This window comes from Streptomyces sp. NPDC126503 (genome assembly GCF_040302405.1).
Lineage (GTDB): Bacteria > Actinomycetota > Actinomycetes > Streptomycetales > Streptomycetaceae > Streptomyces > Streptomyces gulbargensis.
The window spans coordinates 54544-164923 of record NZ_JBEORS010000015.1 but is presented as its reverse complement, the minus strand read 5'-3'; the positions used below and the strand labels follow the sequence as shown (position 1 = coordinate 164923).

The window sequence follows — 110380 nt, the reverse complement described above, 5'->3', positions numbered from 1 at the left end:
ATCCCGACCGCGGGCCCCGCCCCGCCCCCCGGCGCCCCCCCCGCCGCGGGGCCCGCGGCGGCCCCCCCGGCCCCCCCCCCCCCCCCCCCCTCTCCCGCAGGAAGGAACAGCGCCCTCGGGCCGGCGGCCCGGGGCGGGGCGGGGGCTGCCCCGCATGCCCGGCGGGCACCGGCGGGGAAACAGCCGCCGATCCCGCGCGGGGCGGGACACAGCGAAGCGCGCGCCGCGACCGTACATCGGTCGCGGCGCGCGCTCATCCACTCGTCATGCTGCTGCACGCCGGCGCTGCGGCGGGTGGCAACCCGGACTGGCTTCGTTCATCTCTGGGGACAGCATTTGTCGACGGGATCCGGAGTCAGTTGGGGTCGATGCGAAATGACGGCACTGTCGTGGTTCCGAAGCCGAGACGGTGAGCCGCCCGTCAGCCACGCTGACGGCGACCGGTCCGAGTCCCCCGCGGCCAGTTGTGACACCACGCTGGTGATGCGTGCCTAGGTCGTAGAGGTCACTCACCCGACAGGGGGAGGGAGGTCGTTCTGGGTGTTGATGTCGCGTCGCCGCGGGCGATGCGAGGGTTGTTGCGTGATCGATGCGACAGGGACGACGAAGGCGCGTGGGCGCACATGGCTGCAGCGGTGGCCGTACTGGGTAGGCCCGGCCACCATGCTCTGGGCAGTGGTGTACGCCGGCTTCGGCCTGGCATGCGCGCTGAGCGGGACGCCGCTGCTCTACTTGGGCGGCGCGCCGGGGCCCTCCGCGCTGGGCTGGGCGGTCGTGGCGGTGGGGTCGCTTGCTGCGGTGACCTGTTGGGTGGTGGGGCGGTTGGGGTTGCGGCCGGCGTTGCGGGTGGTTCTGTGGGCAGTCGGCCTGCTGGCCGGGATCGCCGCGTTCGGTCTGCTGATGGACGTCATCACACTGGCGTTCGGCCAGGGGGTGGACAGTGGGGTGGCCGCTGCGAACCATGCGCTGGCGGCGGCCGGGGTCGTGCTGCTCGCGGCCACTGCCCGATCCGTCCGCCACCTGTCCGGAGCAGCCGTCGTGCGTCCCCCTTCTGCCGCCTCCCGGCCGGTCCAGCTCGCTGCCTGCGCCGGAACGGTGTCCTTTCTCCCCTACGCGGCGATGAAGCTGATCTGGGCTTCCGGTGGCACCTTCGCCGGGATAACCGGCGAGGAAATGCTGGCGATCTCCAAGCGCAACGGTGCGTCGGGACTCTGGCTCACCCTGGAGTCATGGGGCCTGGACGGAACCGTGCTGCTGGCCGCGCTCGGCGTCTTCCTGCTGTGGGGCCTGGTTCGCCCGTGGGGCCAGGTCTTCCCGCGCTGGACGCGGTGGCTGAGCGGTCGGCGCGTCCCGCGCTGGCTCCCCATGGCCCCGGCCTTGATCGGCGCCGCCAGCTTGGCTCCGTACGGGGTGCTCGGGGCCGGCTACGCGGCCCTGGCCACGGCCGGCGTGGTGACGATGCCTCAAGGCGACTTCCACTCCCCGAGCGATGCCCTGCTGGTCGCCTGGATCGGCTTGGGCGCGTTCGCCGTGTACGGGGTCGCGCTGGCTATCGCTGCCCGCTCGTACTGGATTCGGACCCATACCATCCGCCGGGAGCACGCAAGCGCTGAGTGAGCGCCCGCGGCCAGTTGGCTTCCTATGACTGCGCATCGGCGGCCCGTCGCGATGATCACGTCGGATCACCGCGGACAGGTCGACCTGGGGCATCTGCTGTGATCAGCACCCTTCGCCGGGAGCATCCCACGGAGCCCTGGCAAGAGGTTCGGTGCCTCCGGAACTCGTCAACACCGCCCTCCGGCAGAACAGGGTGCCTCCCCAACCCATCGACAACCGACTTCACTACTGCCGAATAAAGCCACCGGACGCTCCTGCGCCCGTGGACGGGTCAGTGGGAGTCGTCGTAAGGCTCGCGGCTGCCGGACTTGGCCAGCCCTCGGCTGATCATGTAGCCGACGGTCAGGATCACGATGTACAGCCACGCCTTGTCGGCACGGAAGTAGTCGGCGTGCCCGTCCTCGGTGCCCACGACCATGGAAGCGATCAGTACCGCGACCACGGACGCGAGGTAGACGAAAAATTCAGTCGTCTTCAGAGCCGACTTCGTCTCGGTCGACAGCCGACGGGTGCGATGCGCGACAGGATCGGCACCCGCGTGGTGGGCCGGGCTACCGAGGGGGTTTTCCATGCTCATGGCACTGCATCCCATCTGTTACCGGAAGTACCCGCTGTACTTCACAAGGTGAGGAAGCCGCGTAGAAGATCAACGCTCTCGACCCGCGAATACCCGTTTTCAGCCAGGTAAACGTGGCTTCAAGACATGCCCACATCAGACCGCCGCCCCGCGACCCACGCAGCGATAAGACCACCGGTGACCGACCCGCGGGCGGCGCCGTCCGGTCCGCACCGCCTTCTTGGATGACCTGGTTCTTGGAAGGCCGGCGCCCGTGCCACCCACCCCGCACAGCGGGGCGGAAGCGCCGGCCACTTCTCGTCCCACCCCCACCGCCACGACCCGGCCAGGTCGGCATCCGGCCTGCCCAGCGTCGCGGGTCGATGCCGGAGCAGCACAGCGCCCCGGCACCTGGATGCGGTACCGAGGCGCAGGGAGGGGGGTGTTGGTCAGAGCTGGCCGAAGATGATGGAGCCGGGGGCCTTGGGGTCGTCGGAGAAGTGGTACTCGCGGAGCGTGCGGACGAACTCGAGGCGGGAGATCACCCCGTCTCCGTCGGTGTCGATCCGGGAGAAGGCGTCCAGGGCAGTGGGGTCGGTCACCTTCCAGACGTCCGTCAGCAGGCGGGTGAACTGGTCCTTGCTGATCTCGTTGTCCCCGTCGACGTCGATGACGTCGAACACCGCGTGGGCGCCGCCTTCGGCGACGTTCAGCCTGCTGGTGTCGATCGCGGCCATGCGCGAGGCCTGGGCGTACTGCTCACGGTCGAGGCGGTCCCCGTCGACGCCCGCGTGACGCAGCAGCTCCACCCACTCCATCTGGAAGTGCGTGATCAGGGCCAGGGCACGGAGGTCGTCCTTGCCCAGCTGGTAGGCGGTGATGAAGCGGTCGGCCAGGGCCTGGTAGTCGCCCCAGACCAGGTAGCCGTTCTTGTCGGCGTCCAGGACGTCGAAGGCCCGCCCGTACTTCTCGCTCACGACGTCTGCCACAGTTTTTCCCCTTTTTGGTGGTGCTGGCCGATCGGTCGATGCGCATCCTCCTCGTCCCTCCCGCCCCGGGACGAGGAGTTCGCCCAAGATCACCCGATGGCGCGAACCGGATCCGGCCACCACCACTCCCGCGCCCTTCCACCCCGCGAGCCGGGCGGGGGGACGCCGGCCAGCTCCTCGTTCCGCACCCTCCCCCCACGCCCCTCCGACCCGGGTGAGTGCCGGGGTGAGTAACTGAGTGAAGTCTGCGACCTTGTGACTGCGCCGACCGCGTACGGCATGGCGGCGCGCCCCGCGTTAGCACACGACAGCGCTGGTGAAGTCCGGATCCCAGGAAGAGCCACACGCATTGGCGATCTCCGACCGTTGGCCGTTTTCGCTGGTCAGGCGCTGCGCAGCCTGTGAACCGGTGGGGCTGCATCCGTCGGCTTTCACCACCGAAGGCAACGCCGAACAAAAGGGGAGTGGACCATGGGCACGTGGAGCGACTGGGAGAGCCTGGGCGGCGCGATCATCTCGGCCCCCAGCGTAGCCTCGCGGGTCAAGGAGCGGCTCACCGTGGTGGCGCGTGACACCAAGAACAAGGTCGCCATCCGCTCGTACACCGACGGCAGCGGCTGGAGCGAATGGGGTGGTCTGGGCGGGCCAGTCACCTACGACCCGGCGATCATCTCTGCCAAGCCGGATCTCTACACCGTCTACGCCGCCGGAAGCAACCAGAACGTCTACCGCAAGAGCTACACCGACGGCAGCGGCTGGGCGACCGACTGGACCAAGACCTACGACGTCGGAACCGCCTGGGCCGGCATCGCGGCTGCCTCCTCCCGGGAGGGCCGCATCGACATGTTCACCCTCAACAGCACCAACCAGGTCCAGCATGGCACCTACCTGCCCGGAGGCTCCTGGCAGCCCCTCAACAACATCGGCGGCACCATGCAGGGCACCATGGCCGCCGCATCCTGGAGCAGCGGCCGGGTCGACCTCATCGCCCGCGGCGCGGCCACCAACACACTGTGGCACCGCGTGCTGAGCGGCAGCACCTGGTCGAAGTGGCGTGACATCGGCTCCAACATCATCTCCGGCCCCGCCGTGGCGACCTGGGGGCCCGACCGGCTGGACGTCTTCGCCAAGGGCCGCGAACACCAGATCCAGCACCGCTTCTGGAACGGCCAGAGCTGGAGCGAATGGAAGGACCTGGGCATCAGCCACACCGACGACAACCTCGCCGCCGTCTCCCGGGCCCCCGGCAACATCGAACTGTTCGCCCGCGGCCGTGACAACAAGCTCTACCACCGCACCTACACCGCCGACCCCAGCGAACTCGACAACGGCGGCGTCAACGACGCCAACTGACCCCCTGGGTGCCGCTTCGCCCCCGGGCACGGCCATCACGACGACGGCCTTCGTCGCGGCGGCCACCTCTCCTTCGGCTCCGGCTGGTGCGCACGCGAGGCGTCTGCCTGGCCTGGCAAAGGGGCTGGTGGACCGTCCGGGCCCGGGCTACGGTCACCCCCAGCGGCGCAGCACCGCGCGCCCGCGTACGAAGGAGGGGGCCATGACCCACGACACCGGCTGGGGCCACCAGGACGACATCGGCTGGGGAGCCGCCCCGAACTGGAACCGCCGTGACACCGGCTGGGGCACCACCATGGACCCGGGGTGGGGCGCCGCCGACACCACCTGGAACTAGCCCACGCACACGCACCGAGGCCCCGCCCGCAGGAACACTCCTACGGGCGGGGCCTCGGTGCGTGTACGCGCCGCCGGCCACGACTCGGGGGGATCCGTCGACGGCGGCGCCGACGCCGCATCCGCCCACGACGCCGCACCCCACACCGCGCGCCATCGGGCGGAACCGGCAGGAGCGTTTCTTCGGTGAAACCGATCCCCCGGGCAGCCGACCCGCAGCCGATTCACCCGCGCCGGCACCGCTCGGGCCGCTATGCCTGTCCTTCGTGATCACGAACATGGTGCGCGGTCTGGCCGCGCTCTCCCTCGCCCTGTCCCCGCTCGCCCTCCCGACCACCGCCCACGCCGCGCGCACCGTCCCCGCCGGGGTGCCTGCGGCCCCCGCTGCCGCGCGGGCGTTCCCGCTCAGCTTCGCCGTCGGGCAGATCCCCGTGGCCGACGAGTCCCGGGCCGGGTACACCCGCGACAAGTTCAAGCACTGGAACACCGGCCTGGACCCCGCCGACGGCTGCAACACCAGGGCGGAGGTGCTCCTGGCCGAGGCCGCCGAAGCACCGTCCGTCGCGGCCGGCTGCAAACTCTCCGGCGGCAGGTGGCTCTCCTACTACGACGAGCAGGACGTCACCGACCCCGGGAAGCTGGACATCGACCACATGGTCCCCCTCGCAGAGGCCTGGGACTCCGGTGCGAGCGCCTGGACGGCGGCGCGGCGGGAGGCGTACGCGAACGACCAAGACGCCGCCGCCTCCCTCGTCGCCGTGACGGCGCGGTCGAACCGTCAGAAGGCCGACCAGGACCCCTCGACGTGGATGCCGCCCGCTCCGGGGGCGACGTGCCGGTACCTCGCCGAATGGACCGCGACCAAGCTCCGCTGGGGCCTTGCCGCCGACCAGGCCGAGATCGACGCCATCAACGTCTACGCCGGCGGCCCCTGCCAGACGACCGTCGTCCACTACACCACCGCCCCATAGGCGCCGGACCGCGCGGGCGCCAAGCACTGCGGGCACGCAGCTCGGCCGGCTCGGGAAGACGTGCCGGTGAGCGGCCCGATGAACGACCCTCGCCTGCGGCGTCGGGGGGCCGCGGAGGGTGGAGCTGTCGGGGATTCTCACCCCAGAGGTGACATCATGATCATCACCCGCACAGCCGCAGCAGCGGCGCTCGCGGCAGCACTCGCATTCGGAGGCACGGCGGCCGTCAGCGCCGTACAGGTAACCGGACCCTCCGAGCAGAGCATCGTCCAGGCCGACCGGCAAAAACCCCGGCCGACTCAGCCAGTGTCGCCCCCCGGGCTTTCCCGGTCCGACGTCGACCGGCCCGACCAGGCGCAGACACCCCTCACCGGGCGGGGGAACCAGTTCAAATAGACCCGAACGCACCGAGGCCCCGCCCGCAGGAGAACTGCGGGCGGGGCCTCACCCGTAAGCACGCCGCCGGCCACGAGGGGGGGCCGTCGACGGCGGCACCGACGCCGCTTCCGCCCACGAAGCCGCACCCCGCACCCAGGCCAAAAAGGCGCAGAGCCGGCAGCCCTGTCGAAGCTGCCCCTGCCGCCGTGGAAGGAGGCTCCGTCGAAGGCGACCGTGTCACTGCGCGCTCCGCAGCTGCTCCAGGGCCCGCGTGGAGTCGGCGGTGACGGGCATGTCGAACCGCTCGGCGAGGAAGCCGGGGGCGGGCACCGCGCCCGCATCGGGCACCATGCCGACCGCCGCCCGGACCTCGTCGGCATGTCAGGGGTTCGAGGTATCTTCCGTGTCCTCGTTGAACGGGACGACCTTGACGTTGGTGATCATGGCGCCGCAGTGGCCGGATTCCGGTGGGGAGGCGGAGGAGAAGCGGAGGGTTTCTGTCTCGCCTTCGGCGATGAACTGCAGGCTGGCCGGCTGCCACCGCTCGTCCTGTGCCGGCGGGTCGAACTGCTTGCGCTTGTTGTCGACGATCTCGACGGTGTAGGGCTGTTCGGGGATCTCGTCGCATCCGGGCCAGGTTTCGCGGGAATGCTCCCAGCGGATGACGTATCTCTGGCCGACCGTGGTCTCGAAGCTCTGCTCGATGCTTCCGGGGGATCCGCCGGTGAGGTTGGCCGCCTGGTGGTAGGAGGGGGATCCGGCCAGCTTGCGGCCGACGATGTCGATGTCGCCGCTTCGCAGGCGCCATTCCGGAAGCTCGTGGGCGTTGCCGGAGTTGATGCGCTTGTGGCCGAGCTCGGTGTCCGGGGCGGCCGGGCGGGAGAAGGTGCCGTTGTTGACGAGGTTGTGGTCGGCGGCGGTCGCCGGCGGGTGCATGGCCGTGCCGGAGGCGAGGAGAGCGCCGGCGACGAGCAGGACCCGGTGCGTGTGGGGCATGGAACGTCAAGGCCTTCCTGATCGGCTGTGAGAACAGTGCGGGAGGGCTGCCGCGGTGAGGTGTAGGGGCGGGCGCGGGGGCTCGCCGGCGGGTGGGCGGTCGGGCGGGTGGGCGGTCGGGCGGGGCGGACAGCGCCCCGGGAGGGGTCCCGCGTCCGGGAAGGACCCGCCGGCCGGGGCGCTGAGCGTGGGGAGGGCAGGTCAATCGTCCCCGTTGCCTCCGCTTCCTCCGGTGCCTCCGCTGTTGCCGTTGTTGTTGTCGTTGTTGGCGACCGGCTTGACCACCACGTCCGCGATCAGCGCGCCGCAATGGCCGTTGGACGGGGGCGCCTTGGAGGCGAAGCTGAGGGTGACGAAGTCGCTCTCGGCGGTGAAGGTCAGGCTCCGCTTGCGGTAGGTGCCGGGGTCGCCGGTGGGCTCGAAGCGCTTGGGTTCGATGTCGCTGCCGTCGAGGCTGACGTCGTAGGGCTGGTCGGGGTGGTTCTCGCAGCCGTCCCACGTCTCGGGGCTGTGCTGCCATTCGAGCTTGTACCGCTGGCCGCTGTCGGTCTCCAGGTCCTGCTGGATCGTGCCGTTGGAGCCGCCGTTGATGTTCGCCGCCTGGTGGCGGTAGCGCGCGGTCTGGCTGCTGAAGATGTCGACGCTGCCCTTGGTGACCCGCCAGCCCGTCATGATCTGGTCGGAGTTGGCGGAGGTGACCCGCTTGTAGGTCGCGGCGCCCCTCTCGACGTCGGGCTTGCTGAACGTGCCGTTGGTCACCAGGTTCGTGCTGGCGGTGGCGAAGGTGGCGGGGACGAGGGCGAGGCCGGCCAGCAGCGCGCTACTCAGCGCCGTGACCAGGGCGAGGCGAGGCCTGTTCATGAGGGTTCCTTCCGTCGGAGGATGCGGAGGCGGGAAAGCCCCCGGGCGGGGACGTGACAGTTGATCCGGATGCCGGATTTCCTTGAGCTGAATTGTCCGGCGGAGCCTTTGAGAACCCGGGATTCTCGGAAAACCGGGACCCTGGGCCATTGATGTGCCTTGTGCACGGAACGCGTCGATGGGTACGGCCGGCAATGTTCGGCAGCCCACACGGACGCATTTACGTCCCCCACCCACCATGGCGCTTTCACCGGCAGCAAGCGCAAGGCATGACGAACACCTTCACCTGATCGGGTGAGAACACCTCGGGAACTATACAACCGTGGTTTTTTCCTACAATGGCGAGCGCCCGCCAAAACCGCTGACGGCAGGGCTTTTCTGGTGCAGAAACCGTCCTTCCACGGTTCCGCGTGACAGGTGGTTCGCAGGTGACGGGGGAGCCGGAAAGCAGAAGCCTGTGGTTTTACGGCGAGTAATAGTGCGCCCTCTTCACAACCTGTGCGCGCGCTGCGAGGGAGCCAGCGAGTGCGGGTTTTGCTGTTTCCGGGGAACCGGCGGGGTAACGATTGACCTGCCGGACACGGATATTGGCCTGTGTTCCGATTCCGGCCCCACTGGAGGCATCACCCCTTCCCCTGCACAGCGGAAAAGGAGAAATGCATGCCCGAAATCAGTCGTATCCGTGTGGACGTTCAGACCGCATCGGAAACGCCGGCCAAGACCACCAGCAGGATCTATCTCGGTTTCGGCGGACGCGAGTTCCGGCTGCGGACCCAGAGCAGCCCCGGCAATGACTTCGCCCCTGGGGCCCGGCAGGACTTCTACCTCGGGGCCGACCCCAACGTCGCCCAGCCCGAGCGGAACGACCCGCGCGAGCCCCGCCTGCCGGCCACCGCCCTGGACGGCGAGGTCTACCTCCGCCTCCACCCCGCGGGCGATCACCGCGACTGGGTCATCGAACGCGCCCGGGTCCACGTCTTCTCCGGCGCGCAGGAGCTGGCCGTGTACGACACCCCCGCGCTGCGCGACGCCAACTCCCCCCTGAAGCACAAGATTTGGCTGGGTGACGACTCCGGCCACATCTACCACCTGGAGCGCCAGGGCGCCCCGGGCGGCGACTGATCCCCCTCCCCCCGACGAGCGGCCCACGGGCCTCTTCATCACACCTTCGAACAGGAAGACAGCATCATGAACCGCACCGCACGCAAGGCCGGCATCACCACCCTCGTCCTGGCCGCCGCCCTGGCCGGTCTGACCACCGGCGCTCCCCAGGTCACCGCCGCCTCCGGCGGCCACAACCTGATCACCAACGGCTCCTTCAACCAGCCCACCGCCCCCGAGGGACCCTACGGCTACACGCGCATCGACGCCACGAACGACCACCTGCTGCCCGGGTGGGACGTCGTCCGCGGCGACATCGACATCTACAACCGGGACCTCGCCCAGAGCCCCAAGCGCAACCAGGCCGCCGACCTCACCGGCTCCCAGCCCGGCACCATCCGTCAGACGATCGAGACCGTGCCCGGCAAGGAGTACGCCATCCGCTGGCAGCACTCCCGCGAGACGTTCCCCGGCTGCGACCGCTTCCCCGAGCAGCCCTACGAAGTCACCGTCATCGGCAACACCAGCGGCCGCTTCGAGCCCCAGGGCGACGCCGGCGACTGGCTCAAGACCGGGATGCGGTTCACCGCTTCCGACGACACCGAGAACATCCAGTTCGCCTCGAAGTCCAGCACCAACAACGGCGGCTGCGGCGCGATGATCACCGACGTCACCGTCACCGCCCTCACCTCCAACGGTGACAACGGCGGAAGCGGCGACAACGGCGGAGGCGGCGGGGACGACTGACCCACGGCACCACCACTCCTGCAGTCCCCGCCGGGGACCTGCCCCGCCGGCGGGTCCCCTCCGCTTCCCGGCACCGGCTGCCGCACCCCCCCGGCCGGCGGACAGGCCCCGCAACTCTGCCGGGGGTCGGCAAGCCCCGTCCACAGGCTGCTGATTTCCCGCTACCTGACAGCACCTAGCATCCCCTTGCCGCCCGTGCCGGCCGTGACGAAGCCGCCACCAGGGCGAGGCGGCTGTCCGTGGTTCCGCCCCGCGGCTGCGCGGGGCAGCGGAACCACCTCAGGACGGGCCGCTAGGCGTGCTGCTCCACCCGGCGCTCCGGGAGTACGAGTCGAGCAGGTCCACGACGAAGATGAGGGTCGAGTGCGCCGGGATCAACGGTGAGGGAGACTCCTTGCCGTAGCCGAGACGCGGAGGAACGACGATTTCGCGCCGACCGTCGGCCCTCATTCCCCGCACGCCCCGGTCCATCCCCTTGATGACCCTGCCGCCGCCCAGGGCGAACTTGAACGGTTCCCCGCGGTCCCAGGAAGCGTCGAACTCCGTCCCGGACTCGAACCTCACCCCCACGTAATGCACCAGGACCACCATGCCCGGCTTCGCCTCGGGGCCGTCCCCGACGATCAGGTCGCGGATGGTCAGCTCGGTGGGAGCGGCACCCCTCGGAACGTCGACCTCGGGCTTCGTCTGCTCACCCATACAACCTCATCACACCATGCGAACACACGGACTCTCCAAGGCAGCCTATGCCGGTCTCGTAGCGGTCACCGACGCCGCTCGGGGACGGACCTTGTCGCCTGGGAAAAAGCAGCCTCATGTGCCCTGCCAATTGGCGGACTTATCGGCACGGCCGCCTGGTGCTCGCCGTCGGGCGGTGCTATCAGGACGCGGAGATCTTGGTCATTCAGTCGTTCCAGTCCCAGGACCAGGCGACCAAAGTCGTGCTCGCTGAACGACTGCGTGTTGGCGGTCTTCGGTGACAAGCAGGAGTTCCCCCTCGAGGAGGAAACCGCCGTCGTACTCGCCGGCCCCCACGGCCGGCAAGGGAAGGGCGGGATGGAAGGCCATCGCGTCACACGGGGTACTGCGAGCTCAGGAGCCGGCGGCGGGCGCGGTCGGTGACGTGGGAGACGCCTACGGTCTTCGCCTCGTGGTACTCGTGCGCACCGGCCACCGCGACGAGGCCTCACCGGTTGCCCGTGACGGCCAGGACGGGATCGCCGACCTCGGCGAAGGGTCGTCTGGGCCGTTACGGTCAGCAGGAAGCGCGGTCATACCGAAAGGATCTTCGCGAAGATCCGGTGGCGCTCGATCACGGTCCCGGTTCGTGGGCTGTTCGGGGCGGCTGCTACGGGTCTACGACTCACATTTCGGTGGTCCCCCACGGCGACGGCGGCGTGGGCGGTGATCCGCTGCACCTCGCATAGGGCGGCTTCCCGCTCGGCTGCGGCCGCGGCCTCGGCGGCGAGCTCAGCCTGGACGACGACGCCGGTGTCCGGGCGGTACACGGTGCCCGCTGGAGTGGCGGCGAGCATCTGGTCGACGCGCTCCCACTTCGTGAGCTCCGCCCGGCCACGGACGTCGTCGGCCAGGTCCTCGTATCGGGAGTCCTGACGTGCGTCGAAGCGGGCGTCTTCGAGGGCCGCCGCGACGACGTCGGCATCCGTCCCCTTCGCCCGGCACCGTACGACGCGGGCAAGAGCGACCGACTCCCTGGGCACGGCGACACGCGGCCGGTGGTGCGCCGGGGCGGCCAGGGCGTGGGCATCTTCGGCCTCGTATGCGTGATGCGGATGCGGTGGCGGGCCGCCACCGGAGCGCTTCTGTGACGGCCCGCGCATATGTGAGTACGGCTGTTGTTCGCTCACCTGCGCGTGCTCCGGATCTCCTTCCAGCCAGAACCGTACGAAGCGCGCTGGGTGGCGCCAGGCGCCCCGATCGGTGGCGGGTGTCGGCGACAGGGTCGGGACGAGCGCGGTGACGTCGCGAGCTTCACGGCTCTCCCCGGCGGAGGCGAAGCGGACGCCGGTCCATAAATACTCCCGGCCGGCAAGCAGGCGGGTATTCGCCCAGGGGTATACAAGCGCTCGCGGTAGTGGTGGCCGACGACGCTGAAGGCCAACGAACGGAGCCCGGCAGTGTGTGTACTGCCGGGCCCCTGGTATGCAGTGCGTCAGCCGTTGTGGCGGTTGATGAAGTGGGTGCTCGGGTGGGACCAGGCGCCGGCGGTGGTGGTGGACCAGCTGATCTTGACGGGGTTGAAGGTGGCGTCGGTCTTGGTGAGCCAGGTGAACATCTTCACGGTGCCGTTGCTGTAGCCGTACATCACACCGAGGTCGTCGCGGCCGTCACCGTTGTAGTCACCGACGACCGTCTTCATCGAGGTGTACGTCAGGTCGCCGGCGGCGGCGGTGAGCGCGGCGCGCGGCGGAGCGAAGGTGCCGTTGGCGTTGCTCTTGAGGGTGTAGGCGATGTCGCGGCCGTCGGAGTAGTCGAACCAGAACAGCAGGTCGTCGCGGCCGTCGCCGTCGAAGTCACCGGAGTGCAGGTTGGTCGCCGACCAGTCGCCCCAGGTGTCGTGGCGGAAGCCCTGGAAGGGGGCGGCGTAGCCGCCGTTGGGCTGGGCGAGGAACGTCCACACCTTGACGGCGCCACCGGTGTAGTCGTAGAGCACTGCGAGGTCGTCGCGGCCGTCACCGTTGTAGTCACCGGTCACGGTCTTGCCCATGGCGCGGGTCCACGTGGTGGAGGTCCAGCTCTTCACGGGGGTGGTGAACCCGCCGCGGGCGTTGGCGACGAAGGTGAAGAGGGCGTCGCTGGTGTCCTCGTACTCGTACCAGACGATGAGGTCGTCGCGGCCGTCGCCGTTGGAGTCACCGGCGTGCAGCTGGACGCGGTCCCACTGCCAGGACGAGGACGGCGCGGTCCAGGTGGCGAAGGGGGTCTCGAAGGCGCCGTTGGCCTTGCCGAGGAAGGTCCAGATCTTCGTCTCGGTGGCGTACTTGTACATCACCGCGACGTCGGAGCGGCCGTCGCCGTTGAAGTCTCCGGAGACCTTCTTCATGGCCTCCAGCTTCCAGTAGTCCTCCGGGGTGCGGGCGAAGGAGGAGTGCGGGGCGGCGAAGGAGCCGTCGGTGGTGCCGTTGAAGATGTGCATGGCGTCGGTGCCGTCGCCGTAGGTGTACCAGTTGACCATGTCGGCGATGCCGTCACCGTCGAAGTCGTTGCGCACCACGGTGCCGCTGGACCACTGGGAGACGCCCTGGGCGCTGTAGACCGTCAGGCTTCCGCGGTCGGTCAGCACAGCGGTACCGCCGACTGCGTTGGTCTTCGCCTCCCACAGGTTGGCGGTGTCGGTGGCGTTGCGGACGACGAGGTTGCCGGTGGCGTCCAGCAGAGCGGTGGCGCCGGCTTCGGTGGTGCCGCTGGACCAGAGGGTCTTGCCGGCGCTGGAGGTGATCACCAGGTTGCCGCCTGCCTGCATGGTGAGTGTGGCCGAGGCGGAGGCGAGCGTCTCGCCGGGCAGCAAGCGCTGCCCCGCGTTCAGCCGGAACCCGAACACGGCGTTGTCGGCGCGAGCGGCGATGGCGTCATTGCGCGTTTCGGTCGTATCTGTGCCGATGCATCCGGCCTGCCAGGAGCGGCTGCTGATGCCGACGAGTTCGGGCTTGCCGTTGGTCATGCGCAGCAGCGGAGCTCCTGTGTCGCCCTTGCAGATCGCGTCGGTCGCAGCCGTGCCGGTGATGTTCACCTCCGCTCCGGTGACGGTGTTGACCGCGAAGGAGGAGGTGTGGAGCTTGCGAGGTGCCCACTCGTCCTTGGTGCGGCCGTAGCCGGGGACGGTGATTACGTCGCCCTGGGCCGCCGGTGTGGTGGCTATGGCCACAGGGGTGATGCCGGTGGCGGGCGTAGCGAGGCGCGCCATGACGAGGTCGCGGCCGCTGCGAGGGGCGAGTTCGACGACGTCGGAGACGTGACCGCCTGTGGTGGCGAGCGTGGCGCGTCCGATGGTGGCCACGGTCTTGTGGGCCGGCTTGCCTGGCTGGAGTCCGGCCTGTTCGGCGGTGAAGCAGGATGCCGCAGTCACCAGCCATTGGGGGTCGACGAGAGCAGCGGAGCAGGTCCGGTAGGAGTTACCTTCGCCAATCTGCAGGTGCGCGGTGAACGGGTACGGGCTGTCGCCGGTGGGGGCCGGCGCCGTAGCGCTCGGTCCGGTGGTGCGGATCTCGACCAGCTTGCTGCGTGAGCCGCCCACCTGCCCTTCGCCGACGCTGGCGTAGCCGTCCTTGGCGATGGTGACGGTCTTGGTGGTGCCGTCTTCTGCGGTGAGGGCGGCGCTCAGCGGCTGGTCGGCCGCGTCGATGGCGAAGACCCGGTCGAGTTCCAGGGTCAGCAGGCCGGTGGTTGCGCGCGAGACGAAGCAGTAGGTGCCCTGCCGGTTCACGCTCTCGTCCTTGACCGCCATGACGCGTATTTGCTTAACGTTGGGGTCGCAGTCGGCGAGGGTGATGTTTCCGTCACCGCGGATGAGCTTGATGCCCTTTTCTGCCAGGATTTGCGTGGCATTGGGGTAGGAGCCGTCCTCGACGGCGAACGGCATTTCGGCTGAAGCGAGTGGCGCGTCGGCAGCGACGGCAGAGCCGCCGACGGGAGCGCTGAGCGCGGCGACGGCCATGCTTGCCATGGCCATTCTGGTGGCGCGATGCTGCACCTGTTGAAGTCCTTCCGAAGGCGGCTCATATTGGCCGCAAGTAGCGGTGCATCGCTGCCCGGACCAGGATCGCAGAGGGTCGGGAGCTAATGCATCAGCAAGATCGCGTGCAGAATCTTATTTGTCAACAAAAATCTCGGTGATCATGGTCACCTCCTTTGCCAGGCAACCCTTTTGACCATTCGTCACTCGGCGCGGTCACGTCGGCGAGGTGCGCTGCCGGTACGGCGTTTCAGCGAAGCATTGGATATGGCAAGATCCCTGGCCGGGCAAGGGACGCACATGGGCTGGCGCCTGCGCGCTGCATGAAGGATGCATTTACCAGGATGTGCGCTTCTGTACGCCGCAGTTGCGGCGTCTTCGTCCGATTTTCCTGACAGAACCGGCCCGTTGCCGCGGTCCGGATGATGAGATGAGTTGACTTTGAGGCGAAGAAATCGCCCCTCCGATAAGGCATGGGCGGCGCCCGGCGTGGCCCCGTCACTCGGGCGCGTCGGCGTCATGCTGGCCCTGGTGGCCGGACTGCTTGGCACCGCGCCTTCGCCTGCCACGGCGGAGGACGTCCCCTCCGTATCGGCCGATGGTGTTCCAGCAACACCTCGGGGACGGGTCGTCGAGCTGTGGAAGGCCGGGGGGCCCGGGGTCAAGGCCGCTGCCGAGGTCGCACTGACGGGAAGCGACGCGGAGGTGCAGCGGTTCCTGGACCAGGTGGCTCCGCAGGCAGCTGAGCAGGACGACCGGGTGGCCACCGCCCAGATCGCCAGCGTGGGCGGCCAGAGCCTCATCGCGGCGGCCCGCAACGCTCTCGCAGGCACTCCGCAGGACTTGAGGAGTTTCCTCAAGGACGGCTGGAAAGCTCCCTTGGAGCAGGATCAGCGCGTACGGATTGCGCAGATCATCGACACCGCCGGGCCGATCGTTCAAGAAGAGGGCCGGAAGGCGCTCAGAGGTTCCGCCATCGACGTGAAGGCGTTCCTCGACAAAGGCCGGTACGACTGGCAGGAGCAGGACGAGCGGGTTCAGCTGGCCCAGATCCTGAGCGTAGGCGGCCCCAACGTGCGTACAGGCGGACGGATCGCACTCAACGGCTCCGCCGCGGACATCCACGAGTTCCTGCTTGTCGGCCAGCACGTTGCGCGCGCTCGCGACCAGGAGTACGCCACGGTCGCCGAACTTGCCGCGCTGGCGAAGGAAGCGGGCCGGCAGGCCAGGCAGGAGACGACCGCAGCCACAGACGCGTCCAAGCGGGCGGTGGAAGCCTCACAGCTCGCGAAGGAGGCGGCGACACGTGCGGCCGCCGAGACCGAGGCCGCCCGTGAGGACTCGCAGCGGGCCGCCTCTGCGGCGTCCCGTGCCGCCGCAGCGGCCAGCCAGGCAGCCCAGGCAGCCGAAACCGCGATCGCCGCGGCTCGGTCCGCCAGCAACTCCGCTCGTGTGGCCGCCAACGCGGCGGCTCAGGCCTCTGCCGCAGCGGCCGGCGCTTCGCAGGCCGCCTCGCGGGCCCGGGGGGCGGCGGCCAACGCCGCCACTGACGCCACCCAGGCCAGCGCGGCCCGCCGCGCCGCTGACGACGCCCGGCATGCGGCCAAGGGAGCCGAGGAAGCGGCGGAAGCCGCCCACCAGGCCGGCATCGCCGCCACCGCGGCGGGCGCAGCGGCAACGGCCGCTATCAGCGCCGGCTCGAACGCCGACGCCGCCGCCGCCTCCGCCGAGGCCGCCAGCCGCTACGCCGACGCCGCCGGGGTCCACTCGGACGAGGCCTCGGCAGCCGCCGGACTGGCCCGCAAGCAGGCAGCGGAGGCCACCCGCGCCGCGAAGGCGGCCGAGTCACTGGCGGCCAAGGCCTCGAAGGCCGCCTACGAGGCACGTGACGCTGCGCGGAGTGCCGCCGCACACGCACGGAACGCGGCTACGGCAGCTGACGAGGCGGCCGACCATGCCGGCGATGCCGCCACCGCGGCGGCCCAGTCCACCGCTCATGCCGATGCCGCCACCATCGCAGCGAACATTGCCAGCGCTGCCGTGCAGAAGGCGAAAGAGACCTACGAGCTCGCTCGTGCGGTGGAGGCCGAGGAGCGCACCGCACGCACCAACGCTGCCGTGGAACGGGCCTACGTCCTCAGCGCAGAGGAAGAAGCACACGAGAAGAAACGGGCCGACCTGGTCCAGCAGATCAACGACCTCGACACCGCAATGCGCCGCTTGTCCGCCGAAGCTGCCCAGCCCGGCGCCGACACGGCCGTCATCGCGGCCAAGGCGCGCCCTCTGGCCCTCACGGTGATGCGGATCCGCGGACCGTGGGCCCGCACAGCTGCACAGGTGGCACTGGCCGGCACGGACGGAGAGATCGCCGAGTACGCCCGCACGGGGTGGGTGAAGGCCGCGCAGGAAGACGAGCGCACCGAGGCCGAACGTCTCGCCCTTGACTCGCCGTCCGAAAAGATCCGTGCCGCAGCCTCCCGCGCCCTCGCCGGCGACGCTGCGGCGGTGACCCAGTTCCTGTCCAAGGGCCAGTACGAGGTGGCTGCCGAGGACATGCGCCTGCACATCGCCCGAGTGATATCTGTCGGAGGGCCCATCACCGAGGAGCGAGGCCGGGCCGTCCTCGCCAGCAATTCGGTCGACGCCTATCGCGCGTTCATCACCGATGGGGAGCGCCTTGCCCGCCGTGAAGACGAGAAGATCCGGGCCACCCAGCTCAGGGACACGCAACGGCAGGGCGAGGAGATGGTCGCTGCCGCCCGTGTGGCACTCGCCGGTCCGTCCGACCTTCTGCACTCCTTCATCAAGACCGGTCAGTACAAGGCCCAGCGGCAGGACGAACTGGCGGCTGTACACCGCGCCCGGGTCCAGGAATTGATCGCCGAAGGCTTCGCGGTCGCCGCGACCGCGCAGAAGGACGCCGCACTCGCGCGGAAGGTCGCGGCCACGGCCCGGCAGGCATCAGCGGAGGCCACCGAAGCCGCCCGCCAAGCTGCGGCCTCGGCCACAGAGGCCGACGGATACGCGGCAGAAGCCGCCAAGTCCGCCGCCGAGGCCAAGGCATCGGCGGATGCGGCGGCCGCCTCGGCCAAAGCGGCAGACAAGGCACGCAAGGACGCCCAGGACTCCGCCGCACGGGCCGTCTGGTCGGCAACGGCCGCACAGGGCTCGGCGACCTACGCCCGCATCGAGGCCGAATCCGCCTGGGCGGCAAGCGACCAGGCCCGGCAGAGCGCTCTCGCCGCCGGCAAGGACAGCAAGGCGGCCACCGCAGCGGCGACGGACGCATTCGGCACCGCCGTCAGGAAGTACCGCGAGGAAGAGGCCACGTTCCGCGCCGTCGAGCAGGAATGGCGCGAAGCCGAGGCCGCGGCGGGTGCCGAGGCGCAGGAGGTCGACGAGGGCTGGATCCCCGACTGGCTTGAGGAAAAGGCCAACACGACCGGTATCTACGCCACGGAAATCTTCACCAACACCGATGTCCTGACCGGAGCCTTCGAAACGGCACTGGGTATCTACTCGATGGAAGCCGGCGTCGGCGGCATCGTCGGCGGCGCAGCGATCTGCCTCACCGGAGTCGGCTGCCTGGCCGGAGCCCCCGCCATAGCCGTCAGCGCCGGCCTCGTCACCGTAGGTGCCTACGGGACCGCCGACGGCATCTCCCGGATCGACGAAGGCCTCGGCGTCGCCCTGCGCAACGCCCGCGACAGAACGAACGCCTCCCAGAAGGTCCAGACGGGCCCTGCCCCCACGCCCAAGGAGCTGCCGGCCTTCCCGGATGCCAAACCGGCCAAGAGGAAGACTCCCGTTCAGGGCGGCGGAGGTCTGCGGTTCCGCTGGAAGGATTCCAAGGGAAAAATTTATGAGCACGATCGCCAGCACGACACGGTCGAGGTGTACACCAAGAACGGCAAGCACATCGGCGAGTTCGACTACCGGACCGGAAAGCAGACCAAGCCTCGCGACCCGACAAGGGAGGTAGAGAAGTAAGTCGTCCCGTCGCCGAGGATCAAGCATGTAACACGGCTCCCGGAGAGTCTCTGCCGCCACCAAGCGGGAGGTTGAGTCACCGGAAGCCGTGAGGAACCTATCGACGCGAGCCACGCCGCCCGGCGTTGTCACACTGACGACGCCGGGCCGCGACGTATGTACAGGCGATCGGCGGGAACCCGTCGTCGATCATTCCGCCGCGTAACAGCCGGTCTGGTAGTCCAGACCGGGATCCGGGGGGCCGCAGTGGAGAATCTCGTCCACCGCCGGCCAGACGGACAACGGCACGTCATATGCGTACTGCATCCAGGGGTCGTCCTCATCGGGAGTGATGACCTCGCGCAGTCGCTTGATTTGCTCTCGACTGATGGGGTGCTGCGTGCGCAGGAACTCGTCGTCCTTGCTGAATCCGTCCAGGGACCAGACGACGCCATGCGGTTCTTCAGAGGTCATGGACACAGAGTAAAGCCCGGGGAAACGCCCCTACCTGTCGACCCGATGCCGGAGCGGGCGCCACCACGCTCGTTCCCATCCTGATAACGCACCGCGCCCGCACCGTGGGAGCCGGCGCCCCTGTCCTGGAACTCCACTCGCTGGCCCCGTGGGCAAGCCTGCGGCGGCCAACCAAGAGGGGGCCGGCGTCGAGGGGGACGCATGGGCATCGGCACCCGTAGCCGGATCGCCGCCGCCTTCTCCTGGTGCTGCCGCTCCAACTCCGCCGCCAGCTCGTCCGCCGCTGGTCGGCCTCGGCCGCTGCCCTCTTCTGCTCCGCGTCCTGGGCGAGCTTCTGGCGGATGGCCTCCGCCGAGGCCGCCACCGCGGCCACGCAGTCGGAGCACACACCGTCGGCCGGCTCCGGGCCCCGGCCGGGCCGCTCGCAGTCCACACACACCCACTTCTCGCGCCCTGGGGCCGGGCGCTGCGAGGGCACCCGCTCACCGCCGCCGCCGGCGACCTGACGTACTCCGCGATGAAGACGGTCGTCGGTGATCACAACGGTGACGGCCGCGACGACCTCGGTGTGATGTACGGCTACAGCAACGGCACCGTGAAGATGTTCACCTGGCTCGCCAAGAGCGCCGCCACCTTCAACCCTGTCAAGATCAGCTGGTCCACCACCACCGCGGGCGCCTGGTCCCACCGAGCACCCGCTTCATCAACCGCCACAACGGCTGACCACCAGCAGCCACCCGGGGCCCGGCCGTCGTCCACGACCGCCGGACCCTACTCCATGCCACCCCACAAGCCGACAAGACCCCCAGGGTCTCCTGGACGCGCTCCCGCCCTGCGGCGTCGGTGCCCCAGGCGGTAATTCGGTCGTTGCCTTCGGCGTCGTAGGCCAGGGCGAGCCGCGGGTCATCGGCCGGGACCGGCGCCGGGGCTTCCGCGGTTCCGGCCCGAGCGGCGTGGCCACCGGTACGCCGGTGGGGACGGCGATCCTGTCGTGGTCGAGGAGCCGGGCCGCGATCGCGGCGATCGAACTCCGGGGTGCATACCGGTGCCGGCGACGGGTCGGGGAATTCGGGGTGTCGGCGGCGCCGGTTCACCACCACCGCCGGGCCACCCAGCTACCGGCGCCCAGAACCGCTCAGGGATCTTCCCGGAACATCGCGGCCGGGCCTGTCAGCTGTTCCCGATGCTGTCGTCAGCGGCTTGGCGTAACCGCTACGCCGATGGTCCCGAGGCCGTAAATGAAAGATGGGGTGTCCAACGTTTACGAGGGCGCTCTGGAGAAGAAAAGGGAGGCCCTTCCGGACCTCCCATTCGCCAAGTGGTCTAGCTTCCGCTGTAGCTCTCCGGGTAGCCGCAGGTGCGCGTGCCATCCTCCCAGTTCTGGCAAACCGTGATCTTCACCCGCGACGTTGCCTCGGGAAAGCCGATAAACGTGAAGTTCTTGTTACCATCCGCGACGGTGCGGGTGTCGCCCCCCAGCTTGGTCCCGGAGTAATCGAAGGCCTCGAAGACAGCGGTGGTGGAGTAGCTGCTGCCCAGCCGGTTCACCACACGGCCCTCGACCTGAACGTAACATGTGTGACCCTGCTGGCACGCGACAGGCCAGCTGATAGCCCCCGAGGTGAAGCCCATATTGCAGTCGGAGTTCTTGTAACAGACCGCGAACGACTGCTGCGAATAGACGTCGCCCACCTCCGCCGAGGCCGGGGATGCTCCGAGCCCCACACCCGCCAGCACGGCCGGTATGAGAGCAAGTCGAGCCAGAATCCTCATGGTTCTCCCTTTCACGTCCCCCCACGGAGACCCGGCAAGATCATAGTTGCTCCTGCATCTGGTTGGCGGGGTATATCCCAGGCAGGGCAGGAAGCCAGGGGGCTACAGGTCAACTGGGCGAGCTCCGCCGCGTCCAGTCCGGCGAGCCGGCCGGCCGCCGCCCTAGGCGTGTTCTCCGGCCGATCGTCCTTGCGCTGTACATATGCTGCGCCGTGGCGAGAAAGAACTGATCGAGCGAAGACCAGCTACGCCTGTGTCCTCCGGGCAACGCCTGTCTGGGCTGTGCTCGGCATGTCGGCTGACACTCCCATCTGGCTGGGCCCTGCCCACGATGAAACGCTGATCTCGCCGGCCACCCCGAGGTCACGGCGCATGACGTCCCCCATGGTGTGGATCAGCGGCCAGAGTGCCTGCTGCGCCTCTGCCGCCGTTTGCAGCGTCTCGCCCGGCCGTGGGTTCCCCTTCTCCTGACGCTTCACCTGCCGACACACGCGGATCAGTGCGTCATTTACTTCCTGGGCCGCCTCGAGCACCACACCGGGCGCGATCATGATCGCCTCCGACCAGCGATTCCGCTGAGCGCCCTTGGTTTCTTCAAGCGTCCGCACGTCATCGTCATCGATCTCCCGGTCCCGCATCACGTAGAGGTGCCGACTGAGAGCCGTGGCGAACCGCCGGGCGTCTCTGTGCAGGTCGGTGTAGCTTTTTGCGGCGCAGCTCGCGATCCTCACGCGCCTCCCGGATGGACCGGCTCAACGCCAGCTCACGCTGGTTGGTCCGGTCGGCGCCGCGCTGCGTGAGCAGCGCAGCCCCGAAAGTTCCTGCCACGCCGACCAGCGCAGTCAGTACCGCCCCCATCTCCATGAGCAGCACTGCAAGCCCCGTTGGGTAGAGCGCAGTACGCCTGGGACCTGACTTGTCCGAACGGTCACGTAGCGCCCTGTCCGGTGGCGAAGAGACCGGTCTCCCGACCAAGGGTGGACGGCGGGGGACCGGAGAGGTGACGGCCCGGCGGTACTGCCCCGAAAACACCGTCTGGGCCTTGGGCCTCGCCCGCGCACGCCATATCGGCGCCGGCCTGCAGCGACCCTAGCGACCCCCGCCCGCACTCGGGGACGCGGTGGGGATGTAGGCGAGCGGGGACGGCCGGCCCTTCGGCGTCGTACGGATCTCCTCCCAGTCGATGCCGGGGTGGGTGAGGAGCTGCTGAAGGTCGCCGTACCGGTAGAGGGGTACCGCCGGGGCGTGGGAGCGGGGCTGGAACCGGCTGTGGACGTGGACGGCGGGGCGCAGGAGACCGGCGCGGGTCAGGTGGGTGAAATCGACGTTCCGGGATGCCGAGGTGCCGGGCGGCCGAGGTTCGGTCCAAAACCCCTGCCAACTCAGTGCACGCCACCACTGACACATCCTGACCACGACGAGCACCACGACCACGCGACCGACCCGGGGCGCCGGCACCACCGACCACGACCAGGACAGCGCCTGGGGCACCCCCAACTCGCCCGCGTTCGACCGCTGCGTCGCCGGCTGCCGGGACGGGCCAGCCGTGTCTGCGCCGATGCCTCGAGGCGTCGATCAGCAGCGGTGGGATCAAGTCCACGAATCCGCGGCGTCACGTCCGACACCTTGGCACCCCGTAGTCAAAGGTCCTTCACACGGTCGTACGTCCGCAACCGCGACTATGTCAGGCGTCGTGAGACTCGTTCTGGCGGCGCTGGGCAGGCGGGTCGAGTGCGAGGAGGGCGATGCCGGCCGCTCCTGCGTCGTTGCCCAGGTGGGCAGTGACGAGGGGCGGGATGCCTGGCCGGCGCCGTGAGGCGGTCAGGGCGGTGTGCATGGCGGTGCGGGCGGGTGCGAGGAGCAGGCCGTCGGCGTGGGCGGCGCCGCCTCCCACGATGACGATGGCCGGGTCGAGAAGGTCGACGAGGGCGGCGGCTCCATGGCCGAGCGCTGTTCCGACCGTGTGGAGGACGGCCAGGGCGCGGAGATCGCCGTCACGGGCCGCGCGGGTCACGGCTTCTCCGTCGGGGTAGCCGACAGTTTTCCCGTGGTGGGTGATGGCGTTGCCGCTGGCGCTCACTTCGGCGCAGCCTTGTCGGCCGCAGTAGCAGGTGGGGCCTTCGGTGGCGACGTGAACGTGTCCTACTTCGCCGGCGAAGCCCTGGGAGCCTCTCAAGAGGTGTCCGTCGATGACGGCACCGCATCCCCAGCCTGTCCCTGCGGTGATCATGAGGATGTCGCGGTGTCCTCGGCCGGCTCCGGTGCGGTACTCGGCCCAGGTGGCGGCCCGTGCGTCGTTGTCGACGTGGACGGGCAGTCCGACCGCGTCTTCCAGCAGGGTGCGGACCGGCAGGTTGTCACAGGGGAAGCCGGGGGCGTGGCGCAGGGTGCCGGTCGCGGTTTCGACAAGTCCCGGAAGCGCCACGCCGACGGCCTGGGTACGGGGCGTCCTGAGACGGTCGGTGAGGCTGGTCAGCAGCGTGAGGAGATCGGCGGGCCCGGTCCGGGGGGTGAGGACGCGGATCCGCTGCATGATGGTGCCGTCGGGCCGGATGCGGACGGCGAGGGTCTTGGTGCCTCCCACGTCGACGCCTATGGCTTCTTCGGGCACGGGATCTCCTCAGCTGTTGTGACGGCGGGGCGGGCCCTAGGTGGTGAGGGCCTGCCGGATCTCGTCGTCGGTGACGTCGTCGCTGATGGCGGTGGTGCCGATGCCGAGCGGAAGGACGAATCGGAGCCGGCCGTCGCGGATCAGGCGGATCTTGTCGAGTGCGGTGATCACCGCTTCGGGGTCGAGGCGGGCGGGGAGCTCTGCCTGCTCGCATGGCAGTCCTGTGCGCTGGAGGAGGGTGAGGAGACGGGCGTGGGAGGTGTCGTCCAGCCAGCCGCGGGCGAGGGAGATCCGTGCGGCGCAGGCCATGCCGAAGGCGACGGCTTCTCCGTGCAGGACGGGGCCGTAGCCAGTGACCGTCTCGACGGCGTGGCCGATGGTGTGGCCGAAGTTCAGGGGGCGCCGCAGGTCCTCTTCGTAGGGGTCGCGGTCGATGAGCGCGCATTTGACGGTGGCGGCGCCGTGGACGAGACGGCGCAGGGGGCCCGGGTGCAGGTCCTGGATGTGGGGCAGGTGGTGCTCGATCAGCTCGAAGAGCGCCGGGGAGGCGATGACGCCCTTCTTGATTGCCTCGGCGAGGCCCGCGCGTACGTGCCTGGCGGGGAGGGTGGACAGCCAGGGGGTGGCGGCGACGACCGCAGCCGGCTGGTGGAAGGCGCCGATCAGGTTCTTCGCGGTGGGGTGGTCGACGGCCACCTTGCCGCCCAGCGCGGCGTCGACGGCGGCCAGCAGGGTGGTGGGCAGGTTCACGTAGGGCATGCCGCGCATGTAGGCGCTGGCGACCCAGCCAGCGGTGTCGATGACGACGCCGCCGCCGAGGGCGACGAGGACGTCGCGGCGGCGCATGCGGCTGTCCGCCAGCCAGTCCAGCAGGCGTCCGGCCGTGCGCATGGTCTTGCTCTGCTCGCCGGGCGGGATGGTGGTCAGGGTGAAGTCCATGTCCTGGCGGTGGAGCTCGGCCTGTAACTCCTGTGCATGCAGGGTCGCGACGGTGTCGTCGGTGACCAGCGCGATCCGCTGGTCACCGATGACGGTGCGCAGGTGTTTCACCGCTTCCTCGATGCTGTCGGCGAGGGCGACGGGGTACTCGGCCCGGCGCAGGGCCCGGGCGCGGATGGCGTGGTGCGGTTCGGGCAGCGCGATGGCGTCGTGGATCACGTGGGTGCCCTCGGGCAGGTTCATGTTCTTCCTCTCGTGGCGGCGTCGGCGGGTGTGAGGAAGGTTCAGCGCGCGGTGCGTGGCAGGGATTCCAGGGCCTCGCCGAAGCGGTCGGCGATCAGGTGGGCGTCCTGGGGGGTGAGGATGAGTGGGGGGCGCAGTTCGATGACGTTGCCCTGGCCGTGCTCGGAGATACGGGTGATGACGAAGCGTTCGGCCAGAGCCTGGTGCAGGGCGTGTGCGAGGGGGGAGGAGCGGGTTCCGTCGGGTTCGGCGACCTCGATGCCGAGCATGAGGCCGGCGCCGCGGACGTCGTAGAGGCAAGGGTGATCGGCCTGCAGCGTGAGGAGGCGTTCGAGCAGGATGGTGCCGACCGTGCGGACCTGGGCGAGGAACTCCGGACGGCTGACGATTTCCAGCGTGACGGCGGCCGCGGCGGCGGACAGGGTGTGACTGCCATAGGTGAAGCCGTGCAGGGAGCGTTCCATGCCGACGAAGCGTTCCTCGGTGATGACCGCGGCCAGCGGCAGCCCGGAGCCGGTCAAGCCCTTGGAGACGGTCATGATGTCGGGCTGGACGCCGAAGTGGTCGGCGGCGAAGAGCTGCCCGGTGCGTCCGAACGCGGTCTGCATCTCGTCGAAGATAAGAACGATGCCGCGTTCGGTGCAGAACTCCCGCAGACGCCGGAGGTAGCCGGACGGCGGAACGACGTTGCCGCCGACGCCGCTGATCGGCTCGATGATCATGCAGGCGGTACTGCCGGATCCGGCGTAGGTGAGGAAGTCGTCGATGCGTTCCACGCACCAAAAGCCGCACGATTCGGGGCTCTGGCGGTAGAAGCAGCGTCGGCAGTACGGGTCGGGGACGTTCACAGCGCCGGGGTGGTGTTGAGGGAAGGGGGCCCGCATCCGCGCCAGCCCGTTGTACGCCGTCGCGGCGAGCGACTGTCCGACCTGGCCACGGAAGGGGACGATCACGTCCCGGCGTCCGGTGTGCATCTGTGCGATCTTGATGGCACCCTCGTTCGCCGTCGATCCGCTGCAGCTGCGGAGATTGACCCGGGTCAGATTGGCCGGGGTCAGCTCGGCCAGGAGCTGCATGACGCGATTGGTGGGTTCGGTCTGGAACGCCGAGCTGGCGAAGACGAGGCGCTCGGACTGTTCCCTGACGGCGGCCAGGACGGCCGGGTGATTGTGGCCGAGGATCAGGTTGAAGGTGCCGGACACGCAGTCCAGGTACTCGCGCCCCTTCTCGTCCCAGACCCTCAGCCCCTCCCCTCGGACGAGGAGGTCGGGACCGAGCTCGTGGTAGGCGACGGCGTGCGGATCAGTAGACAGCGGCAGGTCCATGGAAGTCCTCACGGTCGGCGGGCGGAGGGAAACCGGCGCTGTGCCGCCCGTGTATCCGGACGCACGGGCGGCACACCGGGAGCGGGTCAGGATGTGCCGGCGGCGGGAAACGCGGGTTTAGGGATGGCGGCGCGGGGACTGCCGGACCTCTCCAGCCGACGCAGGGACCCGAGCAGTCCGTCGTCGTCATCAGGCGCACCGGGCTGAAGGAGACCGCCCGCCGCGGCGGGCGGCAGCAGAAACCCACCGGCCTTCGCCATTTCCTCGCCCAAAAGCCGCAGGTACGGTTCGCCGGCTGCGCGGGCAAACCCTCCCATCACGACGAACCGGCCCACACCCAGCGCGGTGTGCAGGGCGGCCAGGGTGCGGCCGAGGTGCCGTACGCCCGGCGTCACCGCCCGGACAGCGAACGCGTCCTGGCTGCGGACACCAGCGGCGACCTGCTGTGCGGACAGCCGGCCCGGGTCCCCTGCGCAGGCGGCAGACAGCACCGAGCGGGCAAAGGCTCCGGGGAACCGGCGTGCCAGCACACCGGCGGCGTGCAGGGCACCGCGCCCCGAGGCGACGGCCCCCAGGTGGCCCCGATCCCCGCAGTCGCACCAGGGGGCGTCCGCGGCGAAGTCCACCCTCAGGTGCCCGATCTCGCCGCCCCTGCCGTCGTCGGGGAGGAGTACCTCACCGCGGCGGAAGACCTTGTTGCCCACCCCGGAGCTCACGGTCACCATGCAGAAGTAGTCGTCGTCCTCCCCGCCGTCGGAGGCCGCGTAGCGCCAGCCGGCCGCGGTGACGTCGTTGAGGACCAGGGCAGGCACAGCGAACTCGCGGCCGAGGATCCGAGCCAGCGGCAGCTCGGGACCGCGCGGCCCCCAGATCGTGGGGGCGTCGACGACCGTACCGGTGCGGCCGACCGGACCTGCGAAAGCGACTGCCACGGCCGAAGGACTGCGGGGCGCGGTCAGGGAGCACTCCCGCAGAAGACGGACGAGCTGGTCCACCACGCGCGCCTGCAGCTCCCCGGCCGACAGGCCGGGATACCGGGTGATACCGTCCACCGCCACCCGCCGCACACCCGACACCGTCAGGTCTCCGGCCCGCGCCCAGCCGGCACGCAGCGTCGTGCCGCCGAGGTCCGCGACCAGATACACCGGACGTGCAGAAATGCCGGCGCCGGTCAACGGCTGGCCTGGAAGACGAAGAGCCGGACGTCGCGGTCGGAGTCGTTGCGCAGGCCGTGCTCCCCGAAGGGGCGGTTGACGACGATGTCGCCCGCCGAGACGGGAAACTCCTCACCGTCCAGCAGCATCGTCGCCGAGCCCTCCAGGACGACGTACCACTCCTCGTCATCCCCGTGCCGGTGCCGGCCGATCTCGGAGCCCGGAGGCACCACCGCCAGGTCGATGAAGTCCACCCGCGGCCCGCCCGGCCGCCGCTCGAAGGGGCGGAAGACATCAACATGGCCACGGCCACCGTGACAGCCCTCGTCCCGGCGTAACTCCCCTTGGAACAGGTTGCGCACACGACGCACGCCCACACTGACCCCCTCGGCAGACTGAGATCGATGGTAGAAGCAGCAACACAGGAGCCAACAGACCGTTTTGGGCACATGAACTTCCGTCGACAACCTGCCTGACCTGCGCTTCTCCGACCCGGCATCATGATCTCTGGCCGGATAGCCGGTCTTGCTCACCATCGCCTTCATGTACGTCTGCTGCCTGCTTCCGGGTCCGGCTCATCTTCCGAGGGCTTCATCCTGTGAGCTGGCGGGTCGAGCGCCGCGCCCCGCTTCCAACACCCCCCGGGACAAGTTCCGGCACCGAAACGCCGGCCTCGACCCGGCGGACGGCTGCAACACCAGGGGGGAGGTGCTCTTGGCCCAGGCCGCCGAGGCACCCACCGTCGCGGCCGGCTGCAAACTCACCGGCGGCCAGTGGTTGTCGTATTACGACGAGCAGGACGTCACCGACCCCGGCAAGCTCGACATCGACCACATGGCCCGCAGAGCCTGGGAATCCGGCGCCAGCAGCTGGAGTCCGGCGGGCGGGAGGCGTACGCGAACGACCAGGACACCGCTGCCTCCCTCGTCGCCGTCACCACGCGGACGAACCGTCAGAAGGCCGACCAGGACCCCGCCACCTGAATGCCACCCGCCCCAGGAGCGACATGCCGCTACCTCGCCGAAGGGACCGAGGAGCGGGTCGTTGCCGGCACGGCGATTAACCTTCGCCCTCGTTGACAGCGACCGGAACCTGGGACGGCGCTGCGGCTGCTTCACATCGCTCGGCGTTTCCTCAGCTCAGCGAGCCAGGCCCGTACCTGTTCGTCATCGTGCAGGTAGCCGCCGCTCTCATCCGCAGGGAGATCGATTCCGTAGAGGCAGTTCAGCGCCCACCAGGACAGGTCGTCCCAGATGGCCCCGTCTTTCAACACCCATCTCGCCGCCCAGCGGTCAGCCTCGTCCCGGGACAGCCGACCCGCGGCAAGCTCAACGAAGCGCTCTTCGATCTCATCAAGAGTTGGCTGAGCGCTGTTGTCCATGCCCTGACCGTACCGGCAGGGCATACGTTGCCTGACGCGGCACTAGATTCCGAAGCCGTGACCACCTTGTTGGAGCAGGCCAGGGCCACCGCCCAGCTGCGGCGAGACCCTGCTCCCCCCAGAAGGACACCCGCGGAACCCGGCATGTACCCCACCCCCGCCCGCAACACGCTGCTCATCGCCCGCGCCCGCCACGCGGGACGGACCGCATGAGCACCTGTCTCCACCCGGCCGCCCGGCCCCGGCGCCGGGCGGCCCGCCACCCCTGCCCTAGTGCCGGGCGGTCGGGCTGTTGGAGGGGAGCCGCCGTGGCAGGCCCGGCCAGTGCCCAGCCGGCGTGGAACAGCGTCACGTTCGGGCGGCGGCCACGAGCAGCAGCCCCGCCGTGCCCTGGAGGGAACCCGTGATCATGACGGCCCGGGGGCCGCGCCGGCCGACGGCGGGCTCCGAGGCCGAACGCGGCAGGAAACCGGGGAGCCGGGCGGCGACGCTGTGCCGTCACGATCGGGCGTGCCGATCGTGACCCGAGCGGACCCGCTCGGGTGACGCCGGAGCCGGGCGCGGCCAACGACGAACGGGCCGACAGGCTCGCGGGATAGGGCAACGTAACCGGCACCCGTCCCCCGGCCGACACCGGGCCAGGTCCGCAGCAGGCGGACCGGGAGCAGAGAGGGCGTAGAGGCCGTCGAGCAGGGCAGCAGCCCCCGGACATCAAGCCCAGCGGCGGCCGGCACACCCGGCGAGCCCAGCGGAGCATCCGCGGCACCGCACAGACACGACACCGCAGATCTGGGCCGGCCACTGGAGAAAGTCACCATCCGGATCCGACGTGAGACCCGCAGCAGCCCAGCGCCGCTACGCCCGAGCCGCACTGTGCGGTCAACGCCGCTGCCAGGACCTCGCTGAGCTCAGGCGGTCCACTCCCGCCGCCCGGCGGCAACCCGTTGTTCACCGGCGCACCGTGGAGCCCGCTAGTCGGCGCCCGGGCCGCAGCCGGACAGCCCGACCTCCCCAGGGAGTAACCCGGCATCGAGTGGTGCCCCGGGCACGCCCAAGGGGACGTCGGCGGCCCGTACGGCCGATGGCGGGGCGGCATCCGCTGCGCGAGCGGCCCACACACACCCGTCCTCGGGTACGCCGACAAGCGGGGCATGTCGGCGTACCCGAGGAAGGCGGCCCGGCGGACCGAGTGGGACACCCTCGGTGAGCTGATGTCCCCGGCGCATCAGGGCGCCTGCTGCTCGTGGGTGGGGGCGACGAGGCCCTGCCCCCATCCCCCGTCGACGGGCAGTTCGATGCCCGTGGTGAAGGTGGCGTCGAAGGCCAGGAAGAGAGCGGCCTTCGCCACCTCCTCGACAGTGCCGTTGCGCTGCAGAGGAGTGCTCCTCTCGCCCTGCTTGAGGAAGGCGGCCCGTTGCTCGTCGGTCAGGCCCACGACACCCATGGTCGGTGTCTCGATGAACCCGGGCGCCACCGCGTTCACCCGGATCCGCCGGGGCAGCAGTTCGGCGGCGAGCACCTGGGCGATGGCCCGCAGCGCTTCCTTCGACCCCGAATAGGCGCTCAAGCCGGGGAAAATGACGTCGTTGGCGACGGTGGTGAAGACGAGCGAGGCACCGTCCGAGAGGAGCGGGGCCAGACGCTGCACCGTGAAGAAGGATCCCTTGGTGTTGATCGTGAACTGCCGGTCGAACGACTCTTCCGTGGCCTCCTGGAGGGTCTGGAACTCCGCCGTCCCATGGTTGACGAAGAGGGCGTCGACCCGGCCCAGCCGCTCCTCGACGAGCGCACCGAGCGCGTCGATGTCGGCCAGGCTGGCGGCATCGGAGCGGACGACGTGGACCGGCCTGGAAGCCAGCTCCGTCCTCGCCTCCTCCAGAGTCTTCTCGTTGCGTCCGGTGAGAACGACCTCGGCGCCCCCGTCGAGCAGCGCCTTGGCGATTGCCAGCCCCATGCCGTGCGTACCACCGGTGATGACGGCCTTCTTGCCCGCATACGTGTTCATGGTTCCTGCCTCTTTCCTGCGGATTCCCCTGGATTCCCGTGGATTCCCGCGGTTCGTGTGGACGAGGACCACGATGGCCGTGTGCGCTGGAGGTGTTCTGACGGATTTCTGACGGCCCTCTGACGGTCCGCCTTCTGGCGGGCCGTCCGCCGGCGGGCGGCCCGGGATACGCTCACCTCATGCGTTTCGGAGTGCTGGGGCCGCTGGCCGTGTGGACGGACGACGGCGAGCCGGTGCCGGTTCCGGAGCGCAAGGTACGGGCCCTGTTGGCTGAGCTTCTGATCGCACCGGGGCACGTGGTGCCGGCGGACACCCTCCTTGAGGACCTGTGGGACGGCCGCCCGCCCGCCGATCCTGCGGGCGCGGTGCAGACCCGGGTCTCCCGGCTGCGCCGTGCGCTGACTGCGGGCGGTGGCGTCCGTGACCTGGTGTCGTATCGGGCGCCGGGCTATGTGTTGCGCGTTGGTGAGGAGGCGGTGGACGCGGCACGCTTCACAGCACTGACCTCCCAGGCGCGAACCATACGGGAACCGCGCCACCGGGCCGCGCTGCTGTCCGAGGCCCTGGGCCTGTGGCGGGGGCCCGCTTTCGCCGACTTCCGCGATGAGCCTTTCGTACGGGAAGTCGTCGCCCGCCTCGACGAGCAACGGCTCGACGCCCTGGAGGAACGTGCCGAGGCGCGGCTGGAGTTGGGCGAGCACCGCGCTGTGGCCACCGAGCTGGCCGGTCCGGTGGGGCGGCATCCGCTGCGCGAGCGGCTGCGCGCGGCCCATATGCGCGCCTTGTACCGGGCGGGCCGGACGAGCGAGGCGCTGGAGTCCTACCACGAGCTGCGCCGACTGCTCGCCGAAGAGATCGGTCTGGACCCCGGGCCCGCGCTGACCGGTCTGTACGAGGAGATACTCCGGCATGAGCCGGGGCTGCGGGCCGACGGCATCGCGATCCCGGCACCCGGAGGAGACGACGAGTCGGCCGGCCCGGGCCCGCGGACGAATCTCCCCGCGCCCGCCACCCCGCTCATCGGCCGCGACGAGGAGGTCACCGAGATCGAGGGCCTGCTGTCCGTCGGCCGGCTGGTGACCCTGACCGGCCCTGGCGGCGTGGGCAAGACCCGGCTGGCCCTGGAGACGGCGACACGCGCCACCGCGGATTTGGCCGACGGGTCCTGGCTGGTGGAGCTGGCGGGGCGGGGCCGGGCCGAGGAACCCGGTTTGCAGTGTACGGTCGATGAGTTGGCCGAGGCGGCCGCCACGGCCCTGGGCCTTCGCGACGACGCCGGGACCCCCGGCACGGACACGACCGAGCGCCTGGTCGAGGCAGTGCGCGACAAACGCCTGCTGCTCCTCCTGGACAACTGCGAGCACGTCATCGAACCCGCCGCCGAACTCGTCGAGATGCTGCTGCGCGGCGCTCCGGGCATCCGGGTCCTGGCCACCAGCCAGGAACCGCTGGGAATCGCGGGAGAGCGGCTGTGGACAGTCGAGCCCCTCGACGAGCCGCACGCCCTCCGCCTCTTCGCGGCCAGAGCCGCCGACGCCTTCCCCGGCTTCGCCCTGACCGACGACAACTCAGTGGCCGTCGCCTCGATCTGCCGTCGTCTGGACGGCATTCCGCTGGCTCTCGAACTGGCCGCCACCCGCGTCCGCGTCCTGGGCGTCGAGCAGTTGGCGCGGCGGCTCGACGACCGGTTTCACCTGCTCACTGCGGGCCGCCGTGACGCTCCGGCGCGCCAGCGGACCCTGCGGGCGATGGTCGACTGGAGCTGGGAGCTCCTGACGGCGGCTGAGCGGACCGTGCTGCGCAGGCTGGCCGCACACGTCGAGGGCTGCACGCTCGAGGCCGCCGAAGCGGTGTGCCAGGGAGCCGGAGTGAAGCCCGCCGAGGTCCTCGACCTGCTCGCCCGGCTGGTGGATCGATCCTTGCTCTCCGTCACCCACGGCGAGAACGGCCCGCGGTACCGCATGCTCGAGTCGGTGGCCGCGTACTGCCTCGAAAAGCTCGACGAGGTGGGAGAGACGGCGGCCGTGCGACTGGCCCACGCCCGGTACTACACGGACCTGGTCGTCCTGTCCCAGGACGGGCTGCGGAGCGCGGAGCAGGGTCGCTGGCTGCGACGGCTCGACGCGGAATCGGCGAACTGCCGTGTCGCCCTCGACCATTGCGTACGGTACGCGGCGCCGGATGAGGCGCTGCGGCTGGTCCGTGCCCTGTCCTGGTACTGGTTCCTGCGCGGCCGGACCGGTGAGGCCGTCCGCTCCCTGACCACCGCCCTCACGCTCCCGGTGGACCTCCCCGAACGGCGGACTGCGCACACCACCGCCGCGGCGTGGCTGGCCGCCTTCGCCATGCTGCGCGGGGAGCGGGGGTCCGAAGCGCGGTTCGGTTCGATCGCGGACGCCATCGGCGATCCGGGAGAGCGGGTACAGGCGCTGTGGGTCCTGGGGTTCGCCGCGTGCCGGATCGGCAACCCGGCGGAGAGCGAGAAGCTCGTCGAGGGAGCCCTGGCGGGTGCCGCGGAGCTCGATGACCGGTGGGTCACCGCCGCGGCGCTCAGTACGCGGGGCGTACTGAGGCATGTACGCGGTGACCTGGCCGCGGCCCAGACCGACAGCGAAGAGGCGCTGAGGATCTTCCGGGAACTGGGTGACGGATGGGGCCGAGTGCAGGCCGCGGCCGTGCTCGGCACCCTCGCGGAGATCGCCGGGGACTACGAGCAGGCCACGTCGCACCACCGCGAGGGGCTAAAGATGAGCGAAGAGCTCGGGATGTGGACGGAAGCCGTCCGACGGCTCGTCGAACTGGGCAGGATCGCCCTGCTGGCGGGCGACCACGAGCAGGCGGAGCGGCTCCACGAGCAGGCCCGGGACCTCGCCGTACGCCACGGCGACCGACCCGGTCGGGAGATCGCCGAGGTAGGTCTCGGCCTGGTGGCCCGGAGGCAGGGTCGCCTCGACGAGGCCGAGGCGTACCTGACCGACTGGTTGGAGTGGAACCGCCGGCTGGACAGCGATCACGGAACCGCCCTGATCCTGGCCGAGTTGGGCTTCATCGCCGAACTGCGCGGGGACGCGCCGACCGCGCTCGCTCTCCACCGCGACGGCTTGGCCGCAGCCCGGCGCACCGGTGATCCCCGCGCTATGGCCCTGGCTCTGGAAGGACTGGCGGGTGCTCGGGCTCTGGCGGGTCACCACCGGGGCGCGGTACGGCTGCTCGACGCGGCCACCACGGCCAGGGCACGCCTCGGCGCTCCATTGCCCGCGGCCGAGCGCGCGGACGTCGACCGAATTAAGGCCGCGATCGACAGGGCCTTCCGCCAACCAGTCCTCGACGCGGTGTCCTGATCGAGGAGGCAGGTGACCACAGCCGCAGGACAGGCCACCGCCCCCCAGCGGGACCACCCCTGTCCCGCACTCCACCGTTCGGCCTCCCACCACGCTGGTCGGTGTATCCGCCGTTGCCCCACCAGCAGGGCACCGCGAGCTGCCACGTCTCGGCCTCGTATCAGTGAGATTCCGCCATCCTGAATTCGCAGATCAAAAGGGTGGTGGGTCGTTTCCCGGGGTGCTCGTGCCGGCTGCCGGCGTCCCACGGCAGCCCCCCACGCCCGATTCGCGGTGCCGGATCAGCGTCACCGCCCGGCCGCCCACCTGACCGGGCACCGGATTGGCTGAGGCGCGCGCGTCTCAACGAGCTGCCCGGTCATCCGCGCAAGGACACGCTCGGCAACTGCGAGTTCGCCCCGCTCGGCCTTCCGCCACCCGTCTGACCAGCTGCTGTTCGAGTCCGTCCAGTTCCGCGCGACGCGCGGTGATCCGTTCCAGCAGCTCGGGTTCCAGCATGCACCGGATCGTAGAGGGGCGCCCGACCCCAGCAGGTGGGAATCGGTTGGGCGGGGAGTGCCGGGGACGGGTGGATCAGCGGGACGGGAGGGAAGCCAGAGAGCGGTCCCACTCATCAGCCGCGTGCAGCAGCGCTGCGGCGTCCAACCTGACCTCCACGACGCACTGGTGGATGTCAGCCCCATCATCGCCCTGTTGCCACGGAGGCGCCGCCTCCAGAGACAGATGAAGGCGGATCACCGCGATCCCGCTCTCAGTTCGACGGGCGAGGCTGAAAGCCACGACCGGCTCGATGAACCACGTGTCCGGCGACAGCTCGCCTTCGGCATCAGGTTCGGAGACGTCCACCGTCCCTGCGGCCACCGCGCGCAGCCAGGCGGACACCTGGCGGGCCTCATCGGTAAGCAGACACGGATCGGCGAAGGACCACTTTCCTTCAGGAGTCGCCACCGTGCCTTCGATGACCAGCCAGTTGTCGTCGTAGGAGTCGCCCCGAACGGTGGCGAACTGATAGCGCACTGGGCGGAGGTCGACACTGCTGGAGAGATCGTTCAGGAGCACTGGGCCAGAATGTCATGCGCTGGCCAGCAGCGGACTACGCCTCCAGCACACGTGCACGGGCCAGAGCACCGCCCCTGACTCTGTTTCGGAGACCATCCCGACCCTCCAGACGATCTTTTCGATGGGCTTCCGCCCACGACCAGCACGAGCACCCCAAGGACCGCCCACACCAGCCTTCTGACCTGCTCGTCAGGTTGGCGGCAGCTCAGTGGGCACTACCCGCGTGGCTCCGCCCACAATCCCGCGGCTGTCACCCGAGGTGGGCCCCCCGGTGCGGCCCGGCACCCGGAGGACAGTTCGGGATGGGGCGCGCGGGCGGGGTGGTCGGCCGGCACGGGGAGGGGATGGGCGGCCCGGCGGTAGTGCCCTCAGAGCGCCTGGGCACCGTGGCCCACGCACACCCTGTCGGCGCGGGATGAAAGCGACCCTAGCGACAGTGCGGCGCGCCCGCCGCCGCATCAGGCAGAAAGGTGAGGCGCTGCCCCAAACGGCCACTCATCATCTCCAGCCGGCGCAGACAATGGCGTTCCCGCCAGTGTCCCTAGCTCCGACGCACAGGTCGCGCCAGTCGAGCAGCCAGCCGCTAGAGCGGCAGCTCTCCTGCTGGAGGCCCAGTGCGCGGATGATCTCCGGGCGGGACAGGCCATCCTCGCTGGTGACCTTCGCGACGCGCGAGTAGCCGCCGGACCCACAGGTGGTGCCTTCGTCAACCATGCTGATGCCTGGCGGCAGTGAGGGGAGGACACGCGCCTGGCCACCTCCTCACCAGGGGTCGGTGTGGCCGAGCGGGAGGCCCGGCGGCCCACCCGTCGCCGCAGCGGCCGCGACCGTCTTCGTGACTACGGGTTTTGCTTGTCCAGCGCGCGGGTCGTGGTTCGGCAACACGTGTTCGGCCGGTGTCCGAAGTCGGCCGCGATCGAGGAAACGCGGTCGGCCGTGCTGGGCTGTGCGGGCCGGTACGGACATCCCGCAGACACGGGAACCTCCGATCTGCCAGCATGTCGCTGGGGCCGGTCGGACATCCTGGGGGTTGCTGTCATGTCGTTCTCGGCAGAGTCATACGCGGTGAAGACGCCCGACGAGCTGGACTTGATCATCGGCGCCGCGCTGCTCGCGGACGACTTCGGCGCCAAAGATTACAGCGAGTCCGAGAAGCGGGCTGCGGCTCGTCGCTGGTTCCGTGCCAATCTTGCCGAGTTCCGCTCCCTTGTGTGCGGCAATGAGGCCGTCAACCGGGCTTTCTCAAGTAAGAACAAGGACCGCAACACCCTCCTCTCCGCCCTGGCTGATGTCCTCGCGAGTAGATATGGAATGCAAGTGCCTGTAGCGGCGCTGTCCGCACAGCTTCTACATTTTGGGCTGGAGAAACTCTGCCCGTCCCTCGCAGCGATCGCCGAATGACGTGCGTCTCGCAGATGTGGTGGCAATGTCCGGCGGTGTGGCAGGCGAGGACGTCTTGGAAAACGTCCTGACGGCCGACGGCGTCGCTGCGTTGAGCGAGGCACTCACCTTCATGCGGGAGGCAGCAGGAGAGGGGCCGGACGGATATCTCTCGGTCGAAGTCGTGGACAGCAACTCCATGACCTGCCGGGCCAGGCGAATCGATGACGGCGACCAGGTGATCATCATTCCCCTCGGTGTACTCGCACGGGCCCGCGCACTCGCCCGCAGGCTGCTTCAGCACCTGGCGCTGGACGAAGTTGTTCGTGTCGTTGGGAACCCTCTGGACAGCCGGCCCGGCTGGGAAGTACTACCGGGACTGACGCCTGTATACAGCGAATATGAGGGCGCCGAGGAATCTCAATGGGATGCTCTGAAGTCATTTGACGGCGAAACGGGTGCCAGTGACCTTCGGGACTCGGAGGCACACGACGTGATGAGCATGTGCCTTTTTTATCTGGTCGTGCATGAGATGGTGCACATAAATAAGCGTCACGACAAGCTCCTGGCCCTTGCCGATGCCGGCTCCCCCTTCGTGCCTCACGATGTACTTCCGCACCTGCGTCGCGGTCTCGAGGTGCATGCCGACGTGATGGCGGCAGTCGCCCTCACGAAGTCCTTGATTACCGAGTTTCCCCTCGGGGCGAAAGGGCGTTCGAACGGAGTCTCAGCAAACAGGCTCGACACTCTTTTCGAGCGGTCGTCATTCGCCGCCTGTCTGCTGTTCAGCATGTATGACACCTATCGCGCGACAGTCTTTGACTACGATCGGGGGAATTACCCCCATCCTTTAGTCAGGTATGAACTCACACACAGCGTGACTTTAGCCGTGATCAATGACACGGCTCCATCTTTGATGGGAACCGTCACGAAAGCCACGGAAGCAGGATGGCTCAGATGTAATCAGGCCATCAGCAACCTGGAATTGGCTTGCGCGCAAGGACGATACGGCAGCCCTTCACATGGCCAGATATTCCGATGCATTCCAGTGACAGCACTAAAGTATGGAACTCCGGTGTTGTCCATGCAGACACGCATTGCCGATGAGTATCGCTTAAGCCTACTGACCGAGGAACTGCTGCGTCGAATGAATGCTGCGATGCCCGCCAGAGGCTAGGCAGCGGATGGACGTTGGCGGGGGCGTCCTCGTCGGGGGCATTCTCGATTCCACTGCGGACGGAATCGACGCACCTGCACTGTCCATCCTCAGCTTGGGCCTGAATCCCGCCGGGGTTCCCGACGGTCCCTTCACCGGCCCGGCCCACATCCGGCGCCCAGAACGCTCGCGGGCGTGCCTTCGGTCCGCGGTCAGGCGCCGTGCACGGGCAGCCGGAGTCCGACCGGTGCTCACCGTGTGGGTTCTTTCCCGGTATCGGCGCGGTGGTCCGGGTTCTCGGTGTGCTGGGCGAGGAAGCGGGCGTGGCCGCGGTCCGCGCGGGCGAGCAGGGCCGAAGAGGGGAAGCCGTAGGCGGGCTGGCGCAGGCCAGGGCCCGCGGGGGCCGGGAGGGTGGTGTCCGTGGACGCGCTCAAAGGGGGCTCCGCCTATCTGACCGGTGATGGGGCGCTACCGCAGTCAGGCTACGCAGATACGGGCCGCACCCTCTACACCCACACCTGCCCACGCAGAGCGCGCCCCGCCCCGCCCGGTGAACGGCCACCACACGAGTACCGCGACCGCAGCCGCAGCCCCGGACCGGCCGGGCGGCCGGGGCGCAGCGGCCGGGCGGGCGGCCGGGGCGCAGCGGCCGGGCGGGACGGGCCTCGGCAAGGCGGGCCGGGGCAGAGCAAGGCGGAGCGGGGGCGGGGCGGGCAGGAGCGCTTCTCCGGTGAGACCGATCGCCCGCTCAGTCGACTCCCTGCCGATTCGCCCGCGCCGACACGGTTCGGGCCGCTATGCCTGTGCTTCGTGATCACGAACATGGTGCGCGGTCTGGCCGCGCTCTCTCTCGCCCTGTCCTCGTTCGCCGTCCCCGTCTCGGCCCACGCCACCCCGGCGGGCACCTCCACGGCCGTTGGGGACCTGAGCGCTCCCGCAGCACCGGCGGCGGCCGGGCGGGCGTTCCCGCTGAGCTACGCGGTCGGCCAGATCGTCGTGGCCGACGAGTCCCGGGCCGGGTACACCCGCGACAAGTTCCGGCACTGGAACGCCGGCCTGGACCCGGCCGACGGCTGCAACACCCGTGCGGAAGTGCTCCTGGCCGAAGCGACCGAGGCACCGGCCGTCGCGGCCGGCTGCAAACTGGCCGGCGGCGAGTGGCTGTCGTACTACGACGAGCAGGAGGTCACCGACCCCGGGAAGCTCGACATCGACCACATGGTCCCCCTCGCGGAAGCGTGGGACTCCGGCGCGAGCGCCTGGACGCCGGCGCGGCGGGAGGCGTACGCCAACGACCAGGACGCCGCCGCCTCCCTCCTCGCCGTCACCGCGCGGACGAACCGTCAGAATGCCGACCAGGACCCCGCCACGTGGATGCCGCACGCCCCGGGCGCGACCTGCCGGTACCTCGCCGAATGGACCGCGACCAAGCTCCGCTGGGGCCTTACCGCCGACCAGGCCGAGACCGACGCCATCAACGTCTACGCCGTCGGCCCCTGCCAGACGAGGTCGTCATCGATTACCTTAAGAACGGCTGGAAGACCGCCCGCGACCAGGATGATCGGGCTTGCATCCCGAGGTCGACGATAATGCCGAAGAGAAGCATCTTCTTCACCTTCCCGAGGAGTTCCTGGCCCACCGCTGTGCGGCCAGCGAAAGCCTGGAGGGGGTCGGGCTCCAACGCCTTCAAGGACAGTTTGACCTCCGAGTCGAAGGTGTCGAACTGGAGAAACTCGCACGAGGCCGGCCGCCCCACTCACGAACGTCGCCGCCCGTGGGGCAGCCAGTTCGGATGTTGATCGCGCCTCAGTGCTGGATTAGGCCGCCGACCGGGACGGCAGCGACGTGGCCGGTCGGCGGAAGCGTCTGCGCCAGAGCGAGGCCGACGTCGACCAGCGATGACCGGCGCAGGCGAGCGACATCGGGAATCGGAGTCCAGACCGACTCGGCGATTTCACCGTTCGGCTCCGGCCGCAACTGGCCGCCGGTGATACGAACCTGGTAGAAGACGCCGACATTCTGATGCTCGGGCAGGCCGGGCAAAGGGCGGTCGGCCGCGGGGATCACCCTGGAGTCCACGCCCAGCAGGCGTTCGACCACCGCATCGCAGCCGGTCTCCTCAGCGACCTCCCGAATCACCGCGTCGAACGGATCCTCCGCATGCTCGACCCTGCCACCCGGAAGGGTCCAGTTGCTCTCGCCCTTCGGCGGGATGTGACGGGCGAGCAGTACCCGCCCGCCCTCGATGCACACGGCGTACGCAGCCAGCCGGAAACTCATTCCCCCCGCACCTCCCACCGGACCCTATCCCGACGTCCAAGATCCACGCAGCGCCATGAGCGCAGAATGAAGCCAGATCAAATTTTTACGCCTGGAGCCGCTTCAGTTCGAGTCGGCCAAGTGGGCCCTGGAGGGCCAGATCACCGGTCACCTCGGCTATGACGAGCATGATGCCGGGGGCCGGAACAGCGGTTCAGTCTAGGTCGACGGCCCGGCGGCGGTTCGCCGGCCGGGGCCGGGGCGCTGGGTGGATGGCCAGGTTGTGCCAAGCGCGTGCGCGGTGCGCAGGACCATGGCGTCGTGGTGGCGGGCTGCGATGAGTTGCAGTCCGATGGGGAGACCGTCTTCGTCCAGGCCGCAGGGCAGCGTCGCGGCGGGCTGCTGGGTGAGATTGAAGGGGTAGGTGAAGGGCGTCCAGCTCATCCAGTCGTTGTATGTCGATCGCGGTGGTACGTCCGTGCCGGCCTCGAAGGCCGTCAGCGGAAGGGTCGGGGTGACCAGTAGGTCGTAGGTCGTGTGGAACCGCCCCATGTGGTAGCCGAGGATTGTACGGATGTGGTCTGCCGCGAGATAGTCCAAGGCGCTGAAGCGGGCGCCGCACTCGGCTGCCTCGCGCAGTCCCGGGTCGAGCAGATTGCGCTGGTCTGCGGTCAGGTGCTGTGTCGCGTGGGCTGATGAGCTGAACCACAGGGTGCGAAAGGCGTCCGCCGGGTCGGGAAGATCGGGATCCGCCTCCTCGACATGCGCACCAAGGTCGGCCAGATGGTGCACAGCGGCGTGTACCGCGGAGGCGATCGCAGGACGCACCGCTGCCCGGCCGCCGAGGGAGGGGGAGTAGGCGATGCGCAGCCCTTCGACACCCAGACGCAGACAGTCCGACAGCGGTGATACCGGACCCATCTGGGAGCCGTCACGCCAGTCCTCACCGCTGATGGCATCGAGGAGCAGTGCCGCGTCCGCCGCGTCGCGTGCCATGGGCCCCAGATGTGCGAGGGAGCCGTACGGGCTGTGCGGGTGGATCGGCACCCTGCCGTAGGTGGGTTTCAATCCGACGATGCCGCAGAACGAGGCGGGGATACGGATCGATCCGCCGGCATCCGTGCCGATGGACAGAGGGCCGGCTCCAAGCGCGACGGCTGCGGCGGAGCCGCCGCTGGACCCGCCCGAGGTGCGGGACGGGTCGCAAGGATTGCGGGTGATGCCGGTCAGGGGTGAGTCGGTGACGGGTTTCCATCCGAACTCAGATGTCGTGGTCTTGCCCAGAAGCACGGCCCCGTGAGCACGCAGCCGGGTCACACACGGCGCGTCCTCGTCCGATGAGACGCGCGGCGACACCGTGCACGAGCCGCGCAGCGTGGGACCACCCGCCTGGAGCAACAAGTCCTTGACCGAGACGGGCACCCCGTCGAGCAGCCCCTGCGGCTCACCGCGTCGCCAGCGCTCCTCGGAGGCCGCCGCTGCGCGGAGCGCCGCCTCGGCATCCACCCGCACGAACGCGTTGACCAGAGGCTGCACCACGTCGATGCGGTCCAGCACCGCCCGGGTCACCTCCACGGGCGAGAAGTCGCCGCGTCCATAGCCGGCCAGCAGTCCAAAGGCCGTCAGGCCGGTAAGAAGCGTCGGCTCCGTCATACCGCGAGGGCTACCACTACTCGCGGGCGCATACACCTCCCAGCCCGCCAGGGAGGAGGAGACCAGTCGGCCGGGCCGGGGCCGGCGCACGCCCGGCACCCGCAGGCCGTGACAGCTCTGGGCAACCCGTCAGAAGCAGCTCGTGGGGCACTGACGCTGGCAGTGGTCCGTGCCGAGCTGGAACGGATCGTGACGTCCTGCCAGACGCACGGTCCCCCACCTCCACTACCTCGACGGACGCGAGCTGCTCGGCCCGAACGAGGCGGACGATCTGACCAACGGCCTTCACCCCACCGCCGCCGCGTACCGCCGGATGGGCAAGCACTTCGCCGCCCGCGCCTTCACGAGCGGCAGTCCCTTCCACTGAACCGCTCACACCCCTCCCTCCTGCCGGGGAGGGCACTCCTCCGCTCCCCCGGCGAGCGGCACGGGGACTCGCCGGAGGAAGGGAACGAGAGGGCGGCCCGGTGCTATTGCCCCCCCCAGAGCGCCGTCTGGGCACCGGGCCTGGCCCAACGCGCACCATGTCGGCGCGGTGACAGCGACCCCAGCGACTCCCACCCGGGGGTGCGGTGGAGATGCGGACGAGCGCGCCGGCCCTGCCCGGTGGCCCGCGCCAGGCTCCAGCGATGTGGCTCGATGACCGGTGGAATCGGCGTCCGGGTTGACGGCGTCCTGCGCTTGTTGTTCGGCGTGCTCTCAGTGGCCGCGGATGTCACGGCTGAGGTCGGCGCAGAGCATGTCGACGGCCTGCGGTGTCACGTGCGGCATGGCCACCAGGTGGGCACGGTCACCTTGGGTGGCCAGGTGCCAGGTGGCGCAGGTTGATGCGTCGGGTCGGTCGAAGGTGACGGTGAGGGCGCCGGGGAAGCGCTCGGGGCGCGCGCCCACCGCCGTGAGGGCTTCGGTGGCGTACTGCGCGGTCTGCTGGCAGCGGCTGACGGTCTGTCGTAGGCCTCGGGTGCCCATTTCGCGCAGCCGGCACCACAGCAAGGCGGCGGCCAGGCCGCTGCGGGAGCAGCCCAGGGTGTGGTCGTCGGCGCCGAGGTACTGGCCGGTCGGCTGTGGCGGCACGAACCGCTGGTGCGTCAGGACGATGCCGCACGGCACGGGGCAGCCGAGGAGTTTGTGGCCGCTCACGGACACGCTGTCGGCGCCGTGGGCGAGGTTCCAGGCGGGCTGGGGGCGGGTGAAGGCGGCCACCAGGCCTCCCAGGGCGGCGTCGGTGTGGAGGTGGACGCCTCCTGCCTGGCTGGCGGCGTTCCGCAGTGCGGGCAGGTCGTCGACGGCTCCGCGCATCACCGTGCCGATCGTAGCCACGACCGCCGCGCCGTCGCTGCGGCCTCCGTTCGTCCTCCGGGCGTGGTGGCACAGGCGTGCCAGTGCTGCCGGGTCCATCGTTCCGTCGTCGCGGCAGGGCACGGTGACGGTTTCCATGCGGAGGATGGCGGCTGCCTTGCGGACGCTGTGGTGGGCGTCGGCCGAGAGGTAGACCGGTGCTCGGGGGAATCTGTGCCGTGCGACGAACAGGCCGAACAGGATGCCTTCGCTGCCGGAGGCGGTGACGTATCCGTAGGTGTCCCGGTCTGCGCCCGCGATGTCGGTGAACCAGGACAGCACCGCTTGCTCGAAGGCTTTGGCATCGTTTCCCGAGTCGTCGTGGGTCGACGGGTCACCGGCATTGTTGATCATCATGGACAGCAGGCTGTGGGCGGGTGAGGCATCCCAGGCAAGGTTGGCCGGAAAGCCCAGCATGCGCGGCGCCTGCCGCCGCAGATCCCCCACCATAGCCGTCACCACAGGCCACACGTCTTCGGCGGTGGCCCCTTCCTCCCTGATCCGCAACACGCTGTTCACACACGGTTACTACCCGAGGGTGGAACGCATTACTCCGCACTTCGCATCGGCATCCCCAGGCCGATGACCTGGACTGCCCCCGCGAACACGAAAAGGACCAGGACCCCTCGACGTAGATGCCGCCCGCCCCGGGCGCGACATGCCGCCACCTCGCCGAGTGGACCGCGGCGAAACTCCGCTGGGGCCTTGCCGTCGAGCAGGCCGCGATTGACGCGACCAACGTCTACGCCGTCGGCCCCCCCCGCCGCCAGACGACCGTCGTCCACTACACCACCGCCCCGTAACGCAGCCGGCATCGGTTCTGACCCTCCCGGCATCACCCCCCGAACGGGCCGCGATCCCGGAGATCAACCGCGGGGAGATCCCGGTGAGCGCCGCTCGGTCGCACGGTGCCCCCAGACGGCGTGGGCCACGGCGTATGCCAGGCGGGGATCCACTGTCGCGCGCCCGTGAGGGGCCGAGGGGCCGGAACGTGACAACGACGGGGCCGGTCGTTGCACCCGGCATGATCAACCACCGCACCGCCACCGTCACGGCCCTGGCCGCCGCTGCCCCGGGCGCCCCTCTCGCCGTCGTCGCTCCCGCCTTCGCCGGCGGGATCGGCGACGTCCTCGCACCCGCCTTCGCAACCTCCTGCGCCAACCAGCACACCGGCGCCTACGCCACCGGGAACACCACCCACGGCACCGGCACCGCCGCCGGCAACCTCGCCGGCCTCCCCCTCGGCAGCCCCCTCAACCAATGCGGAGGCGCCGACCTCAACCTCAAGAACCTCGAATGTGTGAGCGTGCAGGACATCAACGTGATTCAGATTGTCGACGTCGAAATTCCACTCACCAAGACGAGGAGGTGTGATTCTCGGCTAGCCGGCTGATGCCCCGGCAGGGCGACGCAGGGAACGCCCGGGCCGGCGAGGCTGGGTCCGGGCCGGCACCACCGCGGCCACCGGTGTCCTCGTCTGGTCGGCGGCCCCCTGCGGGAGGGCTACGCCGTGCGTGGCGGTTCTCCCCCGGGACGGTGACCGCCGCACGGCGCTGACCACGCCGGGGTCGTACCCCCATCAGATGCCGGAGCCGTACCCGGGATCGGGCGCCTCTGTTCGGCGCCGTAGAGGCCGCTGAACACTCCTGGCAATCGGCACCCAAGGGTGGGTTTCAGGCGCTCACAGCGCCATACAGGCCCCCTCACGGACGTGATGCGGCAGCACCTCACCGGGGGACGGCGGGGAGGGGGCCCGGCGCCGGGTCCGGGACGGCAGCGGCCTGCTCCGCGCGCTGGCGCCGGCGGTGCCGTGAGTCCTCGGGGCAGCCCACCGCGTCGCAGACGATCCGCTGCTGAACCAGCGACAGCTCCCCCTCGTACAACGGCTCCAGGGGCGGCACGATGCCGGCCGCGGAAGCCGGGTCCCACCCCGCACTGACGCGCACGTCCTTCTCCTGCTGGGAGATCAACCGCAGCGCGATGTCCGTGAGCGCCATGCGGTCGCGGTGCCACCAGACGGCGTGGGCGGCGGCGTCATGCCGGGCGGAGTCCATCGTGGCGTGCACGAACCGGCCCCGCGCCGGGCAGGCCCGGTAGATCCAGACGATCCCCACATCCAACTGCATCCCGGTCTCGACCACACCCCATGCGTCCATGCCCGGAACAACGAGCGGGCCCCGGCCCGGGAGACGCACCCGTACTTCACCCGCCCGGGGTGGTTCCAGGGTCGGTCGGACCAGGACCGAGACGGCGGCACCCCGGCGGTGCCGGGGCGTCGGACTGGGCGGTCCACTCACCGGCCGCCGCCCGCTCCGCGGCGGTCAGGGCGCGGGGGTCGCGGGCGGGTGTGTCGGGCAGGTGGGGGCCGGGGCCGAGGGCCCGGCGGCGATGGGATCTGCTCACCGCCCCAGTCCGGCGAAAGGGGGCCGGCCCCCGCCTCGGGGCGGACAGGAATCCGGAGAAGAAGGGGCCGGCCCGGCAATACCGCCCCCAGAACGCGCCGGGCACCGGGCCTCACCCGTGCACGCCATACCAGCGCAGGCTGACAGCGGCCCCAGCGACTCCCATCCCGGGGTGCGGTGGGGATGCGGGCGGGCGAGGAGCTGCTGATGGTCGGCGCCCCTCCCCGTTCCTGGCGGGGAGCGCCGCTCGTTCGGGTGGTTGCAAGGTGGCTGGTGGCTTGGCTCCGTTACCGTGCGGTCATGAGCGAGCCGTACGCCCAGGGCGAGGACCATCCGGCATGTGGGATCTGCCCGTCGAAGCGTCTGCCTCGCGAAGGGTTCGTCGTGTATTCGCGCCCCTCGTGGGAGTGCCCGTTCGACGTGGCCGACGGCTTCCGCTACACCCTGGGCGACCGGACGCCGGCGTGTGTACACCCGGACAAGGTGGGGTTGGAGCCGGACCGGGTCGCCCCGCCGCCCCGGACGGAGCGGGAGCCCGTGCCGGAGGCTACGGCGCGGCGTAGTCGATGGCGCTGGTCATTCCGCGGTCGGTGATGCCGATGGTGGCGTACGCGGTGTCGAGGATCTGGCGGCGCCGCTCGGCCTCGGCGGCCGGGATCCAGTAGCGCTCGTTGACCGGGCCGAAGGCCGCCTCGCACGCCTGGTGCGTGAAGTCGCCGGTGTCCCACGGCGTGGCGACGGTGTGCTCGTTGACGGTGGAGTGGACGAACAGGTGTCCGGTGCGCTGCTGGATGCGGGACAGGGTGGTGAACTGGGCGCACAGCGCGTGGCAGGTGACGTCGACCGGCACGGGCTCGGGAAGCTCGGCGAGCAGCTCGTCAGCGGTCAGCTCGTAGACGGCGGTCTTGAGCGCCATCACCCTGAGCGCAGTGTCCAGGAGGGGCCCGGCGTCGCGGGCGACGCTGTAGGTGCTGATGAGCGGGCCGCCGTAGAAGTCGTCCCAGTCGGACGAGTAGCGGGCGCAGCCGTCGAGGACGACTCCCATCTCGGTGTCGGCCTGCCAGGCGGCGTGGATCTCGTGGGCCCGCGCGGCGACGGCGGCGGGGGCGGGAAGTGCGGGTGCGATGGTCACGGATCTTCCCTTTCGTCGGTGGTGCTCGGGTGGTGGCCGTGTCCCCGGGGGTTGGCGGGGCACCCCGGGGACACGGCGGTTCAGTGGGCCACCGGCGGGCGGATGTTGCCGGGCGCGATGGCGAGCGGGACGGTCTGGCCGGCGGTGCGGATGTAGGCGCGGCGGGTCCAGGTGGGGGCGCCGGTGTGAGTGGGCAGTTGTTCGCAGCGGATGGCGAGGAGCTCGCCCTCGGTGCCGGATGCGATGTCGTGCACGGTGCGGCCGACCAGGTCCTCGCCGCTGCCGGTGGCCAGGGACATCATCCGGGCGGCTCCGCAGTTTCCTGCTCGTCGTCGGTGAGGCGGGCGAGGAAGCGGTCGAGTCCGGCTTCGGCCCGGGCGACCAGTTCGGGCGAGGGGATGCCGTAGTCGGGCTGCTGTTGCGGAGCGTGCCGGCGCGGCGGCGGTGAAGGATCGAGGTGCGTCATCGGTCTCGCTCCCGGGCGTCAACACGGTGAGGATCTCGGTCCCCGTGAGTACGTTGCGGAGTTGACCGTACGGGCGGCCGGGGTGGGGTAACACTGACCGTGGGTACGAGTTTTCCCTTCACCTTCCGATTGGGAGGCGGCCCTGCGATGGGCAGGCAACTACCACCGAAAGCACCGTCCGTGGCCGGGTTCGTGCTGCGCTTGGCCCGGGAGGCCGCGCCCCTGACGCAGGACCGGCTCGCCCAGGAGCTCGGTGTCGACACCGGCACGGTGCAGGGCTGGGAGTCCGGCCGGCGGCCGCTGGCGAACGTGAAGGCCGGAAGGCTGCTGGAGCTGCGGCGCCGTCTGCCCGCGCTCGCCGGTCGCCTCCCGCCGGCCAGGCGCGGCCCGGCACCGGTGTCCCCGGCCCTTCCCGCGGGCCTGCGCGGGACGGTCTTCACGCACCTGCGGGAGGCGACAGAGCGGGCGTTGCGGCAGGGCGAGGCGGGGGCGCTGCTGCACCGCCAGGCCCTGTATCTGGCCTCGTACGACCGGGGCGGGGAGGCGGCCGCATGGACCCGCGCGGCGCTGCACCGCGGCCGTGACGGTCTCGCGCGTCGGGGCTTCTCGCCTCGCTGGGCCGGGGCGCGGTCGACCGCGACGGCGCTCGCCCGCCAGGGCGACCCGCAGCCCCTGCTCGATTTCATCGATCGTGCTCTGGCGGACGACGACGTCGCCGAGGCGGCGAACCTGAACTACTGAGCGTACTGGGTCGGCGCTCTCGGGACTGCCCAGCCGGACGACACCTTCATGGCGGACCGGGCCCTCGCCGGGTGGGATCCGGTGACCCTGCTGCGGGGTCTCGCCCGCGGGGCACACGGCGCCGGGGTACGTCGACCTGTACGCCCACACTCTCTGGGCGTTGATGGTCCGCTTCCCGTGGCTGCCGCAGGCCGCCGGGCCGTTGGCCGGCCCGCTGCGTGAGCGGACCGGCCAGTTGTTGGACGGGGCGGAGCTGTCGGCACGATCCCGGCGGGAGCTGGGCAGTGTCCACTACGGTCTCGATCACACCCGCTGACGCATCGGAGGACCCTATGGCCGACGACGACACCACCCGCGACACCGCCCGGGGCACCGCGAGCTTCATCTCTGAGCTCGGCGTCCTCAAGAAGGTGGCGCGGACCGGCTGGTGGTTCACCGGCAACCCACAGCCCGAGTCCGTTGCCGAGCACTCCTTCCGCGTCGCAGCCGTCGGGGCGATCCTCGCCATGATGGAAGGCGCCGACGCCGGCCGGGTCGCGCTCATGTGCACCTTCCACGACTCCCAGGAGACCCGGATCGGGGACATCCCCCACATCGGCCGCCGATACATCAAGGCCGCCGAGAACGGGGAGGTGACCGCCGACCAGGTCGTCAACGCCCACCCCGCCGTCCGGGCCGGCGTACAGACGGCGGTCGACGAGTACGAGGCCCGCGAGACGATGGAAGCGCAGGTCGCGCGCGACGCCGACAAACTCGAATGCCTCTTCCAGGCCCTGGAGTACCGCGAGCAGGGCTACACCCTCACACAGAACTGGATCGACACCTCCCTCGCCTCGCTCACCACCACATCGGCAAAGGCCCTGGCGGAAGCGGCACTGACCGGCACGTCCCTGGACTGGCAGAACAACATCCGCCCCTGAACCGCCCAGACGCTCGGCGAAGGACGGGTCCGGTCGGCGTGCAGCAGGATCCCGTCCTTCCTGCGGACGGTGTCTTCGTAGTGCCCCACGTGAGCCGGGGCGTGGGCGGCCCCAGCGGGACACCTGATCCGCGAACGGCTGCGGCCGGCGGGATCCACCCCGTACGACCCTCGGCTGACATGTGGTCAGCCGAGCGGGCGATGAGGCCGCATCGATCTTGCGGCCTCGGAATGACGACCGGGCGGCTGTCAAAGCGAAGGATGGGTCGCGTTCCTCCAGTCAACTCCCTCTCCGAAAAGGAGATCGTCATGGCTTCGCTGCCGCTGCCTGCTCGGCGCACCGCCACCGCTACCGTCACGGCCCTGGTGGCCGGGCTCACCCTGTGCACCTCGTCCATCGCCTCGTCCGCCGAGCAGCGCACGGACCACCGCCGGCCTGGCGCGGCGCGGATTGTCGGTAGCGGGGACTTTGTACTGCCGTACCTGAACGACAACGATGTACGCTCCTTCAGCTTCGACGCGGTGGCCGCCCCGTACAGCACGCCGCGGCCCGGGCTTCCCACGGGGCTGCCCGTCGACGCGCGCGGGACGGTACGCATCTCGCACCACTCGGCCGACCAGAACGTCACCTATACCTTCGACGGCCAAGTGGAGTGCCTGGTCACCGGCCCGAACACGGCGACGGTCACGGCCCTCATCACGAAGGTCAGCCACGAGGAGACCGGCCTGCTCGGCAAGCGCGTCGGACTGAGCGTGCACGACGGCGGAAAGGGCGGCAAGGCCGATCGGGTGGGCTTCTCGTGGAACGGGGTGAACCTGCTGCCGAACGGTGAGGACGCCGAGGTCGGCACCTGTATGGCCCCGGCCCCGTACGCCCCCGTCGTCAAGGGCGGCTACACCGTCACCCACGCCGAACTGGCACCGTTCCCCCGCCCGTAGGAGGCGTGCGCCACGGCCCGCCCCGCGCGACGCGCCGACCTCCACCAGGGCCTGCTCGAATGGTCTGCAGCCTCATATCCTCCGCCGCCTCCGAACCTCATTCTGAAACGATCAGTTAGTCGTCCGGAGCGGGACGGCGGCGGCAGGAGGGGCACGTACGCGTGGCGCCCGACGGCCGTGCACATGGCGCCCTGCGTGCGCGCCGTGGCGACAGAACGTGCACGATCACTGGAGGAGCCCTGTGGCAGATGCCGATGGCCCGTGCCCCTATCCGTTCAGTGAGCCGCACCGCCTGGACCTGGACCCGGCGTATGCCGAGCTGCACCAAGCCGGTGTGTGTCTGCTGCGGGTGAGCCTGCCCTACGGCGAGTCGGCCTGGCTGGCGGTCGGCTACGAGGGGGCCACGACGGTGCTGGGTGATCCTCGCTTCAGCCGCGCCGCCGCGGCAGGGCGGGATCAGCCGCGTACCCGGGCCCACGTGCTGAACGGCGAGGCGACCATCATGGGCTGGACCGGCCCCTGCCGCCTGCAGTCGGTAGGAGTCTTCGAACCTGCTGGTTTCGCCGCGCGAAGAGGGCCGGGTGGCCCGTCTGGCGACGTGCCGGTGTTGGCGGCGGCCGACACATACGGTCGTTACGGGGAACGGCGGGCGACACGGTGAACCGCAGGTGAGACAGCCCTCCTGTGGCTATGCAGCCGCTGCCGGGCCCGCGCCGCACACGGAGAATCGGTCCGGCTCCCGCTGTATGCGCAGCGGTCACTGCGCCCCCACCGGCCCGAGCGGCGCCCTCCGGGTGGTTCTGACCGGCCTGGTGCCGGTCTCTCCCTCGAGGATGGCCGGTCCCCAGCCTTCCTCCACCGGGGCAGTGCGCGCCTCGCTGTGTGGGGGCTGGTGGGGTGGCACGGTGGTGGGGCTCATGCCGGCGCGGACCACGCCCCGGGTGGCTGCCCGTCCGCCCGGGGTGGTGAGACGGGGCCGGGGTGTTCGCCGGTGTGGTGGCGGGAGTGGGTGGTGGATGTGGCCGGTGAGGGTGGTGGCGTGGCCGTGGGGGGTGCGCGGCGACATGGGGACGGTCGGGATGTGGTGGTCGTCGGCGGGGGCGTGGCGGGATGCAGTGTGGTGGTGCAGCTGCTCGACGCGGTGCTGCGCCCGCAGCAGGCGGCCGGGGGGCCGGTTCGGGTGAGGTCGGTGCGGGTGGTCGATCCCCATCCCGTGGGCTGGGGGCTGGCGTTCGGCGACGACGATCCGCTGCTGCTGTGCAACAGCGCGGTCGCGCTCAACTCCCTGCGTGCCGAGGCGGCGGACGATTTTCTCGATCACCTGCGTCAGCAGGGCTGGGAAGGCGCACCGCAGGAGTGCGTGCCACGGGGGTGGGTGGCGCAGTACTGCCGTACCCGCTTCGATCAGGCTCGTGCCCGGGCCGCTGCTCGCGGGATCGAGGTGGGCCACCTGTCGGCGGTGGTGCGCTCGGTCGAGGCCGCTCCCGGAGGGTACCGGGTGCGGCTGGTAGGCGGCGGGTGGGTGCCGGCCGACGACGTGGTGGTGTGTGCGGGGGTCCACCGCCCTCGCGTTCCCGATGGCTTCGCCGTGTGGCAGAGCCATCCCCGCTATCTGGACAGCCCGTATCCGAGTGCGCGACTGCGCCGACACATCGGACGGAGCCCCAGCCGGGTCTTGGTGACGGGCAGCCGGCAGAGCGCCGTGGATGCCGCGATGATGCTGTGCCGCGACGGACACCGGGTCACCCTGGCCTCGCGCTCCGGGCAGCTGCCCGCGGTGCGTGCTTCTCTGGCCCCGCCGCCCCGGCCTTTCCCTCCGCTGCAGCGCATGGCCCGTCTGGACCCGGCCGACCCCTGCCTGACCGGCCGCATCATTCGCTGCGTGGTGGAGGCCGTCCGGATGGCCGGGCCGCTTCCTCTGCGCCACCAGGTCTCCACCGCCGCCAACCCGGTCCGCCGCCTGCATGAGGAGACCGTGCTCGCCGAGACCGGGGCGTGTGCGTGGGCGCATGTGGGTGTCCCTCTGATCGAGGCCGTCATCGCTCTGGGTTCGGCCCTGCCCGCCGAGCGGCGGCGCACCGTGCAGGAGCACTTCGCGCCGCTCGCCGGCCGCTACATCACCGCGATCGCCCTGCCCAACGCCCGTCGGCTGCTCGGCCACCTGAAGACCGGTCACCTGCGCCTGGCCGGCCGATATCCCGCCGCGGTCCACCACGACGGCGACACCTGGCGCGTGTGCTGGCCGGACGCCCCGGTGGAGACGTTCGACCAGGTGGTCAACGCCACCGGATTCCAGCCACCGCAGCTCTACTGGGAACCCACCACCCCGGCCGTGTACCTGGACGATCCGCCCCCCGCACCCGCGCAGGTCGTCGACCACCTCGCAGCCGACCTGCGGGTACGGTCACACCCCACCGCACCACCGGAGCGTGTCTGGATCGTCGGAGTGGCCACCCACATCCGAATCCCCTACGCCAACCACCTGCCCCATGTCGTCACGCAGGCACACCACGCCGCTGCCCAGCTCCTGTACACCACCTGACCCGCGCCTGCCTACTGCCGCCACCAGCGATCAGTCGCAACCGGCGAGAGGCTGGCGGTGACCGACCCGCCCTGGGGGCCGGGCCTCAGCATGCCGCCGGCCGTCCTTCGGACCCCAGGACGAGGTCGGTCGGCGCGACCGCCACCGCTCACGCGGTCGATCTCCTCGCGCACTCGGCGCTCCGGCCCCTCAGACCGGTGGGGAGGCGGTTTCCGCGGGTCAGTCGAAGAGTGCCCGACGGAGGGTTGCGCGGGGCAGTCGATCACGGTGTCAACGCCGGAGAGGCTCATGATCCGCATCACGGCATCGGCCGGCGCGGCCAGGTGCATCCAGCCGCCTGCCCCACCGTGAGCCGCCTGCGGGAGAGAGGCGGGTGAGGACGGTGGCACACCAGGTGGCGATGTCGGCCTGGTGGCGGGTGAAGTCGCAGGGCGGTCACCGGGCTGGCGTCCCCGGGCGGGGCCCAGCAGTGGGCACCACCCGCGTGGTCCCGCTCACACACCACCCAGCCCGGGGGCGGGCACTCCCCCGGTACGCCCGATCCCCCGGCAGCGGCACAGGGATGGGGCACCCGGGCGGCGAGGCGTCGAGGAGGGGAGGAGAGGGACGGCCCGGTGGTACTGAGTCCAGAACGCCCGGGCACCAAGCCAGCCCACGCACACCGTGTCGGCGCGGGCCGATGCGACCTCAGCGGCTGAGCGGCGCCTGCCGCCGCATCGGCAACATGGGCGAACGGCGGGCGCGGCCCGTACGGACGGCCCCGGCCCCCACGGGCGCTCGGCCCGGGGCGCGGAGCGGCCCGGACACGCCCCGGGGCCCCCGGAAAGGCCTTGCGGTGCACCCCAGCGGCGCCCGCAGGCGCTCCCCCCGGCCTTTCGGCGCCCCCGCCCCCCATCAGGGGCCTCCACGCCGTCCTGGCCCTTGGCACCGCCCCGCAGGCCCCCCGGGGAACCGCCACGGGAGGGCAAAAGCGTAGGGCCGCCTACGGCCGCTACGGTCCCGGGGTACGCCCCGGCTTCCGCCCCGACGCCGCCTCGGCGTTGGACCTCAGGGCCGACCGGCACGGTGCTCCTGTCGGCATGCCGGGGTTGCGGCCGGGCTGGCCGGGCGGGGTGCGTTGTCGTGACGGGAGGGGATCATCCTCGTTGGTCCGGTATGAACCATCGAACCGCTGCCGCAGCCCTCGCTCTCACCGCCCTGGGCACCCCCCTGGCCACCGCCGGTCCCGCCGCTGCTGGCGGTATCGGGAACTTCCTCTCCCCTGCCTTCGGCACCTCCTGTGCCAACCTCCACACCGGCGCCCACGCCGACGGCGTCACCGCCCACGGCACCGGAACGGTGGGTGGCAACCTCGCCGGACTGCCCATCAGCGACCCCTTCAGCCACTGCGGCGGCGCCGAGCTCGGCGCCGCCGGAGGGGTAATCCCGATGGTCGGCAGTCTCATGGGACTAGGCGGCCATAGCGCCGGCTAGGCCTGGCAGAGAGATGCCCTCGCCTCAGGGCCCCTCGGCGCCGCGAGCCACGGGCCCTACCCGCCCCAGAGCACCCGACCGACACTGCCCCAGGGCGGCCGGCGGAACGCGAACCGGCGGCGGAGGGCTTCTCCGGTGGGGCCCGGCCCCTATGGAAACCACGGTTTCCATTTCGTTCGAATTGTCCGCTCGGCCGTCGAACGCCGCTCCGTGCCTGCTGCGCCTCTGCCCGGGCTCGATGCCGGGACCCAAGGGCGAAGGCCTCCAGGGGCCGTGGCGGCTCCCTGACGGCCTTCGCGGGCGCGGGCGTGGGGGTCAGGTGGTGAGGGCGGCGAGGAGGTCGGCGGGGGCCGGGCGTGCCTGTCCGGGGAGGAGGGGGTGGGTGTCGGGGGAGGTGTAGGGGTGGCGTCGGCGGCCGACGGTGCGCCACCCCGTCTCTTCCTCCCACACCAGCGCCGGGACGGGAGCGTCGTGGGTGAGGGCCAGGGCGGCGCGCAGGGTGTCGCCGGTCTGCTCCACAGCGGGCGGCTCCGGGGCGGTGAGGAGTCCGGCGTCGGCCAGGGCCCGGGCGATGGTGTTGAGGTAGGCGGCGGCGGTGCGGGCGCGCAGCTCGGTGCGGGCCTTGTCGAGTGCCGTGCGGATCTGTCCGGCCGGGTAGCCGAGTTCGGCCGCCGCCTGCTCGGGCGACAGGTCCGGGTGGGCGGTGATCCGGTCCGCGATCCGGCGGGCGCGGAGCTGGGTGAGGGCGCGCTGGGCGGTGTCGCGGTGGACGCCGAGCGTTTCGGTGACGCGGCCGGCGGTGAGGGCGGGGTCGGCGTCCAGGAGTGGGGTGATGCGGTCGTGGAGCTGGTCGCGGGGCACGAGGTCGCCGGCGCGCTTGGGGCGTCCTCCGGTGCGGGGGCGGTTGTCGCGGGCCTCGCGAAAGGCCTCCACGGTGCCGCGGGGCCAATGCTCCACCCCGCCGACGACAACCACGTGCTCGTGCAGCTCGGGGCGCTTCTTGTAGACCTCCCAGCTCGCGGGCACCACACCGATCAGGGCGGCGGCCTCGCGGCGGTCCAAGAGGTCGTCCTCGTGGTCGGCGGTAGGCAGATCCGGGACGGGTGCGCCGGCGAGGAAGGCGTCCACCTGCTCGCCGTCGAACAGCAGCGTGCGCGTCCCCGGGGAGCTGATCGGCGCGGGGAATCCCTCGGCCCGGTACGGCTTGACCTGGGTGTAGTAGTTGAGGCTGACGCCCCGCTGCTGGGCCAGATCGGCCAGGGTGCGGACCTTGCTCTCGCGTCCGGCACGGATCATCACGGGCCCCCTGAAAAGTCGGGTGTGGGGAACGGCAAGGGGGCCACGACCGACACCCCGCAGAACAAGAAAACGCTATCAACTCAAGGGAAGGTTCGGGGACGGTAGACTCCCGTCCGAGGTCCCGTCATCTCCTGATGAAGCGGTCTCTTGGAAGGCCGGCGCCCGTGCCACCCACCCCGCGCAGCGGGGCGGACTGAGGGCGCCGGCCGCTTCTCGTTCCAGCCGGCGAACGCCGCGTCGTCGCTGACTCGTGGTGATCGCTGGAAGCCGACACCCGCCTCAGTTCCGGTCGAATTTTCAGAACTCCCGCAGGTCAGCGTCCCCGTGCGCCCTCGCCCTGCGGCCTGGACGACCCCGCGTCAGGAGGACGTGCGGCGGTGCCACCAGCGGCGGCGGGACTGGACGGCGGCCTGCACGGCTTCGTTCAGGGCCCGTACGGCGTGGCCGACGCGGGCGTCGTCCTCGATGTGGCTCATGGCGTCCAGGATTCCCTGGGCGCCGGCGACGACGGCCGCGTCCTGGTGGTGCAGCAGGGGCACCGCGGCGGCCACAACTGCCGCAGTCTGCGGGATCACGGAGACGGCCGCGGTCTTGGTGTGGCGGCGTTCCTCCGCGAGGAACGCCGTGGCTGAGCTGAACCCGACGAGGCCGCTCATGCGCTGGGAGGCGCCCGCCAGGGTGGCGTTCGCCGCGCCGCCGGCCATCGCGAGGGATGCCAGAAGGATGGTGCGCACGGTCTCGATCGGGGTGTCCCAGAGGGTGCGCCGGGCGGCTGCGGAGCCCCGGAGCTGGAGGACGGCGGAGACGAGGGCTTCCGCCTGGCTCTCCAGGGTCGTCCGGGCGACTGCGCGAGCGGTGCTCTTGTGGGTCACCCTCGTGAGCCACCACGCGAGGAAGGCGGTGAGGACGGGCATCCCGAAGTCTTTGAGCAGGGTCATTGGCGAAGCGTGGCCGCTCCCCGCTGTCCGGGGAATGGGCGTTGCCCTGCTGGTATCGAAAGACGATCAGCCCGTGACACCCCCACCCGGTCCCGGCGTGCGCTCATCCCTGCGGGGCGGTGCCGGGGTCGGCCGGGCCGGTGCCGAGACGGCGCCGCCCGTACGGCGCGGGCTCGGCGGGCGGGGTGGGTGCGGCGGTCCACTCGCTGGCGGCAGCGCGTTCGGCGGCCGTGAGGGCGCGGGGGTCGCGGGCCGGCGGGTCGGGTAGATCGGGGCCGAGGCCGAGACCCCGGCGGTGGTGGGGCGTGCTCATCGCCCCAGTCTGCCGAAGAGGGGCCGGTCCCCCGTACAGGGGTGGACGGGGGACCGGAGTGGAGGGGGCGGCCCGGCGGTCCGCCCCGCCGGCCGGGCCGGCACCCGGCCTGCCCGGTACCGCACCCAGGTGCCGGAGCAGCCCCGCGCCCCGGCACCTGGATGCGGTACCGGGGCGCAGGGAGGGGGGTGTTGTTCAGATCTGGCCGAAGAGGATGGAGCCGGGGGCCTTGGGGTCGGTGGAGAAGTGGTACTCGCGGATCGTGCGGATGAACTCGCGGCGGGAGATCACTCCGTCCTCGTCGGTGTCGATCCGGGAGAAGGTGTCCAGGGCGGTGGGGTCGGTCACCTTCCAGACGTCCTTCAGAAGGCGGGTGAACTCGTCCTTGTTGATCTCGTTGTCCCCGTCGACGTCGATGACGTCGAACATCGCGTGGGCGCCGCCCTCGGCGACGTTCAGCCTGCTGGTGTCGATCGCGGCCATGCGCGAGGCCTGGGCGTACTGCTCACGGTCGAGGCGGTCCCCGTCGACGCCCGCGTGGCGCAGCAGCTCCACCCACTCCATCTGGAAGTGCGTGAGCAGGGCCCGGGCACGGAGGTCGTCCTTGCCCAGCTTATAGGCGGTGATGAAGCGGTCGACCAGGGCCTGGTAGTCGCCCCAGACCAGGTGGCCGTTCTTGTCGGCGTCCAGGGCGTCGAAGGCCCGCCCGTACTTCTCGCTCGCGATGTCTGCCATAGTTTTTCCCCTTTTTGGTGCTGGCCGATCGGTCGATGCGCATCCTGCAAGACGGTCGTGGCCGGGCGGGGCGGTTCGGTCCAAGATCACCCGATGGCGCGATCCGGATCCGGCCAACCATTCCGGCGCCCCGCACCGCGAGCCGGGCGGGGGCGCCGGCGAGCTCGTCGTTCCACACCCTCGACCACCACGCACCCGGGTCGGGGTGAGTGCCGGGGTGAGTAACTGAGTGAAGTCTGCGACCTTGTGAAAACCTCAGGTCAAGCCCATTGCGTTCGACTTGTGGTCGAACGGAATGGTTCCAATTGGAATCGGTCGCCCGCCCGTGCGGTCGACATCGTCGTGCTCCTGGTGCTCGTTCGGCATCGGTGCCGGCGCCACCGCATCAGCACCGGCCGCGCAGGAGCGTCAGGGACAGGGCCTTGGGCGGCGGGAGGTCGCCAGCGCATTCGTACGGAGGCACCCGGCTAGGAGCGTGGGTCAGTAAACAACTCCTGGAATGCCGCGCCTCCTGGTGAAGTGCGGCTGCCGAGCACTGCTCTTGAAAAGGCGTGGCTGCCGGGCAGTCGTGATGTGAAAATCAGTCCGCGCCTTGATCCACATCCGCGTCCCGGAGGTCCGCATGGACGTATCCTCGCTGCTGCCGTTGACCACGGCCCGGTTGTCGCTGCGTCTGTTCACTCCCGGCGACGCCGACGACCTGTACGCCTATCAGAGCCTGCCGAGCGTGGCGCGCTACTTGTACCGGCCGGCGCACACGCGTGAGCGCAGCGAGCAGGTTGCCGCCGAGCGCACGGTGCAGACGGTCTGGCGCGCCGACGGGGACAAGCTGGCACTCGCTGTCTGCCGACGCGATGAGCCCGGCGTCCTTGGCGAGGTGAGCCTCGCCCTGGCCGATGCCCGCGCCGCCCAGGCCGAGATCGGCTGGACTCTCGACCCAGGTCACCAGGGTCACGGCTACGCGACCGAGGCGGCTGCGGCGCTGGCCGGGTTTGCCTTCGACACGCTGGGCGTGCACCGGCTCTACGCACGGCTGGATGTGGAGAACACCGGGTCTGTGCGAGTCTGTGAGCGCCTCGGGATGCGCCGGGAGGCGCACCTGGTCGAGAACGACCTCGACGGGGATCGCTGGGGCAGCGAGTACATCTACGCGGCGCTGTCCGCGGATCTTTGCAGTCGATCAGGCGATTGAGCCCGAAGCCGCCTCCTGTTCGTGAACTTCCAAAGGAAGATGGTCTGTTCGAGGTGGATCCGGCGGCGGTGGTCAAGGCGGAGATCGCGCCGACGGTGACGGTGCAGAAGACCTTCCGGGCGTTCGTCCCCGATCAGATGCTGCTGCTCCCGCCGTCGCTGGAGGACTGACTGCCCGAGGGGCATCTGGCCCGGTTCGTCGCCGACCTGGTCGACAAAGTGCTCGACCTCTCGCCCGTCCTGGCCGACTACACCGAAAATGGCCCGCAAGCTCCGGACGAAATCCGGCAAGGCCGCCTACGCCCGCCGGAAAGCGATCGTCGAACCCGTCTTCGGCCAGATCATGACCTGCCACAACGGCCGCCGGCTTCTCCTGCGCGGCGAGGACGGAACCCGAGGAGAATGGCTGCTGCTGGCCGCCTGCCACAACTTCCGCAAATCCTTCCGGCACGCGGGAACCGCAGGGCTCGCCGCGGCGATCGCCTGACCGGCGCGGCCACCGGCCCTATCCGGGCCGATTTCCGGACCGCCAGGACCGGCCACCGATCGCCAAGGACACTGGTCGGCGACCGCGAGCGATCCCGCCGGTCACGACCACCCGGTCAAGTGCCCGTTACGGAGACACGCTCCTGGCGGTGTCTTCAAATGATCACGGTTGGTGGATCACGGTGTCGTGATACGTCGCCATGAACCGTCCGATGCTGAGCGGGAGTTCGTCCGGCCGCTGTTGCCCGAGTCGTTGCGGGGGCGGAAGCGGCTGGACGACCGCGGGGTGCTGAACGGGATCGTGTGGAAGTTCCGCACCGGGTCGGCCTGGCGGGATGTGCCCGAGCGTGACGGCCCGTGGGCGACGCTGCACACGCGTTTTCGCAGGTGGGCGGCGGACGGCACGTTCGACCGGATACTGCGGGCCACCCAGGCGAAGGCGGACGCGGCGGGCGACGTCGAGTGGCTGGTATCGGTCGACTCCACGGTCGTCCGGGCTCATCAGCATGCGGCCGGGGCTCGAAAAGGGGGCTCCGGGACCCGGCCCTCGGCCGGTCCAGAGGCGGGCTGACCAGCAAGATCCATCTGGCCTGCGACGGGCGGGGCCGTCCGCTCGGCTTCGTCGTGACGGGCGGCAACACCAACGACTGCACCCGGTTCACCGCCGTGATGGAGGCGATCCGGGTGCCCCGGACCGGGCCGGGGCGGCCCCGGGTCCGGCCCGATCACGTCCTGGGCGACAAGGGCTTACAGCTCGAAAGCGATCCGCGCGCGGCTCCGCCGTCGGGGCATCGCGCACACGATTCCCGAGCGGGCCGACCAAATCCGCAACCGGACCCGGCGCTGCAGCCACGGAGGCCGCCCGCCGGCCTTCGACCGCGAGGCCTACAAGCACCGCAACGTCGTAGAACGCTGCCTTCAACCGGCTCAAGCAGTGGCGGGGCATCGCCACTGCTACGACAAAGCCGCCCAGTCCTACGAAACCGCCGTCACCCTCGCGTCACTTCTGATGTGGGCGTGACAATTTGACGACAGGACCTAAAGCTTGTCGTCACATGCCAGGGTCACTGTGATCTTGCCCCGCCCACGTCGATTCCGGCGGAAGTCGTCGTCGTTCGGGTGGTGCGGGCCCAAGCGGGAGCGTCCTGGGCCGGCAGGGGGCCTTCCGTCCCGGAGGACCGGCTTCTTAAGATGATCGCCGCTGAGGAACACGGGGGATCCTGTGGGCTGTCGACGGCGATACCTCGGGGGAAGCGGACATGACCGTGCGGGTGGACGACGTGGCATCCGGCAGGCGCGCCAGGCGCGCCCTGGTAAGGATGGCGGCCGTCCTGGTCGCCCTGTGCTCGCTTACCGCCGGGTGCTCCTCCGCAGGCGAGGAGATGCGCGTCGTCTGGGACACCCCTGCGGATCGCAAGGCCGAAGAGACGGGCAACGGGGCCTGGCTGTCCGGCGACACGCTGGTCCGCAGCCGCTTCGACGCAGTGCGCGGGTACAGCGCCCCTACCGGTAAGCGAAGCTGGGAGTACGTACCGCCCGGCCGCTCGGCGGTCTGCCACGCCACTGCCGACACCACCAACTCGGTCCTGGTCCTCACCCGCGACGGGAAGGGCACTTCCGCCTCCGGGAAGAGCGAGGTCTGCGCCACCGCCGTCGCGCTCGACATGAAGACCGGCCGTGAGATCTGGCAGGCCCCTCTCTCCCCCACCGGGTCCGGCCTCCACCGCCTCCAGCCCTATCAGGTGTCCGCCGGCAGCGGCATCGCCGTGCTCCTCACGAAGGACGAACTGCACGCCGTGGACGTGCGCACCGGGAAGGCCCGCTGGAAGGCGTCTCTCCCCAAGGGGTGCGTCCCGGGCCGGATCATGGTCGCCGAGCACCAGGTCGCCGCCCTCCTCGCCTGCGGCGGCACCGACAACCCCTGGGGCGACAAGATCCCGCAGGACGCCGAACTGCACGCCGCCGCCTTCGCCCCGGCCACCGGCGCCCTCCTGTGGTCCACCCCGCTCGGCGGCCGGACCGTCATCCCCTGGGACACCCGTGCGGAGTTCGTCTCGGCCGACCCGCTGGTCGTGGCCGCCTCACAGAGCGGCGACTCCGACTCCGGGGCCTACTTCTCCTTCGGCGGGAACGGCCGCCCGAATCCGCCGATCGATTTCAGCGGTCCCTACGGCAAGATCCAGCCCCACCGACGGCTCGGGGCAGCAGTGGACGGCAGCAGGCTCTACACCGTGACCTTCCATCCCGTGCGGAACAGTCGCGTCGACGCCTACCGTCTGACCACCTTCGACCTCGCCAGCGGTGAGCTGCTCTGGGGAGGCACCGTCGACGACGACCGCCTCGACCGCTGCCACCCCTACCACATCCTGCCCCAGGACGGAAAACTCACCGTCCTCACTGCCGTCCCTCGCGATTCCGGCTGCGGACTCTATGTCCTGGACGCCGCTACGGGCGAGCGGCGCGGCGGCCACACCTTTCCCGAGGGCGACGACTTGCCGGACACGGTCTTCACATACAAGGACTGGCTCATCGGCGCCCGCTACAGGTCCTTCTCGGCGCCGGAGAAGCCCTTCACGGCCTACGAACGGCGCTGACGGCCGGACGAACTCCCACTCGGCATCCGACGGTTCATGGCGACGTGTCACGACACCGTGATCCACCAGCGGTGATCATTTGAAGACACTGCCTAGTCGTGGCGGGCGAGCTTGGCCGCTGAGACGAGCAGGATCACGGCGAGCGCGGGGATGAGGACCAGGTCCGGGAACACGCCGAGGAGCAGCCCGCCGAGCACGGCCCCGGCGACCGAGCCGGCGGCCATGACCGCCGTGAAGCGGAGGTTGGCGCCGAGGACGGCGAAGCTGCCGTCACGGCTGTAGCGGGCGAACGCGACGAGCATGGTGGGCAGGGAGACCAGCAGGGAGAGGCTTCCGGCGGTCTTGATGTCCTCGCCGAAGAGCAGAACGATCGACGGGATCAGCAGCTCGCCGCCGGCCACTCCCATGATCGCGGCGACGACACCGATACCGAACCCGGCCATGACACCTGCGGGCATCTGAGCCCAGAGCGGGAGCGCGAGGGTGTCAAGGGTGGTGGCGTGGGTGACCACGAGCGCTGCGGCCATGAGGACCATCAGGGCGGCCAGCACCTTGTAGAGGGTGGCGCTGCGTATACGGACCGCCCAGGACGCCCCCGCCCAGGCGCCGAGGAGACTGCCGGCCAGCAGATTGACCGCGACCGGCCAGCGGACGGCGACCTCGGCAGCCGGGACGGCCGACAGCCGGGCGGGCAGCGCGACCAGGACCACGACCAGGCTCATCGCCTTGTTCAGGATCACGGCCGAGAGCGCAGCGAACCCGAAAAGGCTGATCAGCAGCGGCAGACGGAACTCCGCACCGCCCAGCCCGATCATCCCGCCCAGAACACCGATGGATGCACCCGCCCCGAACACCACATGTGCCGAGTGCGCGGGCCGGAGGGGATGGGGGGACTCGTCCGTGCTCATGACAGGCATCCTCGCTGGCCGCACGCCCCTGCCGCTACGACAGGCGCACAGCTTCAGGGCAAGGCACTGGACGTCCGCTCCTGACTCGTTCGGACCTCCGAAAACCTGCCAGGCCTGGCCCGCCCTCTCAACTGCCCGTTCTCGTCCCGGGGCTAGGGCCTGTCCGGCGGATCATGTGACCTCTTGATCCTCTGCGCGTTGGCGTGTCCGTGAGGCGGGGAGATCTCATCAACGGGATCCTGTACCGGAACCGGACGGGGGTGCCGTGGCGGGATCTGCCTGCGTTTCGGGAAGTGGAAGACCGTGTACGAGCGGCATCGGCGCTGGTCGGCGGACGGCACATGGGACAGGCTCTTCGCGCACGTCCTGGCAGACGCCAACGCGGAAAGCCGGATCGACGGGTCCATGTGAGCGTAGGCCCCACCACCGCGCCGGCCCACCAGCACGCGGCCGGAGCCCGCAAGAAGCGGCCCGAGGGCGGACGCCGCCCGCCGGCCCTGCTGATTACGCCGGGCCAGTGGGCTGACGCCCCGCAGTTCATCCCTGTCATGGACAGCATCCGCGTCAGCCGGCCCGGTGGCGGACCGTCCCCGCACCCGGCCGGATCATCTCGGCGGCGACAAGGCGTACGCCTCCCGCCACACCGCTCCTACCTGCGCAGACGCCAGATCAAGCACGCCATCCCCGAGCCGAAGAACCAGCGGGCCAACCGACAACGGCGCGGCAGCAAGGGCGGCCGGCCTGCCGACTTCGACAGGACGATCTGCAAGCGCAGGAACGAAGTAGAGCGGACGATCAACGCCCTGAAGAACTTCAGGGCCGTGGCCACGAGGTTCGACAAACGCGCCTACATCTTCCACGGCACCGCGACCGATGCCTCGATCCGCCTCTGGCTTCGCTGATGACCGACTGAATGGGTGTCAGGTCCAGGTGCGGGAGCACAGGACCAGGCGGTAGCCGTCCGGATCGGCGACCGTCGCCCCGTGCTCGTCCCAGTACGGGTTGTGTGCCGGCACACGGGTGCCGCCGGCCGCGACGAGGCGATCGATCAGGAGCTCGTCGACCGGCTTGCCCAGGTAGACCACGAACAGGTCATCCACCGTGGGGGTGGGCTCCAGCGGGTGCTCTGGGTCACGGGTGAGCTCGAAGTGCCAGACGCCCCCTTTCGGGCCGACCATCAGCAGGTCGTGCTCGCCCGGGACGCGCTCGGTGGTGCGCCACAGAACCTCCAGGCCAAGGCCGTCCACGTAGAAGCGTTCGACGGCAGCGAGGTCGCGCGAGGGGCGGGCCACCCGGATGTGGGCGTTGGAGTCGATCATGCGGATGCTTCCAGGGCCGCGCGCCAGAGCGGGCTGTCGACGTAGTGGTTGTCGAAACGCTCCGCCGACTCTGCGATCTCCTTCGCGTCGGCCTCGCCGCGCATGACTCGGCCGAGCAGGCGCAGGTAGTCGAAGCGGCCCATGCCGGGGGTGAACACGAACAGGACGTCCGCCTCGCAGCCGGGCGCCGCGGCGAAGGCGTGCGGGGTGTGCGGCGGCACCGCCAGGAAGTCGCCCGTGTTGAGCAGGGTGATCTCCTCGCCTACCAGCACTTGGAGGGAGCCGCTGATCACGAAGAACAGCTCGGTCGCCTTGGTGTGGAAGTGCGCAGGTGCCCCCACGGCTCCCTTGGCGAACGTGGATCGGTAGCAGGTGAAGCCGTCGGCCGTGCGGTCGGAGTCGGCGAGCAGCTTCATTACGCTGCTGGGGTCGGCGCAGGTCTCAGCGTCGGCGTGACGGGTCAGTACCGGCTGGAACGGCGCGGCTGGCTCGATGCTGGTGGGCGTTTCGTGGATCATGACCGGACCTTATGGTCTGGGACATCGGTCTGCCCAGGCCCTTTCGGTATCCGTCATGGGATCCTGGAGCACGGCTCACAGCGGAGAACGCCGCCATCGGACCGTGATCCATGGCCGGTCATGCCAATGAACAGGTCCCGAGGCGATCCAAGATCCGCCGGACAGGCCCTAGACGCCGTCGAAGAGCAGGCCGGTGACCCGGTTGTCCCCGCGGGCGGGAATCGTACGGACCGCTCCGGCCGCCATCCCGGGGCGGCCGAGGTCGCGTTCGGCGTGGGCCAGGATCAGGAGCGCCCTCGCCCGCTGCAGGGCCGCCGCTCCGACAGCGGGCGCCGGGTTCGACGGCGGCGAGGCGGGCGAACTCCCGGTGGTGCGCGAGGAGCAGCTGCTTGGCGTCCCGGTCGGGGCCGATCGGGTAGAGGCGGGTGAGGACGCCTGCGTACCAGGTGGCGATGTCGTTCAGGCGGCGGGTGACGTCGCAGGGCGGTCACCGGGCCAGCGTCCCTGGTACGGGAGCGGCGGTGGTGCCCAGCAGTGGGCACATCGGCCGTGGCCCCGCTCATACCCCGCGCCTGTCACTGAGGAGAGCGCTCCCCCGGTGCGCCCCGGTCCCCCGGCGGGCGGCTCGGGACGGGGCGCGCGGGCGAGTGGTCGCCGGAGAGGGGGAGGAGAGGGGCGGCCCGGTGGTACTGCCCCCCGAGCGCGCCTGGGCGCCGGGCCTCGCCCACGCACATCATGTCGGCGCGGGCTGGAAGCGACCCTAGCGACCCCCCGCCCGCGCTCGGGGACGCGGTGGGGATACGGGCGAGCGGGGACGGCCGACCCTTGGCCGTGGTCCGGACCTCCTCCCTGTCGATCCCCGGATGGGCCAGGAGCTGCTGAAGGTCGCCGTGGCAGTGGAGGGGGACCGCCGGGGCGTGGGAGCGGGGCTGGAACCGGCTGTGCACGTACGTGGCGGGGTGCAGGAGTCCGGTGCGGGTCAGGTGGGTGAAGTCGACGTCGCGGACGCCGAGGTGCCGCGCTGCGGAGGTGCGGTCCAGGAGCCGGCCGCGCCCGCGTACGAAGGAGGGGACCATGACCCGCGACACCGGGTGGGGCTACCGCGACGACATCGGCTGGGGAGCCGACCCGGACTGGAACCGGCGCGACACCGGCTGGGACACCACCATGGACCCGGGATGGGGCGCCGCGGACACCACCCGGAACTAGGTGCAGGATGAGCTCGTGCTTCCTCCCCGACTGCTGTGGCGTGATCCACGGCCCATTCCCCGGTTCAATCGGCAGGAGCCGGTGACCCAGATTGTCCGCGATCCCGGCTTCTACGAGCCGAGCAATGAGGAAAGCTGCTCTAGGTTCGGGTACTTCTGCCAGGCCCATGACCGCCCCTACTGGCACGAGTCCTGCGGGGAAGGACCGCATGTCATCGCCCTGCACTGCCAAGAGCACGGGCCCGAGAGCATGTGGCCGCAACCACTGATGCTGATGTTCCCGGAAGGGTTCGACCCCCCGCTGAGCGGCGCGCAGCTGATCTGGGTGCGGGCGGAGGACGACGCTGTTCAGGCTGATCCGAAAGCGACGCCCTAGACCCGTACGCGCGGAGGTCCCGTCCGCAGGAATATTCCTGCGGACGGGAGTTCGCCCGTTCGCGCGCCGCCGGCCACGACTCGGGGGGATCCGTCGACGGCGGCGCCGACGCCGCTTCTGCCCAGGACGCCGCACCCCACACCTCGCCGCGGCGGCTACTTCGGCGGGCCGCTCGACGGAGCCGCCGGCCGGGGGGAGGCCGAGGCGGCCGTCGTCGGGGGGGGGCGGGCGGCGGGCCGGCGGCCACCGCGTCATCTCCCGCCACGCTCGGCACCTCCGCCCGTGGCTCGCCCGGCTCGATCCGGTCCACCACCGGGACGATCGCGTCGTACATGCGGCGGGCCAGCAGCTCATCGGCATGGTCGCGGTAGGTCGCGCCGTGAGCCTCGATGTCGAGCTTGCGCAGGTGCTCCACCAACTGGCCCGGTCAGCGCGACCTCGATCAACCCCCGCCTGCCCTGCTCCCCCAGAGCTTGCGCGGCTTCACGTCCTCGAAGGAGGTGTCATGCGATTGGGGCCGGCCGCCCTCCCGGGTGCGGTCCCACATGTCCTGCATGCTGACGATCCTGAACTGGGCGACCCCGGCCGCCCTGTTCAGCCGTTCCTCGTGCTGGGGCGGGGAATCGGTCCCGCATCCCGACAGGGTTACGGAGGCGGCGAGGACGGCGAGGGCGGCGGCTGTGTTCTCGGCCAGGGTCGTGCAGACCGGGACGCCGTGACGCCGGGCACGTAGGTCAGGTAACGGTTCCGTTCGGGGCCGGGGCAGTCGGGCGGGCAGCCGAGGACCGTACGGCCGGTGCCGGCGTCCAGGCCGAATTTCACGTTGCTGGTCATGCCCGGCAGGGTGCGCAGGTCGCGGGGGATCCAGAACAGAATCGCCGTGGCCGTCGCGCGGGCGTCGGTCTCCCAGTCGACCTGCGCCTCGTACCGGTCCGCCCATACGCTGTCGCGGGACTCCGGGCTCAGGACGGTCAGCGGCTCGGGCCCGGTCCACTGTCCGGCAGGAGCCGCACCGCCTCCGGCCGCCAGGACGGGACCGGCCGCTTGTCGGGGGTGGGCCCGGCGAGGAACACAGACTGACCGCTCGTGGGCAGGGGTTCGCGGGCCATGACCAAGCGGGTGGTGCTCACCGTTCTGTGCGGCGAGGGCGCGGGTGGTCTCGAGTCAAGCCGCTAGATAATCCAGGATTTCCTGAATTCAGGAGTCTGTGTACTGTCGTGGTGTGCTGACTGTTGCCTCCGACATCGAGGTGCTGGCCCGCTTCGGCCGCGCGCTCGCCGACCCGATCCGCTGCCGCATCCTGCTCGCCCTGCGCGATGCCCCCGCCTACCCGGCCGACCTCGCCGACGCCCTCGGCGTCTCACGGACCCGGCTGTCGAACCACCTGGCGTGCCTGCGCGACTGCGGCTTGGTCGTCACCGTCCCGGACGGCCGCCGCACCCGATACGAGCTCGCCGACGAACGCCTCGGCCACGCCCTGGACGACCTGCGCACCGCCGTGGTGGCCGTCGAGACCGACCGCACGTGCACCAACGCCGCGACGGAAGAGTGCTGCTGATGACCGCCGAGACATCCATATCCCTCGGGCCGTCACCGGCCCGCCGCGACGCGCTCGCCAAACGGATACGCCTACTGGTCGCCGCGACCATCACCTACAACGTCATCGAGGCGATCGCCGCCATCACCGCTGGGACGATCGCCTCCTCCACGGCCCTGATCGGCTTCGGTCTCGACTCGATCATCGAGGTCTCCTCCGCAGCCGCGGTCGCCTGGCAGTTCTCCGCCTCCGACCACGCTGTCCGCGAAGCGCGCGAGGAGCGCACCCTGCGGATCATCGCGGTGTCGTTCTTCGCGCTCGCCGGGTACGTCACCGTCGACGCCGTCCGCGCGCTGGCCGGCACCGGGGAAGCCGAGCGGTCGATCCCTGGCATCGTCATCGCCGCCCTGTCGCTCGCGGTGATGCCGTTCCTGTCCGCCGCCCAGCGCAAGGCCGGCCGCGAACTCGGTTCCGCCAGCGCGGTCGCCGACTCCAAGCAGACGCTCCTGTGCACCTATCTGTCCGCCGTGCTGCTGCTCGGCCTGGTCCTCAACGCCACCCTCGGCTGGCCCTGGGCCGACCCCATCGCCGCCCTCGTCATCGCCGCCGTCGCCGTCAAGGAAGGCCGCGACGCCTGGCTCGGCAAAGGCTGCTGCGCAGTCCCCGCCGCCGCGGCCGTGCCGTCAGCCGGTTCCGAGACCGATGCGTGCGGTTGCCGCCCCGGATGCGACTGCTGCAACTGACCGCCCCGATGCTGCCGCACCACCGTCGAAGGGCCTCCTGCCCGGATCATGGCCCGAAGGCCCCACCCCCGACGCGGCCGCGCCGCGTCGCAGGAGACCACCGCGCCCCCACGTCCTCGATCCGCCCCGCCCCGCCGGCCCGGCGGTTGCCCGATCTTGGAGACGGCCAGGGTGCATGGGCCGCCGGTTGGTCCGGTGGAAGGGAGGGGAGCGTCGTGTCGTACGAGTACGAGGCGACAGAGCGACGCGCGGGCCGCTGCGGGGCGGCAGGGGGAGGAGAAGCAGACCGACGCGATCGGTGAGGGGCTCGCCGCCATCGCGTACGCACTGCTTGAGGTCGCCACTGCGATCCGCGAGAACACCGAGGCCCATCGGCGAGGCTGAGGGACCGTTGGAGAAGAAGCCGTGGCAAGGGCACCCCGCCGTCGGTCCGCCGGGCGGCGCCTCTCTTCGGCTTCGTCCGGTTCGCCAGGGCCGGCACCTGTGTGGGCAGGCCTTGACGAAACCGGGTCAGGCGGGCGCGGGTAGTTGGACCGGGTCGACGACGATGTGGATCCCGTGATCCTGTCTTCGAGGACGGTGAAGCGATCCAGGCCGTTGAGTCGGCGGTGGCCCGGATCGGGTTCCACTGGCTCCGGGCGATCAGGCAGATTCCGGGGGCGTGGGTCCCAGGCCCCGGATCACGAAATCAATCGCGGTGGTCAGACGCTTGAGGTCGTGCCCGGCTCGTTCGCGTACCCGTAGGCCGAGAACCGTGGTGAACAACAGTTCAGCGGCGGCGTCGGCGTCGAGGTCCTCGGACAGCTCACCACGATCGCGCCCCTCGGCCAGGGCCGAGCGCAAGGCCTGGCGTGTGACCTCGAATGCGGCCTCGGTCCGCTGCTGGACCTTCTCGTCGGTGGTGCCCAGTTCAGTTGCGGTGTTGACCACGAAGCAGCCGCGACCGGGCTTGCCGTCGGCTGGGCAGGTGACCAGCCACAGCATCCATTCCCGTAGCACTTCCCGGACCGGGCGGTCCGTCGCGTCCAGACGCTGGCGGGCCTCCGTGGACTCGGTGGCCCGGTAGTGGTCGAGCGCGCGAAGGAACAGCGTGTGCTTGTCGGTGAATGTCCGATAGAGGCTGCTGGGTGTGAGCTTCAGCTCGTCACCCAGGTCGCGCACCGAGGTGGCGTGGTAACCGCGTCGCCAGAACAGGTCGGTCGCCGAGGCGACCGCGTTCTTCTCGTCGAACTGTCGGGGGCGTGCCATAGGTTCACCTTACCCAACTTGTGGAGCATTCGCTCCCATACTACTGTCACCATATGGGAGCGAGCGTTCCCGAATTATCGAGGAGGATGCGTTGACGACCGCAGAGCAGACCCCCGCCCAGACGAGGGAACCGGGAACCCTGGACAGAAGTCGCTGGATGGCGGTCTCCGTAGTGACGCTGGGCACCTTCCTGCTGGTGACCGCCGAGCAACTGCCGATCGGTCTGCTGACCTCGGTGGGGTCCGCGCTGTCGGTCTCCGAGGGGACGGCAGGACTGATGGTGACGGTGCCCAGCATCGTCGCCGGGTTCGCCGCACCCCTGGTCCCGATGATCGTCGGGGCGCTGGACCGCCGCATCCTGCTGCTCGGGCTGATGGCCCTGATGACCGTCGCGAACCTGGGCTCCGCCCTGGCGCCGAACTTCGCGGTGCTGGTGGGCTCCCGGGTGCTGGTCGGCATCGCGGTCGGCGGCTTCTGGGCGGTCGCCGCCGGCCTCGCGGTCCGGCTCGTCGCGCCAGCGGACGTGCCGCGTGCCACCGCGGTCATTTTCGGCGGCGTCGGAGCCGCGAACGTGTTCGGTGTCCCGCTCGGCACCCTGGTCGGTGACCTGACCGGCTGGCGCATTGCCTTCTCCTCGCTGAGCACCCTGGCGCTCGTGACCCTGATCGCCCTGCTGGCGGTACTGCCGCGGCTGGTCGCCTCCCAGGCCATCCGGCCCAAACTGCTGATGCAGCAGCTCCGCAACCCAGGCGTGCGCGTCGGCATCATCGCGACGGTGCTCCTCGTGTTCGGACACTTCGCCGCTTACACGTTCGTGAGCCCGGCGCTGCAGAAGCTGTCGGGGATCGACGAGCGCTATGTCGGTCCGCTGCTGTTCGGGTTCGGCGCGGCCGGCATGATCGGCAACTTCGTCGCCGGTGCGGCGCTCTCCCGCCGAGTGCACCGCAGCGTGCTGACCATCGCCGTAGCCATGACGGCCGCGATGCCCCTTTTCCTCCTGCTGGGCCGGACCGCGATCGGGGGCGCCATCCTGCTGATCGTCTGGGGTCTGGCTTTCGGCGGTGTGTCCGTGGGCCTCCAGACTTGGATGATCAAGGCCGCTCCGCAGGCCGTGGAAGCGGCCTCCTCGCTGTGGGTGGCGGTGTTCAACCTGTCCATCGGCTGCGGCGCGCTGGCCGGCGGCGTCATCGTCGACACGCTCACGCTCCAAGGCGCGCTCTGGCTCGGCGGCGCCTGCGCCCTGCTCGCCGCCCTGGCGATCTGGACCGCGCGCACCAACGACGCCATGCGCTGACCGAATTAGAGGCAGCGGCCGGTGTGCGGACGGCGGGACTGTTCGTCACCGGCATCACCCGGCAGGACGACTTCGCCGGACTGCCCGTGGAGTATTTCCCGGGCAAACCACACCTCGCGGAGTCGTTCGTCGAGGTGTCCGCCCTCGTCGTCCCTGACTGGATGATCGGGATCGAGGCGATCGGTCTCATTCACCGAGGTACGACCCCGGTCACGCATCGGGCAGGAGGAGCCAGACTTCGGAGAAGGCGAGACCGTGCTCCCGGGTCGTCCTCCCGCATGGGCAGCCAAGTGAGATCTGGCGCCAGTCGCAGGTCACCGTCCACGGGCCGGTCGCGCCTCCGCACGCAGGGCAGTCGAAGGTGCGGGCCGTCCACACTCCGGAGGCGGGTCTGTCGTAGTGGCGGAATCGGCCCGCGTACCGGATGCGCCAGGGCTCGACCGGCGGCGTGAGCGGGTCGCTCCCGGCCCCGCTCGCCGAAGCCAGAGCGGCGAACAGAGTGATCAGATCGGGGAGCAGCACCTCGCCCGCCTCCGTCGGCGGGGTCGCCGGACCGTCCGGTGCGGCCGCCTGAGTGCCGTAGCTCGGGGCTGCGGCTGCGGGCGGCGGGTTCGGTACGCCGTGCCAGGGCAGGAAGGCCCGGGCGACGGCGGCCAGGAGAGCGGCCGCGGGTGGGCTGACAGCACCTGAGTCCAAGTGGTGAACGACGGTCCGCAGGATGCGCTGGAGGCGCCGGTCCCGGTCCATGGCCACCACCCGTGGGGCGGCTGTCCGCCGGGACGGAAGCGGGGCCGCGAGGCGGGCCAGAACCCGCGCTGCTGCTTCACGGTCCGCCGCCGCAGGGCGCCACTCCCCTACGGCCAGGAGCTGTCGCGCCCGCCCCGCCTCGCGGGTCAGGGCGCGCGTCATCAACGGTGGCGGATCGCAGGCCGTCCCTGGCCTCTGGTGCCCACTCTTCATGCACCCCTCCCCCGTTCGCTGCTGCGGCGTAGCCCGCTGTCCCAGAAACTGGTGGACACCCCGTCACACCAGCGGGTTGTCGCATCCATTGTGGTCAGCGGTGGCTCGGCCGCTCTGCGTAGCCTTCCGGTGTGAGAAAGGAATGGCTGTTCACCACTCTCGGTGCGGTGGCCCATGCTGGTCCTCGGGCCGTGCAGTGCTACCCGGCTGTTGGTGCCGCTTGGCGGGCGAGGGGTGCCAGGCGGTGGTGCGGTTGCCTTGGCGGGCGGCAAGCACGGCTTCGACGCTGGGGTAGACGGGCAGGAAGGTGTCCATCCCGGTGACGCTGAGCAGGCGGCTCAGCCGGTCGGGGATGGCCGACAGGGTCAGGGAGCCGTCGGCGTCCTTGGCGCAGCGCCATATACCGACGAGGGCGCCCAGGCCGGAGGAGTCGCAGAACGTGACACTTGAAAGGTCGGCGACCAGGTGGGGGTGGCCGACCGCGATCAGGTCCAGGGCGCGGGCACGCACGGCGGGCGCGGCGTTGATGTCGAATTCACCGGACAGCGCGATCACGGCCAGGGAGCCGTCGGTGAGCGGGACGTCGATGTGGAGTGCGGCGGTCATGGTCGTCGGTTCTCCTGCCCGACGGAGACGTCGGCGGTCGGGGCGGCGGCGCTGTGAACGGTGGTGGTGATGCCGGCGGGAGCGGCATCGGGGGTGGGGACGGACAGAGCCAGCAGTGCCACGTCGTCGCGTTCGGTGTCGGGGAGGGTGTCCAGGAGCGCGACGGTGTCGTCGATCAGGAAGCCGGCCCTGACCGGCGCCTGCCGCTGAGCGAGGAAGTCGGTCAGGCCCGTGTCGGCGAGCATGCGGCCATCGGCGGTGCGGGCCTCGGTCAGCCCGTCGGTGTAGAGCAGCAAGCCCTGGCCGGGCGCCAGGTGCAGGGTGCGTGAGGCGAAGGTGGCTTCGGCGATGGCGCCGACCAGCATGCCGCCGTTGGCGCGGGCCGCCTCCACCCGTACACCGCCGTCCTCGGTGGGGCTGAGGTGGTAGGCGGGCGGGTGGCCGCCGGTGGCCAGCGTAACTGTGAAGCCGCCGTCCCGGGCGGGATCGAGCAGGCCGAAGATTGCGGTGCAGAAGCGGGTGCCGACCGCCGCGTCCAGCAGCAGCGCCGTGTTCAGGGCCTTCAGTGCGGCCGTGGGATCGGCGTCGACGAGGGCCGCGGCCCGCAGCGTGTAGCGGGTCAGTGAGGTGACCGAGGCGGCTTCGGCGCCCTTGCCGCAGACATCGCCCAGGAAGAACGCCCACCGGTCCCCGCCGATGGGGAAGACGTCGTAGAAATCGCCACCCACTTCCTGCGGGGAGGCGGTCTTGTAGTGGCAGGCCAGCTCCAGCCCAGGCACCGCGGGCAGCACGGGAGGCACCAGAGTGCGCTGCAGCGTGGAGGCGAACGCGGCGATGGCCGCTCTGTCCCGCTCAGCCCGCTGCCGAGCCTCTTCCTCCGCCTGGCGCTTCTCCTGCTCAACCTTGCGGCGCTCCTGCTCGGCGCGCACCACGTGCAACGCCGACAGCCGCAGCTCCAACTGGTCACGTACCACCGCGGCCAGGTCCGCGAGCGTGGCGGAGTCCGCCTCGCTGATCTCGCGGGGGCGGGTGTCGAGGACGTTGACGGTGCCCAGGCGGTACCCGTCGGCGGTGATGATCGGAGCGGCGGCGTAGAACCGCACCCCCATCGGGCCGGCGACCAGCGGGTTGGAGCAGGCGACCGGGTCGAGCAGGGTGTCAGGGATGACGGTGGTGTCATCGGTCAGGACCGCCGAGGCGCACAGGCCCGGGTCGCGGCCGATCTCAGTGACGCCTTCCAGCCCGTGCGTGGCCTTGAACCAGATCCGGTCCTCATCCACGATGGTCACCGTCGCCACCGGCACCTCGAACAGGCGAGCGGCCAGCGCCGCGACCCGGTCGTAGGCGCCGTCCGGAGGGGTGTCAAGAATGTCGTAACGGCGCACCGCCGCCATCCGCGCCGCCTCGGCCGACGCGGCCAGAGGTTCCTTCGGTGCTATCGCAGGCGGGCTCGCTTGCTCCGGCATGACCCTCGTCTCGCTCATCCCCCCCAGGAAGACGCCGACCGGACAGCCAGCACCCTGGAACCCTACCGAACGCCCCAGCGCTCAGAAGGCGCTGCCGAGCGGCCAGCTCAGAAGCATGCGGAAAAAGCCGTGCCACACTGACGTACGCGCGCTCGCGGTCAGCAAACGTGACAGTGCCCACGCACCCCCCACGATGTCGTCCACTCCCGGTCGGTGGGCTCCACTCGGTGGAGAGGGTGCCGGACACCGTCGGTGCGCACCACGGCATCGGGTGCGCGGCGTCGGGTCCACTCAGTGGCCGGCCTCCCGGCTGCGGTGCGGTCTCGTCACCGACCTGTCGGCGGCCGTCTCCACCCACCCGTACTGGAACGCGTTGGAGGTGGGACCGGCGCGGGTCGCGGCCCGCATGGAGCTGAAGCACCTGCCCGAGGTCCAGGCCGTCGAGGGCCAGGCCGGTGCCGAGGCCCGGGTCGTTGTGGCGGAGGCGGCGCAGGGCGGTGGGCGACGTCGGGCTGGAGAGAGCCGGCCGTCTCGAACAGCACCGGACGGTCGTGGCGTGGCTGCGGTGGGCCCTTACGCAGGAGGAGCGCACTATCCCGGAGCTGGAGCGGCAGGCCGAGGACGAGCGGCGCCGGCGGGAGACAGCCCGCCGCGAACGCTCCTGGACCGTCACCGCCTCCCGCGCCGCCGAGGGGCACCCGTACTGCACCGGGGCAACTGCGCTCTCGCCCGCCACGGCTTCGGGGACCTTCTCGACGCCGAAGGCGTACGGGCGGCGACCGAGGAGTACCCCGGCCTGGAGATGTGCCAGATCTGCCCCCCCCGTGGGGCAGCCTCGGCACCGACCAGCCACCCACCCGGCCAGAGCCGGACACGATCGCATTCCCATGACCCGGCACGGTGACGCGACGTCACAGAGGGGACTTCAGGACCCCTGCTCGAACTGCCGCGCGGGCAGGCCGGTCCCGTCCGGAATCTGCCTGGGCCCGTAGTCCGCCGGCCGCCGGGCCCCGGCCCGCGCACGGCGGTGATGGTGTTCGCGGTCGTGGTGGTCACGCTGAAGTCCTCTGTCTGTCGCGTCGCCGGGGCCGCTCTCTTCTGCTGGGGCCGTGCCGGCGGACACGCAAGGCGGGTTCACCCTTGCGGGTGTTCTCGGGCCCGGCCGCAGAGGGCTTTTTCATGCCCGGGGTCAGTTCTGCAGGACGGTGTAGACGAGGGCGAGGACGGTGGTGGCGGTGACCATGGAGGTGCCCAGGGCGGGGTTCAGGTAGGCGATCCGCCCGATGGCAATGCCGGCGACGGCGAGCAGGGCGAGAACGACGAGCACGTACATGTGGGCCTCCGGGAAAATGGGCACGCCGGGGGAGGGCAACTCCCGTTGCATGGCGGTGGATTGCCTCTACAGTGACGTGTCTTGCCTGGTGTGGGCGACTGGCCCATCAGGTGCTTTTTTCGGTGCTGGAGGGCACCGGATGGTGGTGGGAGGGGGCACACATGACGCAGGCTGACACCCCGGAGGGACAGCCGGCTCGCTTGAGCAGGGTGAAAGCGCCGAGCCTGTCGCGGGACGAAAAGGACGAGAAGAGGGCCGACTTCGGGGTAAAGCTCGGGACACTGCTCTCATCCACCGGGCTCAGCTCGCGCGGTTTCGCCCGGATCTACGACCCGGTCTACAACGACTCCACCATCCGTAAATACGTCGGGGGGACCAGCCTGCCCCCCTGGAACTTTCTGCGGGACCTGCGCGAACAGGTCGCGCTGCGGGCCGGCGACAACGTGGACGCCATGGAGCTGTCGGCGGTCCTGTTCACCGAATATCGCAAGGTGCTGGTGGAGGTGGGCGCCGAGCTCACCGGCAGCGACCAGAACTCCCTGCTGCTGCGGCTGCTCGAAGGAGAGCCACGGCTCGCCGAAGTCACCGAGAAGCTGGCCGAGGTCACGGCACAGCGGGACCGGTTACGTGCCGAGGTCGACCGCCTGCGCAGTTCCGGCCAGAGCGGTGCACGGGTGAACCGTCTGCGCGCGGAAGCGGACAAGCTCTCCCACCAGAGTGCCCGGCTGGCGCGCCAGCGCGGTGAGCTGGAGGGCGACATGGACCGCTGCCGGGCCCTACTGCATCTGATGGAGCAGCACAGCGAGGGCCCCGGGGCTGCGGATATGCCCGCTGGTCCACCCCCGCACCGGCCGCCCGCGGATCCGGTGGCCCCCCGCGCCAGGCGCTCGCGCCGGTGGCGCTTGCTCGGCGCAGCGGCCACGGTCCTGGTCCTGGTCGGCTCCGGGGTGGCCATCGGGATCTGGGCGGCCCGCGAGGACGCCCCGCCGGCCGCCGGAGCGCAGGGGCCCACCTCCAGCAGCCCGTCGGCTTCCCGGCCCACTCCGCAGGAGACCAGCCCGCCCTCCAGCGCCCCCACCACCCCGCCTGCGACACCCGCCTCGACCGCCCCCGAGCCCGCTCCGGAGGACGGCGACGACACACGCCGCGCGCTGGACAAGCACCTCATCGGCGTCTACGAGATCACCGTCAGCGACGGAAACGCCCTCGACATCGACGCCCAGACACTCAACGCGCCCAGGCCGCAGGACAACGAATTCGTCTTCTACGACGACCCCCTGCACGGCCCGAGCATCATCAACATGAACATGACCACCGAAAGACCGAACCCGAACATCAAACTGGGGCTGATCGACAGCAAAGACGTCCCGCAATGCGCCAAACGGACCCGCCTCACGCCCGAAGCGGGCTCCATCGGCCTCACCGGAGGCGACCCCGACACCCACGCATGCATCTTCACCAGCGGAAAAAGGTGGGCCCTCGTCCAGGCATTCACCGAAAAAGCCCAACCGGGCACCGCCAGCGAAGTCACCTTCCGTATCGGGTTCGTGAAGTAATCCATCAAAAGGGACGGGCCCCGAAGCGGCATCCCCCACCCTGCAACCCGAGGCGGCTCGGGCAAGCCGCAAACACCCGGAAGCGTCCACCACAGAACTGCGGATCCCCGCGCGGAACCCCCGCGCAAGAGGTGAAGACTCCCCCGGCACACCACACCGCCAAGGCCCCGCCCCAGGAACACTCCTGCGGGCGGGGCCTTGCCGTACGCGCGCCGCCGGTTACGACACCGGGGGATACGTCGACGGCGGCGCCGACGCCGCTCCTGCCCACGAAGCCGCACCTCACACCGCGCGCCACCGGGCAGGACCGGCAGGAGCGTTTCTCCGGTGAAACCGATCGCCCGGGCAGCCGACCTGCGGCCGATTCGCCTACGCCGGCACCGCCCGGCCGCTATGCCTGTCCTTCTTGATCACGAACATGACGCATGCTCTGGCCGCGCGCTCCTCGCCGCCCCGCCGGCCGCCGCCGACGGACCCACCGGTCCCACGCCGCCGGCCGAGTTCACCTCCGACTGGCACGATCCGGTCACCGCCGCCCCGCCCGTCACCACCCCCGGCACCCGCAGCTGCCGGGTGACCCGCGCCCCCGAGTAGTAGACCCCGCCGGCACACCCGCGGAGTTCACATGGGAGAGGGATTCATGCGCTTCACGAGGACATTCAAATCCCTGGTCACCGCACTCGCGGTCGCCGCGGGCACGCTCGCCGCTTCGGCCGGCCCCGGGGCTGCGGCACCTCCGCCACCGGGACGGCTCGCTGCTGTCGAGATCGTCAGGGTGAGCGGGAAGGCCGACGACTTCACGGACAGGTCGGCCATCTGCCCCGGCTGGAAGGTCGCCTCGCCGGCGGCGCCGAGGTCAGCATGGGCAGTCCGCCGGGAAGTCACCCCGGCGCTCGGTGCGCCCCGCTCACCCCGGCGAGCAGCTCGGACGGAGCGTGCGGGCGGGGTGGCCGCCAGGGAGCGAGAGGCGGGACCGGCCCGGCGGTACTGCCCCCAGAACACCGTCTGGGCGCCGGGCCTCGCCCGCGCCTGCCATCTCGACGCGGGCCGGCAGCGAATCCCGCCCCGGGGTGCGGTGGGGATGTAGGCGAGCGGAGACGGCCGGCCCTTCGGCGTCGTACGGATCTCCTCCCAATCGATGCCGGGGTGGGTGAGGAGCTGCTGAAGGTCGCCGTACCGGTAGAGGGGGACCGCCGGGGCGTGGGAGTGGGGCTGGAACCGGCTGTGCACGTGGACGGCGGGGTGCAGGAGCCCGGCGGGTCAGGTGGCTGAAGTCGGTGCCACGGATGCCGAGGTGGCGGGCGGCGGAGGTGCGGTGCAGGAGGCGGTCGTCGCGGCGGGCCTGGTCGAGCGTGGCGCGGTCGGTGAAGCGCTCCAGAGCCAGACCGTCGTAAAGGAGGTGGAAAGTACGGGATTCCGCACATCGACATCCCCCTCACCCCGGACCCTCTCTTCGTCGCCGCGCTGAGGAGCACCATCCACGGATCGGCGCGGACTTCCGCTGCAGCCCGTGCGAGGGGCACGGGCACCCGGACGGCGCACAAAGGAAGAGGACAGCAGCCGGCCCGCAAGACCGGGGCGACGGCTCGCTTCATCGCACGGTCTTCCGCGGCGCCCGGCATGGCGGCAGGCTCCACAGCGGCCAGGACCCGGCTCTCTCTTCGGTGCGTCGATTTCCGCATCTATGGATCCGCTGAACTTTGTCGGCAGGCCGAGGACGAACCGCTCCGCCGGGAGGCCGCCCGCCGGGAACGGTCCTGGACCGTCACCGCCTCCCGCGCCGCTGAGGGGCACCCGGAGCTCCACCGGGGCAACTGCGGTCTCACCCTTCTCGACACCGAGGACGTACGGGCGGCGATCGAGGAATACTCCGATCTGGAGATGCGCCAGGTATGTCGCCCGTGGGGCAGTCTCGGCATGGGCCAGACACCCACCCGCCCCGGGCCGGACGAGACCGCATTCCCCGCGGGAGCGGGGTTCTGTACCCCACCCCGAGCGACAGTCACCTCCAGGGCAGCCCCGGCCGGGCACTCCTGAACGGGGCCCTGCCCGAGGCCGCCGGGCCCGCTGGAGTGAGGCTCCAAGGCGGGCCGTTCTTCAGTGCGGCAAGAAAGAGAAGCTGGTGTCGAAGGTGCGTAGGTCTCGGTCAGACGCATCACCTCGGTGGACTGGACCTGGAGACCGGTCAGGACGAGGCGGCCGCCTTCGGCCTGGACCCGGCGCCGCAGCCGCAGGAGCGTGTTCAGGCCCATGGAGTCGATGAACGGCACCCGGGCAGGTCCAGGTGCAGCGTCTTGTTTCCGACGGGGAGGACCGTGGTGACTTCCTCGACCTGCGGGCAGATGTCGAGGTCCATCTCCCCGCACACGGTGAGGAGCCTTCCTTCCGGGTGGTGGGCGGCTGTCACGGTGAAGTGGCGTACGGTTCGTCCCTTCCGAGATCGAGCCTCTCGCCCCCAGCCCCCAGGAGGGGCGGGCGCCAAACGCCCGGCACAGGACCGCGCACGGCCGAGCAAGAGCTCCTCGCAAGACCCGGCCACCGTCACCGTTCGCACCGGGAAGTCCGGAGCCGGCAGGGTGAAGTGGGCCTACAACTCCTCCCTGGGCAGGCGGCGACCCTCCGGGGTGCCGACGGTCAACAGCACCGGCCACACCTCCAACCTGGAGCTCGACGAATCGCGTGGCACGGTCTACTTCAAGGTCTGCCACGGCAACCGCTGCTCACCGCTGGGCAGCAGCAGCATCTGAGCGACGTTGGGCGGAGCGGAGGGCGCCCGACACGTACCCCTACCGCTCGGCACGCGGTACGCGGCGGGCGCGATCCCGCTCAGGGCGCCGGGGTCACGGCCGGGGCGACAGCCTCGGGGCCGCTGTCGGGGCCCGGACCCGTACCACCGTCGGGGGCGTGACGAGGCGGTTCGGACAGCTGCTCGCGCACGTATCCCCACACCACTGCGATGAGGGCGGCGACGGGCACGGCGAGGAGGCTGCCGACGATGCCGGCAAGGCTGCCGCCGAGGGTGACGGCGAGCAGGACGACGGCGGCATGCAGACCGAGTCCGCGGCTCTGGATGATGGGCTGGAAGACGTTGCCCTCCAGTTGCTGCACCACCACGATGATGGCGAGCACGATCAGGGCGTCGGTCAGGCCGTTGGAGACCAGGGCGATGAGCACGGCGACGAATCCGGCGAACAGGGCCCCGACGATCGGTACGAAGGCACTGACAAAGGTGAGTACGGCGAGCGGCAGGACGAGGGGGACGCCCAGGACCCACAAGCCGATGCCGATGAGGACGGCGTCGAGGAGGCCGACCGCTGCCTGCGAGCGGACGAAGGCGCCGAGGGTGTCCCAGCCGCGTTCGGCGATCGTTGTGGCGTCGGTGGCGAGGCGGCCGGGGAGCTGGCGGGCGAGCCAAGGGAGGAAGCGCGGCCCGTCCTTGAGGAAGAAAAACATCAGGAAGAGCGCGAGCACGGCCGTGACGACGCCGTTGACGACCGTTCCGATGCCGGTGGCGAGCGTGGTCAGCATGGAGCCGACGCTGTTCTGCAGGCGATCGGTTGCGGTGTCCAGGGCGCTGGTGATCTGGTCGTCACCGATGTTCAGCGGCGGACCGGCGGTCCATTCACGCAGGCGCTGGATGCCCTCGACGACCCCGTCGGTCAACTCGCCGGATTGCGAGGCGACCGGTATGGCGATGAGCGCGACGGCGCCGGTGGCGACGGCGAGGAAGAGGACGGTGACCACCGAGGCGGCGAGCGCCGGCGGCCAGCCGCGGCGGCGCAAGAAGCGGGCGGAGGGCCAGGTCAGCGTAGTGATCAGCAGGCCGATGACGAGCGGCCACACGATCGGCCACATCCGGCCGAGCAGCCAGATCATCACCGCGGTGCCCAAGAGGACCAGCAGCAGCTCCGCCGATATGCGGGCCGAGGTGCGCAGCGCGGCGCGGGTTCTCGCAGGACTGAGAGAGGCAGACATGCCGATCACCCTAGGCGGTGTGTGAAGTCGATGGTTCGTCGCTCCGTGCGTGGGGCGTGGACATGCACTGACCGTTGAGCCGTTTACGTTGATCGCTCCGTTGCCGGCGCCGGGCCGGGTGGCCGGCCGGTGCGGGACCGGCCTGCGAGGCGGTCATGGACCGGATCCGGATCGCACGTCCGCGCCGGGCAGGCGAGGACCCGGCCCGACCGCGTCGTCGCGAACCAGGGCCATTCGGCCCACAAGCTCCGCGGCTGCCCGTGACGACGTGGGAGCGCCGCGGCGATCCCGGAGCGGATCGGCCAGACCAATGGACGCATCCGCCGTGGTGAGACCCGCTGCCGCCTCGACGAAGCCGCCTACCGCCCTGGCCACCCGCCAGCCGCGGCACCAACGTCGCCAGACAGCACACCCAGGCGGTACGGAATCGGGCGGCCGTCCACCCCGTCCGTCCCTGGGAACGCCTGACGCCGCTCGACGCCCACACCACTGGAGGAACCGTCCATGCCCGCACGCGCCGCCCGTTACCTCTATCTCACCCGGCACGGGCAGGCCACGGGCGAGGAGAGCGGGCTTTCGGAGGCGGGGCGGCGGCAGGCGGCGCTGCTCGGGGAGCGGCTGCGCGGGGTGCCGCTGGCGGCGGTGCGCCACGGGCCGCCGGCGCGGGCGGAGCAAACGGCGCGGCTGGGCGGGGTGCCGGGTGCTCGGCGGCGGGGGACTGCGTGCCGTACGTTCCGGCGCGGGATGAGTTTCCGGAGGAGTCGGCGGACGCGATGCTGGGGTTCTTGGCAGGCTTTGCGGCGGAGGAGCGGGAGCAGGGGCACGGTGACGGTGCGGACGCACTGGCAGACCGACGACCAGGCCGTCTCGTGCCGGCACGCGGGCGTGCGGTCCACGTCCTGGTTCCGTCGGCGTCGGCGCCGGGTGGACGTGGCCTTTCCGGACGGCTCCTGGCTCACCCTGCGCGCCTCCCAGCGCAGCTCCCCCGAGCGGCTGCGGGCGTTGCTGTCCGGCTGACGGCTTACCGGGGGCGCTCGCGGATCCGGGCCCCGGCAGGGCAGGATCGGGACCGAGAGGTGTCCGCTCGCTTCCCCCCGGCCCGAAGGAGAGCCCCCCATGACCAGCGCCCCCGTCCCCTTCCAGGTGTACGAGGCCGGAACGTATCTGCACGGGACGAAGGCGGACCTCGCGCCCGGTGACGTGCTGGTGCCCGGCCGCGCCTCCAACTTCGAGGAGGGCCGGATCTCCCGGCACGTCTACGTGACCGAGACCCTGGACGCCGCCGCCTGGGGCGCGGAGCTGGCGGCCGGGGACGGGCCGGGCCGGATCTACGTCGTGGAGCCGACGGGCGAGCTGGAGGACGACCCGAACGTCACCGACAAGAAGCTCCCGGGAAACCCGACCCGCTCGTACCGCACGCGCGAGCCCGTCCGCGTCGTCGCCGAGCTGACGGACTGGGTCGGGCACTCCCCCGAGCAGATCGCGGCGATGCGGGCGGGCCTGGACGACCTCCGCCGCCGCGGGATGGCCACGATCCTGGACTAGGCGGCGGTTTGGACGACGGCCGCCGGCCAGCGGCCCCCGATGTCGGCGGGCGGGATCAGCCCCAGCGTGAGTGCCCGCTCGGGGAGGTGACCGGCGGCCGTGAGCCGTCCCCCGGCTACACCCCCGAGCAGAGCGGGGAAGAGGCACGGCTACGCCGGCTCGTCACCGACCTCTCGGCAGCCGTCTCCGCCCACCCGTACTGGGACACCCTGGAGGTGGGTCCGACGCGGGTCGCGGCCCGCATGGCACTGAAGGAGCTGCCCCAGGTCCAGGCCGACATCGAGCGCCGGGCCGATGCCGGGGCCGCATCGTCGTGGCGGAGGCGGCGTAGGGCGGTACGCGACGTCGAGCTGGAAAGAGTCGGCCGTCTCGAACAGCACCGGACCGTCGTGGCGTGGCTGCGATGCGCCCTCGCGCAGAAGGAACGCACCATCCGGGACCTGAAGCGGCAGGGGAGGACGAGCGGCGGCGCCGGGAGGCCGCCCGCCGCGGACGGTCGTGGACCGCCACCGCCTCCCGCGCCGCCAAGGGACACCCGGGGCTCCACCGGGCAACTGTGGACTCGCCCGCCACGGCTTCGGAGACCTCCTCGACGCCGAGGGCCAGCGTGCCGCCTATCGCTCCCGCGGCGGTCCAGAAGGTTTCTGACATGCGGGGAGTCTGGCGCCGCCCGACCGGTCCCCCGTACAGGGGTTGGCTTTATTTACGAGTAGTGACGTGAGTTGTTTACAGGTTCGGGAGGCACCCGGATCCATGGTCGGGTGATGTTCACGAGTTTTGACAGCACTGGGGTACTTGCCAGGGCAGCATCGGGGTGCCCGAGCCGAAGAGCACATCGCCAGCTGAAGCCCTCCCGGCCTCTGGACCCGCCCCCAGGGCCGGGAGGCCAGGGTCACAGGGCGATCAGTCCTGCCGCCGTCTCTGAAGCCGCAGGCATTGAAGTAGAACGAACGCAAGTGCTCTTCGAAGTCGACATGCAGCCACTCACACCCTGCAGCACGGCATCCCTCAGCAGCTGCTTTGACCAGCGCGGCTCCCACTCCGCTCGAACGATTGCGCTGAGCTACGACCGTGTCCAGGACGAACGCGCTGGCCGAGAGGGCCGATCGGTGACCTCCGTATTCCGGTAGTTCCGCGTCTCAGGACCGGCGGGCTCCCACCGCTAGGGTCAGGCCCAGGAGAGCGCTGATCTGGGGGATTGTTCATGACGGCAGCAGACGTACCGCCCATTGTCTTCGTACACGGAACGCGGTTCAGCGCGGGGCAGTGGAGCTCGCAGCTCGCCGCGCTGCGAGATGACTTTCCGGTAGCAGCCGTTGACCTCCCCGGCCACGGCGCCCGCTCTGATGAGCCCTGGAGCCTGGAGGCGGCCACGGACGTCATCGGTGCCGCGGTGGAATCGCTCGGCGCCGGTCCGGCTCTGGTGGTCGGACACTCGCTGGGCGGGTACGCCTCGCTGGAGTTCGCTCGGTGGCGTCCCCAACAACTGCGTGGCCTCGTTCTCGCAGGGGCCAGCGCCTCGACCCGCGGGGCGTGGGCCGTGCCGTACCGATGGGTCGCGGGGTTCGTGCCGCGCGTATCCGCGCAACGGCTGACGCGGTGGAACGACCGGCTGCTGCGACGGCTCTACCCGCCCGAGGTGGTGGCGGCGACCATCCGATCCGGGTACGCCTTCCACACGCTGCCTGCCGCCTGGGGAGAGGTGCTCGGCCGTTTCGACGCGAGCGCGATGCGGCATGTGGCGGCCCCCGTCTTGATCCTGAACGGCGAGAAGGACACCGTCTTCCGGGCCGGCGAGCGGGACTTTGCCCGCGCGCACCCTGACGCCCGCGTCGAACTGATCCCCCGGGCCCGGCATCTGGCGAACTTCGACGCGCCGGACGCCTTCACCGACGCCGTCCGCCGCTTCGCCCGGCAGTTGTCCGCCCGCAGATGAGGTGATGGCTTGAACCAAATGCGCCACTCGCTTCCGCGATCACCTGCGGGATCTCCAGACCGAGCCGCACCGGGCCCGCGCTGAGTCGCGGCGCTCTGCCGGACACTGCCGTGGTCGGTCGAACCCATGTCTGGCTGGCCCGGCACCACGCACCCCCACACCGGGGAGGTGACCGGCGGACGGGACCCCCGGGGGGATCCGTCGACGGCGGCGCCGACGCCGCTTCTGCCCAGGACGCCGCACCCCCGCACCTGGCCGCGGCGGCTACCTCGACGGCCGTCGTCGGGGAGGCGGGCGGCGGGCCGGCGGCCACCGCGTCATCTCCCGCCACGCCCGGCACCTCCGCCCGTGGCTCGCCCGGCTCGATCCGGTCCACCACCGGGACGATCGCGTCGTACATGCGGCGGGCCAGCAGCTCATCGGCATGGTCGCGGTAGGTCGCGCCGTGAGCCTCGATGTCGAGCTTGCGCAGGTGCTCCACCAACTGGCCCGGTCAGCGCGACCTCGATCAACCCCCGCCTGCCCTGCTCGCCCCCGAGCTTGCGCGGCTTCACGTCCTCGAAGGAGTCGCCCCCAGTCCCGCCAGCCTTTACGGGTGCGGTCCCACATGTCCTGCGTGCTGACGATCCCGAACTGGGCAAGCGACGCCGCGGGAGGCCTTCGCTCCCCGGGTCACGGGAACGAGCGCACGCGCCGCGCGACGGCCCGGCCTGCCGGTCGCCCGGTGACGACGGGATTCTCCGGCTGGATGTGCGGTGAGACGGCGGACGCGCGGGGGTGGACCACCGGTGGACGGGGAACGACTCCCTGGGGCGACGAAGGAGTGGGGATGACCGGTACGGACGGGGCGGGGCGGGGCAGATGGCCGTTCCGCCGGCGCGGTCGGGGCGCGCGCTCGGGGGCGGAGAGCCAGGCCGCCCGGTTTCAGCCCTCCTCGGCTCCCGTGCCCGGGCCGTCACCGGCACCGGACGGGGTGGCCGAGGAGGGTGAGCTGGAGGGCCTGGGCTCGTACCGGATCACCCGACACGAGGGTAAGGACGGCATCCCCGTGATGAAGATGACGCTCTCCCTGACGCCGTCGGGGATGACCCGCCTGGAGCTGAGTCATCTCGAGACCGCACACGGCCCGCACCATCCGGAGGTCGTACGGCTCGCGTTCGAACTGGCCGAGCAACTCCGCCGGGAAGGAGAGTTCGGCGAGGCGGAGGAGGTCGTCCGCTGGGTGTTGGCGGAGCGCAGGGCGGACCTGGGGCCCGCCCACCCGGACACCCTGGCGGCGGAGGCCGCTCTCGCCTCCCTGTTACGGGCTCGTGGCCGGCCGGAGGACGCGGAGCGGCTGCGCCGTTCCGTCTTCGCCCAGCGCGAGGCGACATTGGGCCCGGAGCATCCGGACACGCTTACCGCCCTGGGGGATCTGGCCCTCGTCGTGCTCGCCCTGGGGCGGCACGAGGAAGCGGAGCGATTGGCGCGCACCGCGCTCGAACGCCGGACGCGGGTGCTGGGGCCCGAGCATGAGGACACGTTCGGCAGCCGGAACACCCTGGCGGGGGTGTTGCGGGCCCGGGGTTCGCTGGAGGAGGCCGGAGCGCTCTACCTCTCGGTGCTGCGTGACGCCGAGCGCCTGCTGGGCCGGACGTCGGAGCTGGCCCTGACGGCCCGGATCAACCACGCCGCCGTTCAGTACCACCTGGGGCACGTCGCCCAGGCCGCGCGGTCGATGCGCGACGGGGTGCGGCAGTCGGTGGAGATCAGGGGCGCTGGCCATCCGGACACGCTGTCCGCACGCGCCACCCTGGGCGCCATGCTCCAGGCTCTCGGCGAGGTCGAGGAGGCCGCGTCCGAGCTGCGGGCGGCTGTCGTGGGCATGGAGCGGTTGCACGGCGCCGACCATCCGGCCGTTCTGAAGTACCGCACCAGCCTGGCCGCCACCTTCTTCAACGCGGGCCGGCACGCCCAGGCCGAGGAGGAGTGCCGCCTGGTCCTCGCCGGCTACGAACGGCTCTACGGCACGGCCGACCCTCGCACGGCGGAGGCCCGGGAGAACCTGCGCATGGTCCGCGCCGCCCGGGGTTAGCGCCGGCGGGCGCTCATGGACCGACGTGGATGTGCGCTCCCCACAGCGACGGGAGCAGCGGATGCTCCGTGTGCGCCTGCCGGACGGCCTCGTGCAGCGCGTGCGCGGCGCCGTGCGGGAGTCGGCCGTAGAAGGACTGGGCGATGCGCGGGGCGATCCGGTCCGTCACGGGCCACAGCGTGCCCACGACATGGCGGTATCCGGCGAGTTGGAAGGCGCTGGTGATGTGGATCGCCTCGTCCGCGAGCTCGGGGCGGGTCCCGGATGTGGAGCAGCTGGAGAGGTACGCCAGGCAGGCTCCCGACGGCCGCAGGGCGGAGATGTCGGCAACGGTCAGCGCCCCTTCGAGGTGGTCGTGAGTGAGGATGCGCGAGGCTGACGGGTCGTGCGAGTCGGTGACGGCGTGGCAGACGAGGTGGACGTACGGGCTGGCGCGCAGTGCCTCCCGCACCCGGTCGCGGGTGGCCTCGGCGCCGGTCAGCAGGGGTGCGCGGGTGGTTCCGGGCAGCAGCGTCCGCACCGCTTCCGCTTCGCGCCGGGCGTTCGGCAGGGGCGCGGCCCCCGGCGTGTCGCTGATGGCCACGACCAGCGGCGGCCGCGCGCCCGACGGGGCGGGTTCGGGCCGTCGGCGCGCGTGGTGCAGGGCGCCGATGGTCGGGGTGTAGGAGGAGACGGCCAGGTCGAGTGCGCAGCGCGGCCGGTCCGGGTCGGCTCGGGGGCCGTGGTAGCCGGCGGCGTGCAGCGGCAGGAAGGCGAGTGTGCCCTGCGGGCACCACCAGATGCGCCGGGGCGGCTTGCCGGGGCCGGGGGGGTTGGTGAGGGCGAGGCGCTGGAGCACGGGTCCGGTGATGGTGTCCCACAGCCATTCCAGTACGCCGGAGAGGGTCTCCTGCGCGGACCAGATCTCCTCCAGGGAGGCTCCGGGCCGGGCGGCGGCGCGGGTGGCGGCGAGGAAGACGGCGACCTGCTCGGCCACGGTGCCGGAGCGCACCTTCAGCGGCAGCACGTCGATCGTGCCGTCGGTCACGATGACGGCATCGCAGCGGATGCTGATGTTGAGGAGCACGACGGGTCCGTCGCCTGCCTGGCGGAGGATCTCCTCGGCCGAGGGCGGGCGCAGGAAGCCGTCGAACCCCGGCAGGGCCCGGATCCGGCCCAGCAGACGCTGCCATGCGGCGGCGTGGGCACGACGCCGCTCGGCGGCCTGTTCGGTCGTGGCCACCGGGCCGGAGAGCCCGGTCGGCCCGCCGGTCTCCTCCTCGCGCAGCCGCAGGAACTCGTCGGCCAAGGCGGGTGCCTGCCGGCGCAGCCGGTCGAGGTCGAGGTCCCGGGTCCTCAGCAGCCGGCCGAGAAGCACTCCCCTGCCGTGTTCGAGGACTTCCAGGGCTTCCTCGGGCCGTCCGGCCTGGAGGGCGTAGGCGGCGGCCTCCGCCGCGATGCCCGGCAGGCGGGCGAGCGCGTACTGCTGGTCGCTGCGGGTGAGGCTGCGCGTCGCCAGCTCGGGCAGCAGCGACGTGGCCGTGCGCAGGGCGCGCCACGCCGTCTCCCAGTCCTCCAGTACGCCGGACACCTGGCCCCAGGTGACGTGGGCGGCAAGCCGTTCGCGGACCGGGGCGGAGGTGACCGTCGTGATGTCGCGGGCGACGGTGACGGCCTCCGTGAGCAGGTCGCGGTTCCCGGTCCGCAGGTGCAGGCTGTACAGGCCCTCGGCGAGGGCCGTGCCGGGCGGGGTCCGGTCGGGGTCGTCGCGGGGGCGGTCCCGTATGACGGTACGGAGGAGGTCCACGGACTCCTGGAGGTCGGCGAGGTCGTGGCTGATCTCGTAGCGGCTGCGCAGGGACTGGGCGAGGCTGAATCCGGCCACCTCCCGCTGGGTGGTCATCAGGCTCATGGCGTGGCGTTGCAGGCCGATCGCCTCGTCCAGGTCGGCCGGTGTGCCGTCGGCGTGGTCGAAGCGGGCGAGGAGGGCGCGGGCGAGGTTGCCCATCGCGGCCGCGCGCTGCTTGGGCAGGGCGACGGCGAGGGCCTGCCGGAAGGCGCCGAGCGCCGGGCCCAGCGCCTCCGGCCGGGCGGTGTGGAAGAACCGGGCGAGGTGGGTGTCGCCGAGCAGCACGAGGACGACCGGACGGTTCACGTCCCCCTCGGGCAGCACCAGCAGGGCCTGGCGGCACAGTACGGCGCACCGGTCGAGATCCGTGATGTCGCCGTGGACGCCGAAGCGCTGGTGCAGGCATCCGGCGAGACCCGCCTGGTGGAGGGCCCGGATCACCGCGTCCAGGTCCGCCCCGCCGGCCAAGGCGTCGCGGTGGACTGCGATCGCCTCTTCGAGGTCGGCGAGGTCTCCGCGCGCCGAGTGGCGGGTCCGCAGGGCGGCGGAGAGTTTGGTGCGCAGGGCGCCGGCGTTGTGGGGCCCGATACCGGGTGTGTCCACAGCTGCTCGGAGCAGGTCGACGGCCTGGTTCAGGGAGTCGACCTCCCTGGTCAGGTCGTACCGGGTGTCGTATGCCGATCCCAGCGTGCCGATCAGCACGGCGCGTTCGGCGCTGTCGGTGGGTCGGCCGGCGACGGCGCGCCGGAGCACGGCGATCGCCTGGTCCGTGAAGTGGGGCCGGCCGGTCCTGACGGCCCGGTCGAGGAGCGCGTCGGCGGCCTGCAGTGCGGCCTCGTCGTGCTCGGTGGTGCCGGGTCCGGTGTTCGAGACGGCGCGCATGCGCAGGGCGATCACCGTGTCGAGGTCCTCCAGCCGGCCGATGGCGTCGTAGCGGTCCTGCAGTGCCTGTGCGAGGCCGTCGAGAAGGGCCTGCCGCTGCAGCGAGCGGTCGGCGGGCAACAGGACGAGGGCCCGGGAGTGGGCGTCGATGGACTCGTCGCGGTGGGCGGGGTCCCGTGTCAGCTTGTGGAGGGCGCCGAGCGCGGAGCCGAGATTGACCAGCCGGATCGCGAGGTCTTCCTGTTCGGCCTCGGGGGTGAGTCGTACGGCGTGGCGGTACAGTGCCACGCACTCCTCCAGGTCGCCCCGTTCGCCGGTCAGGAGGTTGCGGTCGAAGAGCGTCTCGGCGAGGCCGGCCAGCTGGGCGGCGGGCTCCAGCCGGGCCGCCGCTCCGCCGGACAGTGCCCGCCGCTGCCATTCGACGGACTCGTCGAGGTGAGCGGGGTCGCCGGTCGCTCCGTACAGCCGGCGCAGGGCGCGGCCGAGCCCGTAGGCGTAGGCGGGCCGGTAGGGGTGGTCGGCCGGAGCCTCGGCGAGGGCCTTGCGGTAGTAGGTGAGGGCGTCCTGCAGCGGGCCGAGGGTGCCGGTCGTCTCGTACGTCAGTTCCTCGGTGTAGGCGAGGTTCCGGAAATGGACGTGCCGGTCGGGGGTGTGCGGGCCGAGAAGGGTCACGGTCGTGTGGAACATGAGCCGGGCCCGTTCGAGGGCGGCGGGGTCGCGGGAGCGGATGTAGTCGTCGAGTTCCCGCAGTCCGCGCTCGTGCAGAGCCTGGACGCGGTCGTTGCTGCGGCGCTCCCCCATCGCTGACATGAAGTCACCGTACGGCGCTTCGGCATGGTCCGGTGCCTCAAAGGGTCAGACAGCGGGGGTCACTTCGGGATGCTCGTACGTGTCCGGCGGCGGCAGCCCCTGGCGCCAGGAGGCACAGAGGGCCGATGCGCGGGTCCGCTCCTCGTCGAGGCCCGCCGGCAGCGGAAGGTGCAGAGCACGCAGCAGATCGAAGCGGTGCAGGTCGAACGCGGTGTGGACGGCGTCTCCGTAGGCGACGGCCGCCTGGACTGCACCGTGGTAGGCGAGACGGGCGACGGCCAGCGGAATGAGGGCGAGGGCGAGCCACCACCCGCTGGACCGCAGCAGCACGGCGGCGGTGAGCGCGGTGGCTCCTCCGGTGACGGCGAGCCGTACGGCGCCGTCGAGGGAATCGCGGGAGTCGTCGACGAGGGAGCGCGACCGGTCGCCGAGGACCAGGTAGAGCCGGGGCCAGGCCACCGCCGCGTCCCAGCCATGGTCTCGCCCTGCGGTGTCGAAGGTGGCGGTCAGGACGTTGCCCAGGGCAGTGGGCCGCACGAGGTGGTCGGGCAGCGGATACCGGCGGCGCAGGCGCGCGGCGGCGGCACCGGCTCGCTGCACGGCCGCCGCCGTCACCTCGGGCGGCGCCCCGTCGCCCGAGGCCACGGGCAGGACCGTACGGCGTTCGAGCCGGGCCTTGCGGCGGCGCTGCCGGGCGCGGCAGAGCCCGGCGCCGAGGGCGTCGGGCCAGCCGCCCTGGAGCAGCCGGACCATGGCCAGTTGCAGGGGCTGGAAGACGACGGCGACGACGGTGATACCGGCGGCGATCAGCACGATTTCGCCGACACCGAGTCCGACGGCGGTGCGCCAGGCGCGGCGCATCGACAGGGCGCCGCCGGGGGCGCCCGCCCAGACCAGCCACAGAATGCTCAACGTCCCCGTGTAGGTGGGGAGGTAGGAGACGAGGAAGAACCGTCCGGAGCCAGCCGAGGCGAGGCCGGCGGGTGCCGTGGCGACGGCGGCGAGGCCGGTCTGGCTCATCGGCGGCTCACCTCAGTTCCATCGGCCCGTGGCCGTCCGCCTCGCACCTCGGCCGGTAGCGCTCGTCGTAGAAGGCGGTCCAAGTCGTCCGCTCGCAGGACGGGCAGCGGAAGGTCAGCAGGGTGTACTGGGTCGATTCGACCGGCTGGCGGCCACGGTCCTCCTCGCCCGCGCCCCGTACGACCCCGAGGGCGCGCACGGTGCTCAAGTGGGCCCGGGTGGTGACCCCTACGACGGTGCCGTCCACGACGAGGACCACACGGTCGGGCGCCGGCCGGGTCGCGAACAGCAGGTCGAGCGCGCCGGCGGTGTCGTCCAGGGTGGCTCCGTACGGCATCTCGAGCCGTGCCGCGCCGTCCGGCGCCGGGTCCGGCCCCACCAGCATCGCGTACTTCACTCCAGCTCCCCCACGGCTTCCGCTCGGCGTCTCGGTCGGCTGCCAGTCTGCCCGACCGGTCTGGGCGTTCAGACGGTTTCTGGAGAAGGCAAAGGCGGTGGGCCATGGCGATGCCCTCGTCACGGCCCGAAACGCCGCCCTTGGCAAGGACTTGGAGACGTGAACACTCGCCGTCTTCGGCGAGATGAAGAGCTATTCGCCGACGGGGCCGCCCCCGCCGGCCGCGCACTCGCTCGGCCTTGAGGCGGGTGGCCGGCGGCCGCGGCGGCACCGGTGCGTGAACACCCGATGGATGGTCATCGACGGTCGATGTCATAGGTTCGTGCGAGCGACGTCCGAGTGGCACGCAGTGCAGCGCGCCCGCGTCAGTGGGGACGCGCAGGGGCGCACACGAGTCATGACCGTGGATTGACCCGGGCAGGAGTGGTGACATTGGTGATGCGGGCGGTTCCACTGGTGGGCGGGCCGGTGGAGTTACGGGGTGCGCTGGATGTGGAGATCACGCCGGCGGGGGTGATGCCGCGCCGGTTACCCGCATGGACCAAGGAGCAGTACCAGGATCCGTCGGTCCACGGGGTGACCGTGATGCCTTCGGGCGTGCGGCTGGTGTTCCGCACCGATGCGTGTGAGCTGGAATTCGAGGTGCTCACCTCCACAGGGCAGCTCGACAGCGATCCTCAACCCCGTCCGACGGGCATGATTGACCTCCTGGTGAACGGCACCCTGGCCGGGCGTCAGCGGGCTCCGGTGGGCAACGTGGTGCGGATGGCGGGCCCCGGGGCCGTACAGCGACTGGTTCCGGGCAGGCCGGGGACCGTACGGTTCACCGGGTTACCGACCGGCATGAAAGATATCGAGCTGTGGCTGCCGCAGCAGACCCCTACGGAACTGGTGGCGCTGCGCGCCGGCGGTGACGTGTTGCCGCCTCTGCCGGACGGTCGGCGCCGCTGGATACACCACGGCAGTTCCATCAGCCACTGCATCGAGGCCGACGGCCCGACCGACACGTGGCCGGTGGTGGCGGCCGCACTCGGGGGAGTCGAGGTGATCAACCTCAGCCAGGCGGGCAACGCGCTGCTGGACCCCTACGTCGCCCGGACCATCCGCGATGTGCCTGCCGACCTGATCAGTCTCAAGGTGGGCATCAACATCGTGAGCCTGGCCGCCTTTCGGCTGCGGACGTTCGGCCCGGCGGTGCACGGCTTCCTGGACACGATCCGGGAAGGGCACCCTGTGACCCCGCTTCTCCTGATGTCCCCGGTGAGCTGTCCGGCACTCGAGGAGACGCCCGGCCCGACCGCGATGGGCCCTGGCGGGAAGATCACAGCTCTGGGCGACCCGTCAGAAGTAGCTCGTGGGGCCCTGACGCTGGCAGTGGTCCGTGCCGAGCTGGAACGGATCGTGACGGCCCGCCAGGCGCGCGATCCCCACCTCCACTACCTCGACGGACGCGAGCTGCTCGGCCCGGACGAGGCGGACGATCTGAGCGACGGCCTTCACCCCACCGCCGCCGCGTACCGCCGGATGGGCAAACACTTCGCCGCCCGCGCCTTCACGAGCGGCGGCCCCTTCCACTGAACCGCTCACAGCCCTCCCTGCTGCCGGAGGGGGCGTTCCCCCGCTCCCCCGGCGACCGGTAGAGGGACTCGCCGGAGGCGGGAACGAGAGGGCGGCCCGGTGGTGCCGCCCTCCGAGCTCCGTCTGAGCGCCGGGCCTTCCCGCGCATGCCGTACGGAGGGGGTCGGCAGCGTTCACCAGCGACGCGCGCCGCCGCCGGGGGGCTGGACCGGGGAGACCGGGTGGCGGCGGAACGGCCGTCTGCCGGACCTGGTGGGCGGTGAAGGCGCCCGGTCTCGAGGCCACACCCTCTGGAACGCCTTGCCGGTGCCGGTTAGATCCAGTCGGCCAGGCGGAAGACGGAGAGCATGTCGCTCGCACGCGGGTTGGTGCCGCCGTTGGGCCAGAAGGAGGCCTCGACGCCGACCCAGCCACGGAAGGTGCCGTTGTCGTCGATGACTTGGAGCATGGGTTTCACGTGGGAGTTGCCGGTATAGCACTTCTCGCCCCGCTCCATGGCGAGGCAGGTGCACCAGTGCCAGAGGGTGTCACGGCGGTCGGTGTTGCTCAGCTTCTGGATGTAGTACTGGATGGAGGAGATGTTCGCGGTCGTGCCGCCGCCGTAGTTCGGGCAGCCGCCGTCCTTCTGGCAGGCCCGCGCGGAGGTGGGTTGGAGGTGGGTGAGGCACCAGGTCGTGGTCTGGCAGGTGGTGAACGCCTGGTTCTGGAAGACGCCGCCGGAGATGGTCACCGTGTCCTTGGACCAGGACCTGCCGTCGAGCCGCATGGTGGCGTCGTGTGCCTGGACGCTGGACAGGGCGCGGCGGGTGCCGAGGGAGGCGTTGCTGCCGTAGCCGTAGCCCAGGGTGGCCTTGGTGTTGTGGAGGAACGACAGGCGGGTGAGGCCGGTGCCGGTCTCGATCGCCCACTTCTCGGTCCAGGCGGTGGAATGGTTCCAGGAGATCCAGACGGTCGGTGTGGGCACGCCGTTGACGGTGTCGGTCTGGAGGGTGTAGACGCCGGTGCGCGTTTCGTTCGGGGAGGTGGTGAAGCCGTCGACCGTCTTGACTTCACAGTCGAGGACCCTGGTCGTGCTCTTCGGGTCGGTGGTCGTGCAGCTGGTGTCGGGGACGGTGCCGGTGCCGATGCGCGGCTTGGGGGCGGCCTGCGACCACACGTACATGTTCGCCGAGACGGTGCCGGAGGCGGCATCGAAGGCGTACGTGCCCAGACGGACCCAGTTGTTGTGGGTGCTGCCGTCCTTGAGGTGGCCGAGGGAGACGACGTAGTTGGCCTTGCCGCCGGGCAGTTCGTCGGCGGCCTCGGCCGGGGCCACCGTGGCGGCGGTCGCCGCGACGGCCAGACAGAAGGCCAGGGCGAGCGTGCGTGCGATACGGAACATGAGCGCGATTATGGCGGGTTGGCCGGCGACGTGAAGGAGGCGGCAGCTGAGGCAGCCGGCCGGGCCTTCGCAGTCGGCGAGCCGGCCCGATGCCGTCGTCCGTGGCCACGGCGCACGGCTTCGGAGTGACTCCGACCACCGCGCTTTCGCGAGGTGGAGTTGCCCGACCGGCATGTCGAAGTGGTGCCGACGGGCGGCCCCAGGCGCCGGCAGCTGGCCCCGGGGCGTGCGGCCTTCACCAGGGCGAGCGCCTCGGTGCCGGCGCATCGTACGAGGGGTCCTTCACCCCTGGTCCGGCCGGACCGAAGGGCCCGAGGAGCGCGTCACCGCCGGCACGCAGAACTCGTACACGGCGGTCTCCTCCGCCCGACGTCCTCACCGGCCGACGTGCCGTTGGGCGTCGGCGTGCAGTCCTCCGCTCGTCCGGGGCTGAGCCGCTGGGCGGAGGACGGAAAGGAGAGGGAGGACGGATGAGTACGCCAGCTGTAGATCGTGATCTCGATCATGAAGGGCGTCGAGGACACAGGCGGCCGGCGCTCATCGTCCGGACGAGATCGATCCCGCCGTCAAGGGCGTCCGTTCCTTCTCCGCCTACCCGAGTCCACCGAGACGGAGGGCGTCTTCGATCTCGCTGAGCTTCGCGGAGGGCAGGACCCCCGCTCGCTCGATCAGGTCGTCCCGGGACACTGTGGTCAGCCATGTGCAAGGGGTAGTACCTGGACGCGGGATCGCGATCCGCAGCACGCCTTCAAAGGGGAGTCCTTCCATGGCGCCTACTGCCACTTCGACGCCCAGGCCGCTGATGTCGACGCCCGCCGGAGCGACGACCTGCATCACCCGGATACCGGACGCGTCGTCTCCCGACAGCAGTACGACCGGCCGCCGCTCGTCGAACGCGACCCACCAGACTTCGCCACGTCGCACATGTCCTCCTGGCACAGGACGGCAGGCGGACGCTGCGCGCCCCTGTCGCGTTGGGGAGAGGGGTGCGGACGCCGTTGACCATCGGTGGCTGAAGACTGAAGACCACGCGGCGGCCGCGGAATCCAGCGTAGACCCTCCCCGCTGGCAGGAGGCGTTCGAGGTCCTGATGGCCCGGTTCGCGCGGGTTGAACCCCGGCGCCCGGTACAGGACTTGGTACCGGGACCGCTGTCGGACCTGCCGCGCGAGAACTGCTGGTGGCGCCGGGGTGTCACCGTCCGCTCCACGGCGGGCGGCTCGGCGGCCACGGCGCGGACGACCGGTCTGGAGGTAGCCGGCGGCGGCCCGCAGCGACGAGGACGACATCCCCGGTCCCGGCGGGTCAGTGGGGCGAGCAGGAGAGGCTGGTGTTGAAAAGGGCGTACGTATCGGTCAGGTGGAGCACCTGGCCGGGTCGGTCCTGGAGGCCGATCAGGACGAGGCGGCCGCCGCCTGCCTGGATGCGGTGTCGCAGTCGCAGGAGCGTGTTGAGACCCATGGAGTCGATGAACGACACCCCGGTCAGATCCAGGTACAGCGTTTTGTTTCCGGCGGGCAGGCCGGTGGTGGCTTCCTCGACCTGCGGGCAGGTGTCGAGGTCCATTTCCCCGCACACGGTGACGACAGTTCTGTCGGGGTGATGGGTGGCTGTCACGGTGAAGGCGCGCAAACGGTCCGTCCCTTCCAGGGATCGAGCCTCTCGCAGCCGCCCCTGGGGGCAGGCCGCCGAGCGCGGCGCAGGGGCCGCGCACAGCCGTGCAAGACCACCCGCACCGTGCTCCGGCCACCAGCAGAGGTGTGGCCCGGGGACAGCGCGGGGTCTCTCACCAGACCAGGCTGGGCTCCTGCCACCGTGACACGGCCACCCCCGCCATGGCCAGCCCGCCCGCCAGTCCAGGGCAAACCTTGACCCACGCCAGAACAGGGGATCCGGAACCCGGCAGGCGACACGACTGCTCGGCGTCGCGGTCCGGGCCGACCGGGTAGAGGCGGGTGAGGATGCCGCTGCGCCAGGCAGCGATCTCGCTCCGGGCGGCGGGTGAAGTCGGTAGGCGGTCACGGGAGAAGGTGCACGGCGGGAGGAGGGGGCGGCTCGGTGGCACTGCTCCGGAGCGCGTGGGCCCGACGGTGATGTCCCGTTGTATGGGGCGCGGGGTACGTCTCCAGGGCGTGGCCGTCCGGAGCGGGTGGCCCCGGCTCCGTCCCGTGGGCCTACCAGGTCACCGGCAGTCCCACCGGCCCGCGGATGAGCACGTCCTTCTGCCAGACCACCTCGCCGGGATCGACGGCCAGCCGCAGGTCGGGCAGCCGATCGACCAGCGTGGTCAGGAGCAGCTCCGCCTCGAGCCGGGCCAGCAAGGGTGCCACGCAGTGGTGGGGGCCGTGGCCGAAGGCCAGGTGGGGCCGGCTTCGGCGGTCGATGTCGATGCGGTCCGGCTCGGGGTGGCACGACTCGTCCCAGTTGGCCGCGACGTACGAGACGTAGACGGCCTCGCCCCGGCGGATCCGGACTCCGCCCACCTCCACGTCCTCGGTGGCGACACGCGGCTGTCCCACGCCGTGCTTGTGCGGAATCCAGCGGAGCAGCTCCTCCACGGCCGCCGGCACGGCCCCCGGGTCCGACCGCAGCCGGCTCATCAGGCTGTCGTCGGTCAGGAGCACGTACATCATGTTGGAGGTGTGATTGCGGACGGCGTGCCAGCCGTTCAGCCCCATCAGCACCGCCAGGGCGAGCATTTCCTCCTCCTCGATCCGGCCGTTCGCGACCGCGGCTGCCAGCGTGCTCGTGAGATCGTCCTGCGGCCGGACCCGGCGCTCCCGGGCGAGCCGGCGGAACAAGGCGCGGGCGTCCTCCTTGGCCTGACGGGCCCGCTCGACGCCTGCCTCGTCCGTCGCCCTCGTCAGCACGGTGTCCGCCCACAGGCGCAACCGCGGCCGGTCGGCCTCCGGCACGCCCAGCACCGCTCCGATGATGTGCAGGGGGAACGGGGAGGTCACGTGCCGTACGAGGTCCGCGGGCGGCCCGGACGCCACCATGCGGTCGATCAGGTCGTCGAGGACGGTCTGTGCGCGCGGACGCAGCGCCGCGATTCCCGAGCGGTTGAACGCCGAGGAGACCACGGAACGGACCCGGGTGTGGTCGGGGGGATCCACGAAGCTGACCGCCCGGTCCAGTGGCACGAGGTATCTGTTCATGCTCGGCAGCGGCCGGCCGACGATGTCCCGGCTGAACCGGGGGTCGGAGGTGACGAACCGGACCGCGTCGTACCTCGTCGCCAGCCAGCACTCACCAGGAGTGCCGTGCGGCAGCCGGACCCGGATGACCGGCGCCTCCCTCAGTGCCTCGCGGAGGAACGGGTCGAAGTCCAGCGCCGGCAGGTCGACGGCCTCGTACACGGGGGGAGCGGTGTCTCGCATCACCGGCTCCTCACCGGCAGGTCGTGGCGCAGCGGGGTGAGCTGCTCGGAGTCGTAGCGGCGGCGCAGGGCCGCGATGGCGGTGTGGTCGGTGGGTCCGTCGGTGGGTCTGTCGGTGGACAGGATCTCCATGAGTTCCTCGCTGCGGGTGTGGAGGTGTGCGCCGACGTCGGAACCGGGCGGTACGACGACCTCGAAGGTGGAGGCCCTGCGCGGCTGTTCGCCGGTCACCTTGAACGTCACCTGATGCGCGGCGGTGCGCAGCGCGCGGCCTCGGCCGGGCGGCACGATCAGGCCGCCGGGTGGCCGGGGTGGTGTGGGGACCATGACGGATGGGGTTGGGGTGTCCGTTTCGGTGAGGGTCACGGTGTTCGGTTCCAGCGTCCCAGTGTCATCTCGGCGGTGATTCCCGGCCCGAATCCGGCCAGCAGGCCGCGCGCCCGGTCGGCGGCGCCGCCCTCGTCGAACAGGCGGCGCAGCGCGTCCAGTACGACGACGCTCGCCACGTTTCCGTATTCGGTGAGCGTGGCCCGGCTGAAGCGGAAGGCGTCCGGGGGCACGCCCAGGTACTTGCTGAGGTCGTCGAGGATCCGCGGCCCGCCGGCGTGCACGATGTAGAAGTCGAGGTCGGACGCGTCCCAGCCGTGTCCGTCGGCGAGGGCGCGCAGCGCGGGGGCGAGCGGCTCCATGGTGCCCGGCACTCGCTTGTCGAGCAGGAAGTGGAAGCCGGTGGCGCGCACGTCGTACGCGATCCAGTCCTCGGTGTCCGGCACCAGGTAGGAGCCGTTTCGCTCCAGGTGGATGCCGGAGCCGCCGGTCCCGCGGACCACCGCGGCGGCCACACCGTCGCCGAACAGGCCGTTGGACAGCAGCGATCCGATGCCGATGTCGGTGGGCTGGTAGCACAGGGAGCAGAACTCGCAGGCCACGATCAGCGCGTTCGCCTCCGGGTAGGCCGTGCAGAAGTCGTGCGCCCGGTTGATCGCGGCGCCGCCGGCCGCGCAGCCCAGCTGGGCGATCGGCAACTGCCGGGTGGTGGAGGGAAATCCCATCGAGTTGATGAGCCAGGCGGTGAGCGAGGGCATCATGAACCCGGTGCAGGACACGTAGATGATCAGATCGATGTCGGTGGCACGCAGCCCGGCGTCTTCGAGGGCCCGCCGTACGACCAGGGGCACGCGGGCCTTGGCCTCTGCCGCGTAGCGCCGGTTGCGCTCTTCGAAGCCCGGGTGTGTGAGCGTCTCTTGGACCGGTTGCACCAGGTGGCGGGTCCGTACCCCGGTGTTCTCGATCAGACGCAGCGAGAGGCCCAGGTGGGGGTGGTCGGCATGGCGGGAGCGCGCGAGCTCAAGCGTCTCCTCCAGGGTGATGACGTACTCCGGAACCGACACAGCAGGCCGACATAACGTCGCCACGCAACACCCTCTTCCCCACGGGCCGTCCGAGTGCCCTGTCCGACTCGGCCCGCTGAGTAACGATCACCCTCGGTATGGGTCACTGTGGCCCGCGGTCGGCACCGGGGTGGGGAATGGCGGAGGGAGGAGACGGCGGCGGCAGGACCGCCGGGTCATGCCGAACGGTGAGGCGAAGTGCCGGTCTCCGCGGGCCCGGAACGGTCGGAGGGGCAGGCGTCGGCTCACCTGAGAGGAGCCGTACTCAGTGACTTCCGGCCCAGCCGCCCCCGTTCAGCGCGCCGCACGCTCTGTCTTCGATGGCGAAGGGCGCGGCCGCGCGCCCCGTGTGGCTGCCGCAGAGGCCGGGGCCGACCGCTTCCTGGGCGGAGGCGAGAGGCCTCCCCCGCCAGGACCACGGCGCCGCTCCCGGCAGGCACTCCCCCGCGCCGTTCCGCCTCGGTGCTGCTGCGTGCCGGGCGGTCTGATCGCCGGCCCCTGAGTCCCGGCTTCCCGGGCGCGGGACAGGCGGTACGTACGCCGCACGAACGGCCGTCGCTCCCGCGATGCTCCGTGCTGAGCCGCGGGGGAGGTGTCGTGGCCGGGGCCTGGGCGGCTCAGTCAGGCTGGGTGCCGGCCTTCTTGGGCAGGCAGAACATCAGCGCCCACATCAGGGCGAGGAGGCTGGTGACCCACCACAGCACGGTGAGGAACGCGTCGCGGTTGAGTGCGGTGTCGGGAGAGCCGTTGGTGGTGGCGAAGAACACCAGGGCGGTCAGGGCCGTGCCCAACGCGATGCCCAGGTGCATGGCGGTGTTGAACAGGCCGGAAGCGGCCCCGGCGTCCTTGTACGGGACCTTGGCGAGGGTCATGTCGGCGAGCGGGCCGCTGACCATGCCGAGACCGAAGCCGATCAGGATCACCGGAGCGGTCATCCCCAGCAGGGTCAGGTCTGCCGGGCCTGCGGAGATCTGAAGTCCGTAGCCGCCCATCGCGGTGACGGTGATGAGGGTTCCGGTCTGGGGCAGGCGGCGGGCGAAGCGCCCGGCGCTTTTCGCGGCGATCGTCGCGCCGGCCAGCTCGCCGACGGACAGCAGTACGAACGCGAGGGCGGCATGGAAGGGGCTCATGCCCAGACCGTGCTGAAGGTAGAGGGTCCAGGTCATGAAGAACAGCCCGCACAGCAGACCGTGCACGAGCTGCGCGGCCGTGCCGCCGGAGAACTGGCGGCCCCTGAAAAGCGGCAGGGGCAGCAGGGGCGCGTTGCCCTGCTTGCGCTGCTGCTGGCGCACGAACGCACCCAGCACCAGGAGGCCGGTCGCGAGCAGGGCGAAGCACCACAGCGGCCAGTGGTGCGCATGGCCCTCGGAAAGCGGAAAGACGATCAGGACGATGGCCAGTGCGGACAGCAGCATGCCGGGCAGGTCGAGGCGGTCGGCCTTCTCCGCGGTCGACTCCGGAACGAAGCGGCGCCCCAGGAGGATGACGGCAAGGCCGACAGGCACGTTGATCAGAAAGACCGGCCGCCAGGACAGTCCGAAGAAGTCGGCCTCGGTGAGCAGGCCGCCCATGACCGGTCCCAGGACGTTGGCGATCGACAGGACGGCCCCGTAGAGGCCGAAGGCCCTGCTGCGGTTCTTCCCTTCGAGGGTGACGTGGAGGGTGGCCAGGATCTGCGGAATCATGAGTGCGACGCCGACCCCCTGGAGCGCGCGGGCGCCGATCAGGACGCCCGGCCCGGCCGCGAAGCCGCACAGCAGTGAGGCCGTGGTGAACACGACGGTGCCCGTCAGGAGGAGCCTGCGCCGCCCGTAGAGGTCGCCGAGCCGTCCGCCGGTGATCAGCCCGATGGCGACGGGCAGGGAATAGCCGGTGGTCAGCCACTGCAGGGCATCCGGTCCGGCACCGGTCGTCTCCTGGATGGCGGGGAGTGCGGTCAGTACGACCGACTGGTCGAGGATGTCCATGAGCTCAGCGGTCAGCAGCACCAGGAGAGCGATCCGGGCCGCGAAGCCCCTCTTCGACGATCCAGGTTCCGGGCGAGCCGGGCGTGGGGCCGAGACCGGGGTGAGGGTGGTGTGCTGCGGCTCGTCGCCGAGCGCGGAGGAAGACACGAGAGGGGACTCCTGATTCGAGAGGAATCGGGGAACCCTGCCGACAGCCGCACCGGGGCCGGACAGCACGGAACCCGGGGCAGACGGCAGAGCTGCACCCGGGAAGGACAGAGAACTACGGGGGGTGGGTGACGCAACTCAGACCAGCGCGACGTCCGCCCCCGAACACGTGCGACACATCAGCACGCGGGGATCACGGACGACTACACGGCCTGGTTGATAAGACGTCACCTCAAGATCGACATACAGAAGGGAAGAGGGTCACTGCCACCAACACCTCGGCGCAGGGACCCGTCCACGATACGGCACCCGCTGGGGGGACGGCGCGCACCAGACGGCGGACCCCCGCTGCGCGATTTCGGTGGCGCCGTGCGGTCGCGGTGTCACCGGACGGGCCGCCGCCTGCTACGGAGCACCGGACACACACCGACCGGCGTCACGCAGCGGCGAGAGGACGACGTGGAGCCGCGGGCTCGACCGGGCGGCAAGGCGGATGCCGGGGAGGCCGGGGAGGACATCGGCGTACCGGGCGGCGATGTCGCCCAAACGTCATGAGCAAGGTCTCGCCAATGCCCATGAACGGCACCGAACAGCCGTTCCCGCAGCGGGAACGGGCTCACTACCGTCAAGGCTGATGGAACGATAACTTGTCGAGCGGCACATCATAGAATCGGACACAGTATCCGAATAGTCGGAGAAATGTTATAGCAGTTTCTCCGATCTCGAAGGTCACTCGATTGCCGCGCGACCCGATGGGGGAACTCCGCGTTATCGGTATATGACGAATGCAAGATCCCGTGGCCTGCCTCAACGACGAACGGGGAGGGCGGAACCCACGGGACCTGCGAACTGACGGTAAGAAATTACGCTTTCCAGCAGGGAGACCGCGGAGAACCGGAGGCGCCCGGCGCGCCGGGCGAGGACGACGCGGAGGTCGAACAGTCGACCATCGAACCGTTACTTCATGATTTCCTCGGCCGCCTGGAAGGCATTCAGGAAACATTCGACTCGCGATGTGGAGAGCAGGACGCCTCCATCCATCACGTGCAATATGACAGGTCGCATTCTCGTGACTAGCGAATATTTCGATCCACCGCAGCACAATCATCACTCCGGCGCGTATACCTACGATCCGGTCACACGCTGGAGCGGGGAGTATGCCGAGGGCGTGCACTCAGGAGTTCCCCTGACCATGCCCACCGTGGGCTGGGACCCGGTGGAGGAACTCACCTATCTTCTGCAAGAGGCTGCTCCGGCTGAGCAGACGAGCATGATCCCGCCACCGCGCAGCGAACCGGCGTCCGGCGTCGACACCACCGACCCCATGGAGAATCTGGCGCAGCTCACCACGCAACTGCCGCCCGTCCGGCGCTCGCCCGCCGGGCACCGGAAGCTCCACGTGCGAAAAGCCCGGCTCAAATGGTTGCAGACGGGCAGTTTCGTCATCATCGCGCTCGTCGCTGTCATCGTGGCGATGGTCAGTGTCTTCGGTGGAGTGGTGGCTTACAAGCCCCTGCAGAACATCCCCTCCGGGTCGACGAGCGCCAAGGTTCCGTCGGGGCCTCTTCTCGTGTACGGCCCCTGGATGGTGGCTTCTCTCTCCATCCTCCGGACTGCCCTGCATCGGCGCAGGGCTGTGCACTCGTGGTTCATCGTCCTGCTCTTCTCCTCCGTCGCGATGATGCTGTGCGTGGCGCAAGCAGACAAAACCTTCACCGGTATCGCAGGGGCTTGTCTGCCGGCCCTGGCCTCCCTCGCCTGCTTCCAGCAGCTCGTCCGGCAAATCACGCTGACCCTTCCGCCCCGAAAGGGCAAACGGAACCGGCGTCAGTACGGATCTTCGGCGTCTCCTCTTCGAGGGTGAGGACGGCCGCTCTGACGGGCGTCATCGGGCCCGTCCTCCTGCGGAGGATTAGCCAGGCCTTGAGGCGGGCGAGGAACCATGCATACCGAGCGTCGTGAAGGCGTTCTCGAGGCTGTCGTCCGCCTGATCGAGCAGCTCGTAGACCACTGGTGGCCGCCCTCCGTACGAGGTCGGGCCGGTCGGCAGGCCCGACCTCGTACACGTACGACCACCGTCAGGCGACCAGGGAGTCACCGATGACCGCAGCGCCCCGCGTGGGAGAGGGTGGCGAGCAGACGAACCCTCTGCTGGAGGAGGCCCGGGCCGTTCTGCCGGACGTCATCGCCCTACGACGCGCCCTGCACCGCTCCCCCGAACTGGGTCTCCATCTTCCGCGTACGCAGCACGCCGTCCTGGACGCCCTTGCCGGCCTCCCCGTGACGGTCGTCACCGGCTCGGGGCTCAGCTCCGTCACCGTCACCTTGGAAGGAGCGCGCCCCGGCCGGACGATTTTGCTGCGCGGCGACATGGACGCCCTGCCCCTGGAGGAAGAGACCGGGCTCGAGTACGCCTCTCGCGAGCGTGGTGTCATGCATGCGTGCGGGCACGACCTGCACACCGCGATGCTCGTCGGGGCCTGCCGCCTGCTCACGGCCCGGCGCCAGGAACTCGGCGGACGGGTGGTGTTCATGTTCCAGCCCGCGGAGGAAAGCGGGGGTGGCGCGCCGCAGATGATCGAGGAAGGGGTACTCGACACGGCGGACGGAGAGGGTGTGCACGCGGCGTTCGCCCTGCACGTCACCACCCGCTTCGAAACCGGCACCGTCCACGTGCGTCCGGGCCCCATGTTCGCGGCTTCCGACCTGATCCACATCGCCGTACACGGACGGGGAGGCCACGCCTCCGCGCCCCACCTGGCCCTCGATCCGATCCCCGTGGCCTGCGCGATCGTGCAGGCGCTCCAGACGATGGTGACCCGCACGGTGAACATCTTCGACCCGGCGGTGGTGACGATCGCCCGCGTCGAGGCGGGCACCACCACCAACGTCATTCCGGAGACCGCCGAACTCCACGGAACACTCCGCACCCTCACACCGGCGACACGCCGGGACGTGCGCGACCGTATCGAGCAGGTCGCCACCCACGTGGCGGCGGCACACGGTGCCCGAGCGGTTGTCACCCTCACCGAGGGCTATCCGCCGGTGCTCAACGACCCGTCCTTCACCGCCACCGTCCGGGACGTCGCGACCACCCTCCTCGGGACCTCAGCCGTCCAGCCCCTGGCAGACCCGGTCACGGGCGCGGAGGACTTCGCCTACGTCCTGCAACGCGTGCCCGGCGCCATGGCTCTCCTCGGCGCCCGCAACCCCTCCCTCGGCGCCGAGGGCGCCCCCGACTACCACTCCAACCGAGTGATCTTCGACGAAGAGACGATGGCCACCGGCGTCGCGCTCCACACCGCCGTCGCCCTGCGCTTCCTGACGGACTGTCGGGCTGACGGGCTGACGGGCTGACGGGCTGACGATGCGGATCGGCGTGAGCCGCGAGGTGGGGGCGGCCGGGCAGGGGCGACCTGAGCTGGTGACCCCACAAACCCGTTGAGAGCGCAGGCGCGTCTGCGCGCCTCGCCGCAGCCGGGCCCTGCCCGGGCCACCGCCGGGGGCTCATCCCGCCACACTCGTCCCCAAGTGCGCCCCGCGCTCAGCGAGGGGGACGGCTCGGGCGTGCTGTCACACAGGAACCCGGGCTTGTCCCACGCGCGCCCTGCCGGTATCGGCAGTCGCCCCCTGCTTCCGGTCGCCCACCGCAGGATCGGGTCTTGAGCGAAGTAGGTCTCGCTCGCGCGCAGTGCCCATACGGATGATGTTGGGAACGCGTGGGCGCGTGACCGCGCGTCGTGTGGGGCGTGACCGTGACGCAGCGGTACGACAGGAACCGGTGCCGCCTCGTCTTTGCGGCGTCTCCACTCCTCCTCTGCAGACGAAAGGGTGCCGGCCCATGACCGCGTCCGCCGCGCTCGGCCACCGCTCGTCCGATGACAGCCTGCGACGGCAAAGTCCCGGCGGAGGAACCGGACCGAGGGACGAGAACCTCCTGCCACCGCCCGTCGGTAGAGGCCCGGAGCGACGACGGCTGCTGCGGGGACGCGATCGGCGCCCAGGCACGGGCGGACGGGGACCGCAGCGGCTTCGAGGTCTTTGCGACCGTGAGTGGGGACCCGCCTGCCCTGCCCTGGCCGGCCCGCTCAGCAGGCGGGAGCGCCAGGGGGACACCGGTCACCGGGCCACGGCGGTGCGAGCGGCAGCACGAGGGGCGCCGCAGCGTCTTGACGGTCTGCGACGCCTGACCCTCATCACCATTTGTCACCCTGAGTGATGTTCATGAAATCTGATGTTGCCTGTGTGAAGCCGAGCGAGGAGACGCGGATGGGGCCACCAGCGGGAGACAGCACCTCCTACGACGCGGTCGATGCACGAGTCCAGGAGGCGGGCACCGCGCTGCCGGCCGCTCGGGCAGCGGCCGGCGTGGCACTCGCTGTTGCGGCTGTCCTCTACAACAGCTGGGTGCTGGAGGTGTTCCTGCCCACGGGCCTCGACCCTCGGCACGCCTACGTCAGTGAGCTCTACGCGATGGGCCAGCCGTTCCGGCGGGTCTTCGGCACGGCCGAAGTCATCTGCGCCGTGCTGCTGGGCTGGGGTGCCTGGCGGTCATGTTCGCTTGCGGCGACTTCCCGGGCGGAGGCGGGCGGCTGGTGGGCGCTGGTGGGTTTCGCGGTCTGGTCGCTGGCGGACGTGGCGGTGCCGATGGAGTGCGCCCCATCGGTCGCGGAGGGCTGCCGGGCTGTTCATCCCTTGCACACGGTGACGAGCGCCCTGGTCCACTTCTGCCTGTTCGCGTCCATGGCGCTGCTCGTCACCGCCGCCAGGAAGGGACGTGAGGGGTTGAGGCCGGTGGGGCGCTGGGGGCCCTGGCTGTTGGGTGGTGCGCTGGTGAGCGCGCTAGGCACGGTCGGAGCGCTGCTGGGTCTGGCCGGTTGGCACGGGGTGGCGCAGCGGGTTCACCTCCTGCTGGTCGGCCTGTGGTTCCTGCTGCTGGCCGGGGCCGTGGGACGAGACAGGCACGGATGGGGGCCGCGAACCGGGACGCCGTCCGGCTGATGGAGAGTGTCCTGGGCGGACTCGCCGCCGCGTCGGCGGCCACCGTCTGCTTCGGCCTGGCCTCGACCGTCCAGGCCCGTGCGGCCCGGGCCGACCACCGTGACATGCGCGGGGGTGATCTCGGGATGGCGGCCAGGCTGGTGAGGTCCAGGCCGTTCCTCGTCGGAACGGCTCTGGACATGGCCGGTTTCGCGTTCAGTGTGCTCGCTCTGCGCAGTCTGCCCCTGTTCGTGGTGCAGTCGGTGACCAACGCCAGTCTCGCAGTGACTGCCGTGGCCGCGGTGTGGCTGCTCAAGGTGCCCCTGCACGCCCGGGACGGTGCCGCGGTCGCCGTCGTCGTCATCGGTCTCGTCCTCCTCGCCCTGGGATCGGGCCCTCAGGGCGTCACCTCGGCCGGCACGGCCTTCGACGTGATGCTGCTGGGCGTGCCTGTGGCCGCACTGGCGCTCACCTCCCTCGCCGCGCGTCTGCGCGGTGGGCGAGCGGCTGTCGTCCTCGGGGCCCTGTCCGGCGTCGGGTTCGGTGTCACCAGCCTGGCGGTGCGGGTGATGGACACCTCCAGCGCCGCCGCCGTCCTCACCGACCCGGCCACCTACGCCGTGGTCCTGGGGGGCCTGGGCGGCTATCTCAGTTACGTACTGGCCCTGCGTCACGGGACCGTCGCCGCGGCCACGGCCTCCGGGACGCTGGTGGAGGTGTGCGCACCCGGTCTGATCGGGATCCTGCTGCTGCACGATCAGACCCGGCCCGGCTACGGCTGGCTGGCCCTGGCCGGCTTCCTCGTAGCGACCGCCGGGACCATCGCCCTGTCACGCTTCGGCGAAGGCCGTCCCTGAGGCGGTTTCCACGGGGCGGTTGATGCGTGCCCGAAGGAGGGTTGCGCGACAGTCGGCCGCGCCGGAGGGGCCACGCTCGCTCGGGCGGCAGCCCCGCCCGGCGCCGGATGGCGTCCTTCGTGATACGTTCCGGCCGCCGTGCACCACTGCGCACTTGAGGAGGTGAGACCGATCAACGTTTCGACAGGTCGGGCCCTCCTCTCTCGCATGGCCTAGGGAGCGCCCGCAAAGGCATCCCGAAAGGCATGAGTCGTCATGCGCTTCATCTCTGAGACGTCGTCCGACGGCGTCCGCGAACAGCTCTTCATCCTCGGCGAGATCCCTGGCGTGCTGTGGACGCCGGAAGGGGCTGTCGGCACGCGTCCGCTCGTCCTGATGGGACACGGTGGCGGTCAGCACAAGAAGGCCCCGGGCATCCTGGCTCGCGCGCGCCGCTTCGTCACGGAGTGCGGGTTCGCGGTCGTGGCGGTCGATGTTCCGGCCCACGGCGACCGGCCGAAGGTTGAGGAGTACGACCGGATCGCCACCGAGAATCAGGCTCGCGTCGAAGCCGGCGAAGAGTTGGCCCCGCTGATGGCCGACTTCCAGGCGCTCGTGGCTCGCCGGACCGTGCCGGAATGGCGGGCGGTCCTGGACGTGGTTCAGCAGCTCGGGCATGTGGGTGGCGGCCCGGTGGGCTACTGGGGGGTCTCTATGGGATGCGGTCTCGGTGTTCCGTTCGTCGCCGCCGAACCACGGGTGCGCGCGGCGGTACTGGGGCTGGGCGGGGTGTTGGCATCGGCCGAGGCCGCCGCGCGGATCACCGTCCCAGTGGAGTTCTTGGTGCAGTGGGACGATGAGCGGGTGCCGCGGGCTCAGAGCCTGGCACTGTTCGACGCCTTGGGCTCGGCCGAGAAGACGCTGCACGCCAACCCCGGCAAGCATGGGGAGATCCCGGTAGTCGAGTGGGAGAGCACGCTGAGGTTCTTCGCCCGGCACCTGGGCTGATACCGATTCCGCGGACCCGACGCGTCGATCGGGAACCGTGCCCCGATCGGCGCGCTCGCGTTGCCCGACGAGGCACCGGCACGAGATCGACCCCGCTCCCCCGGCCCCCTGCGGCTCCGAAGAACCAAGGAACGGCTCAGTCCTTCTCGGCTGCCGTCCTGTCCGGCCGAAGGCCGCCAGGCAGCAGGGGCAGTCGCAGGGCGGTCACCGGACAAGCACCCTTGGCCCGGCCGAGAGTACCTGGAACCGGGTCGCGCGCACCTCTGCTGATCCTTTCCGAGTGAGGGCAGCGCGTCGTCGGTGTCCGCGGCCGGTGCCGTGCGACGCTTCACGGCCTGTGAATTCGCTGTCCCTTGGCCGGACCAGGTGATAGACATCCGGCGTGCAAGAGACTCTCGACTTCCCTGACCTGCTGCGACTGATCGACGAGCGGTCTGCCGCCTTCCGTGCCGCGGTGGCCTCCGCGCCCGATCTCGGCACGCAGGTGCCGACCTGCCCCGAGTGGACGCTGTTCGACCTGGCGCAGCACCTGGGCGAGGGGCGCCGTGCCTGGGCCGCCACCATCGGCGCGGGGCCCGACGCGACGGCCAAGATCCCGGCGCCGCGGGGGGACGCGACCGCGCCTCGGGAGCGCGAGGCCTTGCTGGTCTGGTTGGCCGAGTCGACGCAGCTGATGCTGGACGCGCTGCGGGCGGCCGGCCCGGATCGCGGTTGCTGGGCGTGGTGGGGCACGTCCCAGTCGCCGAAGACCTGCGGTGCCGTCGCCCGGCATCAGCTCCACGAGATCGCCGTGCACACCTACGACGCCCAGCTGACCGTGGGTGCCCCCGAAGCGCTCCCCGAGGAGGTGGCCCTCGACGGCGTCGAGGAGTTCGTCTTCACCCTCTGCACCACGACGAAGGCCTGGCCGCACGAGCCCGCTGTCATCGAGTACCGCACCACCCAGGGTCGCTCCTGGCGCAACTGGCTCTCCGGCGACGGCGCCCGGGCCGCCCGCTTGTCCGCATCGTCCTTGCCCGCGGTTGCCGCGGCCGGGGAGGTGCCGGAGGTGATCGACGCCTCGATCGAGGGTCCGGCCAGTGAGCTGGTCCTCGCCTTCTACGGCCGCGTTCCGCTGGAGTCCCTGAAGCTCGACGACAACCGGGGCGTCTTCGACCTTTTCGTGGCCTGGGAGCCGTAATTAGGAACACGGGGCGGCACGCCAACTCGTCCGCCCCGCATACCAGCCCACACTCATCACGGACCCGTGTGCGCGGCGCTCCGGCGCTGTCGTCCGCCACGTCGGGGACGGCGTCCTCGTACTGATGTGGAGTGCGAGGAAACGCGGATCCCGTTTCAGGCCGTGCGGACGGTCCGGGCGGACGACCGTGCCGTCACCAAGGAAGGCCACATGGGCGGATCCACTGGCGCCGGCAGCGCGTTCCGTCAGCAGGTCACCGGCCGTGCCTCCGCTTCGACGCCCTGGACCTGGACCCACGTCTTCTCGCGGTAGGCCTCTTGGCAGCGCGGCGACCGCGGAGTGACGGTGCGCCGTACGGATGCCCCCGTGGCGGTGAGGACGACGCCTCGGGTCCCTGGTCGGCCATGGTTGCCCCGAGCCGTCCGCCTGGCCGCTCACGGTCCGGCACGCGCACGGCCCCGATCCGGGCCCCGGCTCCTCCTTAGCCGTTCCAGGTTTCCCACCGCATCTGAGCCGGTGGGCATCGACCTGATTCGACCGCTTCCTCAAAGGAGGTGCCGAAAAAGACACAGTCCGGGAAGACCGGCTGGGTCGCGTACCCACACGCGGAGATGAGCAGGACGAGCGCCAGGGCGGAGAGGAAGTGCCTGAGGGTCGGTCGGCCGGAGATGGGGTGGATCACGCCGGTGATCATACGGTCGGTGCCTTGTGCGCGGCCGGCCGGGCCGCGATGCGGAGATCGTCAACCGCATCCCGGAACCTCCGAAGGCGGTTGTGCACGCAGGCGGCAACGAGCCGCTTCGGGACCCGGCAACGGCATCTCGTACACCCGCAGAAGCCGTTCGACCTGTGATGATCGGGAACCGGAGGTTCTTCTGACGGCCGGTGCACCGGGAAAGGGCGGCCTGCTGATCGACTTGCCGGTCCCTCGGGACGCGAGGTGCACTGGGGGAGGAAACCTCTTGGTTCGCCGTTGCGCTCGGGGAGACATGCGGGCCGGTGGGCGCCCCGTCTCCGCCTCGGGTGCGCGCCACTTGACCGAAGGGCGGCGCTCCAGGAGCCATCGAGCTGTTCCCTGTCGATCACACTGCGGGAGGTACGCCATGCCCCGCGTCCGCACGCCGGTGGCGCTGATGTCCGCCGCTGTCCTGACGCTCACAGCCGCTCCCACCTTGGCCGCGCATCAGCCATCGACCCCGCGGGCCCCGGTCTGCCACACCGGTGATCTGGCCCTCGCCTGGACCTCTGGCGGGACGGCCGAACCCGGCGGCTCGAACACCGCGGAGCAGGTGACCGCCGTGGTGTCGGTACGGAACACCGGGGCCGACGCCTGCACCATGCGGGGATACCCGGAGGTGACGCTGGAGATGGGCACGGAAACGGAGGGTGTTCAGAGCGAGACCTTCTTCCGCCGGCAGACCGAACAGCCGCGGACGGTCACGCTCAAGCCGGGAGGGACCGCCACCTTCACCCTGTACTTCCTTGCCGGAGAGAGAAGCGACAACGTCATCGATCCCGGCGTCGCGAGAATCACGCCTCCCGCGAACACCGCGTCCCGGCAACTGCACTGGCCCTGGGGGCCGGTCCAGCGGCAGGAAGCTGCCACGCATCCACTCAACTACGTCGGCCCCGTGGTCCGCTGATGTGAAGGAGACCTCGGCGACGGCAATCTGACAGCAGTCCCCTCGGTGCGCCGCTCCAACGGCACTGGCCGGCGGCGCACTGAGCGTGCCCTCTCCGCTCCGGGCCGCCGCCCGGAAAGAGGCTCTCGCTCCGCCTGGAACGAGACCACCTGCCCCCGTGCGGGTGCCGTCGCCGAGGCTGTCCACGGGGCGCCACACGGTGTGCTGTTCGCGCTCAGCCCGGTTCCTCCCGTGCGCGCAGACCGATGTAGGCCTGGCCGGGGAAGGCGCGGTGGGCGGTGTCCGGAGCGAAGAAGTACCGGAAGTGCGCGGCGGGCTTGCTGTAGGCGGTGACTGCTTCCGCGGCGTCGAGAATGCCGACGGCGTTGATGACGAACGGCAGGGCTTTGTCGGTGTGGACGAGCCCGATGTCGATCTGCCGTTCGGTCGGCTCCCAGCCGTCGGGCATCCTCGCGGTGAGGGCCTCCCGCGTACCCTGGCGGTACAGCGCCCGATAGGCCGGGTCGCGCAGGGCCCGCTGGGCG

Annotated in this window: 101 protein-coding genes and 8 pseudogenes (1 of these 109 cut by a window edge); 53 read left to right on the top strand and 56 right to left on the bottom strand. The window is 70.7% G+C overall.

What is annotated here, in order from left to right:
* Positions 1-582: 582 nt before the first annotated feature.
* Positions 583-1617, top strand: coding sequence for a hypothetical protein (locus ABTY40_RS20655; RefSeq protein WP_352060851.1), 1035 nt, complete (start codon positions 583-585; stop codon positions 1615-1617).
* Positions 1618-1888: 271 nt separating this feature from the next.
* Here the strand turns inward: ABTY40_RS20655 and ABTY40_RS20650 are convergent, their stop codons facing one another.
* Together ABTY40_RS20650 and ABTY40_RS20645 are read right to left on the bottom strand one after the other, a co-directional pair.
* A complete protein-coding gene (locus tag ABTY40_RS20650) occupies positions 1889-2194 on the bottom strand; it encodes a hypothetical protein (protein WP_352060850.1) in 306 nt (101 codons plus the stop codon).
* Positions 2195-2622: 428 nt separating this feature from the next.
* The gene (locus ABTY40_RS20645; protein WP_352060849.1) at positions 2623-3162 is read right to left on the bottom strand and encodes an EF-hand domain-containing protein; all 540 of its coding nucleotides are present in this window, start codon (positions 3160-3162) and stop codon (positions 2623-2625) included.
* Positions 3163-3633: 471 nt separating this feature from the next.
* Between ABTY40_RS20645 and ABTY40_RS20640 the strand changes: the two genes are divergently transcribed.
* The 4 genes from ABTY40_RS20640 (at position 3634) to ABTY40_RS20625 (ending at position 6218) form a co-directional block, all read left to right on the top strand.
* Entirely contained in the window at positions 3634-4515 is an 882-nt protein-coding gene (locus tag ABTY40_RS20640; RefSeq protein WP_352060848.1) for a DUF8189 domain-containing protein, read from the top strand.
* A 202-nt stretch (positions 4516-4717) separates the two neighbouring features.
* Positions 4718-4852 (top strand): hypothetical protein, encoded by a 135-nt coding sequence (locus ABTY40_RS20635; protein WP_352060847.1) that lies wholly within the window; start codon positions 4718-4720, stop codon positions 4850-4852.
* 265 nt (positions 4853-5117) lie between these two features.
* A complete protein-coding gene (locus ABTY40_RS20630; RefSeq protein WP_352060846.1) occupies positions 5118-5822 on the top strand; it encodes an HNH endonuclease family protein in 705 nt (234 codons plus the stop codon).
* A gap of 156 nt (positions 5823-5978) precedes the next feature.
* Positions 5979-6218: a hypothetical protein gene (locus ABTY40_RS20625; RefSeq protein ID WP_352060845.1), complete on the top strand. Its 240-nt coding sequence runs from the start codon at positions 5979-5981 to the stop codon at positions 6216-6218.
* A 363-nt stretch (positions 6219-6581) separates the two neighbouring features.
* Here ABTY40_RS20625 and ABTY40_RS20620 read toward each other — a convergent pair whose 3' ends face one another.
* Positions 6582-7196, bottom strand: coding sequence for a DUF642 domain-containing protein (locus ABTY40_RS20620; RefSeq protein ID WP_352060844.1), 615 nt, complete (start codon positions 7194-7196; stop codon positions 6582-6584).
* Between the two features lie 201 nt (positions 7197-7397).
* Complete coding sequence (locus ABTY40_RS20615; protein WP_352060843.1) at positions 7398-8057, bottom strand: DUF642 domain-containing protein; 660 nt, start codon at positions 8055-8057, stop codon at positions 7398-7400.
* A 660-nt stretch (positions 8058-8717) separates the two neighbouring features.
* Between ABTY40_RS20615 and ABTY40_RS20610 the strand changes: the two genes are divergently transcribed.
* Together ABTY40_RS20610 and ABTY40_RS20605 are read left to right on the top strand one after the other, a co-directional pair.
* Complete coding sequence (locus ABTY40_RS20610; RefSeq protein WP_352060842.1) at positions 8718-9179, top strand: hypothetical protein; 462 nt, start codon at positions 8718-8720, stop codon at positions 9177-9179.
* Positions 9180-9245: 66 nt separating this feature from the next.
* Positions 9246-9905 (top strand): DUF642 domain-containing protein, encoded by a 660-nt coding sequence (locus ABTY40_RS20605; protein WP_352060841.1) that lies wholly within the window; start codon positions 9246-9248, stop codon positions 9903-9905.
* Between the two features lie 279 nt (positions 9906-10184).
* Here the strand turns inward: ABTY40_RS20605 and ABTY40_RS20600 are convergent, their stop codons facing one another.
* The 3 genes from ABTY40_RS20600 to ABTY40_RS20590 all read right to left on the bottom strand — a co-directional run bounded on the left by ABTY40_RS20600 (position 10185) and on the right by ABTY40_RS20590 (position 14589).
* Positions 10185-10604: an FKBP-type peptidyl-prolyl cis-trans isomerase gene (locus ABTY40_RS20600; protein ID WP_352060840.1), complete on the bottom strand. Its 420-nt coding sequence runs from the start codon at positions 10602-10604 to the stop codon at positions 10185-10187.
* Positions 10605-11176: 572 nt separating this feature from the next.
* Positions 11177-11626, bottom strand: coding sequence for a hypothetical protein (locus tag ABTY40_RS20595; protein WP_352060839.1), 450 nt, complete (start codon positions 11624-11626; stop codon positions 11177-11179).
* A gap of 452 nt (positions 11627-12078) precedes the next feature.
* Positions 12079-14589 carry an FG-GAP-like repeat-containing protein gene (locus ABTY40_RS20590; RefSeq protein ID WP_352060838.1) on the bottom strand — a complete coding sequence of 837 codons (2511 nt, stop codon included), beginning with the start codon at positions 14587-14589 and terminating at the stop codon, positions 12079-12081.
* A 528-nt stretch (positions 14590-15117) separates the two neighbouring features.
* Here ABTY40_RS20590 and ABTY40_RS20585 point away from each other — a divergent pair.
* Entirely contained in the window at positions 15118-18588 is a 3471-nt protein-coding gene (locus ABTY40_RS20585) for a colicin E3/pyocin S6 family cytotoxin (RefSeq protein ID WP_352060837.1), read from the top strand.
* A gap of 189 nt (positions 18589-18777) precedes the next feature.
* Here the strand turns inward: ABTY40_RS20585 and ABTY40_RS20580 are convergent, their stop codons facing one another.
* Positions 18778-19041, bottom strand: a complete 264-nt coding sequence (locus ABTY40_RS20580; RefSeq protein WP_352060836.1) for a DUF7683 domain-containing protein — start codon at positions 19039-19041, stop codon at positions 18778-18780.
* 245 nt (positions 19042-19286) lie between these two features.
* On the opposite strand from ABTY40_RS20580, the gene ABTY40_RS20575 reads away from it, so the two are divergent.
* Entirely contained in the window at positions 19287-19547 is a 261-nt protein-coding gene (locus tag ABTY40_RS20575; RefSeq protein WP_352060835.1) for a hypothetical protein, read from the top strand.
* Between the two features lie 817 nt (positions 19548-20364).
* Here the strand turns inward: ABTY40_RS20575 and ABTY40_RS20570 are convergent.
* The 8 genes from ABTY40_RS20570 to ABTY40_RS20535 form a co-directional block, all read right to left on the bottom strand.
* Complete coding sequence (locus ABTY40_RS20570; RefSeq protein ID WP_352060834.1) at positions 20365-20814, bottom strand: hypothetical protein; 450 nt, start codon at positions 20812-20814, stop codon at positions 20365-20367.
* Positions 20815-21059: 245 nt separating this feature from the next.
* On the bottom strand, positions 21060-21545 hold the full coding sequence (locus tag ABTY40_RS20565) for a hypothetical protein (RefSeq protein ID WP_352060833.1): 486 nt from the start codon (positions 21543-21545) through the stop codon (positions 21060-21062).
* 358 nt (positions 21546-21903) lie between these two features.
* Positions 21904-22305, bottom strand: a complete 402-nt coding sequence (locus ABTY40_RS20560; RefSeq protein WP_352060832.1) for a hypothetical protein — start codon at positions 22303-22305, stop codon at positions 21904-21906.
* A 193-nt stretch (positions 22306-22498) separates the two neighbouring features.
* Positions 22499-23425 (bottom strand): ROK family protein, encoded by a 927-nt coding sequence (locus ABTY40_RS20555; protein WP_352060831.1) that lies wholly within the window; start codon positions 23423-23425, stop codon positions 22499-22501.
* A gap of 36 nt (positions 23426-23461) precedes the next feature.
* Complete coding sequence (gene aroB, locus ABTY40_RS20550; RefSeq protein WP_352060830.1) at positions 23462-24607, bottom strand: 3-dehydroquinate synthase; 1146 nt, start codon at positions 24605-24607, stop codon at positions 23462-23464.
* A gap of 41 nt (positions 24608-24648) precedes the next feature.
* Positions 24649-25932: an aspartate aminotransferase family protein gene (locus tag ABTY40_RS20545; protein ID WP_352060829.1), complete on the bottom strand. Its 1284-nt coding sequence runs from the start codon at positions 25930-25932 to the stop codon at positions 24649-24651.
* A gap of 86 nt (positions 25933-26018) precedes the next feature.
* Positions 26019-27107 carry an ROK family protein gene (locus tag ABTY40_RS20540; RefSeq protein ID WP_352060828.1) on the bottom strand — a complete coding sequence of 363 codons (1089 nt, stop codon included), beginning with the start codon at positions 27105-27107 and terminating at the stop codon, positions 26019-26021.
* Entirely contained in the window at positions 27104-27340 is a 237-nt protein-coding gene (locus ABTY40_RS20535; RefSeq protein ID WP_352060827.1) for a cupin domain-containing protein, read from the bottom strand. The genes ABTY40_RS20540 and ABTY40_RS20535 overlap by 4 nt, the downstream gene beginning before the upstream one ends.
* A gap of 289 nt (positions 27341-27629) precedes the next feature.
* Between ABTY40_RS20535 and ABTY40_RS20530 the strand changes: the two are divergent.
* A pseudogene (locus ABTY40_RS20530) lies at positions 27630-28066 on the top strand (HNH endonuclease); the annotation flags it as partial.
* A gap of 134 nt (positions 28067-28200) precedes the next feature.
* Here ABTY40_RS20530 and ABTY40_RS20525 read toward each other — a convergent pair.
* Positions 28201-28467 carry a YxzC family protein gene (locus ABTY40_RS20525; protein ID WP_352060826.1) on the bottom strand — a complete coding sequence of 89 codons (267 nt, stop codon included), beginning with the start codon at positions 28465-28467 and terminating at the stop codon, positions 28201-28203.
* Between the two features lie 57 nt (positions 28468-28524).
* Here ABTY40_RS20525 and ABTY40_RS20520 point away from each other — a divergent pair, with 57 nt between their 5' ends.
* Positions 28525-28680, top strand: a complete 156-nt coding sequence (locus ABTY40_RS20520; protein ID WP_352060825.1) for a hypothetical protein — start codon at positions 28525-28527, stop codon at positions 28678-28680.
* Between the two features lie 1012 nt (positions 28681-29692).
* Here the strand turns inward: ABTY40_RS20520 and ABTY40_RS20515 are convergent.
* Complete coding sequence (locus ABTY40_RS20515) at positions 29693-30472, bottom strand: SDR family oxidoreductase (protein WP_352060824.1); 780 nt, start codon at positions 30470-30472, stop codon at positions 29693-29695.
* Between the two features lie 179 nt (positions 30473-30651).
* Between ABTY40_RS20515 and ABTY40_RS20510 the strand changes: the two genes are divergently transcribed.
* Positions 30652-33813 carry an AfsR/SARP family transcriptional regulator gene (locus ABTY40_RS20510; RefSeq protein ID WP_352060823.1) on the top strand — a complete coding sequence of 1054 codons (3162 nt, stop codon included), beginning with the start codon at positions 30652-30654 and terminating at the stop codon, positions 33811-33813.
* Between the two features lie 573 nt (positions 33814-34386).
* Here ABTY40_RS20510 and ABTY40_RS20505 read toward each other — a convergent pair.
* Positions 34387-34872: a WapI family immunity protein gene (locus ABTY40_RS20505; RefSeq protein ID WP_352060822.1), complete on the bottom strand. Its 486-nt coding sequence runs from the start codon at positions 34870-34872 to the stop codon at positions 34387-34389.
* 1065 nt (positions 34873-35937) lie between these two features.
* Here ABTY40_RS20505 and ABTY40_RS20500 point away from each other — a divergent pair.
* Both ABTY40_RS20500 and ABTY40_RS20495 read left to right on the top strand, forming a co-directional pair.
* Entirely contained in the window at positions 35938-36273 is a 336-nt protein-coding gene (locus ABTY40_RS20500; RefSeq protein WP_352060821.1) for a hypothetical protein, read from the top strand.
* A 1-nt stretch (position 36274) separates the two neighbouring features.
* Positions 36275-37429 (top strand): hypothetical protein, encoded by a 1155-nt coding sequence (locus tag ABTY40_RS20495; RefSeq protein WP_352060820.1) that lies wholly within the window; start codon positions 36275-36277, stop codon positions 37427-37429.
* Between the two features lie 230 nt (positions 37430-37659).
* On the opposite strand, the gene ABTY40_RS20490 is transcribed toward ABTY40_RS20495, so the two are convergent.
* Positions 37660-37842, bottom strand: a complete 183-nt coding sequence (locus tag ABTY40_RS20490; RefSeq protein ID WP_352060819.1) for a hypothetical protein — start codon at positions 37840-37842, stop codon at positions 37660-37662.
* Between the two features lie 376 nt (positions 37843-38218).
* Here ABTY40_RS20490 and ABTY40_RS20485 point away from each other — a divergent pair, with 376 nt between their 5' ends.
* Positions 38219-38998: an HNH endonuclease family protein gene (locus ABTY40_RS20485; protein ID WP_352060818.1), complete on the top strand. Its 780-nt coding sequence runs from the start codon at positions 38219-38221 to the stop codon at positions 38996-38998.
* Positions 38999-39214: 216 nt separating this feature from the next.
* Here ABTY40_RS20485 and ABTY40_RS20480 read toward each other — a convergent pair whose 3' ends face one another.
* The 3 genes from ABTY40_RS20480 to ABTY40_RS20470 form a co-directional block, all read right to left on the bottom strand.
* A complete protein-coding gene (locus ABTY40_RS20480) occupies positions 39215-39688 on the bottom strand; it encodes an NUDIX hydrolase (protein WP_352060817.1) in 474 nt (157 codons plus the stop codon).
* Between the two features lie 198 nt (positions 39689-39886).
* Positions 39887-41320, bottom strand: a complete 1434-nt coding sequence (locus ABTY40_RS20475; protein ID WP_352060816.1) for an amidase — start codon at positions 41318-41320, stop codon at positions 39887-39889.
* Positions 41321-42019: 699 nt separating this feature from the next.
* Complete coding sequence (locus ABTY40_RS20470; protein WP_352060815.1) at positions 42020-43015, bottom strand: aminotransferase class I/II-fold pyridoxal phosphate-dependent enzyme; 996 nt, start codon at positions 43013-43015, stop codon at positions 42020-42022.
* Between the two features lie 278 nt (positions 43016-43293).
* Here ABTY40_RS20470 and ABTY40_RS20465 point away from each other — a divergent pair, with 278 nt between their 5' ends.
* A complete protein-coding gene (locus ABTY40_RS20465) occupies positions 43294-43461 on the top strand; it encodes a hypothetical protein (RefSeq protein WP_352060814.1) in 168 nt (55 codons plus the stop codon).
* Positions 43462-43682: 221 nt separating this feature from the next.
* Complete coding sequence (locus tag ABTY40_RS20460) at positions 43683-44051, top strand: chaplin family protein (RefSeq protein ID WP_352060813.1); 369 nt, start codon at positions 43683-43685, stop codon at positions 44049-44051.
* Positions 44052-44385: 334 nt separating this feature from the next.
* Here the strand turns inward: ABTY40_RS20460 and ABTY40_RS20455 are convergent, their stop codons facing one another.
* The 4 genes from ABTY40_RS20455 to ABTY40_RS20440 all read right to left on the bottom strand — a co-directional run bounded on the left by ABTY40_RS20455 (position 44386) and on the right by ABTY40_RS20440 (position 46658).
* Complete coding sequence (locus tag ABTY40_RS20455) at positions 44386-44814, bottom strand: hypothetical protein (RefSeq protein WP_352060812.1); 429 nt, start codon at positions 44812-44814, stop codon at positions 44386-44388.
* Positions 44815-45607: 793 nt separating this feature from the next.
* The gene (locus tag ABTY40_RS20450) at positions 45608-46192 is read right to left on the bottom strand and encodes a hypothetical protein (protein ID WP_352060811.1); all 585 of its coding nucleotides are present in this window, start codon (positions 46190-46192) and stop codon (positions 45608-45610) included.
* An 80-nt stretch (positions 46193-46272) separates the two neighbouring features.
* Positions 46273-46494: a hypothetical protein gene (locus ABTY40_RS20445; protein ID WP_352060810.1), complete on the bottom strand. Its 222-nt coding sequence runs from the start codon at positions 46492-46494 to the stop codon at positions 46273-46275.
* The gene (locus tag ABTY40_RS20440) at positions 46491-46658 is read right to left on the bottom strand and encodes a hypothetical protein (RefSeq protein ID WP_352060809.1); all 168 of its coding nucleotides are present in this window, start codon (positions 46656-46658) and stop codon (positions 46491-46493) included. The genes ABTY40_RS20445 and ABTY40_RS20440 overlap by 4 nt, the downstream gene beginning before the upstream one ends.
* A 180-nt stretch (positions 46659-46838) precedes the next feature.
* Here ABTY40_RS20440 and ABTY40_RS20435 point away from each other — a divergent pair, with 180 nt between their 5' ends.
* The 7 genes from ABTY40_RS20435 (at position 46839) to ABTY40_RS20405 (ending at position 53272) form a co-directional block, all read left to right on the top strand.
* Complete coding sequence (locus ABTY40_RS20435) at positions 46839-47399, top strand: helix-turn-helix domain-containing protein (RefSeq protein ID WP_352060808.1); 561 nt, start codon at positions 46839-46841, stop codon at positions 47397-47399.
* Positions 47400-47562: 163 nt separating this feature from the next.
* Complete coding sequence (locus tag ABTY40_RS20430; protein WP_352060807.1) at positions 47563-47715, top strand: hypothetical protein; 153 nt, start codon at positions 47563-47565, stop codon at positions 47713-47715.
* Between the two features lie 16 nt (positions 47716-47731).
* Positions 47732-48319 (top strand): HD domain-containing protein, encoded by a 588-nt coding sequence (locus tag ABTY40_RS20425; protein ID WP_352060806.1) that lies wholly within the window; start codon positions 47732-47734, stop codon positions 48317-48319.
* A 308-nt stretch (positions 48320-48627) separates the two neighbouring features.
* A complete protein-coding gene (locus tag ABTY40_RS20420) occupies positions 48628-49257 on the top strand; it encodes a hypothetical protein (RefSeq protein WP_352060805.1) in 630 nt (209 codons plus the stop codon).
* Positions 49258-49498: 241 nt separating this feature from the next.
* Positions 49499-49918, top strand: coding sequence for a hypothetical protein (locus ABTY40_RS20415; RefSeq protein ID WP_352060804.1), 420 nt, complete (start codon positions 49499-49501; stop codon positions 49916-49918).
* 219 nt (positions 49919-50137) lie between these two features.
* Positions 50138-51799 carry an FAD/NAD(P)-binding protein gene (locus ABTY40_RS20410; RefSeq protein ID WP_352060803.1) on the top strand — a complete coding sequence of 554 codons (1662 nt, stop codon included), beginning with the start codon at positions 50138-50140 and terminating at the stop codon, positions 51797-51799.
* Between the two features lie 1155 nt (positions 51800-52954).
* Entirely contained in the window at positions 52955-53272 is a 318-nt protein-coding gene (locus tag ABTY40_RS20405; RefSeq protein WP_352060802.1) for a hypothetical protein, read from the top strand.
* 315 nt (positions 53273-53587) lie between these two features.
* Here the strand turns inward: ABTY40_RS20405 and ABTY40_RS20400 are convergent, their stop codons facing one another.
* The 4 genes from ABTY40_RS20400 to ABTY40_RS20385 all read right to left on the bottom strand — a co-directional run bounded on the left by ABTY40_RS20400 (position 53588) and on the right by ABTY40_RS20385 (position 56557).
* Positions 53588-54568: a hypothetical protein gene (locus ABTY40_RS20400; RefSeq protein WP_352060801.1), complete on the bottom strand. Its 981-nt coding sequence runs from the start codon at positions 54566-54568 to the stop codon at positions 53588-53590.
* A gap of 362 nt (positions 54569-54930) precedes the next feature.
* Positions 54931-55509 carry a hypothetical protein gene (locus ABTY40_RS20395; RefSeq protein WP_352060800.1) on the bottom strand — a complete coding sequence of 193 codons (579 nt, stop codon included), beginning with the start codon at positions 55507-55509 and terminating at the stop codon, positions 54931-54933.
* Between the two features lie 103 nt (positions 55510-55612).
* Positions 55613-55822, bottom strand: a complete 210-nt coding sequence (locus tag ABTY40_RS20390) for a hypothetical protein (protein ID WP_352060799.1) — start codon at positions 55820-55822, stop codon at positions 55613-55615.
* A gap of 195 nt (positions 55823-56017) precedes the next feature.
* Complete coding sequence (locus ABTY40_RS20385; protein ID WP_352060798.1) at positions 56018-56557, bottom strand: EF-hand domain-containing protein; 540 nt, start codon at positions 56555-56557, stop codon at positions 56018-56020.
* A gap of 622 nt (positions 56558-57179) precedes the next feature.
* Between ABTY40_RS20385 and ABTY40_RS20380 the strand changes: the two genes are divergently transcribed.
* The 4 genes and pseudogenes from ABTY40_RS20380 to ABTY40_RS20365 all read left to right on the top strand — a co-directional run bounded on the left by ABTY40_RS20380 (position 57180) and on the right by ABTY40_RS20365 (position 60828).
* Entirely contained in the window at positions 57180-57749 is a 570-nt protein-coding gene (locus tag ABTY40_RS20380) for a GNAT family N-acetyltransferase (RefSeq protein ID WP_502990631.1), read from the top strand.
* 255 nt (positions 57750-58004) lie between these two features.
* A pseudogene (locus ABTY40_RS30915) lies at positions 58005-58235 on the top strand (transposase); the annotation flags it as partial.
* A gap of 189 nt (positions 58236-58424) precedes the next feature.
* Positions 58425-59255, top strand: a pseudogene (locus ABTY40_RS20370) (IS5 family transposase).
* 238 nt (positions 59256-59493) lie between these two features.
* Complete coding sequence (locus ABTY40_RS20365) at positions 59494-60828, top strand: outer membrane protein assembly factor BamB family protein (protein ID WP_352060797.1); 1335 nt, start codon at positions 59494-59496, stop codon at positions 60826-60828.
* Between the two features lie 92 nt (positions 60829-60920).
* Here ABTY40_RS20365 and ABTY40_RS20360 read toward each other — a convergent pair whose 3' ends face one another.
* A complete protein-coding gene (locus ABTY40_RS20360; RefSeq protein ID WP_352060796.1) occupies positions 60921-61736 on the bottom strand; it encodes a sulfite exporter TauE/SafE family protein in 816 nt (271 codons plus the stop codon).
* 191 nt (positions 61737-61927) lie between these two features.
* On the opposite strand from ABTY40_RS20360, the pseudogene ABTY40_RS20355 reads away from it, so the two are divergent.
* Positions 61928-62638: pseudogene (locus tag ABTY40_RS20355) on the top strand (IS5 family transposase).
* 18 nt (positions 62639-62656) lie between these two features.
* Here the strand turns inward: ABTY40_RS20355 and ABTY40_RS20350 are convergent.
* The 3 genes from ABTY40_RS20350 to ABTY40_RS20340 form a co-directional block, all read right to left on the bottom strand.
* Positions 62657-63055 (bottom strand): VOC family protein, encoded by a 399-nt coding sequence (locus ABTY40_RS20350; protein WP_352060795.1) that lies wholly within the window; start codon positions 63053-63055, stop codon positions 62657-62659.
* Positions 63052-63573 (bottom strand): cupin domain-containing protein, encoded by a 522-nt coding sequence (locus ABTY40_RS20345; RefSeq protein ID WP_352060794.1) that lies wholly within the window; start codon positions 63571-63573, stop codon positions 63052-63054. The genes ABTY40_RS20350 and ABTY40_RS20345 overlap by 4 nt, the downstream gene beginning before the upstream one ends.
* Positions 63574-64148: 575 nt before the next feature.
* The gene (locus ABTY40_RS20340) at positions 64149-64649 is read right to left on the bottom strand and encodes a hypothetical protein (RefSeq protein ID WP_352060793.1); all 501 of its coding nucleotides are present in this window, start codon (positions 64647-64649) and stop codon (positions 64149-64151) included.
* Here ABTY40_RS20340 and ABTY40_RS20335 point away from each other — a divergent pair.
* Together ABTY40_RS20335 and ABTY40_RS20330 are read left to right on the top strand one after the other, a co-directional pair.
* Entirely contained in the window at positions 64648-64782 is a 135-nt protein-coding gene (locus ABTY40_RS20335) for a hypothetical protein (RefSeq protein ID WP_352060792.1), read from the top strand. The two genes, ABTY40_RS20340 and ABTY40_RS20335, sit on opposite strands and share 2 nt — an antisense overlap.
* Positions 64783-64863: 81 nt before the next feature.
* Complete coding sequence (locus ABTY40_RS20330; RefSeq protein ID WP_352060791.1) at positions 64864-65157, top strand: hypothetical protein; 294 nt, start codon at positions 64864-64866, stop codon at positions 65155-65157.
* 645 nt (positions 65158-65802) lie between these two features.
* On the opposite strand, the gene ABTY40_RS20325 is transcribed toward ABTY40_RS20330, so the two are convergent.
* Positions 65803-66123 (bottom strand): nucleoside 2-deoxyribosyltransferase domain-containing protein, encoded by a 321-nt coding sequence (locus ABTY40_RS20325; RefSeq protein WP_352060859.1) that lies wholly within the window; start codon positions 66121-66123, stop codon positions 65803-65805.
* 256 nt (positions 66124-66379) lie between these two features.
* Here ABTY40_RS20325 and ABTY40_RS20320 point away from each other — a divergent pair, with 256 nt between their 5' ends.
* Together ABTY40_RS20320 and ABTY40_RS20315 are read left to right on the top strand one after the other, a co-directional pair.
* On the top strand, positions 66380-66715 hold the full coding sequence (locus ABTY40_RS20320) for an ArsR/SmtB family transcription factor (protein ID WP_352060790.1): 336 nt from the start codon (positions 66380-66382) through the stop codon (positions 66713-66715).
* Positions 66715-67437: a cation efflux transmembrane domain-containing protein gene (locus ABTY40_RS20315; RefSeq protein WP_352060789.1), complete on the top strand. Its 723-nt coding sequence runs from the start codon at positions 66715-66717 to the stop codon at positions 67435-67437. The genes ABTY40_RS20320 and ABTY40_RS20315 overlap by 1 nt, the downstream gene beginning before the upstream one ends.
* Before the next feature lie 642 nt (positions 67438-68079).
* Here the strand turns inward: ABTY40_RS20315 and ABTY40_RS20310 are convergent.
* Complete coding sequence (locus ABTY40_RS20310; RefSeq protein ID WP_352060788.1) at positions 68080-68685, bottom strand: TetR/AcrR family transcriptional regulator; 606 nt, start codon at positions 68683-68685, stop codon at positions 68080-68082.
* A gap of 91 nt (positions 68686-68776) precedes the next feature.
* Here ABTY40_RS20310 and ABTY40_RS20305 point away from each other — a divergent pair, with 91 nt between their 5' ends.
* Entirely contained in the window at positions 68777-69979 is a 1203-nt protein-coding gene (locus tag ABTY40_RS20305) for an MFS transporter (RefSeq protein ID WP_352060787.1), read from the top strand.
* A 210-nt stretch (positions 69980-70189) separates the two neighbouring features.
* Here ABTY40_RS20305 and ABTY40_RS20300 read toward each other — a convergent pair whose 3' ends face one another.
* The 3 genes from ABTY40_RS20300 to ABTY40_RS20290 form a co-directional block, all read right to left on the bottom strand.
* Positions 70190-70726 (bottom strand): hypothetical protein, encoded by a 537-nt coding sequence (locus ABTY40_RS20300; protein ID WP_352060786.1) that lies wholly within the window; start codon positions 70724-70726, stop codon positions 70190-70192.
* A gap of 363 nt (positions 70727-71089) precedes the next feature.
* Positions 71090-71545, bottom strand: coding sequence for an STAS domain-containing protein (locus ABTY40_RS20295; RefSeq protein ID WP_352060785.1), 456 nt, complete (start codon positions 71543-71545; stop codon positions 71090-71092).
* On the bottom strand, positions 71542-73029 hold the full coding sequence (locus ABTY40_RS20290; protein ID WP_352060784.1) for a PP2C family protein-serine/threonine phosphatase: 1488 nt from the start codon (positions 73027-73029) through the stop codon (positions 71542-71544). The genes ABTY40_RS20295 and ABTY40_RS20290 overlap by 4 nt, the downstream gene beginning before the upstream one ends.
* Here ABTY40_RS20290 and ABTY40_RS30910 point away from each other — a divergent pair.
* Positions 73010-73915, top strand: a complete 906-nt coding sequence (locus tag ABTY40_RS30910) for a DUF8825 domain-containing protein (RefSeq protein ID WP_502990629.1) — start codon at positions 73010-73012, stop codon at positions 73913-73915. The two genes, ABTY40_RS20290 and ABTY40_RS30910, sit on opposite strands and share 20 nt — an antisense overlap.
* Before the next feature lie 285 nt (positions 73916-74200).
* Here ABTY40_RS30910 and ABTY40_RS20285 read toward each other — a convergent pair whose 3' ends face one another.
* A complete protein-coding gene (locus tag ABTY40_RS20285) occupies positions 74201-74368 on the bottom strand; it encodes a hypothetical protein (RefSeq protein ID WP_352060783.1) in 168 nt (55 codons plus the stop codon).
* Positions 74369-74505: 137 nt separating this feature from the next.
* Between ABTY40_RS20285 and ABTY40_RS20280 the strand changes: the two genes are divergently transcribed.
* Both ABTY40_RS20280 and ABTY40_RS20275 read left to right on the top strand, forming a co-directional pair.
* Positions 74506-75900, top strand: coding sequence for a hypothetical protein (locus ABTY40_RS20280; RefSeq protein WP_352060782.1), 1395 nt, complete (start codon positions 74506-74508; stop codon positions 75898-75900).
* A gap of 393 nt (positions 75901-76293) precedes the next feature.
* Positions 76294-76485: pseudogene (locus ABTY40_RS20275) on the top strand (peptide-N4-asparagine amidase); the annotation flags it as partial.
* A gap of 1097 nt (positions 76486-77582) precedes the next feature.
* Here ABTY40_RS20275 and ABTY40_RS20270 read toward each other — a convergent pair.
* Complete coding sequence (locus ABTY40_RS20270; RefSeq protein WP_352060858.1) at positions 77583-78152, bottom strand: hypothetical protein; 570 nt, start codon at positions 78150-78152, stop codon at positions 77583-77585.
* A complete protein-coding gene (locus ABTY40_RS20265) occupies positions 78143-78307 on the bottom strand; it encodes a hypothetical protein (RefSeq protein ID WP_352060781.1) in 165 nt (54 codons plus the stop codon). Before ABTY40_RS20265 ends, ABTY40_RS20270 begins: the two co-directional genes overlap by 10 nt.
* 169 nt (positions 78308-78476) lie before the next feature.
* Here ABTY40_RS20265 and ABTY40_RS20260 point away from each other — a divergent pair, with 169 nt between their 5' ends.
* A complete protein-coding gene (locus ABTY40_RS20260) occupies positions 78477-78647 on the top strand; it encodes a hypothetical protein (RefSeq protein ID WP_352060780.1) in 171 nt (56 codons plus the stop codon).
* 79 nt (positions 78648-78726) lie between these two features.
* On the opposite strand, the gene ABTY40_RS20255 is transcribed toward ABTY40_RS20260, so the two are convergent.
* Positions 78727-79875, bottom strand: a complete 1149-nt coding sequence (locus tag ABTY40_RS20255; RefSeq protein WP_352060779.1) for an AI-2E family transporter — start codon at positions 79873-79875, stop codon at positions 78727-78729.
* Between the two features lie 146 nt (positions 79876-80021).
* Between ABTY40_RS20255 and ABTY40_RS20250 the strand changes: the two are divergent.
* The 5 genes and pseudogenes from ABTY40_RS20250 to ABTY40_RS30905 form a co-directional block, all read left to right on the top strand.
* A pseudogene (locus ABTY40_RS20250) lies at positions 80022-80241 on the top strand (hypothetical protein); the annotation flags it as partial.
* A 138-nt stretch (positions 80242-80379) separates the two neighbouring features.
* A pseudogene (locus ABTY40_RS20245) lies at positions 80380-80723 on the top strand (histidine phosphatase family protein); the annotation flags it as partial.
* The gene (locus ABTY40_RS20240; protein ID WP_352060860.1) at positions 80701-80892 is read left to right on the top strand and encodes a hypothetical protein; all 192 of its coding nucleotides are present in this window, start codon (positions 80701-80703) and stop codon (positions 80890-80892) included. The pseudogene ABTY40_RS20245 and the gene ABTY40_RS20240, both read left to right, overlap by 23 nt.
* A gap of 99 nt (positions 80893-80991) precedes the next feature.
* On the top strand, positions 80992-81420 hold the full coding sequence (gene arr, locus ABTY40_RS20235; protein WP_352060778.1) for an NAD(+)--rifampin ADP-ribosyltransferase: 429 nt from the start codon (positions 80992-80994) through the stop codon (positions 81418-81420).
* A gap of 86 nt (positions 81421-81506) precedes the next feature.
* Positions 81507-82133, top strand: a complete 627-nt coding sequence (locus tag ABTY40_RS30905; RefSeq protein ID WP_502990633.1) for a DUF8825 domain-containing protein — start codon at positions 81507-81509, stop codon at positions 82131-82133.
* A 179-nt stretch (positions 82134-82312) separates the two neighbouring features.
* On the opposite strand, the pseudogene ABTY40_RS20230 reads toward ABTY40_RS30905, so the two are convergent.
* Positions 82313-82508: pseudogene (locus ABTY40_RS20230) on the bottom strand (GNAT family N-acetyltransferase); the annotation flags it as partial.
* 116 nt (positions 82509-82624) lie between these two features.
* On the opposite strand from ABTY40_RS20230, the gene ABTY40_RS20225 reads away from it, so the two are divergent.
* On the top strand, positions 82625-83356 hold the full coding sequence (locus tag ABTY40_RS20225; RefSeq protein ID WP_352060777.1) for an alpha/beta fold hydrolase: 732 nt from the start codon (positions 82625-82627) through the stop codon (positions 83354-83356).
* A 1051-nt stretch (positions 83357-84407) separates the two neighbouring features.
* Positions 84408-85430 carry a tetratricopeptide repeat protein gene (locus ABTY40_RS20220; RefSeq protein ID WP_352060857.1) on the top strand — a complete coding sequence of 341 codons (1023 nt, stop codon included), beginning with the start codon at positions 84408-84410 and terminating at the stop codon, positions 85428-85430.
* 13 nt (positions 85431-85443) lie between these two features.
* On the opposite strand, the gene ABTY40_RS20215 is transcribed toward ABTY40_RS20220, so the two are convergent.
* Genes ABTY40_RS20215 through ABTY40_RS20205 form a run of 3 tightly spaced genes read right to left on the bottom strand, consistent with a single transcriptional unit; the run spans position 85444 to position 90367 of the window.
* Positions 85444-88950 (bottom strand): CHAT domain-containing protein, encoded by a 3507-nt coding sequence (locus tag ABTY40_RS20215; RefSeq protein ID WP_352060776.1) that lies wholly within the window; start codon positions 88948-88950, stop codon positions 85444-85446.
* 45 nt (positions 88951-88995) lie between these two features.
* Positions 88996-89970, bottom strand: coding sequence for a hypothetical protein (locus ABTY40_RS20210; protein WP_352060775.1), 975 nt, complete (start codon positions 89968-89970; stop codon positions 88996-88998).
* Between the two features lie 7 nt (positions 89971-89977).
* Positions 89978-90367: a hypothetical protein gene (locus tag ABTY40_RS20205; RefSeq protein ID WP_352060774.1), complete on the bottom strand. Its 390-nt coding sequence runs from the start codon at positions 90365-90367 to the stop codon at positions 89978-89980.
* A gap of 438 nt (positions 90368-90805) precedes the next feature.
* Between ABTY40_RS20205 and ABTY40_RS20200 the strand changes: the two genes are divergently transcribed.
* Positions 90806-91945, top strand: a complete 1140-nt coding sequence (locus ABTY40_RS20200) for a GDSL-type esterase/lipase family protein (RefSeq protein WP_352060856.1) — start codon at positions 90806-90808, stop codon at positions 91943-91945.
* Positions 91946-92258: 313 nt separating this feature from the next.
* Here the strand turns inward: ABTY40_RS20200 and ABTY40_RS20195 are convergent, their stop codons facing one another.
* The 7 genes from ABTY40_RS20195 to ABTY40_RS20165 all read right to left on the bottom strand — a co-directional run bounded on the left by ABTY40_RS20195 (position 92259) and on the right by ABTY40_RS20165 (position 100209).
* Positions 92259-93326 carry a hypothetical protein gene (locus tag ABTY40_RS20195; RefSeq protein WP_352060773.1) on the bottom strand — a complete coding sequence of 356 codons (1068 nt, stop codon included), beginning with the start codon at positions 93324-93326 and terminating at the stop codon, positions 92259-92261.
* Positions 93327-93917: 591 nt separating this feature from the next.
* Entirely contained in the window at positions 93918-94250 is a 333-nt protein-coding gene (locus tag ABTY40_RS20190; RefSeq protein ID WP_352060772.1) for a type II toxin-antitoxin system PemK/MazF family toxin, read from the bottom strand.
* 380 nt (positions 94251-94630) lie between these two features.
* Positions 94631-94942: an STAS domain-containing protein gene (locus ABTY40_RS20185; RefSeq protein ID WP_352060771.1), complete on the bottom strand. Its 312-nt coding sequence runs from the start codon at positions 94940-94942 to the stop codon at positions 94631-94633.
* A gap of 557 nt (positions 94943-95499) precedes the next feature.
* Complete coding sequence (locus tag ABTY40_RS20180; RefSeq protein WP_352060770.1) at positions 95500-96705, bottom strand: cytochrome P450; 1206 nt, start codon at positions 96703-96705, stop codon at positions 95500-95502.
* Entirely contained in the window at positions 96705-97031 is a 327-nt protein-coding gene (locus ABTY40_RS20175; protein WP_352060769.1) for a hypothetical protein, read from the bottom strand. Before ABTY40_RS20175 ends, ABTY40_RS20180 begins: the two co-directional genes overlap by 1 nt.
* A gap of 35 nt (positions 97032-97066) precedes the next feature.
* Positions 97067-98119: a type III polyketide synthase gene (locus tag ABTY40_RS20170; RefSeq protein WP_352060768.1), complete on the bottom strand. Its 1053-nt coding sequence runs from the start codon at positions 98117-98119 to the stop codon at positions 97067-97069.
* A gap of 593 nt (positions 98120-98712) precedes the next feature.
* Positions 98713-100209 (bottom strand): MFS transporter, encoded by a 1497-nt coding sequence (locus ABTY40_RS20165; RefSeq protein ID WP_352060767.1) that lies wholly within the window; start codon positions 100207-100209, stop codon positions 98713-98715.
* 1069 nt (positions 100210-101278) lie between these two features.
* Between ABTY40_RS20165 and ABTY40_RS20160 the strand changes: the two genes are divergently transcribed.
* From ABTY40_RS20160 to ABTY40_RS20130, 7 genes are all read left to right on the top strand, one after another.
* Positions 101279-102073, top strand: a complete 795-nt coding sequence (locus ABTY40_RS20160) for a DUF2637 domain-containing protein (protein ID WP_352060766.1) — start codon at positions 101279-101281, stop codon at positions 102071-102073.
* 236 nt (positions 102074-102309) lie between these two features.
* Positions 102310-103566 carry a M20 metallopeptidase family protein gene (locus ABTY40_RS20155; RefSeq protein ID WP_352060765.1) on the top strand — a complete coding sequence of 419 codons (1257 nt, stop codon included), beginning with the start codon at positions 102310-102312 and terminating at the stop codon, positions 103564-103566.
* Between the two features lie 888 nt (positions 103567-104454).
* Positions 104455-105210, top strand: coding sequence for a DUF998 domain-containing protein (locus ABTY40_RS20150; protein ID WP_352060764.1), 756 nt, complete (start codon positions 104455-104457; stop codon positions 105208-105210).
* Complete coding sequence (locus ABTY40_RS20145) at positions 105177-106046, top strand: DMT family transporter (RefSeq protein ID WP_352060763.1); 870 nt, start codon at positions 105177-105179, stop codon at positions 106044-106046. Before ABTY40_RS20150 ends, ABTY40_RS20145 begins: the two co-directional genes overlap by 34 nt.
* Positions 106047-106301: 255 nt before the next feature.
* The gene (locus ABTY40_RS20140; protein WP_352060762.1) at positions 106302-107033 is read left to right on the top strand and encodes a dienelactone hydrolase family protein; all 732 of its coding nucleotides are present in this window, start codon (positions 106302-106304) and stop codon (positions 107031-107033) included.
* A gap of 382 nt (positions 107034-107415) precedes the next feature.
* Positions 107416-108213 (top strand): maleylpyruvate isomerase family mycothiol-dependent enzyme, encoded by a 798-nt coding sequence (locus ABTY40_RS20135; protein WP_352060761.1) that lies wholly within the window; start codon positions 107416-107418, stop codon positions 108211-108213.
* A 1103-nt stretch (positions 108214-109316) separates the two neighbouring features.
* Positions 109317-109856, top strand: a complete 540-nt coding sequence (locus tag ABTY40_RS20130) for a DUF4232 domain-containing protein (RefSeq protein WP_352060760.1) — start codon at positions 109317-109319, stop codon at positions 109854-109856.
* Between the two features lie 214 nt (positions 109857-110070).
* Here the strand turns inward: ABTY40_RS20130 and ABTY40_RS20125 are convergent, their stop codons facing one another.
* On the bottom strand, positions 110071-110380 hold the final stretch of the coding sequence (locus ABTY40_RS20125; RefSeq protein WP_352060759.1) for a tRNA-dependent cyclodipeptide synthase. Its footprint extends 377 nt past the window's final position; 310 of the gene's 687 nt are visible here — the last part of the coding sequence; its start codon lies off the right edge, out of view; the stop codon is at positions 110071-110073.

What these genes read in the sequence shown, in the direction of transcription:
- ABTY40_RS20650 (WP_352060850.1), bottom strand. Translation starts at nt 2,194, where the DNA reads ATGAGCATGGAAAACCCCCTCGGTAGCCCGGCCCACCACGCGGGTGCC.
- ABTY40_RS20640 (WP_352060848.1), top strand. Translation starts at nt 3,634, where the DNA reads ATGGGCACGTGGAGCGACTGGGAGAGCCTGGGCGGCGCGATCATCTCG.
- ABTY40_RS20635 (WP_352060847.1), top strand. Translation starts at nt 4,718, where the DNA reads ATGACCCACGACACCGGCTGGGGCCACCAGGACGACATCGGCTGGGGA.
- ABTY40_RS20625 (WP_352060845.1), top strand. Translation starts at nt 5,979, where the DNA reads ATGATCATCACCCGCACAGCCGCAGCAGCGGCGCTCGCGGCAGCACTC.
- ABTY40_RS20620 (WP_352060844.1), bottom strand. Translation starts at nt 7,196, where the DNA reads ATGCCCCACACGCACCGGGTCCTGCTCGTCGCCGGCGCTCTCCTCGCC.
- ABTY40_RS20615 (WP_352060843.1), bottom strand. Translation starts at nt 8,057, where the DNA reads ATGAACAGGCCTCGCCTCGCCCTGGTCACGGCGCTGAGTAGCGCGCTG.
- ABTY40_RS20610 (WP_352060842.1), top strand. Translation starts at nt 8,718, where the DNA reads ATGCCCGAAATCAGTCGTATCCGTGTGGACGTTCAGACCGCATCGGAA.
- ABTY40_RS20605 (WP_352060841.1), top strand. Translation starts at nt 9,246, where the DNA reads ATGAACCGCACCGCACGCAAGGCCGGCATCACCACCCTCGTCCTGGCC.
- ABTY40_RS20600 (WP_352060840.1), bottom strand. Translation starts at nt 10,604, where the DNA reads ATGGGTGAGCAGACGAAGCCCGAGGTCGACGTTCCGAGGGGTGCCGCT.
- ABTY40_RS20590 (WP_352060838.1), bottom strand. Translation starts at nt 14,589, where the DNA reads ATGGCAAGCATGGCCGTCGCCGCGCTCAGCGCTCCCGTCGGCGGCTCT.
- ABTY40_RS20585 (WP_352060837.1), top strand. Translation starts at nt 15,118, where the DNA reads ATGCTGGCCCTGGTGGCCGGACTGCTTGGCACCGCGCCTTCGCCTGCC.
- ABTY40_RS20580 (WP_352060836.1), bottom strand. Translation starts at nt 19,041, where the DNA reads ATGACCTCTGAAGAACCGCATGGCGTCGTCTGGTCCCTGGACGGATTC.
- ABTY40_RS20570 (WP_352060834.1), bottom strand. Translation starts at nt 20,814, where the DNA reads ATGAGGATTCTGGCTCGACTTGCTCTCATACCGGCCGTGCTGGCGGGT.
- aroB (WP_352060830.1), bottom strand. Translation starts at nt 24,607, where the DNA reads ATGAACCTGCCCGAGGGCACCCACGTGATCCACGACGCCATCGCGCTG.
- ABTY40_RS20545 (WP_352060829.1), bottom strand. Translation starts at nt 25,932, where the DNA reads ATGGACCTGCCGCTGTCTACTGATCCGCACGCCGTCGCCTACCACGAG.
- ABTY40_RS20525 (WP_352060826.1), bottom strand. Translation starts at nt 28,467, where the DNA reads ATGGACAACAGCGCTCAGCCAACTCTTGATGAGATCGAAGAGCGCTTC.
- ABTY40_RS20515 (WP_352060824.1), bottom strand. Translation starts at nt 30,472, where the DNA reads ATGAACACGTATGCGGGCAAGAAGGCCGTCATCACCGGTGGTACGCAC.
- ABTY40_RS20510 (WP_352060823.1), top strand. Translation starts at nt 30,652, where the DNA reads ATGCGTTTCGGAGTGCTGGGGCCGCTGGCCGTGTGGACGGACGACGGC.
- ABTY40_RS20480 (WP_352060817.1), bottom strand. Translation starts at nt 39,688, where the DNA reads ATGAGTTTCCGGCTGGCTGCGTACGCCGTGTGCATCGAGGGCGGGCGG.
- ABTY40_RS20475 (WP_352060816.1), bottom strand. Translation starts at nt 41,320, where the DNA reads ATGACGGAGCCGACGCTTCTTACCGGCCTGACGGCCTTTGGACTGCTG.
- ABTY40_RS20470 (WP_352060815.1), bottom strand. Translation starts at nt 43,015, where the DNA reads ATGATGATCAACAATGCCGGTGACCCGTCGACCCACGACGACTCGGGA.
- ABTY40_RS20465 (WP_352060814.1), top strand. Translation starts at nt 43,294, where the DNA reads ATGCCGCCCGCCCCGGGCGCGACATGCCGCCACCTCGCCGAGTGGACC.
- ABTY40_RS20460 (WP_352060813.1), top strand. Translation starts at nt 43,683, where the DNA reads ATGATCAACCACCGCACCGCCACCGTCACGGCCCTGGCCGCCGCTGCC.
- ABTY40_RS20455 (WP_352060812.1), bottom strand. Translation starts at nt 44,814, where the DNA reads ATGGACGCATGGGGTGTGGTCGAGACCGGGATGCAGTTGGATGTGGGG.
- ABTY40_RS20445 (WP_352060810.1), bottom strand. Translation starts at nt 46,494, where the DNA reads ATGATGTCCCTGGCCACCGGCAGCGGCGAGGACCTGGTCGGCCGCACC.
- ABTY40_RS20440 (WP_352060809.1), bottom strand. Translation starts at nt 46,658, where the DNA reads ATGACGCACCTCGATCCTTCACCGCCGCCGCGCCGGCACGCTCCGCAA.
- ABTY40_RS20430 (WP_352060807.1), top strand. Translation starts at nt 47,563, where the DNA reads ATGGTCCGCTTCCCGTGGCTGCCGCAGGCCGCCGGGCCGTTGGCCGGC.
- ABTY40_RS20425 (WP_352060806.1), top strand. Translation starts at nt 47,732, where the DNA reads ATGGCCGACGACGACACCACCCGCGACACCGCCCGGGGCACCGCGAGC.
- ABTY40_RS20420 (WP_352060805.1), top strand. Translation starts at nt 48,628, where the DNA reads ATGGCTTCGCTGCCGCTGCCTGCTCGGCGCACCGCCACCGCTACCGTC.
- ABTY40_RS20405 (WP_352060802.1), top strand. Translation starts at nt 52,955, where the DNA reads ATGAACCATCGAACCGCTGCCGCAGCCCTCGCTCTCACCGCCCTGGGC.
- ABTY40_RS20400 (WP_352060801.1), bottom strand. Translation starts at nt 54,568, where the DNA reads ATGATCCGTGCCGGACGCGAGAGCAAGGTCCGCACCCTGGCCGATCTG.
- ABTY40_RS20395 (WP_352060800.1), bottom strand. Translation starts at nt 55,509, where the DNA reads ATGACCCTGCTCAAAGACTTCGGGATGCCCGTCCTCACCGCCTTCCTC.
- ABTY40_RS20390 (WP_352060799.1), bottom strand. Translation starts at nt 55,822, where the DNA reads ATGAGCACGCCCCACCACCGCCGGGGTCTCGGCCTCGGCCCCGATCTA.
- ABTY40_RS20385 (WP_352060798.1), bottom strand. Translation starts at nt 56,557, where the DNA reads ATGGCAGACATCGCGAGCGAGAAGTACGGGCGGGCCTTCGACGCCCTG.
- ABTY40_RS20380 (WP_502990631.1), top strand. Translation starts at nt 57,180, where the DNA reads ATGGACGTATCCTCGCTGCTGCCGTTGACCACGGCCCGGTTGTCGCTG.
- ABTY40_RS20365 (WP_352060797.1), top strand. Translation starts at nt 59,494, where the DNA reads ATGACCGTGCGGGTGGACGACGTGGCATCCGGCAGGCGCGCCAGGCGC.
- ABTY40_RS20360 (WP_352060796.1), bottom strand. Translation starts at nt 61,736, where the DNA reads ATGAGCACGGACGAGTCCCCCCATCCCCTCCGGCCCGCGCACTCGGCA.
- ABTY40_RS20350 (WP_352060795.1), bottom strand. Translation starts at nt 63,055, where the DNA reads ATGATCGACTCCAACGCCCACATCCGGGTGGCCCGCCCCTCGCGCGAC.
- ABTY40_RS20345 (WP_352060794.1), bottom strand. Translation starts at nt 63,573, where the DNA reads ATGATCCACGAAACGCCCACCAGCATCGAGCCAGCCGCGCCGTTCCAG.
- ABTY40_RS20335 (WP_352060792.1), top strand. Translation starts at nt 64,648, where the DNA reads ATGACCCGCGACACCGGGTGGGGCTACCGCGACGACATCGGCTGGGGA.
- ABTY40_RS20340 (WP_352060793.1), bottom strand. Translation starts at nt 64,649, where the DNA reads ATGGTCCCCTCCTTCGTACGCGGGCGCGGCCGGCTCCTGGACCGCACC.
- ABTY40_RS20315 (WP_352060789.1), top strand. Translation starts at nt 66,715, where the DNA reads ATGACCGCCGAGACATCCATATCCCTCGGGCCGTCACCGGCCCGCCGC.
- ABTY40_RS20310 (WP_352060788.1), bottom strand. Translation starts at nt 68,685, where the DNA reads ATGGCACGCCCCCGACAGTTCGACGAGAAGAACGCGGTCGCCTCGGCG.
- ABTY40_RS20300 (WP_352060786.1), bottom strand. Translation starts at nt 70,726, where the DNA reads ATGGACCGGGACCGGCGCCTCCAGCGCATCCTGCGGACCGTCGTTCAC.
- ABTY40_RS20295 (WP_352060785.1), bottom strand. Translation starts at nt 71,545, where the DNA reads ATGACCGCCGCACTCCACATCGACGTCCCGCTCACCGACGGCTCCCTG.
- ABTY40_RS30910 (WP_502990629.1), top strand. Translation starts at nt 73,010, where the DNA reads ATGACCCTCGTCTCGCTCATCCCCCCCAGGAAGACGCCGACCGGACAG.
- ABTY40_RS20290 (WP_352060784.1), bottom strand. Translation starts at nt 73,029, where the DNA reads ATGAGCGAGACGAGGGTCATGCCGGAGCAAGCGAGCCCGCCTGCGATA.
- ABTY40_RS20280 (WP_352060782.1), top strand. Translation starts at nt 74,506, where the DNA reads ATGACGCAGGCTGACACCCCGGAGGGACAGCCGGCTCGCTTGAGCAGG.
- ABTY40_RS20270 (WP_352060858.1), bottom strand. Translation starts at nt 78,152, where the DNA reads ATGGGCCTGAACACGCTCCTGCGGCTGCGGCGCCGGGTCCAGGCCGAA.
- ABTY40_RS20255 (WP_352060779.1), bottom strand. Translation starts at nt 79,875, where the DNA reads ATGTCTGCCTCTCTCAGTCCTGCGAGAACCCGCGCCGCGCTGCGCACC.
- arr (WP_352060778.1), top strand. Translation starts at nt 80,992, where the DNA reads ATGACCAGCGCCCCCGTCCCCTTCCAGGTGTACGAGGCCGGAACGTAT.
- ABTY40_RS20225 (WP_352060777.1), top strand. Translation starts at nt 82,625, where the DNA reads ATGACGGCAGCAGACGTACCGCCCATTGTCTTCGTACACGGAACGCGG.
- ABTY40_RS20220 (WP_352060857.1), top strand. Translation starts at nt 84,408, where the DNA reads ATGAAGATGACGCTCTCCCTGACGCCGTCGGGGATGACCCGCCTGGAG.
- ABTY40_RS20215 (WP_352060776.1), bottom strand. Translation starts at nt 88,950, where the DNA reads ATGTCAGCGATGGGGGAGCGCCGCAGCAACGACCGCGTCCAGGCTCTG.
- ABTY40_RS20210 (WP_352060775.1), bottom strand. Translation starts at nt 89,970, where the DNA reads ATGAGCCAGACCGGCCTCGCCGCCGTCGCCACGGCACCCGCCGGCCTC.
- ABTY40_RS20200 (WP_352060856.1), top strand. Translation starts at nt 90,806, where the DNA reads ATGCGGGCGGTTCCACTGGTGGGCGGGCCGGTGGAGTTACGGGGTGCG.
- ABTY40_RS20195 (WP_352060773.1), bottom strand. Translation starts at nt 93,326, where the DNA reads ATGTTCCGTATCGCACGCACGCTCGCCCTGGCCTTCTGTCTGGCCGTC.
- ABTY40_RS20180 (WP_352060770.1), bottom strand. Translation starts at nt 96,705, where the DNA reads ATGCGAGACACCGCTCCCCCCGTGTACGAGGCCGTCGACCTGCCGGCG.
- ABTY40_RS20175 (WP_352060769.1), bottom strand. Translation starts at nt 97,031, where the DNA reads ATGGTCCCCACACCACCCCGGCCACCCGGCGGCCTGATCGTGCCGCCC.
- ABTY40_RS20155 (WP_352060765.1), top strand. Translation starts at nt 102,310, where the DNA reads ATGACCGCAGCGCCCCGCGTGGGAGAGGGTGGCGAGCAGACGAACCCT.
- ABTY40_RS20145 (WP_352060763.1), top strand. Translation starts at nt 105,177, where the DNA reads ATGGGGGCCGCGAACCGGGACGCCGTCCGGCTGATGGAGAGTGTCCTG.
- ABTY40_RS20140 (WP_352060762.1), top strand. Translation starts at nt 106,302, where the DNA reads ATGCGCTTCATCTCTGAGACGTCGTCCGACGGCGTCCGCGAACAGCTC.
- ABTY40_RS20130 (WP_352060760.1), top strand. Translation starts at nt 109,317, where the DNA reads ATGCCCCGCGTCCGCACGCCGGTGGCGCTGATGTCCGCCGCTGTCCTG.